Below are 111,390 nucleotides of genomic sequence, written 5' to 3'. Positions count from 1 at the left end.
GCGGCGCGAGTTGAAGGTCAGGGCGGGTGCGGCCTCTTGCGCAGGCGCCGGTTCGGGCGCGGGCGCTTTCTGCGCCTTGGCCACCGCGTCCTTCATTTCCTCGACGGAGAGCTGCGACTTGTCGACGGCCGCGGAGAAGGCCGCGACGAGCGGCTCCATCTCTTCGAGAACGAGCATGAGCTTTTTCACCCGCCGCGTGATCACCACGCCATAGGCCATCAGCCCGACAAGAGACACGAGAATAATCGCGTTAATCAGCATCGACATCATTGCTCCACTCGTCCTTTCCCATGAGGTTCGCGGTCACCTTCAGTGCCATCGACCCGTTTTGCTTCTTGCCCATTTCGCCTTCGAGAACCGGGCTCCCGGCACAGAGCAACAGGACCGGATGGCTTTCGTCGATCCCGAGATCGAGCGTGTCCCCGACTTTCCAGTCCAGAATCTCGCGCATCGGCACCACCAACTCGTGCAGCTGCGCGGTCAGCGCCACCGAAGACCCTTCGATCTTCTGCTTCAGCTGCGTGCGCCACGAACTGTCCGCGCCGAGCCGATCCCCGAAGAAGATCTTCGTGAGCAACGGCCGCACCGGTTCCAGCGTCGCATAGGGCAGGATCAGGTGGACCTCACCGTGATAGCCTTCGAGGCTGACCTTGAGCGGCACGCGGACCGTGGGGCTGTTGGGCTGGGCGATATTGGCGAATTGCGGATTGCTCTCCATCCGGTCGACCTGGAATGAGACTTCGCAAATCTGCCGGAAACCCACCGCCATATCGGCAAGGATACGTTCGGCGACCTGCTCGCCCATCCGGCGCTCGATCGTGGTGAAGCCGTGCTTGGCATCCTTCGCCCGGCCCGACGGCTGTCCGCCTAGCATCAGTTCGAGCGCGGAGAACAGGAAGACCGGATCCTGCGAAAGGATAAACTGGTCATCCCAGGGATCGGCCTGCGCAACCGCGATCAAACCATGTTTGGGCAGGCTTTTCATCGCGTCGGCGAAGGGCAGGTATTCGACCTCGCCCAGTGTTACATCCAGCACCGAGCCGGTCAGCGATTTAAGCGAGCTGGAGAAGGACAGAACGAAGCGTTCGAAGATCACGTCCAGCATCGGCAGACGCTCGTAATTGAGCATCGACATGCGGATGATCTCGTCTTCGACCTCTGCCGTCGTGGTGGCCGCCCTCGCCATGTCCGCCTGCTCCGCCATCGTCACTGCACCACCAGATCGCTGATGAGAATTTCGCTCGGCGTGTCGTCGCCCACGACCGCGCGGGCGCGCTTGAGCAGTTCCGCCTTGAGCTTGATGAGGCCGATGCTGCCGCGCAGATCCTCGACCGTCATCTGACGCAGGAACCCGGTGAACGTGTCGCGGATGAAGGGCTTCTTCTCGGCCATCTTGGCCTCGGCATCCGGCGATTCGGGATAGACCAGCGCGAGGTGAAGCTTGAGGTAGCGCGCGGCGGATGTGCCGTCTGCGGCCGTCTCGGTGATGTTCACCACGATGTCGTCGAAATCCAGCAACGCATCCGCGCCAGCTGCGCCCGAGGCGCCGTGCCCGGCCGACTCTGCAGCGCTCCCCCCGATGAGCGCCGAGACGCCGCCGAAGGCCACGAAGCCACCGCAGAGCATCGCCACGACCGCGAGCGCGCCCGCCGCCATCACGAGACGCTTATGGTCGCGCAAGGTCCGCCAGCGCGTTTCGGGCGCCTCGGCAACCTCTTCTTCATCAATGGCCGCATCAATCATCGGCTATCGCGCCTCTCTTCGTCGAATTTAAAGATAAAACCCGATCTTCACTGGATGTCGTGAAGTATATACATCCGCACTTTACTTGCAATACAAAGATAGAATAGCCTCTACAGGATCAATTAAGAATAACTGGTGTTCGCCGTGCAGCAATTCTTGCAGAACCTTCAATCCTTGGGACGGCGCAAGCTCCTGATGCTTGGGGCTGTCGGTGTCGTCAGCGTTCTCGCGCTGATCTTCGGCCTCTCGGTCGTGACCGCCCCGAGCTACAAGCTGCTCTACAGCCAGCTTTCGCCCTCCAGCGCCGCCGGAATCGTCGACACGCTCGAACAGGCAGGGTTCAAGACGCAGCTTTCCGCAGACGGTAGCTCGGTGTCGGTGCCCGAAGGGGATATTGCCCGCGCCCGCATGGCATTGGCCGAGAAGAACCTGCCCGTGGATGGCGAACCCGGCTGGGAGCTGTTCGACAATGCGAGCGGCTTCGGCATGAACACCTTCATGCAGCATGTGAACCGGCTGCGCGCGATGGAGGGCGAGCTGGCGCGCTCGATCCAGACCATCGACGGGGTGCGCAGCGCCCGCGTCCATCTGGTTCTGCCCGAACGCGAAGCCTTCTCGCGCACCAGCCCCGATCCGAGCGCGAGCGTCATCGTGCGCGCCGCCTCTTCTCGCGGGATCAGCCGCAAGGAAGCGCTGGCGATTCGCAACCTGATTGCGGCGGCGGTGCCCAATCTCGACGGGAACCGGGTGACGGTGCTCTCGGCCAGCGGCGAGACGATCCTTGCGGAGAATTCCGACGCGGCCGGGCAAGCGACGCTGCAGTCGAACAAGGCCGCGACCGAGGACCGGATGGCGCGCTCGATCGAGCAGATCCTGACGGCGCGCGTCGGTGCCGGCAATGCGCGCGTGCAGGTCAATGTCGACCTGTCCAACCAGCGCGAAGTCGTGGTTCAGCAAAGCTTCGATCCCGATCAGCAGGTCGTCCGCTCCACCCAGAACAATGCCGAGCAGCAGAAGGGCGTGCAGAACGGCGATTCCGGCGTGAACACCGGCAACAACATCCCCGGCGCGCTTGGCGGCCCGGGCGCGAGCAGCACGACCGACAGCCGCAGCAAGAACGGCGAGTCGGTGCAATACGAGATCGGCAACACCCGGCGCGAGACCACGACCGAAGCCGGTGCGGTGCAACGCGTCTCGGTCGCCGTGCTGGTGAACGGCATCTACAACGTTCAGGACGACGGGTCGCTGAAATACGAACAGCGCTCGCCGGAAGAAATCGCCCGCCTTACCGCGCTGGTGAAATCGGCGATCGGCTATGACCAAAACCGTGGCGATACCGTCTCTGTCGATAGCCTGCGCTTCATCGATTACTCGATGGAGGTCGGCGGCCCCGTTGGCCCGACGCTGATGCAGCGGCTTTCGAACAATATCGTCTCGATCCTGCGCTGGGTCTTCGCCCTGCTGATCGTGGTCGCCGTGCTTGTCTTCGGTCTGCGTCCGCTGCTGAACCGGGCCGACCGCGAGCGCGCCCGGCTGAGCGAGAAGACCGGCGCCGGGGCGCTCGCAGCCCCGGAAGGCGAGACGGAGGCGGAGGCGCCTGCCGGCAACAACCTGCCCGCCGCGCCCGCCAACGCCGTCGCGCCCCGCACGCAGGAGGCCGCTGAGCCCGCAGCGCCCGTTCAACGTGCGGAGCGCTACGACCCCGCCGGGGATGACGAGCTGATCACCAATTTCGCGATCAGCGGTGCGATCCTGAAGCGCAAGGTCTCCGCGATCCAGAAGATCGCCGAAGACGAGCCGCAAGAGGCCCTCAAGGTCCTGCGCGGCTGGCTATTGAACGAGGCGTGAGATGACGGTTTTCCAGCGCGATTTCGATGAAGAGATGCAGGCGGAAGATGCCCGCCGCGCCGCCGAACGGCTGAAAGTGTTTACCCAGGCCGATCTCGATGCGGCAGCGGCGGCTGCGCGCGCCGAGGGGTTCGAGGCGGGCCGTGCGCAGGGGCGCAGCGAGGCCACCGCCGAGATCATGGCCTCGCTCGAGGCGCGCCAGACCGAGGCGCTGGAGAAATTCGCCCCCGAGATCGCGACGCTTCTGGGCAATCAACTGGCCCATCAGGCCGCGCTGGAGCGGCACCTTTGCGGCTTCGCGCTGCGCGTTTGCGAGAAGGTCTTCCCCGAATTCATCGCGAGCTGCTCGACCGCGCGGGTCGAGACGCAGATCCGGCGGGCGATGGAAATCGCGCTGCGCAAGCCGAGCCTCACGATCCGCCTCTCCCCCGCCAATGTCGCCGGGCTGACCCCGGTGATCGAGGCCAGCGCCGGGCCGAACAGCCCCGCCCTGAACATCGTCGCGGACCCGGCGCTTGCCGATGGCGACATCCATGCCGACTGGGACGACGGCGTGATGGATTACAGCTTCGAGACGGTCTGCCGCAGCATCCTCATCGCTTTGCGTCAGACCGTCTCGCCCCAAGCCACACCAATCAGGAAAGCCGTGTAAATGTCCGACAACGATACGCCCGAATCCACGCAACCGCCTGAGACGCCGGAAACCGAAGCGCAGCCGACGCAGGACGAAGCCCGCGCGGCTGCCGCGGAGAGCCTGCTGCACAGCCTCGCCAGCAAGCAGGCCGCGAGCGACGGTGACGGGCAGAACGTCAACGCGATGCTCAATGTCGGGCTCTCGGTTCAGATCGTTCTGGGCCAGAGCCGCATCCCGATCTCGCAGCTTCTCAACCTGAGCCGCGGCTCGGTCATCGAGCTGGAGAAGAAGATCGGCGAGCCGGTGGACGTGGTGATCAATGACCGGCTCGTCGCGCGCGGCGATCTGGTGAAGGTGGGCGAGAACCGCCTCGGCGTCACCCTGACCGAAATCGTCAAAGACTACGTCCCGACACGATGACCACCCTCGCGAAGCGTTCTTTGACGGCGAAGGCTGGCCTGCCGCTCTTCGTTCTGACCCTCGCCGCGTCGCTCGCGTTCAGCGGCAGCGCCGAGGCACAGGAGGCGGGCGGCTTGCTGGGCGATCTGGCGCAGGGGCTCAACAATGCCGCCCCGGGCAGCGACGCCGCCGCCAGCCTGAGCGGGCGGATCATCCAGCTGATCGCGCTGATGACCGTGCTCAGCATCGCGCCGGGCGTCCTCGTCGTCATGACCAGCTTCACCCGCTTCGTGATCGTCTTCTCGATGCTGCGCTCCGCTCTGGGGCTGAACCAGACGCCGCCGAACATGGTGCTGAGCGCGATGGCGCTGTTCATGACCTTCTTCGTGATGCAGCCGGTCTTCGACGATGCCTGGACCGGCGGGCTTCGGCCGCTTCTGAACAACACGGTGACCGAGGAACAGGCGCTCGTCGGGATCGGCGCGCCGTTCAAGGCCTTCATGTTTGCCAATACGCGCCCGAAGGATCTGAAGCTCTTCGCCGATCTCGTCCGTGACAACGAAGCTGGGCAAAACGCCGAACCCGCGCCCGAGACGCCCGCCCCCGCAACAGCGGAGGAGGCGAGCTGGCGCACACTCGTGCCCGCTTTCATGATCTCCGAACTGCGGCGCGCCTTCACGATTGGCTTCCTGATCTACCTGCCTTTCATCGCGATCGACCTCATCGTCGCCTCGGTGCTGATGAGTGCGGGCATGATGATGTTGCCGCCGGTGATGATCTCTCTGCCCTTCAAGGTGATCTTCTTCGTGCTGATCGACGGCTGGTACATGCTCGCAGGCAGCATGATGCAATCTTATGTTGCCTATGGCGGGGGCGGCTAAGCCTCGGCGCCGCCCCTATCCTTATAAAACGCCCAACCACAAAGAATAGCGCGCGATCCTGATTGAGAATACAAGGATAGACTGCTATTCTTGCCGAGACCTCAGAACAGATCGAGCGCCGACGATGAAAACCTCCCGGGATTACAAGAAACTCCGCGGCCCAGAGAAGGCGGCAATCCTTTTCCTCTGCCTTGGGGAGAAGCATGGCGCCGGGCTGATGCAGAGGCTCGACGATTACGACATCCACTCAATCACCCACGCGATCTCGTCTTTGGGCACGATTCCCGCCGATGTCGTGGAAGAGGTGATGAGCGAGTTCATGGAAACCGCAGGCGATGGCGGCGGTATCGTCGGGTCGATGGAAATGGCGCAAAGCATGCTCAAAGGCTTCCTGCCCGAGGATCGGGTGAGCGACATCATGCAGGAGATCCAGGGCCCGCTGGTGGGGCGCAATATCTGGGAGAACTTCTCTGCGCTCAACGAACAGGTCATCGCCAATTACCTCAAGGAAGAGCACGATCAGACGGTCGCGGCGATCCTCAGCAAGGTGAAACCCGAGGTGGCCTCGAAAGTGCTGCCGCTTCTGGGCGAAGAGCGCATGATGGAAGTGCTGGAGCGGATGATCGGCATCGACACCGTGCCGCGCTACGTCTTCCAGAATATCGAGGAGACGCTGCAGAAAGAGTTCATGAGCTCGGCGACGCGCAACACCGGGCCGGACCCGCAGCAGCGCATGGCCGATCTCTTCAACAAGCTCGACAGCAAGCTGTTCGACGACATCACCCAGCGTCTGGAGAAGCGCATTCCCGACGCGTTCGGCGCGATCAAGGCGAAGATGTTCACCTTCGACGATCTGTGCAAGCTCGACCAGCAGAGCCTCGTCAAAGTCATGCGCGGGGTCGAAGGGCAAACGCTTCCGCTCGCCTTGCGCGGGGCCAAGAAAGAGGTGCGCGATTACTTCCTGAGCGCCCTGCCCGCCCGCTCGCGCGACATGCTGAACGAGGAAATGACTGCGATGGGCCCAGTGCGCGGGCGCGAAGTGCAAGAGGCGCAATCGGCGCTGGTGGACTATGCGCTCGAACTGTCGCGCGATGACGAGATCCGCATCCCGCTCGACGATGACGACGTGATTATCGACTGAGACCAGCCGCGATCTGCGGCCATGCTTACCGGTAGCGCGAGGCCGAGAAGGTCGCGATCGCGGTCAGATCGAAGGTCGCGGGCACGAACTGGCCCGAGCCGCCCTGAACCGCACCTTGCATCAGCGTCACCGCAGCATTCCCCGCCGCCCCGCCGGTCGAGAAATTGTTCGCATCGGACACGGCGACGAAATGAGAGATCAGATTGTCGACCTCCTTCGGGTCCTTGAGCTTTGTGATGTCGAACTTGTCCTCGAAAATCTGTTTCTGCCGCTCGACATCGAGCTTCACGACGTCATTGGGGATGCCCAGAGCCGTGCGCATGAACTGCGCCGTATCCTTGTCTTTCAGGACCGAATACCACGTTTTGACGCCATCGAGCTTCTGGCGGAATTCGAGCACGGACCCGACGGTCGCGTTCTGCTCGCCTTCACCATTGATGAACTGCTGGCTGACATATTGATCGACGATCTTGTCTTGCCACGCGGTCGAGGAGGTATTCGTATTCGCCGTACCGCCGTTGGTGAACCCGAGCGCATCGTAGAGCTTGCGAAATCGCGGATCGGTAAGCTTGTTCACCAGCGAGGTCTTGTCGGCGGAATCGCTCGACAGGATTTCGCGCATCATCGCCTTGCCGAACATCTGGTCTTCCAGATCGAAGGCTTTCATGACGAAGCTATAGGCGTCGTAATTGTCCACCAGATCGGCTGCGGTATGGATATCCGCGATATTCTCGCGGAAACGGCTGATCGCGCGGGCGTGCTGGGGCTCTGCCGCCAGTTGGTCCAGCTGCTTGGCTTGCGTCCGGTCGATCAGTTTCAGCGCGAGGCGGCTGCTCATGCCCGAAATCGTCAGCATTCTTCCCCCTCCAGCGCCACCGCCGGGCTCGCATCTCCGGAGAGGCGCGCGAACAGTTCCTCTTCGCGTCGCATGACCGGGCGCAGTGCGCTCAACGCCTTGTAGTAATCGCCCTGGGAGACCCAGTTCGCGGCCTCGAAGACACCGCCGACCACGGGAGCACTGAAAATCGTGGCAAGATCGGCGAGCTTTTCCTGAATGACCGGCACTAGCGTGTCGCGCGTATCGGCGCGGATCAGCGCGGTCTGGATCAGGAAATAGGCCTGCTTCACCGGGGTCGGCTCGCAGTTTTCATCCAGCAGATCTTCGGCCCGGATCACGTCGGCAGTGTTCTCGATCTGAAGCGTCTGGCGACGGTTGGCATTTCGGATCACGCATCCATTGACCACGATCCGCTCGTTCGGTTTCAACGTCAGTCGTAGTGCCATGACCCGCGCCCCTTTATTCCGCAGCCACCGGCGCGCCAGCGTCGCCGCTGAGCCCACGGATGATGTTGCGATTTACCTCGACGAGGGGAGCGACCGCGCCGCCACCGCCCATTACGACCTGCGTCTCCCGCTCGACCCAGAGCGCGAGAGAAATCAGCGCCGCTTTCAGCTCGGCGGGGAACTGGTTCGCCGGCTCCGCGAGGTCATCGCGCAGTGCGGTCCAGATGCGCTCGTTCTCCCAGAGCGCAGTGCGCAGACCCTGCGCGAGGATCGCCCCTCGCCCGGCCTGCGACGCGCTGTCGTAGTCGGCCAGAAAGGCTTCCAGCTCGCCGGTGACGCGTGACAGGATACGACGCTCGATCTGCCGCGGAGACTCGGTTTCGGAAATGGTTCGCTTATACGCGGCGACGCTCATGCAAGCTCTCCTCTCGATATTCTTTTCTTCTCTTTCGCCGAACTTAGCACGGCGCGGTTAAAGGCGTTTTTAAACTTTGCCGGAAAAGACAACCCAAGCGCGGCAAAAGAAAAGGCCCCGCAACATACGGGGCCTTTCCATTCAGTTCATCGCCACGATTTAGCGGAACAGGCTCAGAAGGTTCTGAGGGCCCTGGTTCGCGATCGAGAGCGACTGCGTCGCGAGCTGCTGCTGGACCTGGTAGGACTGAAGGCGAGCCGCCTCCTTCTCCATGTCCGCATCGACCATGTTGCCGACACCGGTGTCGAGCTTGTCGGTCAGCTTGCCGAGGAAGTCCTGCTGGGATTCCAGCGACTTCTCCGCCACGCCGAGCGAGGTCGCGTTGTCGATGGCCGTCGACAGGGCGCTTTGGGCGCTCGTCAGCGCGCTGGTCAGAACCGCCGCCGAACCACCAGAGATATCGATCCCGCTCAGCGTCGCCTGAAGCGAAGAGAGATCGACCGCCTGGAAGGTCATCGACGTGGTCGCGAAGGAACCGCTTGCGCGGCTGATCCCGGTGACGACCGTCACGTTGGCCGAACCGTCGACGAGGCTGTCGCCGTTGAAGGTCGCCTGGCTGATCGTGGTGCCGATCTGATCGACGATGCTGCGCAGTTCCTTCTGAACCGCAGCATGATCAACCGCGTCGCCCTGAGCGAACGAAACACGCTCGACGAACTGCTGGGCGAGATCCTTCACCGACTCTGCGCCAAGACGCGCGGTCGAAACCGAGTTCTTGGTCAGGGTCAGACCTTCGTTGATCGACTTGTACATGCCGCTGTCGCTGTTCATCGATTCCGAGATCGAGAAATATGCGGCATTGTCTTTCGCCGAGTTGATCTTCTTGCCGGTCGAAATGCGGTTCTGCGTGTCTTCGAGACCCTTGTTGACCCCACGGAGGGTCGCAAGAGCATTCATCGCGGAGGTATTGGTAAGAATGGACGACATTTCTAGTCACTCCTCATTCTGAAAGATATTTGTTTTCGTCTTCTGACAGAAAAACGGCGCGAGCCGTGGAGAGGAATTTTGGGGCGAAGATTAAGCGCAGGTTAACGTTTTGGCGGAATCTAGAATTCCTTATCGATATGCATCTGCGGACCGTCCTGTCCTGTGACCGGTTTGCCACTCTTTCCATAGAGACCGTCGAGACTGTGCCGGTTCCGGATCTTCTCGATTTCGCGCACGATGTCCCGGGTCGCCTCGGACATCCGCGACAGCAGAACGCTGTTATCCTGCACGGCGGTCTTCAGTTGGCGGAGCTTTTCGCGAAGCGCCGGCGCAGCATCCTCAGACGCTTCGAGGAATGGTTCGATCACGGGAATCTTCAATTCGATCCGCTTCAGCAGGTCCGCCTTCCGATCATAAAGCTCGGTGACGCGGTCGAGATGCCCCGCCTCGACCGCCGCGATTTCGTCACGCAACAGATCGAGCGTCGCATCGATATTCGCCTCGAAAGCGGCGAGGTTCGCATCATCCTCGTCGGTCAAAACGGGGCCTTCGGCGGCGATATCGCGCCGGGCCTGCATCCGTTTGCGAAAACGCGACGGGGTCTCATCAGCCATGGTCTTCTCCGTTCGAGTTGTAGGCGCCGATCATTCGTTCGACGCTTTGCGCGATCCCGGTCCGGCCGGAGGCGGCGATCTCGTCGGCGATGCCGCGTGCGAGGAAAGATTTCCACATCTCCTCGGCGTGGCCGCCATCCAGCCCACCCATCTTCACGGTCTTCATCATCTCGCCCACGGCCTGCTGCAGGAAGGTCGCCTCGAAATTCTTGGCGATCTCCTTCGCATCCTGCGACTTCGCACCAGAGGCAGCAGGCGCCTTGAGCGACGCAGCCGAGAGCGACGGCTTCGACGGATCGACCGGGTTCATCAGATAATCTCCAGATCGGCATGAAGCGCACCCGCGGCCTTGATCGCCTGCAGGATCGAGATCGTCTGCCGGGCGCCCACGCCAATCGCATTGAGGCCGTCCACGAGGTCCTGAAGGCTGACATCGCCCCCCTGGAGCACGCTGAACTGAGTGTTTCTCTCTTCGACCTGCACATCCGTTTCGGGCACCACGACAGTCTCCCCGATGGAGATCGGCTTCGGCTGGCTGACCGCGTAGCTTTCCTTGACCTTCACGGTCAGACCGCCCTGACTGATCGCGACCTGATCGATCCGCACATTCGAGCCGATCACGATGGTCCCGGATTTCTCGTCGACCACCACCTTGGCGACGGAGTCGGGCGTGACGGGCAGGTTTTCGATCATCGCCAAAAGCTCCGGCACACCATATTTGCCCTTCGCCTGCACCTCGATGGTGGAGGGGTCGAGCATCTGTGCAGTGTTGTGGCCAAGCTTGTCGTTGATCACGCCCGCCACCCGTGAGGCGGTCGTGAAATCGGGCTCGCGCAGGGACAGGCGCACGGAATTCATCGAGTTCAATTCGAATGCGATTTCCTTCTCGACGATGGCGCCGTTCTCCATCCGCGCGACGGTCGGCACTCCATCCACGATGCTCGCCGCATTGCCCTTCGCGCTATAGCCCGCGACCGAGATCGGCCCCTGCCCCACCGCATAGATCTCGCCATCCGCCCCGACGAGCGGCGTCACGATCAGCGTGCCACCGCGCAGACTGTCCGCATTGCCGAGCGAAGAGATCGTCACGTCGATCGTCGAGCCGCGGCGGGCGAAGGGAGGCAATTTTGCCGTCACCATCACCGCGGCTGTGTTCTTCGTCTTGATCGCATCGCCGGAGAGGTTGCCGACGCCGAGCCGTTCGAGCATCCCCTCGATCGACTTCTTGGTGAAGGGGCTGCCGTTGAGGGTGTCGCCGGTCCCGTTCAGACCGACCACGAGACCGTAGCCCACGAGCTGGTTCTCACGCACGCCCTCGAAACTGGCGATATCCTTGATGCGAACCTGTGCGGCGGCCGGGATCGCGCAGAGCGTCCCTGCAATGACGGAGAGCGCGACGAGCGCCCCACGAACCCCGGCGCGAGAAAACGACGCCCGATTACCTTTTCGGCGCAAAGAAGCAAGCATAGTTTCCTCACATCACCAGCACATTCCGCCAAATTAAAGCAAAACATAAATAGTGTCCAATATAAATCAGTACTATTCTTGACTAATCCTTTGTGGCAACTTAGCGTGATCTTGCCGCTTGTGCGAGAAACTTGCCCGGGATGGAGGCCTGCATGAATATTTACGTCTTTGAGCCTCGCGATGGCCGCGTTCGCGGCCTGCTCAGCGAGCTGGAGAGCGTTGGGCTGCAACCCGTCCTCGTCCCCGCATCCTTCTTCGCGTCCGATCTCAGTACGCTGAACCAGAAGGGCGTCGACACGCGGGCGATCCTGATCGGCGACTGCCCGGAAGTGACTGACTACATCCGGGCCATCCGTAGCTGCGGCTGCCGCAACCCGGTTCTGGTAATGCGCGACTTCAAGAACTCGCGCGATGCCTCGGAAGCACTCGATGCCGGGGCCGACGACGTCATGGTGAGCCCGATCAAGGGGATCGAAGCGCTGTCGCGGATCAACTCGATCATCCGGCGCTCCTATGGCCACGCCGCCGAGAGCATCAGCGTCGGCGAGATCACCGCTTTCTTCGACGGTCGCGACCCGCTGGTCTCCGGCGCACGGCTGAAACTTTCGAACCGCGAACATGCGATCTTCCAGCACTTGGCACTGAACGCGAACAAGGTGATTGCGAAAGGCGCGATCTATGACGCGGTCTACGGGATGAGCGACGACCAGCCCTTCGACAAGGTCATCGACGTCTATATCTGCAAGCTGCGCAAGAAGATCGCCGATGCGGCCGATAGCGGCCACCAATATATCGAGACGGTCTACGGTCGTGGCTACAAGTTCAGTGAGCTGGAAAGCACGAGAGATGTGAAGCTCGCAGCGTATGAGCAAACCGACGCGCGGGGCACGGTAGCCGCGCGATAAACGCGCGGCTCAGAGATAATTCAGGATCGACAGCTTCGACATCTGCGCGGCTACGCTGTAGCTCGCGCTGAGTTGCGTCTGGAGCGCGGTCATCCGGGTCGCGGCCTCATAGGGATCGACCGAGACGTAATCCGACAGGCGGCTATTCAGTACCGAATCCATCGATTGCTGCTGCGTGAGTTTGATGTCGAGCCGCTTCTGCTTCGCACCCAGCGCGGTCTCGGAGTTGCGCAGCCCTTCGACGCCATCGCTCAGCGCTTTGACGCCGGCGGCTATCCAGCTTTTATATGCGCCCGGATCCTTGATCTTCGACACGTCGGTCGAGGCGAACAGCGCAAGCCCCTTGATCAGGTTGCGGAACTCGGGATCGTCCGCCTGCATCCCGTAATCGAGCGTCTCGCCATCCCCGATCAGCGCCGTTTTGCGCGGCGTCCCGGCTGTCGCGTCCCCCTGGAAGAAGGTCGAGCTGTAGCGTTTGGCCGGATCGGCATTGGTGTCGTCGAACACGCTGCCGATCTGCGACAGCATCGCCGCGGCCTGGGTCGCATCTGCGGGGCCGCTGCCCACGATCCCCGACAGGACATCCCCCGCCGAGAGGCCCGTCGCACCGTTCGCCACGTCATAGCCCCGCAGCGCAGCCTCGTCCGAGGCCACCCCGGAGAACAGATGCTCTCCATCGAGCGAAATGTTCAGGGTCGTCATGATGGTGTCGAGGGCGGCGCGCGCGCTTTGCTGCAGGGTCGCTGCCGAGGCGCCGGGGCGCTCGAGGTTGCCGACGGCGAGCCCGAGCACATCCTGCGCGGCCCCGCGCGCCGTAGACGCGCTGGATGCGATCATATCCAGCTTGCTCCCGAGGAGCTTGTTCGAGGTAATGAAATGCGAATTGGTCGTCGCGCGATCTTCCAGCGCGAGCACGAAGGCCGATTTCGCCCCCATATCCGCATAGACATCAGATTTGCGTCCGGTCGCGACCTCGTCGCTCGTCCGTTGCAGCTCTGCCGTGGTGCGGCTGACCGACCGCCGCGAGATCACGCTCATCTGCAAGGTCGACAGCGAATTCCGGATTAGGGGGATCATCGTTCAGTCTCCTCAGACGGCTTCAAGCAACGTGTCCATCATCTTCATGACGGCAGTCATCATCTTCGAATTTGCGGCATAGCTTTGCTGAATCGTTATCAGCTTCTGCATCTCATCGTCGATGTTCACGCCCTGAATGCCCTGGCGCGTGCCGTTCACCGTCTCGGCGGCGGTGCGCGCGGCGGCGAACCGTTCCTGAGCACGGGTGCCCTCGAATTCCTGCGCCGAGATCATGTTGCTGCCGTAATCGCGCAGCGACAGCGACGTCTCCAGCCCCGTTCCCGGGTCCGCCGAAAGCGGATCGTCGAACATCGAAACGAAGGCTTCGATCTGGGTCGAGTCGCCTGCGGCACCCGGCGTGGTGGCGCCGATCCCGTCGCGCAGGCGCGATAGCTGGCCACCCTGCGCCGGGTCCACCGCGGCATTGACCGAAATCCGCCCCGCCAACCCTTCGAGCTTGGCCGGGTCGAAAGCCGCGCCTGCATCGGTGAAGAGCCCCGCCTGCCCCGGCGCGAGCGAGGCATCGGCCCCCTCGAACCCCTGCACGAGCCCCCGTGCCATCTCATCGAGCTGAAGCTGGAAGCGCGGCAGAACGTCTTTCTTCACCGCGAACAGACCGGCGAGACTGCCATTCTGGAAGCCGCGCGCGTCGGTGGAGTCCGGGGTGATCTCCGTCTTGCCCGCGAACAGCTTTCCAGCCACCTGATCATAGGTGATGTAGCTGGCCTGATCGCCGTCGACGAGAGGCGTCCCGCCAGCCGTGTAGAGCGTGGCCCGCCCATCGGTGGAACGGCGCACCTGCATGTCGATCAGCTTCGACGCGTTTTCCACCAGCACATCCATCTGATCTCCCAGATCGGCTGCGCCGAGCGAGCCGGGCGGCGCGTCCGAGATTTGCTTGTTGAGCGAGGTGATCTTGTGCAGCGTCTCGTTGAAATCGGAGACGTCGTATTTGATCTCCATATCGACCTCGCCACCGACCCGCGCGAGCATGTCGCTGCTTTGGTTCAGCGAGGTCACCATCTCCTGCGCGGAGGACGCCACGCCGTTTTGCGCCGCGTTACTGCCGGGGTTGTTCACCAGCGCGATCATCGAACTGCGCAGATCGGTCAGGCGATCCGCAGGCGAGAGGCCATCGCCCGGCTGGCCGAGGGTCGCGGTATATTCGCCCACCGCCTCGTAGATCGCCTGCTCGCGCGCCATCGCCGAGGAATGCTGCCGATACATGCGGTTGAGCGAGGCGTCGACTTCGCGCCGCGCCTCGCCGGTTTGCACCAGGCCGCCCGCGGTCGTGACCTGCGGCAACTCCTTGCGCACATAGCCCTCGGTACTCGCATTCGCGATGTTGCGCGAGGTCGCTTCCGATTGCATCTGCGCCGTGCGCAGACCGCTCGTGCTCGCCTGGAGGGCGCCCGTCAGGCTCATGGGTTTACTCCGTTCTCAGCGTGGCGATCAGCGTTTCAGACGCGTGGTCTCGTCGAGCATCTCGTCCATAGTGGTGACGATCTTCGCGTTGGTGGAATAGGCCCGCTGGGTGCGGATCAGATCGCTCAATTCCTGCGCGATATCGACATTCGACCCTTCAAGCGTCCCCGAGGAAATCGTGCCCACCGGGCCCTCGTTCGCCTTGTGGATCGTGAAGTCACCGCTGTTGCGGGTCAGCCGATAGGCGTCGCCGTCGACCTCCTGCATCCCGTTCGGGTTCGCCACATGGGCGAGCGGAATCTTGTAGAGCGCCTGTCGCTGGCCGTTATCGAAGATCCCGTACATCGTGCCGGTATCATCGACCTCCATCCGGGTCAGCGCGCCGGCGGACGAGCCGTCCGTGTCGAATTTCTGCGGGGTGAAATCGCCGGCGAACTGGGTCATCCCGTCGAAGCTGTTCAGCGCACCGAGCCCGACGTCGATCGGCTGGGTCGTACCACCGTCATTCATCGTCAGGCTCATGACGCCCGTGGTCGTGTCCATCGAGAAGGCACCGGGGGCCGTGGCGAGATTGGTCACGCCGGAATAGCTGACCGGGGCGCCCGCATTGGGCCCGCTGGCGGCGAAATCGACCGTGACCTGACCGTAGGGAACGCCGTCGCCATCGGACACGGTCACGTCCCACTGGTTCTGGGTCGCAGTCGGCTGCCAGGAATATTCGAGCCGCTTCGCCGCACCGAGCGGCGTGAAATATTGCGAGGACGAGGTGAAGGGTGCGCCCGGCGTCGCGTTTCCGGTTTCCTGCGAAGGCAGATTGCCTTGCACGCTGACCGTGGTCGTCGCCTTCGCGCTCAGCGTCGCATCGGTCACGTTCACCGTCTTCAGCCCATTGAAGCTGTTGCCGTCGATCGAGCCGAGCGTGCCGTCGGTATAGGGGTAGCCCGAAAGGAAATAGCCTGCCGAATTGACAAGGTCGCCATTCTCGTCGGGCTTGAACGACCCGGCGCGCGTCAGGACGTAATCGGATTCGACGCTCGTATTGGCTCTGCCAGACACAACGAAGAACCCGTTCCCGTTCACCGCGAAATCGGTTGCGGAACTGGTGGGGATCACCGCGCCCCCGTTCGTCACGTCGGAGGAAACGACAGCATTGACGCCCGAGGGCGCATCGAGCCCGCCGCTCGGCGTCATGGTCACCATCTGGGCGAAGCTGCGCTTGTAGCCCGTGGTATTCGCATTCGCGATATTCTCGGAAATTTCGCCAACGGCGACGGAGTTTGCGTTCAGGCCGCTCACGCCGGTCTGCATCGCGCTCGAAATACTCATGGTTTTATCCTCTCATGTCCGAAGAGAAGGGGGTCCTATCTTGGAGATATGCGATCGATGTTTAACTGGAGTTAAAAATATCTGCGTTTTGTCTTTGACGATGTTGGTGAGGAGTAATGCATAGCAAAGATATCTACCCGCCAGCCTGCTTCGCCTCCGACCCAACCATCTCAAGCGCGTCATCCGCCTTGCGCAGCCGGTCCCGCGCAGCCGCGTCCATCAGCGGGCTGAGTTTTGCGGGCTCCGCCAGAAGGCTTGCGACGAGCTTGTTGAGATCTTCACGCCCCGCCAGACGCGGGAAGACCTCGGCGACGCTGCGGGCCGTGGTCAGATCGCCGGAGCGGTAAGCGGCCAGCAGCAATTCGACCGCGTCGGTCTCGGAGAAATCGTCCGGGGCCTTCTTCCACAACTCGCGATAGGACCGCGTCGCCGCCTTCCAATCGCCCTTCTTCCAGTGGAGCCGCGCCTGAAGCCGCAGATGATCGGCCGAGTGCGAGGTGACCTTGGCCTGCAAGGCCGCATCGGTCTTCCCGGCCTCGGCCAGAACGCGGGCCTGCAGCGCGTTGAACTGGTTCAGCTCCTGCGCATCGGCGGGGCGCTCGGAGGTCTCCAACACTTTGGCGGCGCGGGCGAATTGCCCCCCGCGCGCAAGCGCCTCCGCCTCGCGCAGCGCCAGATAGGCCATCCGATCTTGCGACACCGCCTCGGGGTTGTCCTTGCGCTGTGCGCTCAGAGCTTCCCGGATCTTGCGATATTCCGTCGCGGCCTGAGTCGTAGCCCCCAGCTCCAGCAGGCGATCCGCGAATTGCTCGGCATAGGTCTGAAAATCGGGACGGACCTCGTAATAGGCCTCCAGCCGCTGATGCCCCTCGGCAAAATCCGTGAGCGAAATCTTCCCCGCCGCACCCTTCGCATAAAACGCCTTTAGCAGCTTGTCGGCGGCCTTCGCCGCCGCGCGCGCCTGCGGACGCTCGGGAAACCGGGTGAGGATCTCGCCATAAGCGATCAGCGCATCCACATCGCGGCCGGACGTCTCGCCCAGATGCGCGCGCTGCTCGAGCGCCTGCAGGTCGAACCTGTCGCCGCGCCACGCAAGGTTAGCCTCGGCGAGCATCGACAAACCTTGGTCGGGCGTCAGCGCTCCATGTTCAAGTCCCAAGCTGACCAATGCGAGCCGCGCCCGCTGCGCGTACCGATCCTGCCCCTTCGCCGCTTCGCGATAGGCGGCATAGGCCTTGTCGGGATGATGCGATTGCTCCGCCACCCGCCCAATAAGAAAGCTATAGACCGGCTGCGATTTAAGCTCGGGGTAGCCGTCGAAATCCCGGCTCAGCCGCTGAGCCAGCGGCCATTTCTTGACCGCGATCGCGCCTTCCAGAAGCGCAGGCAGGCAGGCCTCAACGAAAACGGGTGGATAGGCTGGAAGCCGGTCAGCCGCACCCGCGAGATTGCCCTCAAGCTCCACCGCGTCGCCCTGCGTGATCGCGTTCAGCGCCGCCCAGAGGTGATAGTCCTGCCAGTTCGCCCAGTCGGCATTCGGCAGGAGGGTGCCAGTCGGCACCCCCATCCCTTCCATGATGCTGAACCCTGCCGCAATCGCGCGCCAGCGGGCCTGCTCTGCCGGGATCAAACCGTCGGGCATCTCGTCGCCCAGCACGGAGCGCCCCTCGGGCAGCATGACATGGGCGAGATAGAATTCCGCAAGATCGAGCCGCGCAATGGCGTGCGACGGCCCCGGCTCGGCTGCAGCAACGCCTGCGGCCAGCGCATCGCGATCCGCGAGGAACCCCGCTTGCGTGTATTGCGCGAAATCGAAAGGGGGAGGTGCGGGAAGCGTCTCCGCCGCAGCACCGCCGCTGAGAAGACAGAGCGCCAAAACGCCGCCCATGAAGGGAAAACCGCCTCGCAACTCCATCACCTCTTGCCCAAACGCACCAGAATTCCTTCGCGCCTTAAAGAATAGTATTGATTATTCCAAGATTAGCAAACATTATTGAATAGAAATTGGCAGCGATCCAAGCACAAAGACACAAGATCCATTCTCGCGGACGGAAATTCATGGATAGCTCAAATTACGTCTCTCTATCCCTCGCCTCGACGCTGTGGCGCAGCCTCGACATTTCGGCCAACAACATGGCCAACGCCAACACGGCAGGCTTCAAGGCCGAACGCTCGCTGACCGAGAGCTATAACTCGAAGGGCAATGCGGGCCCCGAGGATGACGTGAGCTACGTGCTCGACAAGGGCTCCTATCTCGATGACCGCCAAGGCTCGCTGACCAAGACGTCCAATCCGCTCGATGTCGCGCTGAACGGGGACGGCTGGCTCGCCTATACCACGCCCGAGGGGCAGACGGCTTTCGGGCGCGACGGGCGGCTGACCGTCGACCCGCAGGGCAATCTCGTGACGCTGACGGGCAACAAGGTTCTCGACCGGGGCGGCGCGCCGATCGCGATCCCGCCGGGCGAGAAGATCACGATCTCCCGAGACGGCACGATCTCGGGGCCCAATAGCGGCACCATCGGCACGCTGGGCATGTTCACCGTGCCCGACATCCAAAGCTTCAATCGTCTGGGCGGCGGCCTCTTTGCCGCGCCCGGAGGCGCCCCCGCCTTCACCCCGTCTGACACGACGCAGGTCGCTCAGGGCTTCGTCGAGGAGAGCAATGTCCAGCCGGTGGTCGAGATGACCCGAATGATGGACATCCAGCGCTCCTACGAGCGGGCGGTGAAGTTGATGGATGAACAGAACACCCTTCGTCAGGAAACACTGCGCAGGCTTGGCAAAGTCTGACCGGCGCGAAAAGGAGCTGAACCATGAGAGCACTTGGAATTGCCGCGACGGGGATGCTGGCTCAGCAGACCAATGTGGACGTGATCTCGAACAACATCGCGAACGCGAACACCACCGGCTACAAGAGCAGCCGCGCCGCCTTTCAGGATCTGGTCTACCAGTCGCTGCAACGCGAAGGCTCGCTGACCTCGGCCGACGGAACCGCACGCCCTGTGGGCGTGGATATCGGCCTCGGCGTGCAAAGCGCGGGCGTGGTGCGGCTCAACACGCAAGGCGGTCTGGTGCAGACCGAAAACCAGCTCGATCTCGCGATCGACGGCGGCGGCTATTTCACCCTCAACATGCCCGATGGCAGTCAGGCCTATACGCGGGCCGGCACCTTCCAGCTGAGCCCCGAGGGCCAGATCGTGTCGATGGACGGCTATGAGGTCGCACCCGGGATCAACGTCCCGGCCAACACCACCAATGTCGAGATCAACCAGCAGGGTCTCGTGATGGCCTATGTCGGCAAGGACCCGACCCCGGTGCAGATCGGCCAGATCACGATGTCGACCTTCGTCAACGAGGCGGGGATGAAGCCGCTGGGCAACAACCTTCTGCAGGCCACGACCGCTTCGGGCGAGCCGACCGAGGCGCTGCCGGGCGATCCGGGCGTCGGCATCTTGCGTCAGGGCTACCTTGAGAGCTCCAACGTCAACATCATCCAGCAGATCACCGACCTGATCTCGGCGCAGCGCGCCTATGAGATGAACTCGAAGGCGATCGAGACGGCCGACCAGATGATGTCCACCTCGAACCAGATCAAGTGATGCCATGATCCCGAAATTCGCCTCTGCAACTGCCGTTCTCGCCACACTCGTCACCGCGCTTCTCGCCGGACCCGCGAGCGCGGAATCCGTGCGCGTGCTGATCGCCGAGAAGGCTGAGCAGTCCTGGGGCCTCGAGATGCCGCCGAGCGGTCATTTCGAGATCACGCTGCAAGACAGCGACCCCGGAGACGCGGAGATGATCAGCGATTTCTGGATGGATCGCTCCACGGGGCAATTTCTCGCGAATGCGGTCGAGGCGTCGGGCGATGTGCGGCGCCTCGCGGGGCTTGCACTGCTGAACGTGCCCGTTCCTGTCCCGACGCAGCAAATCCTCCCCGGCGCCATCCTGTCGGGCGATGATTTCCAGATGGTCGACCTGCCCTATGGCCAAGTCGGCGCCTATGCCGTGACGCAGCTCGACCATCTGGCCGGGATGCAGGTGCGCCGGGTCCTGGCGCGCGGGCGTCCGGTGATGAGCCAGTCGATCACCGAGCCGGTCATCATCTCGCGCGGCGACCCGGTCTCGATCGAATATTCGAAAGGCCCGATGTCGCTGACCGCGCCCGGCAAGGCGATCTCCGACGCCCATGCGGATCAGTCGGTGCGCGTGGTCAATCTCGTAAGCAACAAAATTGTCGAAGGCATCGCCAAGCCCGATGGCAAAGTGGAGATTCAGAAGTGAGACATCCGTTCTACATCCTGCCGATGCTCGCGCTGGCCGCCTGCGGTCCCGGCACGGCCTTCGAGCGCGACCCGAAAGTGAGCGACATGGTCGTCGATGGCGACACGATCCCAGAAGTGAACCGGGTCAGCGTTCCGATGCCGCCGCTGGAGCCTACGCGCATTCCGCAGCGGGCCGAGGCCGCGTCGCTCTGGCAGACCGGCTCCACCGGCTTCTTCGGCGATCAGCGCGCCGACAAGGTGGGCGATCTGCTGACCGTCGATATCGACATCAACGACGAGGCGCAGCTTCAGAACGCCTCCCAGCGCAGCCGCGACGGCAGCCAGAGCGTCGGCTTCCCGACCTTTCTCGGCTATGGCGGAAAGATCGCGAAGATCCTGCCCGGCGTCAGCGAGAAAGACCTGCCCACGGGCAGCAATATCGTCGATCTCAGCTCGCAATCGAGCGCCAGCGGCACCGGCTCGATCAAGCGCAACGAGACGATCAGCCTCAAGGTCGCGGCCCTCGTCATCCGGAAGCTGCAAAACGGGAATTTCGTGATCGCCGGACGCCAGGAGGTGAAGGTCAATCACGAGCTGCGCGAATTGCGGGTGGCCGGGATCATCCGTCCCGAAGACATCCGGATGGACAACACGATCCCCTACGAGAAGATCGCCGAGGCGCGCATCTCCTATGGCGGGCGCGGCCAGATCAGCAAGGTTCAACAGCCCCGCTACGGGGAAGACGCGCTCGACGTCGTCCTGCCCTACTGAGCGCGACCCATGCCGCGCTGGAGAACACTCGTGCTGCTCATCGTGGTGGTGCCAATCGTCGCGGCGGGCCTGGGCTATCTTGGCGGCAGCCAGATCGCGCCAGGGCCCAAAGCGCCCGAAGCCCCGCCCGAGCCTGCCCCGCGCGACATCGCACTGGGAGCGATTACGGTCCCGATCTTCCGGGCGCGCGCGGTCAGCTACCTGACGGTCGATGTAACGCTGGTTCTGAAGGGAAAAGAGCTTGCCGATGGACCGGCGCTCGTGCCGAAACTGCGCGATGAGTCGCTCGATCTGCTGACCAAACTCGCGGACAATCGGATCTTCGACCCCGATACGGTCACGCCTGACGAGCTCGTCCCGCTGCTCGAGCGCGGCCTCGAGGACCGTGTGCCCGGCTTACAGGCGGCGAAGGTGAACAGCGCGGCACCATTCAAGCAAGGATAGGAACTCCGCCGCCGCGCACCGCGCAGGGGGACACTCGCGTCAGCCCGACACCGCAACGATGAGCGAGCTGGGCACTTCCTCGCCATTGCGCAGAACCAGCGACTGCCCCTGCGACGAGAACCGCACCTGCTCGACCTGCGTGCTGGGATAGGTGTCGTAGGAAACCGCATTGCCATCGGCATCCTGCGCGTCGATCTCGACCCGGAACGTGTCATCGGGCACCGGCAGCCCCGCGGAATCGCGCCCGTCCCAGCTCAGCGCGATCTTCTCGCCCGAACGTCCGGGCAGGCCCGTGATCCGGCGCAGTTCGGTCCCGTCCTCCGTCTTGATGATCGCAGTCACCTTGTCGGCGGGGGCGGCGAGCTCATAGCTGGTGCTGGCCTGACCGTCGCGCAGCTCGATCCGGTCGGAGGCGAGCGACACCGTCTTGCCCATCAGGGCCACATCCGACATCCCGCCGATCGCGCTCAACTTGGCGTCGATCGTCTTGAGGTTGGTATTGGTCTGCACCGATTGCTCGACCTGACTGAGCTGCGCCAGCTGCGAGACGAATTGCGTCGAGTCCATCGGCTTCAGCGGGTCCTGATTTTTGATCTGCGCCGTCAGAAGCTGCAGGAAGCTGTTGTAATCCGCCGAGAGCTTCGACTGCGCCGGATTTGCCGTGGCGGTCGTGTCGGTCGCAGTCGCGGCCGGATTGGTGCTTGTCGGGGAGATGCTCATCTGGGGCTCCTCAGGTCCTGATATCCAGTTGTCCGTCGTCGATGGTGGGCTGCCAATCGGCGCCCAGCACGGGGACGTCTTCGTCAATGCTCGCGCCTTGGCCGGAGGAGCGTTCTTCTTCGCCCTCGCCATGACCGCCGAATTGCTCGAAATCGAGCGCGCCGCTATCCATCTGCAGGCCCTGCCCCGCCAGGATCGCCGCGAGCGTCTCGCGATCCCCGCGCAAGGCGCTCAGCACCGCCGGACTTTCGGCCCGAACGACCACGTTGACCTGACCGTGCTTGTCGCGCTCCACGTCGATCTCGATATCGCCCAGCCCGCGCGGGGTCAGGGCCACGCGAGTGCGCCCCTCCTGCAGATCGGCGCGGCGGAGTTGCGTCGCGACAAAGACCGCAAAGCGCGGCGAGGGCTGGGCTGTCTGCCCCGGTTGCGCCGGAGCCTCGCTCCGGGCTGTGTGACTTGCGTCATGCTGCGTGAGCCGTGCCACGGCCGCATCGGGCAGCGCCCCGGCGCGGGCGGCCTCGGCGAATGGCTGCGCCGGTTTGGGATCGCCCTTGCCCGGCGCGGCGGATAGCACTGCCGCCTGCGCCTCGGTCTTGCCCGTCTTCCCCGCGCCGTTCGCGGCGGCTTCCAGAACGGCACGCACGCGCGGGTCCATGTCGTTCTGGGGGACCTCCGGCGCCAGTGGCGCAGGCACCGCCCCGGCAAGCCCCTGCGGAACGGAGGTGATGACCTGCGTCTGCGTCTGCGGCACCTCAGGCTGCGGCTGCACCATCGGAGAGGAAAGGTCGCCCACAGAATGCGCGGGCGTGAGCCCGGCGACCGATGGGGTCTGCGCGCCGCCCTTTTGCGGCGATGCGGGCTCAGGCGGCTTCGCTTGCAGACCGAGCGAGACCAGAAGGCTCGCGAAGACCTCGTCGATCGTGTCGCTTTTGTCGCGCGCATGATCCGAAGCGGGCTTTGCCTCTGCGCCGCCCGCTTGCAGCTCCATAGCTTCGAGCGCCTGGGCGAGAGCTTCCTGCAATTTCGTGCCATGCGCGGCGTCGAACTCGGCGAGCACCGTCGCGAGCGAGGAGCCCAGCTCTTTCAGCACCGCCCCGATCGGCTTGCCCTGCGCCAATTCTGCCAGCGCACCGTCCCGAACCTTCTGCAGCTTCCCGGCCAGCTCGGCCTGAAGCGCGGGATTCCCCGCAAGGACCGCCGCTGTCGCACCCTTGGGCGAAGCGGCCACCGCCGACGCCCCCGCCTTCGCGGCACTACCCGCATCCGGTTGCACGCCTTGCAAAAGCGATCCGAAGCCGGTCGCCTCCGATGACGACTTCCGCCCGGCCCCTGCGCCAGAGGCCGTCGTCTTCAGCAATGTCGCAGCTATCGCGTCCATCTCATCACCCTCGTCACATCAGCCCGGCATCTCAGTTCGCGCGCGCCCCAGGAACCCGACTGCGAGATCGGCGCGAGCACGCTTGTCGCACGCGGCATATTGCAAGGCAGTCCGGCGCCCGCGCGCCCATGTCCTGCGATCATCAGATGACGTGCCATCCCAGCCCTCTCAGTTCAGCATCGCAGGGCTGAACCCGCGTTTTTCAAGGCATCGCTTCAACCGGATGAGCGCGCGCTTTTCGACCTGCCGGGCGCGCTCGCGGCTCATCCCGAGATCGCGGGCCAGATCGTCGAGAGACTCCGGCGGCGTCTGCAATTTGCGGCGCAAGACCATCTCGCGATCCGGCGCATCCAGATCGTCCAACGCATCTTCCAAAACCTCATGCGCTGCGCGTGCGGCGGATGCGGCCACCGTCTGCTCTTCGGGCGTAAGGTCCGGGCTGCGCATCATCTCCATCATCTCGGCGTCACTGTCATCGAACGACCTGGCATCCAGCGCCACCAGACCGGTCAGAAGCTGGCTCGCCTCGGGATTGTCCAGCCGCCCCATCCGCGCATCGAGATAGACCCGCGCCGGCACATCGATCACCGTCTTGATCCGGGCGAGCGCATTGAGGACGCAGGTCATCACCCACCAGTGCGAATAGGTGGAGAAGCGCACGTCCTGCGTCAGATCGAACCGTTCGGCGGCACGCATCAGACCGATGATCCCTTCCGCCACGAGGTCTTCGAGCTCGACCGGATTGGTCGCCCAGCGACGCGCCTGCGCATAGGCCTGACGGACATGCGAGCGCAGGAGAATTTCGAGCGAGTCCCGATCTCCATATTCCTGCCAGCGCGAGATGGCCTGCCGTTCTTCTTCAACATTCAGAAATGGCGCATCAAGTGCAGCACGGAAGCTCAATGCAAACATTACTCCGCCTCTATCCGCTCTATTCTTGAAGAACAGAAGACCACGGGGGCATGTTTGGAGAAAGCTTTACTTGATTAAAGGCAAGTTAATCGGAGGCTTTTCTGGTTAACCTCGGATTAATGCCGCGGGAGGCCGCGCCGCCTCTCGAGACGGCGCGGCATTCTCATGACTTTGTCAGACTGGCTCGGTCCGCCAACCGAGCGCAGAACGCATAGCGGCCGTTTTCCACGGCCTTCGCGCTCACAGGTGACTGCCCGTCGCGGTCGCGCTGCGATCCCGTGCATCTTCGTGCAGCGAACAGCCACCACGTGCGGGCGACGCCATCGCCGGCAGCCGGAGGTCGATCGCACGGTCCCCAAAACCATGCTTCACCCCTGCGACTTGCGTCGGCTCGATCACCACGAGGCTTCCATAAGGCACCTCGATTCCAAGCTCTTCCGCAAGAATATCACCAAGCGAGATTCCCGGCAGAAGCTCTTCGGCTTCGGGCAGCACGAGCAAGCTTGCATCCTTGCGAGTCGAGCGCAGCAAAACAGTGTGCGCAGGCAGAAGCGCAGCCGCCACCAAACTTCCCTGAGACCCTGCGCCCGATGACGCTTGCGTCACCGAACCTTCCCAAATCTGCGCTAACAAATCGTTATTTTTCATGGACATCCCTAATCCCCGAGTCCCCAAATTCCAGTAACGGCAGATTACCAGCGATTCACGATCCGGTAAGGTTAAGGATTGTTAAACCGTAAGGCGAGTAAGGATAAATTCTACGTGAAGGTGGCGAACCGGTGACCGCCAAGTTATCCCCAGACCGGCAACGGGCGAAGCGTTGGAAAGCCTATTTTTCATAGGTTCAAACACTATCGGTTGTGGGCACCCCCTCAACCATCCACAGCTTGTCGATGGTGCGACCACAGATTGTGTGCTCACGATCAGTCGCCGAGATGTTAACAATTAATAGCTTGACAGCGACTACCGCTAAAACAGTCCCAGAGACTCAACAACTCAATCTGAAGTTGTAAGGCTGCGCGACTTCCCGACGGGAATCTCGTAGAACGAGTATCCAGCCGAACGCACTGTTTCCACGACATATCTCTCGCCGAACGCGTCACGCAGCTTCTTGCGAATCTTGGTGATGTGAACGTCGAATTTGCGATCACCATAGACCCACATGCAGTTGTCGATTCGTCGCGACAGCGCGTCCCGCGTGACGATTCGTCCGCCGCTCCGGATCAGCTCGATCATGATCTCCCCCTCCGTGGGGGTAAGCTGCACCGCCTCGACGGCATCAGGGCCGGTCAGGCGGTTTTCCTCGTCGATCTTGAGGCGAGCGACTCGCTTTTCTTCGCTCGGGAAGCTGATGGGCAGACTGTTGCCCGCCCGAAGCCAGAGACGCGCGGCCAATTCCCTCTGAGAATAAGGCTGTCGGATCACATCATCGGCGCCGGCCAGAATCATCTCGGCAGCAAGCTCTCCGTCCGGAGTGGAGTCGACGAAGAAGATCAGGCTCTCCTTCGTACTGACGCGCGCAGTTCGGATCAGATCCGCGGCACCCTCTGCGTCGGCAAGGCTGATCAGCAAGATACATGGGGTTCCATGCAGCAGAATATATTGCTCGGCCTCAATCGCAGTTGCGAAAGGCAAAGGCTCCCAGCCGCAGCATGCGCGAAAGAAGTCGGACAACTGTCCTTGCTTCGCGCCTTCTTCCGCTACGATGATGACGTTCTGTCTTCGCATGGCGTCTGAGCCAAACAAAAGGCAACTCCCCGTATCCCTCAGCGCTTTCGGGGCGAGACACGGTCTTACGCCCTCCCCCGTCGCACTGTCACTTTCGAATAACACCGAGCGTCACACTGGAAGGCGAAGCGTAAATCCGCCGAGCCTGACATCTTTGCATTTTCGAATTATTATCCCTGCGATATGCGATAATTCACGTGTTTTTGCCAGACAAGTCCAGCCTATGCCTTGAAATAGGACGCATCGACGGACGTTCAGCGGAAAAATTGGATTTCTTTGACCTAACTTTAAGAATTTCTTCAATCTTTCCCCTAAGAACAAAACCATGTGAGAGTAGACATGACGCAACAATCCCCGGCTTGCGCCGGCGAGCCAGCGACTTCCCGCACCCCGGCAGTGCCGATTTCGGAGAGTGTCTTTCCTGATCGGCTGATCTGCCTGGAGACGGGCCGCCCGATCAAGATGTTGAAGCGTCATCTTAAAAACCTGCTCGGAATGACCTTCGAGGAATATCGCGCCAAATGGGATTTGCCGCCGGACTATCCTACGAGTGCCCCGGACTATCAGCTCGCCAAGCAGCGTTGGCGCACGCGCGACAAACTGCATTGATCACCGCTAGGACAGCCGAAGCACTCGCCATAACAATCCTGCCAAAAAAATGTATCTTTGCAGGAAACCCAAGCACAGTTACCCGCGTTTGTTGACAGAAACGCATGTTGCACGTAACTTTCTCTACTAATCCGGGGATAGTGCAAAATTTAAGCATTGGAGAGACCACATGTCGAAGGATCGGCCCACGGATGCAGCTAACATTATCGCGACAGTGGCTGCCGCCTATGCCGCCCGCGCGGATGTAACGGCGGATCAAGTGGTCGACCTCGTGGCGAAGCTCTCCGCGCAGTTTGGCGAGGAGCTGAACGAGGCAAGCGCCTCTCACGCAGTGGATACTGTCGCGGCCAGCGCCAGTCCCTCGCGGCCGCAACCCGCACTTCCCATTGAAGACGCGGTGACCGAGGATAAGGTCTTCTGCCTGTGCTGCGGGCGCGGCTTCAAGATGCTCAAGCGCCATCTCGGCTCGGAACATGGGCTGAGCGAAGACGAATATCGGACCCTGTTCAATCTGCCCGCCGATATGCCGCTTGTCGCCCCCAGCTATTCGGCGCGCAAAGCGGCCTATGCCAAGAAAGTCGGCCTGGGCAAGCACAGCCGCGACGACCTCGAAGCCTCGCTTCACGACGCCTGATCGCGCGCGGGCCGCACAACGCCCGCCGCCCGAAAACGGTTCCAAAGCTACCATTGCGCGGCTTTGTTTCCAGATCATGAACGATTATCGCCCTCTTTTGGCCCATTTTTAATCCGACAACCCACAGTCAGGGGCTGCAGGACACGTATGCCCTGAGAATACAGCTGGCTCCGGTCGGCGAGGTGGGAAAGGGCAATCCATGGCACGGTCGAACCAAGCGCCGATCATTGTGAAGCGGAGCGATGACGATCACGAATCCGAGCATCACGGCGGAGCGTGGAAAGTCGCCTACGCGGACTTCATGACCGCAATGATGGCCTTCTTCCTGCTGATGTGGATCCTGTCCGTGTCGGATGAAAACCAACTGACCGGGATCGCCGATTACTTCGCGCCGGCGAAAATCTCGATGCAGGCGCCCGGTGGCACCGGTCCGCTCGCTGGCGAGACGATCGGGCCGAAAGGCGTCCTGAACGCCTCGCGTGCCAATGATGCCATCCCCGCCAATCCCGGCGTCGGACAAGCGACCGATCCCTCGACCGAGATGGCCAACGCCTCCGGCAAATCCAAAGACACCACGCCCGACGCGACGACGGACAAGCTCGCGACCGCGGCAGAGGCGACGACTGAGGCCGGAGATGCGACCGACGCGAAGACCGCTGCGGCCACGCCGCATGCCGTCGACGACGCCCGCTTCGAGACTCTTCAGACCCGGATCACGCAAGCGATCCAGCACGTCCCGGACCTTCGTCCGCTGCAGCAGAACGTGTTGTTCCGGCGCACGCCGGACGGGCTGAATATCGAGGTCGTGGATCAGGCTGGCAAAGCCATGTTCGCCTCGGGCAGCGCGAAGATCGACGGGCCGACGTTGAAGCTGATGGATCAGCTTGGCCGCGCCCTCTCCGATCTGCCCAATGACGTGCTGATCGCGGGCCACACCGACTCGGTCCCCTATCAGAAAGCGGGCGGCACCTACGGGAACTGGGAGCTGTCCTCGGACCGCGCTAATGCGACGCGCCGGGCGCTCGTGACCGCCGGGGTCGCCCCGGAGCGTATCACCCGCGTCTCGGGCCTCTCGGACACCGATCCGCTGAAACCGGCAGAGCCCCGCGATCCCTCCAACCGCCGGATCACGGTGACCCTCGCCTATCTTCATCCGAAAACCGATGCGCCCGCGCCGACCGATACAGCGACGCCGCGGCTCGAGGCGAAGGCGGAACCCACCGCTCCGCAACCGGCCCCGGCAGTCGAACACGCGGCCCCCGAAGCTGCAGCGCCCGCCGCGCCGAGCACGTCGGAACAGCCGCAGAAATACAGCTCCGTCGCGCTCGACGATCTGCGCAGTGCCCTGCAATAACCCCCATCATCAAAGAAAAACGCCGGCGCGAACTTAATCGCGCCGGCGTTTTTCTTTGTTCGCTTAGGTCGGACCCTCAGATCAGACCGGCATGCGCCATCGCGGCGTCGATCGCGGTCTTAGTCTCGGGCAGAAGCTCGGTCAGCGGCAGACGCACTTCGGCCGAGCACATGCCCAGCTTCGACATCGCGTATTTCGCGCCCGCGACGCCCGGCTCGAGGAAGATCGCCATGTGCAGCGGCATCAGCTTGTCCTGATAGCTCAGCGCTTTGGCGTAATCGCCCGCAAGCGTCGCCTCTTGGAACTCGGCACACAGCTTCGGCGCGACATTCGCAGTCACCGAGATGCAGCCCACGCCGCCATGCGCGTTGAAGCCGAGCGCGGTCGCGTCTTCACCGGACAGCTGGATGAAATCGGGACCGCAGGTCGCGCGCTGCATTGAGACACGCTCCAGCTTGCCGGTCGCGTCCTTCACACCGACGATGCGCGGCAGCTTGGCCAATTCGCCCATCGTCTCGGGGATCATGTCAATCACCGAGCGGCCGGGAATGTTGTAGATCACGATCGGCAGTTCGCAGGCATCGTGCAGCGCGCGGTAATGCTCGATCATGCCGCGCTGCGTCGGCTTGTTGTAATAGGGCGTAACGACGAGCGCCGCATCGGCCCCGGTTTCGGCCGCGTGCTGGATCAGACGGACGCCTTCGGCGGTCGAGTTCGAGCCCGCGCCCGCGATGATCGGGATACGGCCCTTCGCGGCTTTCACGACCTCGGTGATGACGGTCATATGCTCGGCATGGCTCACCGTCGGGCTTTCACCGGTGGTGCCGACCGGCACGAGGCCGTGGCTGCCCTGGTCGATATGCCACTCGACGAGTTTCTTGAGCGTGTCCAAATCCAGTTCGCCGTCCTTGAACGGCGTGACCAGTGCGGGAAGAGACCCTTTGAACATGACACGCTCCTTTTTTGGTTGGGCCGGGAAGGTGAGTCGTCCCAGCGGAAATCGGCCGGGTTATAGGCGGTTGCGCGACGGTTGCCAACTTGTGATTCATCCCCATCTGTGAGAGGCCCGTAGCAAAGGGACAAACCCGCGACCACGAGCAGCTATGATGATCCGACGCCAGTTCCTCGCCGCTCTTGCGGCTTCGAGTTTCGCGCTCTCGCCGGCCGCGCTTCGCGCCGCGAGTTCGGCGCTGTCCGATGCTTTCGCCGCGGCCAATTCCGGGAACTGGGACGAGGCTGAAAATCTCGCACGCCGCGTCGGTCCTTTGGGCTTCGATGTCATCGAGTGGAAACGGCTGCGCGACGGCGAAGGAGACTTCGCCGACTATCTCGATTTTGCCACTCGCCGCGCCGATTGGCCCGGCATGCCGTGGCTGCGCGAAAAAGGCGAGGCCACGCTCGACGGCATCCCGCCGCGCGAGGTGATCGCCTATTTCAAACTCGGCCCGCCGCAGACCGGCACTGGCGCACTGGCGTTGATCGGTGCGCATCTCGCCTTGGGCCAGAAGGCGCTGGCGGCTGAGGTCGCCAAGACAGCATGGCGCCAACTGCCGATGGACGGAGACGAGCAGGCGAAATTTCTCGCCGACTACCCGTCGCTTATCTCTGCCGATCATGGCGGGCGGATGCAGAACATGCTCGATCGCGGGCATCTGTCGGATGCGCGCCGGATGATTGGTTTGGTCACGCCCGGCACCAAGGCCGTGGCCGAGGCGCGGATCGCCCTGCAGGCGCGCGAGCAGGGCGTTGACGATCTCGTCGCCGCCGTGCCCAGCTATATGGTCGAGCGCTCCGCAGGGCTTGCCCGCGACCGCGCAATGTGGCGCTGGCGCGCCGGGCTGGAAGACGGCGCGGCAGAGCTGATCCTCGAACGGTCGAAATCCGCAACCGATCTGGAAGACCCCGACCTTTGGGCGACGCTCCGCGGCTATCAGTCGCGCTGGGACCTGCGCGCGGGCAATACGCAGCGCGCCTATGATCTGGCCTCCTCGCACCATCTGGAACCGGGCGGCGCGGATTACGCCGATCTCGAATGGGTCGCGGGCTATGCCGCGCTGAAACTGGGCCGTGCCGATACGGCCTACAGCCATTTCCACAATCTCGAAAAGGCGGTGGACGGCCCAATCTCGTCGTCGCGGGCATGGTATTGGCAAGGCCGCGCGCTGGAGGTTCTGGGGCGCAGCGATGAGGCCAAGGCCGCGTGGCGCAAAGGCGCGGAAAATCAGGACGCCTATTACGGGCTCCTGTCGGCGGAGCGGCTGAACCTGTCCCTGCCCGCGAATTTCTCCAAGGGCCCCGAGCTGCCCGACTGGCGCCGGTACAAGCTGCGCCATTCTTCCGTCTTCAAGGCCGCGCAACTGCTTTACGAGGCGGGCGAGAACGAGCTGGGCGCGCGCTTCGTGCTACATCTTGAGGAAAGCCTCGGACCGGGCAATTTCGGCGCGCTCACGAAGTACGCGCTGGAAGAGGACGACACCTATCTCGCGCTGATCATCGGCAAACGCGCCGCGCTGAAGGGCGAAATCATCGCGCAGGCGCTCTGGCCAATCCCGGGGCTGACGAGCCATGATCTGGGCGTGCCGGAAGAAGTCGTCCTCGCGGTCGCCCGGCGCGAAAGCCAGTTCGCGATCGGCGTGGGCTCTCCGGTGGGCGCGCAGGGCCTGATGCAGCTGATGCCCGGCACCGCAAAAATGATGGCGGATAAAACCGGCCTGCCCTACGAGAAGGCACGGCTGACGACGGATGCGACTTATAACCTCAAGCTCGGCGGCGCCTATCTGGCGGAGCTGCGCGACGAGTTCGGGCCGTCTTCGGTGCTGGTCGCCTCGGGCTACAATGCCGGGCCCGGACGTCCGCGGAGCTGGATGGAGGACCGCGGCGATCCGCGGATCGGCACGGTCGACGTGATCGACTGGGTCGAGATGATACCCTTCACCGAGACCCGCAACTACGTCATGCGCGTCTCCGAGGCGATCCCGCCCTACCGCGCGCGGCTTGGCAAGGCTGAGGTGAAGTTCACCGACATCCTGCGCGGTGAAGTGAAAGATTGAGGGGCGCTGCCCCCGTCGCCGCAGGGCGACAAATGAAAAGAGGATAGGGGCGCTGCCCCCTCGGCCTGACGGCCTCACCCCGGGATATTTGAACCAAGCCGAAAGAGGCGGTCACGCCTCTTGGGCCACCCGCGCGCGCCATAGGGTAAAGAGCCCCGCGCTGACCACGACGCCCGCGCCGATCACCACGTTCCATTCCAGCGACTCGCCGAAGACCACGACGCCCAGCGTCGAAGCGAAGACCAGTTGCAGATAGGCGAAGGGCTGGATCGCCGAGGCCTCGGCGACTTCATAAGCCTTGATCAGCAGGAAATGCCCGGTCGCGGCGGTGAAGCACAGCACGACCATCCACGCCCAGTCCGACGCGATCATGTTCTCCCAGTGCCAGATGCCGACTGCGGTGATCACCAGCGCCCCGATCACGCCGGTGTAGAAGAAGGACACCGAGGCCGGATCGACCCGACCCACATAGCGCGTCATCAGCGAGTAGAGCGCGAACAGCGTCGCCGCCGCCAGCGGGATCAGCGCATAGGGAGAGAACACACCGAAGCCGGGCTTGAGGATGATGAGCACCCCGATGAAGCCCACACCGATCGCCGCCACGCGCCGCCAGCCGACCTTCTCGCCCAACACCGGCCCGGACAGCGCCGCGACCAGCAGCGGGTAGCAGGCGAAGACAGCATGAGAATGAACGAGCCCGAGATAGACGAAGGCCTGCACCATCACGACCACCTCGGTGATCAAGATGAGCGAGCGGATCACCTGCGCCCAAGGCAGGCCCGAGCGCGTCGCCCGCTTGATCCCGCCAGGGCTGCGCGCCGCGATCACCAGCACGAAGGCGGCGAAGAACCAGAACCGCACCATCAGCGCCATGTAGACGTTATAGGTCTCGGCCAGATGGCGCGAGATGCCGTCCTGAAGCGCGAAGATGAAGGTCACCGCGACCATCAGCGCGATGCCGCGGCGGGTCGATTGTTCAACCATGTTTCACCCCGCGCGACATATGGCGTTTGCGCCCGAAACCCGGGCTGCGGTTGACGTTGAAACCCGCGGCCTCGAGGGCGCGGCGCACGAAGCCTGCCGCCGTATAGGTCGCGAAGGAGCCGCACGGCACCGTATGCGCGCCGACCTCGGCCATCAGATCCTCGCCCCAAAGCTCAGGATTCTTCGCGGGCGAGAACCCGTCGAGGAACCACGCATCGGCTTTTCCCGCCCAAGCGGGAAGCGCCGCGCGCGCATCCCCCTCGATGATCTCCACCGCGATCGGACCGAGTTGAAACTGGCGCTGCCCCGCACCCCAGGCTTCCAGATAAGGACCGGCGACGGGCGCGACCTCCGGAAATGCGTCCAGCGCCCGCGCGATCTCGTCGGCCTCCATCGGGTAGGCCTCGAAGGAGGTGAAGCGGATCGGGCAGTCCTCGGGACAGGCCAGCCGCAGCGCCAGCAGGTTCAGCCCCGTGCCGAAGCCCAGCTCGGCCACTTGAAAGCCCGGACGCAGCCGCGCGGGCAAATCATTGCCCGCCAGAAACACATGCCGCGTCTCGTCCAGACCGCCCGCAAGGCTGAAGTAGGGATCGTCAAACCGCCGCGAGACCGGCACAAGGTCATCGCGCCAATCGAGATCGGCTTTGCTCTGGTCAGGGGCGTTCATCGGGGATAGTCCACAGTCTCCGGCCCAGCCTTGAAGCAGGAGGCGCGAAATGACAAGCGGCAGACACGACATAACCGTGCGCGGCGGCGGCATCTTCGGCCTCGCGATCGCGTATCAGGCAGCAAAGCGCGGCGCGAAGGTCCGGCTGATCGAGCGCAGCCGCATCGGTGCGGGTAGTTCGGGCGGCCATGTCGGCGCGCTCGCCCCGCATGTGCCGGAGAACTGGAACCCCAAGAAGCAGTTCCAGTTCGAGAGCCTGCGCATGGCGGAAGCCTTCTGGGCCGACGTGCAGCGCATTGGCGGCGGCGACCCGGGCTACGCGCGTCTCGGGCGGCTGCAGCCGCTGGCGGATGAGGCGCAGATCGCACGCGCCAAGGAGCGAGCGGAAGGGGCGGCCGAGCTATGGCAAGGCTTCGCCACATGGCGCGTGGCCGAGGCTACGGAATTCGGGGCCTTCGCACCGCCCTCGCCCACCGGGCTCGTGATCCACGACACGCTCACCGCCCGCGCCAATCCGCGCGCCGCCGGGGCCGCGCTGGTCGCGGCGCTCAAAGCGATGGGCGCGGAGGTCGTGATCGGCGAGGCCGAGGAGGTCGGTCCTGTGATCCACGCGACGGGCGCCGAAGGTCTGGCAGAGCTGAACGCGGTGGTCGGCAAAACCGTCGGCACCGGCGTGAAGGGCCAATCGGCGCTCTTCCGATACGCGGCTGGCGACGTGCCGCAGCTCTTCGCGGAGAGCCTCCACATCATTCCCCATTCAGACGGCACGGTCGCGATCGGGTCGACCTCCGAGCGCGAATTCGACGCGCCCGACACGACCGATGCGCAGCTCGACGCGCTGATCGAGAAGGCCCGCGCGCTTTGCCCGCCGCTGACCGAGGCGCCGGTGATCGACCGTTGGGCCGGGGTGCGCCCGCGCGCCAAGTCGCGCGCGCCGATGCTCGGCGACTGGCCCGACCGTCAGGGACATTTCATCGCCAATGGCGGGTTCAAGATCGGCTTCGGCATGGCGCCGAAAGTGGCCGAGGTGATGGTCGATCTGGTGCTGGAAGGGCGCGACACGATCCCCGAAGGCTTCCGCGTCACGGACAACCTGTAAGGGGCTCCGCCCCCGGCCTGCGGCCTCCCCCGGGATATTTCTCCCAAGAGGAAGAAAAACGCCCGGCTCGAACCCGGTTGCGGGCGGCAGGCCGGGCGCTTCCCCTTGGGCGGTCATCGGCGTCCTCGCCTGTTCCGCGAGATCAGGATCAGGCGATTCTGGTTACGGAAGGTTTAACTTCCTCTTGGCGGAAATATCCCGGGGGGCGCGCGTCAGCGCGCGGGGGCAGCGCCCCCTCCGACATGACCCGCCCGCGAGACCTCTGCCTCGGTGATCCCGAAGCGCGGCGCGAATTTCTCCCGTGCCGCGATCAGACGCGGATCGTCGGGGCGCAGGCCGAGGGTCCGGATGAACTCGACACGGCTCTGGGTCTTGAGCTGATCGCGCGAAATCGCGGTGCCCATCAGCCGGTCGATCACCTCGCCTCCGGCCGTGACGTGAAACCATTTCGAGAAGTCGCGGAAGTGGTGCTGGTTGTGCAGCGTCGAGACATGGCGCTCGATCGCGGTCTTCTTCACGGTGACATGGGCGGTGGTGTGGAACCATTCATAGGCGAGGAAGGTCGCAGCGCCCCCAAGCGGCACGACGGCCACGGCGATATCGAACGCATACGGCACGCCGATCAGCGACAGCACCGCCCAGAGCAGCGCGGTATTGCCCACGAGCACCGGCACGATCACCGAGAGCGGCGCGAACAGAAGCGGCCAGCAGGTGGGGAATTCGTGGTGGCCGTAATGCACCCGGTAGAGCCAGTTGAAGGCCCATTGCCGCTTCGGCGGCGCCATGTGGAATATGTAGCGGTGGAGCCCATATTCGTTGAGCATCTGCGCCGGGATTCCCAGCAGCGCGACCGCCCAGAGCCACCAAGGCCCCTGCGCGGTCCAATAGACCGCCGCGGCGACGACTGCGATCATCACCCAGATCGACAGATGGGACAGCATCAGCCGCATCCGCATCGCGAAAGTCTCCCGAAATCTCCTCCGGGGATCAGCCTGCCACGGGTTACGCGCGCGTCAAAGCGTTTCGCAACGTCAGGGCCAGTCCGTCGCTCTCGTCGTCAGTCGTTCTCGTGCGGGATGTTCTTTTCCCGCTCGACCGCCAGTTCGCCCTTCGAGGTATCGGCATCGGCTGTGTGCACCGCCCAGTCGCCCTCGCCTGCGGGCTTCGGCAGTTTCTCGGCCGGCCAATCGCGGAAGATATTGGCCTTCGAGATAAAATGCGCGGTGATCGGGGCCGTCAGGAAGATGAAGATGGTGACCATCAGCTCGTGCAGGGTCAGGTGGCCCTGCTTTACCGCAAACCAGACCATCGAGGCGATCAGGATCGCGCCCACGCCCAGCGTTGCAGCCTTGGTCGGCGCGTGCAGGCGGGTCATCGGGTCGGGCAGCTTGACCAGCCCGAAGCTGCCGACGAGGCCGAAGATGCCGCCGATCACGAGCAGCGCGGAAATCAGGATGTCCCAGAACAGTTCCATCACGCCCTCACTCGATAATGTCGCCGCGCAGGATGAACTTGGCGAAGGAGACCGTCGCCACGAAGCCCGTCATTGCGTAAAGGATCGACGCTTCGAAGAAGAGCGCCGTGCCCTCCCAGATGCCGAACAGCACGATCATCGCGATCGCGTTAATCGCCATCGTGTCGAGCGCGAGAACCCGGTCGGTCACGCCCGGCGCCTTGACGACCCGGTAGAGGTTGAACAGCAGCGCCAGCGAATAGCAGGCGATGGCGAAGATCAGAGCATAGGTGATCATTCGAAAATCTCCTTCAGGCGGGCCTCGTAGCGGGACTTGATCTCGTCGCGCACCTCATCGGCATCGGGCGCATGCAGCGCGTGGACCAGCAGCGAGTGACCGTCGGCGGCCAGCTCCGCCGTCAGCGTCCCGGGCGTCATCGTGATCGTGCCCGCCAGCACCGTCACCGCCTCGGGCGTGACGATATCGAGCGGCACCGTGACCCAGGCGGGGTGCAGCTTTGAATTGGGCATGAAGAGCACGATCTTCGCCACGGTGATATTCGCGACGATGATATCCCAGATCACGATGAAGATGTACTCGATGATCTTCAGCGGCTTCGCGAAACGCGGGCGCGCGGGCCAGTAGGGTGCGGTGATCCACGGGATCACGAGGCCGACGAGGATCGCGAAGACCAGCGAATTGAGCGTGTAGCTATTGGCCAGCATCAGCCAGACCATCACCAGCGTGACGGTCAGGTAAGGGTGGGGAAGGATCTTGCGGATCATCTCTTTGCTCCCCTCAATGCGCCGCGGCGGGGGCGTCCTGCCCCGTCTCGGTGTCGGTGTGGGTGTCGGCCTGATCGGCAGGCGGAACGTCGGCATGCGGGTCGGCGGCATTGGCGTCGCCACCATGCGCGTCCTCGGCCTGCATTTCCTCGCTCACTTCCATATGCCCGTGCTCATGGGCCCCGATGCGTGCCGCCTCCTGCGCGCGTTCTTCCGCGCCTGCGAGAACCGCGTCGATATATTGCGACGGCGTGAACAGCTGCGCGGAGGTGCCCTGCAACCAGGTGCTCGCAGGTCCGGCCAGCGCGGTCAGCGCCACCGACCCGGCCAGCAGGATACCGGTCGCGGTAAAGGCGAGGCCCGGCGAACTCGCATCCTTCGGCGCGGGCGGCAGATCGTCCTCCTCGGCCTCGACCGCGTAGGAGCGCCAGAACACTTGGCTACCCGCACGGGCATAGCCCACGATGGCGATCAGCGAGGTCACCAGAACCGTGGCCCAAAGCGCCCATTGGCCGCGCGTCGCATCGAGGATCATCAGCTTGCCGAGGAAGCCCGAGAGCGGCGGCATCCCGGCCATCGCGATTGCGCCCATGAAGAACATGCCCGCCATCAGCCCGTGGTTCTTCATCAGCGGCGCATCGGTAAAGCCGAGCCCCCAGCGCCCGCGCCGCTCGCGCACGAGATCGGCGATCAGGAACATCGCGCCGGCGGTCAGCGTCGAGTGGATCATGTAGTAAAGGCCCGCCGTGGTCGCGCCCTGGGTGAATTGCGCAAATGCCAGCATCATCGTCCCGACCGAGCCGATCACCGCATAGGCGACCGTGCGGCCCATATCGCGGGCGCCAAGAATGCCGATCATCCCGATCGCCAGCGTCAGGAAGGCGGAGGGCAGCAGGACGTCATGGGCAAGCGTGCCGATCGTACCAGTGATCGGGAAGATCAGCGTATAGACGCGGACGATCGCATAGGTGCCGACCTTGGTCATGATCGCAAACAGCGCCGCCACCGGGCCGGGTGCGTTGGTGTAGGTCGCGGGCAGCCAGAATTGCAGCGGCACCAGTGCGGCCTTGACCGCGAAGACCAACATCAGAAGCGCCGCACCGACCTTGATCAGCGCCGTCTGCTCGGTCGGCATCTCGGCCACTTTCACTGCGAGATCCGCCATGTTGAGCGTGCCCGCCGTCGCGTAGATCGTCCCCAGCGCGAAGAGGAACAGCGTCGAGCCCGCGAGGTTGTAGACCACGTATTGCACGCCCGATTTCAGCCGCGCTCGGCCGCCGCCGTGGATCATCAGACCATAGGAGGCGATCAGCAGAACCTCGAAGAAGACGAACAGGTTGAACGCGTCGCCCGTCAGGAAGGCGCCGTTGATCCCCATCATCTGGAATTGCATCAGCGAATGGAAATGCCAGCCGCGTTTGTCCCAGCCCGAGCCGATCGCATAAAGCACGATCACGAGGCCGAGGATCGAGGTCAGCAGCAGCATCAGCGCCGACAGCCGGTCGAGGACCAGCACGATGCCGTAGGGCGGCTCCCAGTTGCCGAGGCGATAGACCTCAGGCGGGCCCATCGAGGCCGACACCATCAGCACGATGGCCAGTACCAACAGCGCCGACATGCCGAGGATCGAAGCCACGCGCTGCGTGACCAGATCGTAGCGCATCCACAGCACGATCAGCGGCGCGAGCATCGCCGGGATCAGGACGGGCGCGATGATCCAATGCTCCATCATTGGCCGTCCTCCTCTTCCTCGAGGTCGATGCGGTCATTGCCCGCCTCGATGAAGGCGCCAAGCGCGAGCATCACCACGACCGCCGTCATCCCGAAGGAGATCACGATCGCGGTCAGAACCAGCGCCTGCGGGATCGGGTCGGTATAGGAGGTTACGCCGTCGCGCAGGATCGGCGGCTGGTTGATCACCAGACGGCCGGTGGCGAACAGGAACACGTTCACCGCGTAGGACAGCAGCGACATGCCCACCACCACGGGGAAGGTGCGCAGACGCAGGATCATGTAGATGCCGGCGGCGGTCAGCACGCCGATGGCCGATGCAACGAGCACTTCCATCAGTGATCGCCCCCGTTGGTCTTCTTGTTCTCGTGCACGGTGTCACGCTCGTTCTGGGTGGCTTCGCGCGCGGCGCGGGCGGTCTTCCACCAGCGGCGCGGCACTTTGGCTTCGGGCGGATAGGGCCCGGCCGAGAGCGGCGCGAGCACGCGGGCCTCCGGCTTCTCGGCCGCGATATGCGCGCCCTCCTCGCCGCCTTCCTCGCCCATCGCGGCACGGCGCGCGAGGCGGCTCAGCCCGCCAAGCGCCAGCATCACCGAGCCCACGACGCCGAGGAACACGCCGAGGTCGAAGCCCGCAGCGGTCGCCAGCTCGAACTTGTCGAGACCGGGCAGTTTCACATAGCCGAAATCGGAGGTGAGGAAGGGCATGTCGTTGAAGAAGGCCCCGGCCCCGGTGATCCCTGCGACCAGCACGCCCGACGCGATCAGCACGTGGTAATAGACCTTCTGGCGCGCCTGCGTCCACGCAAAGCCCGAGGCCATGTATTGCGTCACCAGCGCGATCGCGACCACGAGACCGGCGATGAAGCCGCCGCCGGGCGCATTGTGGCCGCGCAAGAAGATATAGAGCCCCACGACCAGCGCGATCGGCATCATCACCCGCGTCACGATCAGCAGCATCAGCGGGTGCTTGTCGCCGCCACGCGGCACGTCGGGGCGCCACGCGATCAGCTTGCGCGAGGACGCGCCCTGCAGCAGCGCCTCGGTCAGCGCGAAGATCACCAGCGCGGCGATGCCCAGCACCGTGATCTCGCCGAACGTATCGTAGCCACGGAAGTCCACGAGGATCACGTTCACCACGTTGTCCCCGCCCGCAAGGTTGTAGCTGTTGTCGAGCATGTAGCCGGACATCGTCGGGAAGGCGAAATCGCGGGTCAGCAGCGCGTAGATCAGCCCCGAGACCGCGACGCCCGCCGCGACCGAAAGCCCGACGTCAAAGCCGATCTTCATCCGGCTGGATTCGATCGAGGTGATCTTGGGCAGGAAGTTCAACGCCAGGAGCATCAGCACCGTCGTCACGATCTCGACCGAGATCTGCGTCAGCGCGAGGTCGGGCGCCGAGAGGAAGATAAAGGAGATCGAGACGGTCAGGCCGACGATCCCGATCAGCACCAGCGCGAGGATGCGGTTGTGATGGAAGGCGACGATACACATCGTGGCCGTCAGCAGCAGCAGCCACGAGGTCACCGCCGCGCCGTTCACCGGCGTCAGCGCACGGGTCTGCGGCCCCAGCGTGCCGCTCATGAAGGCATAGAGCCCCACGCCGACCGCAGTTATCGTGAACAACATCAGGTAACGCGCCATCGCGCCGGTATGCAGCCCCTGCGCGATCCAGGCCGCAAGGCTCTGCACCTTCGCGACCACCCAGTCGAACATCACCTTGGCCTCGGGGCGCGGGGTGGCGTCCCAAAGGCGCTGGAACGGGCGATGCGCGGCGAGCAGAGCGATACCGCCGGTGACGGCAATGGCCGACATGATCAGCGCAGGGGTGACGCCGTGCCAGATCTTCAGCTCATGCATGTGATAGCCGCCACCGACGACCGCATTGGTCGCCATCTGGACATAGCCGCCCGCCACCGCCATCGGGAACAGGCCGATCGCGATCACGAGGAAGGCGAGGAAAGCCGGGCTGATCCACATGCCGAAGGGCGGATCATGCGGCGTCTTCGGGAGGTCCTGCGGCGGCGGGCCGAAGAAGCCGTGGCTGATGAAACGGAAGGCATAGGTGGCCGAGAACAGCGCCGCGATGGTGGCCAGCACCGGGATCAGCCAGCTATTGTCGAGCCACTTCGTATGCGCGGCGGCCTCCAGCATCATCTCTTTCGACAGGAAGCCGTTGAAGAAGGGAATGCCCGCCATCGACAGCGCCGCAATGGTCGCGATCACGAAGGTGATCGGCATCAGCTTGCGTAGCCCCGAAATGCGGGTGAGGTCACGCGTGCCCGCCTCGTGATCGACGATGCCCGCCGACATGAAGAGCGCCGCCTTGAAGGTCGCGTGGTTGATGATGTGGAACACGGCGGCCAGCGCTCCGGCCTCGGTGCCAAGGCCCAGCATGAAGGTGATGAGCCCCAGATGCGAGACGGTCGAGAAGGCCAGAAGCGCCTTCATGTCGTGTTTGAAGATCGCGATCTTCGCGGCGATCAGCATGGTGATCAAACCAACGCTCGCGACGATGTAGAACCATTCCGGCGTGCCCGAGAGCACCGGCCACATCCGCGCCATTAGGAACAGCCCCGCCTTCACCATCGTGGCGGAGTGCAGATAGGCCGAGACCGGCGTCGGCGCCGCCATGGCGTGCGGCAGCCAGAAATGGAACGGGAACTGCGCGGATTTCGTGAACGCACCGCCGAGGATCAGCAGCAGCGCCGGGATGTAATAGGGGCTCGCCTGAATGGCGTCCTTGTGCTGCAGGATTTCCGAGATGTCGTAGCTGCCCGCGATATTGCCGAGGATCAGCATCCCCGCGATCATCGACAGGCCGCCCAGACCGGTCACGGTCAGCGCCATGCGCGCGCCCTGACGACCCGCGGGCAGGTGCTTCCAATAGCCGATGAGCAGGAAGGAGCTAAGCGAGGTCAGCTCCCAGAAGATCAGCAAAAGCAGGATGTTGTCGGACAGCACGATGCCCACCATCGCGCCCTGGAACAGCAGCAGATAGGTGTAGAACTGACCGACCGGGTCCTTGTTCGACAGGTAGAACCGCGCATAGAGGATGATCAGCAGCCCGATCCCGAGGATCAGCGTCGCGAACAGCATCCCCAGACCGTCGATCCAGAAATTCACGTTCAGGCCCAGCCAGGGCAGCCAGTCGATCTTGGTCTCGACGACACCACCCGCCATCACGGTCGGCAGGTTCAGCAACAACCCGAGCAGCGCAAGCCCCGTGAACAGGGCTGAAACCGCGGCGGCATTGGTGCGTCCGGTGCGGATAAGGATCGACGGCATGGCTGCGCCCAAGAAGGGCAAAGCGGCGATCAAGGCAGGCGACATCTTCTCTCCGGTCCGTTCTTTGGCGGGCCTTGGGGCGATGGATGCGACCGCACTCTCCCCCCGCGCAAGCATTACTTTACCTGCGCACAGGGGGCATGTCTGTCAAGCTTCGCGACGGCGTTTCCTGAGTAGAATCGCAAGACATTGTGCGGAGGCCGCCTCAAAGCGGCACCGATCGGCCCCTCTCCCGCCATTTTGCACATGCGGCATTCTGCGGCACAAATGTCGCTGAATCGGCGGGAAATCGCGCTTTTCGATGCATGGATGGGCGATGTTATGCGAGAATCGCATGGCTCGACCCTGTCCGCCCGATGGGCCTCGCATACCCTCTTGCAGTTTTTCCAGGCATGTGGCTATGCAAAATGCAGCACGGTGGTTTTTCTCCGTGCGAAGCGACTGTAATCGCAGGGAAACAGATGCCTAATCCCCGCACTGTGCAAGTGCCCCAATTCTCCCGCCGACAGCTCCTCGCCGCCGGTTCCGCTTTTGGCGCGTTCGCCGCCGCGGGAGGCTGGCCGAGCCATGCGCGCGCGCAAGACAGCGCCGCCCCGGTCGCCCCTCCACCGCTCCCGCCCCGACCCCCGCCGCACCGCAGCAATCGCCGTTTTCCTTCGACGATCTCGCGGCACGCATGCAGAAGGCCGCGAAGGGCGACGCCATCCCGCCCGAGACCAGCTCGGCCGATTTCCTGAGCAAGCTGGACTACGACAGCTACCGGATGATCCGCTTCGACCCGGACAAGTCGCGCTTCGAGAATATCGAGGACACGCGCTTCGAGTTGCAGGCCTTCCATCTGGGCTGGCTGTTCAAAGAGCCGGTGCATCTTTCCAGCGTCGAAAACGGGCAAGCGAGCCCGATGAACTTCTCGACCGACGATTTCATCTACCAGAGCAAAGCGCGCAAGATCGTGCCCGAACATGCCGATCTGCCGGGCATCGCGGGCTTCCGGCTGAACACGCCGCTCAACCGCCCCGATGTCATGGACGAGCTGATCGCGTTCCAGGGCGCGTCCTATTTCCGCGCGCTCGGCCGGGGTTCGGCCTATGGCCTTTCGGCCCGCGGGCTTGCCGTGAACACCGGCGTCTCCGTCGCCGAAGAATTCCCGCGCTTCACCCAGTTCTGGGTCGAGACGCCGACCTCGGGTGCGACCTCGATCACCGTCTTCGCCGAGATGCATTCGGCCTCGCTGACGGGGGCCTACAAATTCGTCATCACCCCGGGCGAGGCGACCTCGGTCGATGTGACTGCGCGGCTCTTCATCCGCGAGGATATCCAACAGCTCGGTGTCGCACCGCTGACCTCGATGTTCCTTTACGGACCGCGCAATCGGCATAATTTCGACGATTACCGTCCGCGCGTGCATGACAGCGACGGGCTGGCGATCGAGCAGGCCGACGGCGACAAGCTGTGGCGCCCGCTGCAGAACCCCAACAAGCTCGCCTCCTCCTATTTCGCCGAGAGCGCACCGCAGAGCTTCGGCCTCTATCAGCGCGAGCGCGAATTCGATCATTATCAGGACGCCTCGGCCCGCTACGAGCGCCGCCCCTCGGTCCGCGTGACGCCGCAGGGCGACTGGGGCAAGGGCATGGTTCGGCTGGTCGAAATCCCCTCGAAACTCGAGGTGAACGACAATATCGTCGCCTTCTGGGTGCCCGAAGCTCCGGCAAAGGCAGGCGATGCGCTGGAATTCGCCTATCGGCTGGAATGGGGCGATCTGCCCCCCGATCCGAGCGATCAGCGCGCCTATGTGGACCAGACATGGGCCGGGACCGGCGGTGTCTCGGGCGTCGAGAACACCAAGGGCACCCGGAAATTCGTCATTGATTTCAAGGGCGGAGAGATTTCGCGCCTGCCGGCCTCGGCCGTCGACGAAATCAAACCGGTCACCCACGCGAATAAGGGCAAGATCGAAACGCAGACCCTTTCGAAGGTCGAACAGGACAATGTCTGGCGTCTCGTGCTGGATATTTCCGCCGATGGCGACGCGCCCGTGGAACTCTCTGCCACTCTTGCCGGTTTTGGACGGAACCTCTCCGAGACCTGGCTTTACCAGTGGACCAAATCATGAATTCTATTTTGACGCTGCCGGCAGTGCCGGCGCTGACCGACCAGCCGCGCGCCCAGCGCCGGCTATCGCCCGAAGACCTCGTTGCCGGGCCCGCCGCGCTGCCGGTGGCCCCGATGGCCATGCCCGCTCAACAGATCGAACCCGATCTTCGGCTGAGCACTCGGCTCGCCCGGATGCTGACCCGCCGCCCGGTCGGGGAAGGCACCTGACATGTCCGCGCTCGCGCGTCCTCGCGGCGCATTGCTGATCGGCCTGCGCGCTCTGGCGCTCGGGCTCGCTGCGCTTGCGGGTATCGGCGCCTTCGTTCTGTTCATTCAGTTCGGTCAGGCCGACGGCTTGCAGACGCTCGACGTGGTGCGCGCGCTTCTGATCCTGATCTCGACGCTCTGGCTCGCATGGGGCGCGGTGCAGGCGCTGATCGGGTTGACCTCGCGCGCCGAGCCGCCGCCGCGGGTGGACCCGCATGCGCGCATTCAGGGCCGCACGGTCGTGCTGGTGCCGGTCTATAACGAAGACCCGGTCTCCACCTTCTCGCGCGTGGCCGCGATGGATGCCTCGCTCGCCGCGACCGGCGACGACGCGGAGGTGCATTTCGCGATCCTCTCGGACACCCGCAAGGACGACATCGCCCAGCGCGAGGTGCAGGTCTTCGCCCATCTCGTCGAAGAGCGTGACGCGCTTGGCCGGTTCTTCTATCGCCGCCGCACCAACAACGTCGGCAAGAAGGCCGGGAATATCGAGGATTTCATCACGCGCTCCGGCGCGGCCTATGATTTCGCTCTGATCCTCGATGCCGACAGCCTGATGGAAGGCGAGACGATCCTGCAGATGATCCGCCGGATCGAAGCCGAACCGCGTCTGGGCCTGCTTCAGACCCTGCCGAAAGTCGTGCGGGGGCGCTCGCGCTTCGCCCGCGCGATGCAATTCTCGGCCAGCTTCTTCTCGCCTGTCTTCGCCCGCGGCTTGGCGATGCTGCAGGGCAGGACCGGCCCGTTCTGGGGCCATAACGCCATCGTGCGCACCCGCGCTTTCGCCGAAAGCTGCGGCTTGCCTGCGCTGAAGGGGCAACCGCCTTTCGGCGGGCATGTGATGAGCCACGACTATGTCGAAGCAGCGCTTCTGGCGCGCAACGGCTGGCTCGTGCGGCTCGACGACGATCTGGAAGGCTCCTTCGAGGAAGGCCCTGAGAATATCGTCGATCATGCCAAGCGCGACCGACGCTGGTGTCAGGGCAACCTGCAGCACGCGCGCATCATCGGCGCGCCGGGGCTGCGCGGCTGGTCGCGGTTCGTCTTTGCGCAGGGCATCATGGCCTATATCGCGCCGCTGTTCTGGCTGGGCTTTCTCGTGGCCTCGGTCGCGGCGCCATTGTTCATGCCGCCGCCGGATTACTTCCCCGAGCCTTATTGGCCCTTCCCCTATTTCCCGCCGTCAGAGGCCTCGAAAGCGATCGGCCTCGCCATCGGCATTTTCGGGCTTCTGCTGGTGCCGAAACTGCTCATCGCGGCGCGCGCGACGATGAATGGCACGGCGCGCGGCTTCGGCGGCGGCAACATCGCCTTCGCTTCGACGCTGAGCGAATTGCTCTTCTCCTCGCTCACGGCTCCGGTGCTGCTGGCCTTCGCGACGCGCTCGGTCTTTCAGGTGCTGTTCGGCGCGGATGGCGGCTGGCCCACCAATAACCGCGGCGACGGACGGCTGAGCGTGGCCGACGGGTTCACCGCGGCGTGGTGGATCGTGGCGATCGGTGCTGCGGGCCTTGCCGTCACATGGTGGCTCGCGCCGGGTCTGCTGTTCTGGCTGCTGCCGGTGGGGCTGCCGATGATCGCCGCACCGTGGCTGATCTCGTGGTCGTCGCAGCCGTCGCGCTCGCAGCTGATGCTGGTGCCGAGCGAGATCGAGACGCCCCGCATCCTGCGTCTGCACGATGCGATCTTCACCCGCTGGGAAAACGCTTTCCCGACCCCCGAGGGCGACCGCGCCGGCTTCGCGGACGCCCCTCACCGGAGCCCCGCACATGCGTAACATCGCGCTGATGAAACCCGGGCGCGACCTGCGGATCGATCTGTTCCGCGGCCTCGCGCTGGTGATGATCTATATCGATCACATCCCCGGCAATCTCTACGAGAACTTCACCTCCCGCAATCTGGGCTTCTCGGATGCGGCGGAGGGCTTCGTCTTCATGTCCGGCCTTGCCGCCGCGCTGGCTTACGGTCCGGCGCTGGCGAAAGGACTGAGCTGGGAAGGCACCTCGCGGCTCTGGGGCCGGGCGTGGCTTCTCTATCTCGTGCATATCCTGACCGCCGTCTGGGCGATCGCGATCGTCTCGGCCGCCGTGCAGTTCTGGGGCAACGAGGCGATGCTGTCCAAGAACGCGATGAAGATCTATGGCACCGATCCGTTCGGCTTCCTGATCGGGATCGCGACGCTGGGCCACCAGCTGGGCTATGTGAACATCCTGCCGATGTATATGGCGCTCCTGTTGATGGCGCCCGCGCTGATCCGGATCGGTCAGCGCAGCAAATTGGCGCTGCTGGCGACCTCGGTCGGGCTCTGGGTGGCGACGGGGCTGTTCCGGCTGAACCTGCCGAACTACCCGATGGAAGGCGGCTGGTTCTTCAACCCGCTGGCATGGCAACTGGTGTTCAGCCTCGGTATCCTGACCGGGCTGTCGCTGCGCCAGGGCAAGCGGCTCGTGCCGGTGAAAGGCTGGATTATCGCGCTCGCGGCGGGCTGGCTGGCGCTGACCTTCGTGTGGGTTCACAATGGCTGGATGCTGAAGAATTTCGGCCACGCAGTCTGGCAGCTGCGCCAGTGGAACGTGCCCTTCTTCATCGCGGGCTTCGACAAGACCTTCGTGTCGCTGCCGCGCCTGTCGCACCTGCTGGCGCTCGCCTACATCCTGTCGCTGCCGGGGATCATCCCGCGCATCGCCGAGGCGCGCGTGCTGGAGCCGATCCGGATGCTGGGACGTCACTCGCTGCCGATCTTCGCACTCGGCACGGTGCTGGCAATCGCGGGCCAGACGGTGAAGCAGGTGCATCCGGGCGGGTTCTGGCAGGATACGCTGCTGATCTTCGGCGGGCTCGCGCTGCAATTCGCCTTCGCCTACGGGCGCGACAATTTCGGCGCGAAGGCCGTGGCGCGACGCCGGAAGGCCCGCGAAGAGGCCGAACCGGCACCGGCCCCCGTGCGGCTGCACGCAGCCGAATAGCTCAGCTCAGGATCAGACCGTCCGAACGGGCCGCCTGTTCCTTGATCGCTTTCACGGCGGCCTGAACCTTCGGCGTCCGGTGCAGATCGACATGGGTCACCAGCCACAGGTTAGTGTCCCAGGTATCATAGGGTTTCACCACCTCTTCGAGCGTCGGATCGGCGCGGCCCATCGGCACGGTCAGGAAGCCCAAACCAAGCCCCGCCTTGATCGCATCGACCTGGCTCTCGTGCTCGTTCGCGCGGAACACGACCTGCTCGTCCGGCACGTTGTCACGCAGCCAGCGATAGAACGGCGCGCGGCTGTCGCGGTTGTCGTTCGAGACGAAGCGATGCTTGGCGAGCTCTTCCTTGGAGCGCGGGATTCCGAAGCGCTCGACATAGGCGTGGCTCGCATAGAGCGCGTTCTGCATCCGGCCCAACGACTGCACCACGTTATCGGGCTCGGTCGGGCGGTTGCCGGCGCGGATCGCGACATGCGCCTCGCCATATTCCAGCCGGAACACGCGCTGATCGGTGAGATAGCGCAGACGCAGCCCGGAATATTCGCCCAAGAGCTTTTCCATCGCGGGCAGGACAAGCACCGAAACCGCGGTCAGCGACGTCACGATCAATTCGCCCGTGACTTCGTCGCCCGCGCCGGCGATCCGGGCGGCGAGCTGGCTGAACTGGTCCTCGGTCGCCTGCCCCACGGAGAGCAATTGCTGCCCCGCTTCGGTCGGCGTGTAGCCACGCGGGTGGCGCTGGAACAGCTTGGTGCCCAGCTTGTCTTCCAGGGCGTCGACATGGCGGATCACCGTTGCGTGGTGAACGCCCAAAACCTCTGCCGCCCCCGAGACGGTGCCGATGCGCGCCACGTGGAAAGCGGTGCGGATTTCATCCCAACTGTCAAAGCTCATGCTGTGCATCCGTGAACATAATCTGCTCGATCATGCCCGTTGCGTTCTGGATTGCAAGAGACAAGTAAGGCGCAGACCGAAATTCACGACCCCACATCGAACACGTTTTACGGAGTCCTCCCCATGACCAAGACCCTTCGTATCGACAGCTCCATCAAAGGCGACGCGTCGATCTCCAAACGCCTCACCGACAAGATCGTCGAGCGGCTCGGCGGCGACGTCACCGCCCGCGACGCGACCGCCATCCCCACCATCGACGGTGCGTGGCTCGGCGCGGCCTACACCCCCGCAGACCAGCGTAGCGACGAGCAGAAAGAGCTGCTCGCCCTGTCCGACGAGCTGATCGCGGAAGTGAAAGCCGCCGACACGATCGTCATCGGTTGCGGCGTTTACAACTTCGGCGTCACCGGCCCGCTCAAGCACTGGATCGACATGATCTGCCGCGTGGGCGAGACCTTCCGCTACACCGAAGCTGGCCCCGAAGGCCTCGCCGGTCCGAAGCGCGTTGTCATCGCCTACTCCTCGGGCGGCGTGCCGCAGGGCTCCGCCTTCGATTTCGCAACGCCCTACATCAAGCAGATCCTCGGCTTCATCGGCATCACCGACGTGACCGTGGTGGCCGCCGAGGGCGTGAACCTCGACGAGGCTGCGGCGGTCGCCAAGGCCGAAGAGCAGATCATCCACCTCGCAGCCTGATCCCCCAGTCTGCAAAGACGTCCCTACCTCCCCCGACTGGCTCCGTGGTTGACTCCGCGGGGCCTTTGTCATAGTTCACGCGAGATTTCCCCGGAGGACGAATCCCTCCGGTCCCGGCATGAGGTCGGGATCGCCACCAGTCAGCGCGTTGCGCCCACTGGTGCGCTTGTCGTTTGTCCCGGCCCCAATCACAGGAGGGTGGCCCATGTTCGAAAGTCTATCAGAGCGCCTAGGCGGCGTCTTCGACCGGCTGACCAAACAAGGTGCGCTTTCCGCCGATGACGTGAAAACGGCCATGCGCGAAGTGCGCGTCGCGCTTCTCGAAGCCGACGTTTCGCTGCCGGTCGCCCGCCAGTTCATCAAATCGGTCGAGGGCAAGGCCACCGGCGCTGCGGTTACCAAATCGGTCACGCCGGGCCAGCAGGTCGTCAAGATCGTCCATGACGAGCTGATCAAGATGCTCGCGGGCGAAGAGGCCGCCGATGCGCTGAAGATCGACAACCCGCCCGCGCCGATCCTGATGGTCGGCCTGCAGGGCTCGGGTAAGACCACCACCACCGCCAAGCTCGCCAAGCGCCTCAAGGACCGCGAAGGCAAGCGCGTGCTGATGGCCTCGCTCGACACCAACCGCCCCGCCGCAATGGAGCAGCTGCAGATCCTCGGCACGCAGATCGGCGTCGACACGCTGCCGATCGTGAAGGGCGAGAGCGCCGTGCAGATCGCCAAGCGCGCGAAGCAGCAGGCGACGCTCGGCGGCTATGACGTCTACATGCTCGACACTGCGGGCCGTCTGCATATCGACGAAGTGCTGATGGACGAGGTTCAGGCGGTGCGCGATGTCGCGAACCCGCGTGAGACCCTCCTCGTCGTCGATGGCCTGACCGGTCAAGACGCAGTCAATGTCGCGACCGAGTTCGACGAGAAGGTCGGCGTCTCGGGCGTCGTGCTGACCCGGATGGACGGCGACGGTCGCGGCGGTGCGGCGCTGTCGATGCGCGCGGTCACCGGCAAGCCGATCCGCTTCGTCGGTCTGGGCGAGAAGATGGACGCGCTCGAGACCTTCGAGGCCGAGCGTATCGCGGGCCGCATCCTCGGCATGGGCGATATCGTCGCCCTCGTGGAGCGCGCGCAGGAAACGCTGGAACAGGAACAGGCGGAGCGCATGGCCAAGCGCTTCCAGAAGGGCCTGTTCAACATGAACGACATGAAGAACCAGCTTGAGCAGATGATCAAGATGGGCGGGATGCAGGGCGTCATGGGGATGATGCCGGGCATGTCGAAATACGCCAAGCAGGCCGAAGATGCGGGCCTGAACGACAAGACGATCACCCACCAGATCGCGCTCATCAACTCGATGACCAAGAAAGAGCGCGCCAACCCGCAGATCCTTCAGGCGAGCCGCAAGAAGCGCATCGCGGCGGGCGCAGGCCTCGAGGTCTCCGACCTCAACAAGCTGCTGAAGATGCACCGCCAGATGTCCGACTCGATGAAGAAGATGGCCAAGATGGGCAAGGGCGGCATGATGAAACAGGCGATGAAGATGATGGGCGGCAAGGGCGGCGGTGCGCCGGATCTGGCCAACATGGATCCCGCCGAGGTCGAAGCTGCGGCGAAGGCGATGGGCGGCAAGATGCCCAAGGGCGGCATGCCCGGTCTGGGCGGCGCGCTGCCGCCGGGCCTGTCGGGCTTCGGCAAGAAGAAGTGACCCGATGACCGTCGCGCTCTCCCCCACCCCTGTTCTCGAGACCGAGCGTCTCGTGCTCCGCGCCCCGAAGGCTGCGGACTGGGAGGCATGGCGCGATTTCTACATGTCCGAGCGCAGCCACTGGTTCCGCCCGGTGAAAGAGCCGACCCCGGAAGCCGCATGGCGCAGTTTTGCTGCGATCACCGGCCATTGGGTGCTCCGCGGCTGGGGCATGTTCGTGATGACCGAGCGCGGCTCGGATCAGGGTTTCGGGGCGCTTGGCCCCTGGATGCCCGAAAGCTGGCCCGAGGCGGAAATCGCGTGGTCGGTCTGGTCGCAAGACGCCGAGGGCAAGGGCTACGTGGCCGAGGCCGCGCGCGCGGTGATCGCGCATGCGTTCCGCGACCTGAACTGGTCCACCGCGGTCAGCTATATCGATCCGAACAACACCCGTTCGACCGCGTTGGCCGAGCGTCTGGGCGCACGCCCCGACCCGCAGGCCGCCTATCCCGGGGAGCCGCCGATCGTCGTCTGGCGTCACCCCGCACCGAAGGAGGCCGCCGCATGAGCGATGCAACCACCCGTGCCGCTGAGTTGCTGAAAGAGCATCGCGACAGCATCGACCGGCTCGATGCGGTGATGATCTACACGCTGGCCGAACGCTTCGCCCAGACGCAGGCCGTCGGCAAGCTGAAGGCAGAGCACGACCTTCCGCCCTCCGATCCCGATCGGGAGGCCAAGCAGATCGCCCGGCTCGAAAAGCTGGCGAGCGATTCCGGGCTCGACCCGGAATTCGCGAAGAAGTTCCTCAATTTCGTGATTTCGGAAGTGATCCGGCATCACGAGAAATTCCAGAAATGACGGGCCATCCGGCCCATCACCAGCCATCCAAAGGAGACAACTGACATGGCTATGAAAATCCGCCTCGCTCGTGGGGGTTCCAAGAAGCGTCCGTTCTATTCGATCGTCGCTACCGACTCGCGCATGCCGCGTGACGGCCGCTTCCTCGAGAAGCTGGGCACCTACAACCCGCTGCTCCCGAAAGACAGCGAAGACCGCGTGAAGATGAACATCGAGCGCGTGAAGTACTGGCTCGACCAAGGCGCGCAGCCGACCGACCGCATCGCGCGCTTCCTCGAAGCCGCCGGCGAGCGCAGCAAGCCGACCCGCGCCAACATGAAGAAAGCCGTTCCGGGCAAGAAAGCCCAGGAGCGCGCCGAACAGCGTGCCGCCAAGGCCGCCGAGGCGAACGCTGAAGAAGCACCCGCCGAAGAATAATCGGCAGCTATGGATGGCTGGCGGGCCGGGCGCGATATGCGCCCGGCCCCTGCCCCATCCGATCTAGCACAGAGGATCGCATCATGACCCAACCCGAACGCGTCTGCGTGGGTGCCATTGCCGGAGCTTTCGGCGTGCAGGGCGAAGTGCGCCTCAAGAGTTTCTGCGCCGAACCCGAGGATATCGTGGGCTATGCCCCGCTTTATACCGAAGACGGCGCGCGCCAGTTCGACGTGACGCTGACGCGAGGCCTGAAGAACGGGCTTGGCGTGAGGCTGTCGGGCGTGGCATCGAAGGAAGAGGCCGATGCTCTGCGTGGTGTGACCCTCTGGGCCGACCGCGACAAGCTGCCCTCGCTTCCTGACGACGAATTCTATCATGCCGACCTGATCGGGCTGACGGTGGTCGATACCGGCGGCACCAAGATCGGCACCGTGCGCGCGGTCCACAATCACGGCGCGGGCGACATTCTCGAAATCTTCGCGCCCGGTCGCAAACAGGCGCTGCTGCTGCCCTTCACCAAGGCCATCGTGCCGACCGTGGACCTCGCTGCCCAGCGTATCGTCGCCGACCCGCCCGAGGATCTGTAGTCGGATGCGCGTGATCGTCCATCCGGGCTTTCACAAGACCGGAACCTCCACGATCCAGACCGGACTGCGCGAAGCCAGCGCCCATCTGCCAGATTGGGTGATCGCGCTGCGCGAGGATATTCCCGACGCAGCCGCCGGAGCCCGTGCCTTTTCACTGACCCGCGACCCGTTCGAATTAGGGCTCTATCAGGCCGCGCTGGCCAGTTGGGCCGACGCCCTCCCCGAAGACACCACGCAGGCTGTGATTTCCATCGAAGGGCTCGCGGGACATATGCCGGGCCGCGATGGCGTGCTGGACTATTCCGCGACGCCCGCCCTGATGGGCGCACTGGCCGAGGTATTCCGCGCGAAATACGAAGACGCGCTCGAGTTGCAGCTCTTCCTGACCACGCGCGAAAAGACCGCGTGGATCGAGAGCCTGCATTGGCAGCATGTGCGCAGCGGCATGTTGACGGACACGCTCGACACCTTCCGCACCCGGCTGTCGGGCTTCGACCTCGCCCCCGTTCTGCGCGAGATAGTGAGCACTGTGGACCCTGCCCCGGTGACATGGGTGATGCTCGACGAAGCCCGCGACAATCCCCACGGCCCGCTGACGCCGCTGCTCGATCTGATGGGCGTCCCCCCCGAGGCTCGCGCGTCGCTCGGCGCCGGGATTACGGCAAATGCGCGCCCACGAAAGGTCGACCGAGCGGCGCTCGCCGACCAACTCGCCGCAATCAACGCGGAAGGGTTGCCGCGCGAGGCCACAAAAGAGAAAAAGCGCGCCATATTGCGGGCAGCATGGCGCGAAGAGGCAGAGGCGAAATCCGATGAGTGACGACAAACCCAAGCTCGCGACCAAGTCGCATGGCCGCCTGACGATCTCGCCGACGCGCAAGCCCAGCTCGCTGATGGACGAGCCGCCGCGGCTAAAGGGCGCGTGGACCGCGAAGATCGTCACGCTCTTCCCCGAAGCCTTCCCCGGCACGCTGGGCCTGAGCCTTCTGGGCCGCGCCCGCGATCTGGGCCTCTGGGCGCTGGAGACGATCGACCTGCGCCCCTTCGGCATAGGCAAGCACCGCAACGTCGACGACACCCCCGCCGGCGGCGGCGCGGGGATGGTGCTGCGCGCCGATGTGGTGGGCGAGGCGCTCAAGCAGGCCGCCCACGGCACGCCGGATGACCGCGCCCGCTGGCCGGTCGTCTATCTCTCGCCGCGCGGCAAGCCGCTGACGCAGGAGATGGCGCGCCGTTTCGCCGAGGCCGACGGCATGACGCTTCTCTGCGGTCGCTTCGAGGGCGTGGACGAGCGCGTGCTGGAACATTTCGGCGTCGAGGAAGTCTCGATCGGCGATTTCGTCCTGACGGGGGGCGAGGTAGCCGCCCAAGTGCTGATCGACGCCACCGTGCGGCTGCTCCCTGGCGTGCTCGGCAATGCCGAGAGCGCGGTCGAGGAAAGCCATTCCAGCGGGCTGCTGGAGCATCCCCAATACACCCGCCCCGCCGAATGGGAAGGCCGTTTGATCCCCGAAGTGCTGACCTCGGGCAACCACAAGAAGATCGAAGACTGGCGCCGCGAGATGAGCGAAAAGCTCACGCAGGAACGGCGGCCGGATCTTTGGGAGAAGCGTGGGGAGTGAGGGCGGCAAATAGCCCGTTTCTGGCGTCCAACATGACTTTTCCCAGCTGCTAAAGCGGCCATACCCGCTCGGTTAGGCGGTCCTTTTTAACGTAGTGAGCGCGATTGTAGAGCGCAGACACTAGACTCGTCGTTACCATGACGAAGCGCTGTTTCGGGTCATTGACGCGCGATTTGTGCCCTTTTTCGAGAGCGTCCAAACACGACATCCCAGCCTTGAGCGAGACAGCCCAGCTAGTGATTTTTTCATCCTCAAATGAGCACACTACGCTATGTGCAAAAGCGTTTCGGATTTTCCTAATCAAATCAATGTCGCTGTATTCTTGGCACGAAATCAGCCCTAGTGCGCGGCTAGCGGAGGCTTTCGCTGAGAATGTCGAAAGCGGAGCGTTTGGATCAGTAAAGAGCTTCTTCGTGGCCGAGGTCTCTAAGAAAAATCCACGTAAAACCTCTTCAAGCATTTCTTCGACTAGGGACGCCGCAACAAGTGCACGCCCCCTGTCGCTCTCATCCTTCGTCGCATTCAGAAATGTGTGCAAACGTTCATAGTATGGGTCGTCCAAAGTGAGTTTTCCCAATTCACCGTCTATAAGTAAGCTGAGATTACATCATTCATTCCAAACAAACGAGGCCGCAGGCGGGCGCGACGTATGACTGCTTCGTTCCGCATAGCGAACCTCGCCACCCCCACTTCCCCCTTGATCCGTTACCCATTTCCCCGTAATACGCGCGGGTCCGGAGCCGGAATCGGCCCTCGGACCCTTTTGCTGTCGCCAAGCGGAGCCTTCTTCGGTCCGCGTCACGGCACCGGCGAAGGGCGCAAAAAGCGAAAGACGACCTGAAATCTCCCGCGGGCGCGACCCTGAAAAGGCGACCGGACCCGATGAAGACGCGGAGCTCTGAGGCGGCGAAACCTTCACGGGACAAACCGTGAGCATGTGAAAGGACGTTGCGATGAACCTGATCGCACAGCTCGAGGCGGAACAAATCGCCGAGCTCAACAAGACCATCCCGGATTTCAAAGCCGGTGACACCATTCGCGTCGGCTACAAAGTGACCGAAGGCACCCGTTCGCGCGTGCAGGCCTATGAAGGCGTCTGCATCTCGCGCAAGGGCGGCGACACGCTGGCGGCTTCGTTCACCGTGCGCAAGATCTCCTTCGGCGAAGGCGTGGAGCGTGTGTTCCCGCTCTATTCGACCAACATCGACTCGATCGAAGTGGTCCGCCGTGGCCGCGTGCGTCGCGCCAAGCTGTACTACCTGCGCGCTCGTCGCGGTAAGTCGGCTCGTATCGCCGAAGACACCCACTACAAGCCCAAAGCTGCGAAATAAGGAGCGGGACGATGAAAGCCGAAACCCATCCCGACTACCACATGATCACCGTCAAGATGACCGACGGGACCGAGTATCAGACCCGCTCGACCTGGGGCTCCGAGGGCGACACCCTCACCCTCGACATCGACCCGACCTCGCACCCGGCGTGGAACGGTGGTTCGTCGCGCCTCATGGACACCGGTGGTCGCGTGTCGAAGTTCAAGAACAAGTATGCCGGCCTCGGCTTCTGAGCCTGAGCTGCATGACTGTTACGGAAAAGGGCGCCTCGCGGGCGCCCTTTTTCATGCGCGCCCCTTTCGCTCATAGCGGCAAGGCTCACCGGCCCCCACGATAGACCTTGCGCAGCTCCGGCACGGCGATGACGATCAGCAGCGCCGCCGCCAGCGCGAAGACCATCGGGCCGATGCGCTCGTAGCCCAGCACGCCTGCGATGCCGCCCGCGAAGAACGAACACAGCGTCGCGACATGCAGCAGGAGCCGCGAGCGAAGCACCTGCCTGGCCTCGGCATCGCGTGCGCCCGGCAAAAGCGCCGCAAGCTCCAGCCCCAGATCGGTCGCGATGCCCGAGACATGACTCGTGCGCACCCGCCCGTCCGAGATTTTCGTGCTCGCCGCGTTTTGCAGCCCCATCAGGAAGCTGAGCCCGATCATCATCAGATGCTCGCTCATCGCCGCGGCCCAGACCATATCGAGGATCGTCAGCACGATCAGCAGCGCGGCTTCCAGCAGGATCGACAACGCGTAGATCCCGTGCAGCCGCCGACGCTGCCCGACATCGATCAGTACCCCGGAGGCAAAGGCCCCGAAAACGAAGGCCAGCAACAGAACCAGGAACCAGATCGCGGTGCCGAACCGCCCGAGCGCGAGCAGGTCGGTCGCGGTCGAGACATTCCCGGTCATGTTGGCAGAGAAATAGCCAAGCGCCCGGAACCCGGCCGCATTCACCGCGCCCGCGACCAGCGCCAGCCAGACCGCCAGCGCGAGGTCGATCGAAACGCTCCGATCGTCTCCGGCATGTATCAGCACCGCTTGCCCCCTACGCTCGCTCAGTCTCTCGCCCCGACTATCGACGCCACCCGCGCAAAAGCAAGTCTTGGAGGCGTGGCGCGTGGCGCCTCGTTTCGTGATTTGCCCCCGACAGGCCCCGCTTCCACAGTCACGCGCGATTTCAGACAATTGATAGGAGCCGCCCGTGAGAACCCGAAACGCTACGCCCGCAGATGCCGCCGCCTTGGCCGACGTGCTCGATGAACTGGTGGTTTCGGGCCAGCGGAGCAAAGCCAGCGATGCGGAATTCGTGCGCTCGCATTATCTGGAACATCCCGACCTCATCCGCTGCGCGATCTGCGAGGATGACGAAGGCCGTGCCCTCGGGCTCCAGTCACTCAAACATGCGCGTGCGGGCAATCCCTACGGCACACCGGAAGGCTGGGGCATCATCGGCACTCATGTACGCCCCTCGGCCGCGCGGCGCGGTGTCGGGCGCAGATTGTGGGCGTGGAGCCTGAGCGCGGCACGCGGCGCAGGCCTTGTGAAGATCGAAGCCTATATCGGCGCAGAGAACGCTGCTGCGCTTGCCTATTACGGCCAAGCGGGCTTCGAGACATGGCGCGAAACCGAGGACGCGATCGGCAAGGTCTACACGCTCGACTGATCGCAAAGCCGCAAGCGGTGCGTCTCGGCGCTCCCCCCTAGCCCTTCCCATGATTCCCTAGTAAACCCGCGCTCAAACGCTCCACAGCAAGAGGGTCCTACATGGCGCGCCATCTCATTACCTCGGCCATTCCCTATATCAACGGCATCAAGCACCTCGGCAATCTCGTGGGCTCGCAGCTGCCGGCTGATCTCTTCGCCCGCTACCAGCGCGCGCGGGGCAACGAGGTGATGTTCATCTGCGCCACCGACGAGCACGGCACCCCCGCCGAACTGGCCGCCGCGAAAGCGGGCAAGCCCGTCGCCGAGTATTGCGCGGAGATGCATGAGGTGCAGGCGAAGATCGCGGAAGGGTTCCGGCTCAGCTTCGATCACTTCGGGCGCTCGTCCAGCCCGCAGAACCATCGCCTGACGCAGCATTTCGCGGTGAAGCTGGCCGAGGCCGGGCTGATCCGCGAAGTCTCGGAAACCCAGATGTATTCCAAGGCCGACGGGCGCTTCCTGCCCGACCGCTATATCGAGGGCACCTGCCCCAATTGCGGCTTCGAGAGCGCGCGCGGCGATCAATGCGACAACTGCACCAAGCAGCTCGACCCGGTGGACCTGATCAACCCGCATTCGACGATCTCGGGTTCGACCGATCTGGAGATGCGCGAGACCAAGCACCTGTTCCTGCGCCAGTCGGCGATGAAGGATCGGCTGGATGCCTGGATTGACTCCAAGTCGGACTGGCCGGTGCTGACCACCTCGATTGCGAAGAAATGGCTCCATGACGGCGACGGGCTGCAAGACCGTGGCATCACCCGCGACCTCAGCTGGGGCGTGCCTGCGCAATTCGAGGGTGCGCCGTGGTCGGGCATGGAAGGCAAGGTCTTCTACGTCTGGTTCGACGCGCCGATCGAATATATCGCCGCGACCGAGGAATGGACCGAGAAGACGGGCGGCGACTGGGAGCGCTGGTGGCGCACCGACAAGGGCGCCGACGACGTCACCTACACCCAGTTCATGGGCAAGGATAACGTCCCCTTCCACACGCTCTCGTTCCCTGCGACGATCCTCGGCTCGGGCGAGCCGTGGAAGCTCGTGGATTACATCAAGTCGTTCAACTACCTGAACTACGATGGCGGCCAGTTCTCGACCTCGCGCGGCCGCGGCGTCTTCATGGATCAGGCGCTGGAGCTTCTGCCCGCCGATTACTGGCGCTGGTGGCTTTTGTCCCATGCGCCCGAAAGCGCGGATGCCGAATTCACCTGGGAGAACTTCCAGGTCTCGGCGAACAAGGACCTCGCCGATGTGCTGGGCAACTTCGTCAGCCGGATCACCAAGTTCACCCGCTCGAAATTCGGCGAGGCGATCCCGGAAGGCGGAAGCTGGGGCGAGCAGGAAGCGGCGCTGATCGAGGATCTGACCACCCGCATCCGCGCCTACGAGACGCATATGGAAGAGAAGGATATCCGCAAGGCGGCGATGGAGCTGCGCGGAATCTGGGTTGCGGGCAACGAATACCTGCAGGCGTCGGCGCCGTGGTCGGTGTTCAAGACCGATCCCGATCAGGCGGCAGCCATCGCACGGCTCGCGCTGAACCTGATCCCGATCTACGCGGTGCTCTCGGCGCCCTTCATTCCCGATGCGGCGAAGATCATGCTCGAGGCGATGGGCGACGACGATCGCGGCTGGCCGGGCGATGTGAAAACGGCGCTCGAGGCGCTGCCCGCAGGCCATGCCTTCACCACGCCCGAGGTGCTCTTCCGCAAGATCACGGATGAAGAGCGCGAAGAGTGGCAGGAGCGCTTCGCAGGCACCCGCGACTGAAACGCATCAGGGGCTCCGCCCCTCTTCGCTTTCGCGAATTCACCCCGGGATATTTCCGGCAATTGGAAGCAAGGACCTGCCCTCTTCCAACTGCCTCAAATATCCCGGGGGAGCTCCCGCAGGGAGCGGGGGCAGCGCCCCCTACCCGGCCGGTTTCTCGCCCGCCCGCCAGGCGGAGAGCGCGGCGTTTTCCTCTGACGAAGCGGTGGCGAGCGCAGCGGGAGGCGCAGCCGGCGCCTTCTTCATCCGGAAATAATGCGCCTCGCGCGCGCCGAAATAGAAGCTGACCACCGCGCCCAGAAGCCACCAGAGCGGCTCGGGCACGTAGCCCAAGCCCACCATCCGCTGCGCGAAGCCGACCGGGTCGAGCATCGCATAGACAAAAAGCCCCACGATCCCGAAAGCGAGCACCGGGCGCGGCAGGCGGTTGAGGCCGTTGACGATGCGATCGAAGCGACCGGGGCGAATGTATTCGAACTCCGCCCCGTGTTCCTGCAGCGCTGCGAGATAGGCCGCCTGCGCGGCCTCAAGTTTCTTCGTGGCATTGGGCACGAAGACCTCCGCCACCGAGCTGGCGGCCTCGCCTGCCGCCTTCACCGCGCCCGCACCGCCGAGCAGTTTCTCGATCATGCCCATTTCGCCACCCGCTTGCGATGCTCGCCCTCGGTGAGGTGAAAGCGCGGCGAGATGAACTCCTCGGCGCGGCGGATCCAGCCGCCCTTCCCGCCCGCCCGCGTCGTCGCGTATTTGCGGCTTGCGGGCCGCGCATCGGCGATCCGGTAGTAATAGTTGCGCCGCGCGATCCCGTAGGCATCGGCGAAATATCCGGGCGCGGCCGCATCGGCGAGTTCTGCGGCGGCGATGGTCTGCGGGCCGATGATCCCGTCCACGACGACGCGCTGGCCCATGTCGCCCAGCAGGCGCTGCAGGATGACGACCGCATTGCCGCCCGCATTCACATACATGTCGAAGACCGAGGCCTGCACCGAGGGCGGCAACCGGTCGATGCGCGGGCTCTTATAGTAATGCTCGATGAAAATCTCGGCGGCTTGGCCCGGGTCGAGCGCGCGGATATCCATCTCGTCCACCCGGCCATCTCCTGTCAGATCGCGCCCCAACCGGCGCAGGGTTCCGAGCGTGACGCCGTGCTTGGTCGCACCGCCCGGATCGTCCGGATCATCGACATAACCGCCTTCGCGCGCGACGATCTCCGCCGCGATCTGGGTGACCGATTTCATGGCCTGCCTCCGTTGATGACAACGTCAGGCAGGCTCGGGCCGTGCGATTAAGAGGGCTAAAAGAGAGCGTTCGCCGGGGTCGCGATTACGACGACGGGCCCTCGTAGACGCCCTGTTCCTTCAGCGCGTCAACGACTTCCTTGGGCATGTAATTCTCGTCGTGCTTGGCGAGAATTTCGGAGGCCACGAACGTGTCGCCTTCCATCTTGCCCGTGCCGATCATGCCCTGGCCCTCTTTGAAGAGGTCCGGCAGGACGCCCGCGAATTTCACCGGGACGGTTGCGCCGCCATCGGTGACCTTGAATTCGATAACCTCGCCCTGACCGCGCTTGAGCGAGCCTTTCTCGACCAGCCCGCCAAGGCGGAACACCTCGCCGGGCTGCGGCGGTTCGGTGGCAAGCTGCGAAGGCGCACGGAAGAAGTTGATGCCGCTCCGCATCGAGTACCCGATCGTGCCGGTCGCGATCACCAAGGCCAGCGCGGCCACGCTGAGCACCTGGATACGACGTTTCTTCTTCAGACTCTTCATCTCTTCGCCTCCTGAGATGCCGCTTCGTCTACCTTACCGCGCCGGCCGTGCCATTGACGCGGATCAAGGGAAGACGGGGGCGAGCATCAGCCCTTCGCTTTCCTCCAGCCCGAGCATGAGGTTCGCGTTCTGGATCGCTTGTCCCGACGAGCCCTTGCAGAGGTTGTCGATGGCCACGACCACGAGCGCGCGCCCGGGGATCCTGTCTCCTGATACACCAATATGGGCATAATTGGAGCCAGTTACAGACCTGGTGGACGGAACTGCGCCGAAAGGTAGCATCTCCATGAAGATTTCGTCTGCATAGCGGTCCGCCAGTGCCTTGTAGACGGCCTCGGGCTCGCCCTTCACATAGGCCGAGGCGAGGATGCCGCGGTTGAAGGGCGCCAGATGCGGGGTGAATTGCACCATTACGGGGCGACCCGCCAAGGCGCTGAATTCCTGATCGAATTCGCCAAGGTGACGGTGCTTGCCGCCTTGCGAATAGGGCGCGACACCGCCCGACAGCTCTGCGTGCAGCAGGTTTTCCTTCAGCGAGCGGCCCGCGCCGGAAACCCCGTTCTTCAGATCGAGGATGATGTCGTCGAGGTCGATCACGCCGGCTTCGATCAGCGGACGGATCGCGAATTGGCCCGCAGCGGCATTACAGCCCGTGCCCGCAACCAGCCGCGCCTCGCGAATCGCGTCGCGGTAGAACTCGGTCAGGCCGTAGACCGCCTCTTTCTGCAACTCGACCGCGGCATGGGGCTTGCCATACCACTTCTCGTAATCCGCCGGATCGCGCAGCCGGAAATCGGCCGAGAGGTCCACGATCTTCAGATCGTGCGGCAGCTCCTTGATGACCGCCTGCGAGGTCGCATGCGGCAGCGCGCAGAAGGCCAGATCGACATTCGAGAAGTCGATCTCTTCGATCTTCACCAGATCGGGCAGGCCCAGATGGCGCAGATGCGGGAACACGTCGCCCATCGCCATACCGGCCTTTCGCTCGCCCGAGAGGGCCACGATGTCCATATTCGGATGGGTGGCGATCAGCCGGACGAGTTCGGCACCGGTGTAGCCCGACGCGCCCAGAATCGCGATTTTCTTCGTCATATCAACCTCCGCGCTTGTCGCTCGGCTCTCCCTTACCCTAAGCTCACACTCAAATAAACTCCGTGTGAACCGGAGTGACGTCCGACAGTGAACGAGGCAGGCCGTGGCAGAGCAGTGGTATTACGCCGATGGGAAAGATCCCGTCGGTCCGTTCCCCGCAGAACATATGACGGATATGGTGCGGGCAGGTCGTATCAAGCCCGAAACGATGGTTTGGCAAGACGGAATGGAAGGATGGGAGCCTGCGGGCGATCACTTCTTCCGGCGAGCCCCGGAAACTGCGGCCACGGGCGCCGACCCGCATAGCGGCGCGACGAATTACGCGGCCCGCATTGCGCAGCGCCATCAGCAGGAGGGCAAGCTCTCCTCCGCCGATCCCCGCGCCTATGCCGATGCCTCGATCGAACGCGAGCGCGCGAAGCGCGGGATTGGCTCGGACGGGATGTATGCCGGGGCGCCTTCGCGCGGCTTCTTCGAGGCGATCAAGGTCTGCTTCCGGAAATACGTGACCTTCAAAGGTCGGGCGAGCCGGTCGGAATATTGGTGGTTCGTGCTGTTCGTGACGCTGGCGGGGTTCGCGGGCGGCTTTGCGGAGGCCTCGATGGGTCAGGACGGGGCCGCAATCAGCGCGGTGATCTCCATCGCGACCTTCCTGCCCTCGGTCTCGGTAACGGTGCGCCGGCTACATGACACCAACCGCTCTGGCTGGTGGTTCGGGCTTTATATCCTGATGAGCTTCTTGGGCGGCTTCGTGATCGCCTTCCTCGCCATCTCCTCGGGCATCCGAGACCCGGACGCCATTTTCGCGTCGATGGGGATGCTGACGATGCTCTGGGCCATTGTGATGCTGGTTTGGGGTATCATGCTCTTCGTCTTCATGCTGCTAAGGGGCACATACGGCGAAAACCGTTTCGGCTGACCCCTGAGGCGCGGCGGCTCAGGCCGCCTCGAACCGGATCGCGTAGCGCAGGAATTGCGTCGCGTGGCTCGACACCGAGGCTGGATCGCCGGTGGTCAGGAATTTCGATTCCGTGCCCGCGCCTCTGAATTCGGGGCGGCGCTCGAGGTAATCGGCGAGGCTTTCGGCCACCAGATTGGCTTGGCTGTAGACGTCCACGCTCGGGCCCAGCGCTTCCTGGAAGGTCTTCTGCATCAGCGGGTAATGGGTGCAGCCGAGGATCGCGGCCTCGGGCTTCGGCATCCGCCGCTTGAGCGCCTCGACATGGGACTTCACCAGCGCCTCGGCGAGGATTTCGTCGCCGGTCTCGATCGCATCGACCACGCCGCCGCAGGGCTGCGCCTCGACATCGACGCCAATCGCGCGGAAGGCCAGTTCGCGCTGGAACGCGCGGCTCGCCACCGTTGCAGGCGTCGCGAACAGCGCCACATGTTTCACCGCCACTTCGCGCGGCGGGGAGTTGTCGCCCCATTTGCGTTCGGTCAGCGCCTCGATCATCGGCACGAAGACGCCCAGCACACGCTTGCCCTCGGGGATCCAGGTCTCCTGCATCCGCTTGAGCGCGGCGGCAGAGGCCGTGTTACAGGCGAGGATCACGAGATCGCAGCCCTCTTCCCAGAGCCGTTCGACACCCGCGCAGGTCAGGTTGAAGATGTCGTCGGCATCGCGCACCCCGTAAGGCGCATGGGCGTTGTCGCCGTAATAGCAAAAGGCCATGTCCGGCAGCCGCTTGGCGCAGGCATCATAGACCGTCAGCCCGCCCAGACCTGAATCGAAAACGCCTACTGCCATGCTCGCGCCCCTCGCCCGTCCGGGCCGCAACAGGCGCCGGTCAGTTTCTATATTTCGCCTCGAACTCGAAGCCATAGCCGTAAGACTTCAAGGGAGTCGGCGACAAGTCATACGTCGCACGGCGCAGGAAATCCATCATCTGTTTCGGGCTCTCACGCAGCGGTGCAAGATCGTCCTGCGGGATCGGCTCGCCGACGCAGAGGCGCACCGGCCGATTGGCGTGGCGTTTGAACTCGCGGATCATCAGCCCCATGCGCAGGCTGTAGTGCAGATGGCTCGCCAGCTGGAACAGACGGCTGTTATGGCCCTCGAAGAAGACCGGCACCACGGTCGCATCGGATTTCGCGATCATCTTGGCGGTGAAGTTGCGCCACCCCGGATCCATCGGCGCACCGAAAGGCTTGGCCGCGGTCGAGACCGTGCCGCCCGGAAACACGCCGATCGCGCCGCCATCGCCGAGGTAGCGCAGGGCGTCCGAACGGGTGCGCAGGTTCGCCTTCATGGCTTCTTTCGTCTCGGAGAAATCCACCGGCAGGATGATCCGGTCGATCTCTTCGGCGCGCTTGAAGACGTTATGCGCGAGGATGCGAAAGTCGCCGCGGATGCGCGACAGCAGCAGGCCCATGATCAGCCCGTCGAGAATGCCGTAAGGGTGGTTCGCGATCAGCACCAACGGGCCGGTCTGCGGGATATTGGCCAGCGCGCCTCGGGTCACGTCGATCTGCAGGCCGTAGCGTTCCGCCATCACCTGCCAGAAATCCGCGCCTTGTGCGATGTCGTGCTCGTAGCCTCTGGCACGTTTGATCAGACCGATCCGCCCGGTCGCGTTCTCCATCGCGCGGATCAGAACCCGCGCGCCTTTCGAGCGCGCGGACCATGCGTAGGAAATTTCCTGCGTAGCGTGGCGGACAGGCATCCGGGGGGCCATCGGGGTGGCGGTCATCTCGAACCTCCGCAACATGGGCTGGCTTCACTCTGCCTGCGCCATGTCACGAAGGTGCGACACTCAGATGACAGCCCTCACTCGGCGGCCATTTTCTGCGGAGTACCGCCTGCGCGGAAAGCGGCAAGAAGTTCCTCGCGCCGCTTCGCCGCCATCTGCTCGGCCTGTGCCTTGACCGGGCCGAAGCCCCGGATGGTCAAGGGCAACTCCGCCAGTTCGCGCGCGATCTCCATCGTCTCCGGCGTGACTTTGGGCAGAACTTCGGCCATGTCGGCCTCGTATTGCTTGATCAGCGCGCGCTCCATCTTGCGCTCGGCAGCATAGCCGAAGGGATCGAACGGCGTACCGCGCAGCCCCTTGAGCTTCGCCAGAAGACGGAAATTGCGCTCCATGCCGGGGCCGAATTCACGCTTCTTCGGGCGACCGTCCGAGCCTTCCTTGGACAGGATCGGCGGGGCGAGATGGAAGTGCATCTCGAAATCGCCCTCGAACTCGGCGCGGGCCTTCTCTGCCGTGGACAGATGCAGCCGCGCGACCTCGTATTCGTCCTTATAGGCCAGAAGCTTGTGATAGCCCTTCGCGACCGCTTCACGCAGCTCCGACGGCGCCTCGTCCACCAGCTTGCGGAACCGCTTGGCGAGCCGCTTGTTCTGGTAGTCGACGAGATGCGCGGCCCGGAACTCGATCGGATCGACCGGGGCCTTCACGACCTCCGCCGCCATCGCCTTCGCAGCTTCTGCCGGGAAAGCCATCGCCCAGCGCCCCAGATCGAAGGCGCGCTTGTTCTCGGCGGGTTTGGCACCGTTCAGCTCGATCGCCCGGAAGATCGCCTCGAGGGTCAGCGGCACGTAGCCTTGCTGCCACGCAGCCCCCAGCACGACCATGTTCGAGTAGATCGAGTCGCCCAGCATCTGCCGCGCCAGTTCCGAGGTATCGGCAAAGTCCACGCGATCCTTCAACCGCGCCTCGAGGCTCAGCCGAAGCTGTTCGCCCGGCAGGCGGAAATCGCGGTTGCGGGTGAATTCGCCCGTGACGATCTCGTGGCTGTTGATGACGGCACCGGTGCGGCCCGTCGTCATCAGCCCCAGCGTCTTGGCGCCTGCGGAGACCACCAGATCGCCGCCGATCACGCAATCGGCCTCGCCCACGGCGACGCGAATCGCCGAGATATCCTCGGGCTTGTTAGCGATGCGCAGGTGGATATGCACCGCCCCGCCCTTCTGGGCGAGACCGGCCATCTCCATCATGCCCGCGCCCTTCCCGTCGATATGGGCGGCCATGGCGAGCACCGCGCCGATGGTCACGACACCCGTGCCGCCGACCCCGGTGATCACCACGTTATGGGTGCCGTCGATCGCGGGCAGCGTGGGCTTGGGCAGGTCCGGCAGATCGAGCGCCTGCGCCTCGGCCTTCCTCACCTTCGCCCCGTGCAGCGTCACAAAGCTGGGGCAGAACCCGTCGAGGCAACGGAAGTCCTTGTTGCACGACGACTGGTCGATCGCGCGTTTGGTGCCCAGTTCGGTCTCTTCCGGCACGATGGAGACGCAGTTCGACTGCACCCCGCAATCGCCGCAGCCTTCGCAGACATCCGTGTTGATGAAGACGCGCTTGTCCGGATCGGGGAACTTGCCGCGCTTGCGGCGGCGGCGCTTCTCGGCGGCGCAGGTCTGAACGTAGATCAGAGCCGAGACGCCTTTCGTCTTCGCCAGACGTTTCTGCACGGCCATCAGCTCGGCCCGTTCGACCTTCTCGACGCCCGCGGGGAAGGTGGACAGGTCCAGCTCTTCCTTCTCGTCATAGACCACCACGACCGGCTTCACGCCCATCGCCACGATCTCCGACGCGATCTGCTGCGCGGTCAGCCCGCCTTCGTTCTCCTGCCCGCCAGTCATCGCGACCGCATCGTTGAACAGAATCTTGTAGGTGATGTTGGTGCCGGCCGCCAAAGCCGCCCGGATCGCCTGCGCGCCCGAGTGGTTGTAGGTGCCGTCGCCAAGGTTCTGGAACATATGCTCCCGCGTGGAGAACGGGGCCTCGCCGACCCAGTTCACACCCTCGCCGCCCATATGGGTGAAGCCTTCGGTGTTCCGGCCCATCCACTGCACCATGTAGTGACAGCCGATCCCGGCATAGGCGCGCTCGCCCTCGGGGACCTTGGTCGAGCTGTTATGCGGGCAGCCCGAGCAATACCACGGCGTTCGGGTCGCGATCTCCGGCGCGTTGTCGGCGCGTTGGGCGGCTTCGATCTTCTCGATACCCGCCTTGATCGCATCCGTGCCGCGGCCCTCTTCGATGAAGATGTCGCCCAGCTTGCGCGCGATCATCACCGGGTCGAGCGCGTAACGCGTGGGGAACAGCTCCACCTGACGGCCATTCTCCCAGGTGTCGCCCTTGTGCCAGCCATAGACGCGGCGGCCGCGACGGTCGTCGAAGATCGCCTCCTTGACCTGCACCTCGATCAGCTTGCGCTTTTCCTCGACGACGATGATCAGCTCCAGCCCCTCGGCCCATTCATGGAACGAGGTCATGTCGAGCGGGAAGGTCTGGCCGATCTTGTAGGTCGTGATGCCGAGCCGTTCGGCCTCGGCCTCGTCGATCCCCAGCAGTGAGAGCGCATGGGTCAGGTCGAGCCAGTTCTTGCCTGCCGCCACCAGACCGATCTTCGCCCCGGGCTTGCCCCAGACGCGGTTGTCGATGCGGTTCGCACGGGCGAATGCCTCGGCCGCATAGCGTTTGAAGTCGATCATCCGCGCTTCTTGCGCCACCGGCGTGTCGCCGAGACGGATGTTCAGCCCGCCTTCGGGCATCTTGAAGTCAGGGATCACGAAATCTTGACGGAAGGGGTCGCCGTCGACAACTGCCGTCGCTTCGACCGTATCCTTCATCGTTTTCAGACCGACCCAGACCCCGGCGAAGCGGCTCAAAGCATAGCCGTAGAGCCCGAAATCGAGGATTTCCTGCACGCCTGCGGGCGACAGCACCGGCATGTAGGCATCGACCATCGCCCAGTCGGACTGGTGCAGCACGGTCGAGGATTCGCCGGTGTGATCGTCGCCCATCGCCATCAGGACGCCGCCATGTTTCGATGTGCCCGCCATATTGGCGTGGCGCATCACATCGCCGGAGCGATCGACGCCCGGGCCTTTGCCGTACCAGAGGCCGAAAACGCCGTCATACTTGCCTTCGCCGCGCAATTCCGCCTGCTGCGAGCCCCACAGCGCGGTTGCCGCGAGGTCTTCGTTCAGGCCCGGCTCGAAGCGAACATCGCTCTCTTCCAGCACAGTCTTGGCGCGCGCCATCTGCAAATCGACAGCGCCGAGCGGCGAACCGCGATAGCCTGTCACATAGCCGGCCGTATGCAGTCCCGCCGCCTTGTCGCGCGCGGCCTGAGCCAGAACGAGACGCACCAAAGCCTGCGTCCCGTTCAGCAAAACCGGAGATTTCGTAAGGTCGAACCGATCCGCTAGGGATATTTCTTGCCTTCCCATTAAGCACCTCCCCTTGCTAACTGGGCATGGAGACATGGTAGGTCATAATATCTGACCTAGAAAGCGGAAAATTGTTACTTAGCGGTTTCGTAAATCCTCGAGATTAATGTAAAGAAACTTGCGCGGAACAGCAGATGATAAAGCGAAAGTGACCTTGATGGATTGGGACAAGCTCAGAATCTTCCACGCAGTGGCCGATGCAGGGTCTTTGACTCATGCCGGCGACGCACTGCACCTGTCTCAATCTGCCGTGAGCAGACAGATCCGGGCGCTCGAAGAGGCCCTCGGAACGACTCTTTTCCACCGTCACGCCCGCGGACTGATTCTCACCGAGCAGGGCGAATTGCTGTTCGAGGCCACCTCGTCGATGGCGAAAAAGCTCGACAGCGCCTCCGCACGCATTCGTGACAGCGAAGAGGAAGTGTTCGGCGAACTGCGCGTGACCACCACGACGGGCTTCGGCACGCTGTGGCTCGCGCCGCGTCTGACGAAGCTCTATGAGAAGTATCCCGATCTGAAGATCGACCTCATGCTGGAGGAGCGGGTGCTCGACCTACCGATGCGCGAGGCCGATGTCGCCGTGCGCATGAAAGAACCCGCGCAGGCCGACCTGATCCGCAAGCGCCTGCTGAACATTCGGATGCGGCTCTACGCGACTTCCGAGTATCTTGCGAAATGGGGCTCGCCCGAAAAGATCGAGGATCTGCGCAAGCATCGCCTGATCTGCCAGACCCCGCGCACCCCGCAGGTGCAGGCGGGCGCGCAGCTTGCGCGGCAGGTTCTGGCCTTTGATCAAAGCTCGACGCTGACGGTGAACAACTACTTCGGCGTGCTGCAGGCGGTCCTGAACCATATCGGCATCGGCATCCTGCCTGACTACCTGACCGCCGATTTCAACGACCTGCAGCGGGTGCTGCCCGATCTGGAATCGGTCGAGATCCCGATCTTCCTCGCCTACCCCGAAGAGCTGCGCTCGTCGCGCCGTGTGACCGCTTTCCGCGACTTCATTCAGGAAGAAATCACCAACTATCGGCGCTTCCAGGCGGGCGATTCAACCTAGAGTTGCACCGCGACTTTACCGCAACGCATACCGGCCATGATGCGCCCGCAGCATGTTTTCCCTTGATGCGTTAACAAACTGCCCATAAATGAGGCTCAGAAGGGTTGGCCGTGCCGAAAGGCGCAGCACCTTCTACCTCCCTGTTGGACTTTGGCCGAGCTTTGCTCGGCCTTTTTTTTGTCCAACGCCCAGATGCGGCCTTCACGCAGGGCGCGAGAGCCCCTCCCAACAGCCCCGATCTCACGAAATTTCACGCGGTCGCGACCGGGAAAACCCCGCTCTACGCGCAACTATCCCCTTAGGTTCATTTAAAATTCCACGATCTCGTTCACAAAAATTTCAGTGAACTTTCGCCGGTTCAGGCCGTTCCTTTCCCGACGCCAGCAACGGCGCAGCACTTGAGTAACCAGTTGAAAGGATACTGTTATGACTACCGCGAAAAACATCTTTGCCGCTTCGACCGCTCTTCTTGGCGCGATGACCATCGCAGGTTCGGCTTCGGCCCTCGACCTGTCGAAAGTGCCCTCCACGAATAATGGTGACGGCCAGTATTACGGCATCGCCGACTATCGTGTTGGCGCGGTGCCGGGTCAGGAAACCTCGACGGGCACGCCGCCCGCGGTGACCTCGTCGAACACCTTCGAGTCGACCGACCAGTACGGCATCACGGACGTGAAGACCGGCACCGCGACGTTCGACAGCACCTCGATGGGTGAGGAAATGATCCCCGCGCAGCGCCAGCTGACCGACGAAGCCGGCATCACGGGCATGAAAACCGCCGCCAATGCCGAAGACAAGGCAATGAGCGTCGATGGCAACATCATCGGCATGATCGAGAAGGTCGAGGCGAATGACGGCTACGACACCGTCTATATCCGCACCTCGCCGAAGCTCGACACCACCGTGTCGCTCTTCAAGATCAACGTGCCGAAAGGCGCAGCCGTCAATGGTCAGGTCAAGCTTGGCTGGACCGTGTCGGAGCTGCTGACCAATCTCGAGACGCAGGTGGACATGCGCTCGTAATCCGAGCGACACCTGATACGCGCTTTTACGACGCGGGGCCTTCGGGCCTCGCGTTTTTTCTTTCCGCGACGTCCGGCCTCTCTTTTCCCCCTGCACATATTCGCCTAATAGGGGCGGCGAAGCCGATGCCGGAGGATCCTCATGAACGAGCCGCAGATCACGCCTGATCTCATCGCAGCCCATGGCCTGAAACCCGACGAGTACGACCGGATCCTCGAGATCATCGGACGCGAGCCGACATTCACCGAGCTCGGAATCTTCTCGGCGATGTGGAACGAGCACTGCTCCTACAAGTCGTCGAAGAAATGGCTGCGCACGTTGCACACCGAGGGCGATCAGGTCATCTGCGGTCCGGGCGAGAATGCGGGCGTTGTCGATATCGGCGACGGGCAGGCCGTGGTCTTCAAGATGGAGAGCCACAACCACCCCTCCTATATCGAACCGCATCAGGGTGCGGCGACCGGCGTGGGCGGCATCCTGCGCGACGTGTTCACCATGGGCGCGCGCCCGGTGGCCGCGATGGACAGCCTGAGCTTCGGCATGCCCGACCACCCCAAGACCTCGCATGTCGTGAAAGGCGTGGTCGAGGGCGTGGGCAGCTACGGCAACTGCTTCGGCGTGCCGAACGTGGGCGGCGAAGTGCGCTTCCACCCCTCCTATAACGGCAACTGCCTCGTGAACGCTTTCGCGGCGGGCCTCGCGGATGCCGACAAGATCTTCTACTCCGCCGCGTCCGGCATCGGCATGCCGGTCGTCTATCTGGGTGCCAAGACGGGCCGCGACGGCGTCGGCGGCGCGACCATGGCCTCGGCCGAGTTCGACGACACGATCGAAGAGAAGCGCCCCACCGTTCAGGTCGGCGACCCCTTCACCGAAAAATGCCTGATGGAAGCCTGCCTCGAACTGATGCAGACCGGCGCGGTGATCTCGATTCAGGACATGGGGGCCGCAGGCCTGACCTGTTCTGCGGTCGAGATGGGCGACAAGGGCGGGCTGGGCGTGAAGCTCAACCTCAATGCGGTGCCGCAGCGCGAAGCCGCGATGACCGCCTATGAGATGATGCTGTCGGAGAGCCAGGAGCGGATGCTCATGGTCCTCAACCCCGAGAAGGAAGACATCGCACGCGAGATCTTCGTGAAATGGGATCTCGACTTCGCCATCGTCGGCGAGACTATCGCGGAAGACCGCTTCCTGATCATGCATGGCAACGAGGTGAAAGCCGACGTTCCGCTGTCGAAACTGTCCTCGGAAGCCCCCGAATACGATCGTCCGTGGGTGGAAACGCCCATCGCGACCGCTGGCGAGGCACTGCCCGAGATCGGTGCGATCGATGCGCTCAAGGCGCTGATCGGCTCGCCGAACTACGCGCATAAGTCCTGGGTCTACGAGCAATACGACACGCAGGTGATGGGCGACACGGTGCGCCGTCCGGGTCTCGGCGCGGGCGTCGTGCGCGTGCACGGCACCGACAAGGCGCTGGCCTTCACCGCCGATGTGACCCCGCGCTACGTCAAGGCGAACCCCTTTGAGGGCGGCAAGCAAGCGGTGGCCGAAGCCTATCGCAACCTGACCGCCGTGGGCGCCAAGCCGCTGGCCTCCACCGACAACCTGAACTTCGGCAATCCCGAGAAGCCCGAGATCATGGGCCAGTTCGTGGGCGCCATCAAAGGCATCGACGCCGCCGTGCGCGCGCTCGACATGCCGATCGTGTCGGGCAACGTCTCGCTTTACAACGAAACCGACGGCACCGGCATCCTGCCCACGCCGACCATCGGCGCGGTCGGTCTGCTGAGCTCGCTCGACGAGCTGATCGCGGGCCTGCCGACGGCGGGCGACGTGGCGATGGTGATTGGCGAGACCAAGGGGCACCTCGATCAATCCGCGCTGGCATTTGAGGCCTTCGGGCTCGAGTCGGGCGACGCGCCCGAGGTCGATCTCGACGTCGAGAAACGCAATGGCGAGTTCCTGCGCGAGAACCGCGCGCTGGTCAAAGGCGCAAGCGATCTGTCGGATGGCGGGCTCGCGCTCGCAGCTTTCGAGATGGCGGAAGAAGCCGGTCTGGGCGTCACGCTCGAGGCTGACGACATCGCGACGCTCTTCGGCGAGGATCAGGGCCGCTACCTCGTGGCCTGCTCCTTCGACCAGGCGGAGGCGCTGATGGTCGCCGCCCGCAAGGCCGAGGTGCCGCTTTACACCGTGGGTCGCTTCGGCGGCGACACGGTCGGCTTCGGTTCGGACAGCGCCCCGCTGGAGGAGCTGTCGAACCTCTATCGCACGGCCTTCAAAGCGGCGATCGACGCCTGAGTTCTGTGACCTGACGCAGGGCGGACATGCGCGCCGGGCGGTTTTTTACCGCCCGCGCACAAGCTAATGTCGCGGCGATCCACCGATTTCAGGTTCCCGCTTTGACCAGTTCCACCCTCGCCTATGCCGCCCGGCTGTTCCTCGCCGCGACGCTTGCCCTGACTGCCGCCCGGCTACTGGGCCTGACCAATATCTATTGGGCGGCCATGCCCGTCTGGGTCGTGATCCAACCCCATCGCGAAGACATGGCGCTGCGCGCGGTGCTGCGGGTCGCAGGCACCTTGGTCGGTGCCGGTATCGGGATCGCGGCTCTGACATGGCTTCCGGTGCCGGGAATCGCGCTGACCGTGGCGCTGACCGCAGCCGTCGGTGTCGGCATCGCCTACCGGATCGGGACGCATTGGGCCTATGGCTTCACGCTGATGGCGATCACGATCGGCGTGGTGGTGATGCCCGCGCTGGGGATGGGGGCGGATGCGATCCCGCTCGCGCTCGACCGGGTCGCCTGCACCCTTCTGGGCGTCATCTCGGTGACGGCGGTGAACTGGCTCTTCACGCCCGCCCGTCGCGCGCCGATGCCGCCGCGGCCGAACCCGCATTTCGTCCAGCAGCTTTGGCTGCGCATGGCGGCGGTGGCGGTGCTCACGGGCGGGGCCACGCTGATCGACGCCCATTTCACCCATCCCGCCGCAACAGCCGCCGCGCTTTCGGTGATCGTCTTCTCCTCGGTGCTGGGCTCCATGCCGAATCCGCGCCCTGCCGTGCGCTTCCTTGTGCCCGGTGTCGCGCTTGGGGTGCTCGCCGCGGTCGCCTATCGCGGGCTCACGCATCTGTCGGGCGGCGACCAGACCGAGCTTCTGATCCTCGCCTTCGCCTTCATCGCGGGCGGTGCGCTGCTGCGCGCCCATCCTCGCACAACGCTGATGGGGATCGACATCAACATGTGCTTCCTGCTCGCCGGAGAGATCGGTGCGCCGGGCCATTCCCTGCCGGTGACGGCCGCCGGAGCCGCCGCGATGTTCATCGGCAGCGTGGTCATCGCGACGCTCATGTTTTTCCTGTCGCGATTGCACCCGCCAGCGGCCACCGCATAGGTCCGCGCCCCAGCGCATCCCCTTGCAGCCAGCCGCCGCGCCACTTAAGTTTGCGGCAAAGGACGAGGAGCCCTATTTATGGCAATGGAAGCCCATGACATCGAAGCCCTGATCCGGGCGGAATTCCCCGATGCCAAGATCACGATCACCGATCTCGCCGGGGACGGGAATCATTGGGCGGCGGAGGTCATCGACGAGAGCTTCCGCGGCAAGAACCGCGTCCAGCAACAGCGCGCGGTCTATGCCGCGCTCAAAGGGGCGATGGACGGGCCGAACGGAGTGCTGCACGCGCTCGCTTTGACCACCAAAGCGCCCGAATGATTTCACACACGTCTCCAAGCGGGACGGAGAAAGGATTTAGCGATGAACGCGCAAGACCAAATCGCCCAGCAAATCTCTGAGAATGACGTCGTTCTCTTCATGAAGGGCACCAAGGACATGCCGCAATGCGGGTTTTCGAGCCGCGTCGCGGGCGTGCTCAACTTCATGGGCGTGACCTACAAGGACGTCAACGTGCTCGCGGATCAGGACATCCGCCAAGGCATAAAAGACTATTCGGACTGGCCGACCATCCCGCAGCTCTACGTCAAAGGCGAATTCGTCGGCGGCTGCGACATCATTACCGAGATGACCCTCTCGGGCGAGCTGGATCAGCTGTTCGAGACCAAGGGCGTGAGCTTCAACAAGGACGCCGCCGAGCAGATCCGCGCCGCCAACGCCTAAGCGCAGATCCCGACTTAATCGAAAGCCCCGTCACTCTGTGGCGGGGCTTTTGCGTTTCAGCGTCGGTCTGAGTTGGGCGCGGCCTGCCGGCCTTGCACCCGCGTCTCACTTGCGTCCGATGAAGCGGTCGAACCAGCCCTTCGCGCCCTCTTCGGCGTCGTCCCAGGCCTCACTCGCATCCTCGAATAACGGGTCGATCGAGCGTTGGCGGAACTGTCGCCACATCGCCCGGATCGTCAGCAAGACAATCACCAGAAGCGTCAGGATGATGATGCTGCCCCAGGGAATGATCCGCGTATCCGGCCCCGGCACGACCTTCAGCCCGACCGCATTCGGATAGATCGTCAGCCAGCGCGAGCGCCAGCCATAGCGCGTCACCGACACCCAGATCGGATCGGCCGAGGTCGAGATCAGCGACTCCGCCTGTGCCTGCAGGTCCGAACTGTCGAGCTTGAAATAAGGCGGCCAGCCCCAGCCGGTATCCTCGTTGCGGAAGACCAGCGTCTTGCCGTTGGGACGCACAGAGTTGATGAAACGCACATCTCGGCTGGTCGCACTCGCGGTGCCGACGTCAGGCGCGGCCCAGAAGATCGAGTTCTCGCCGAAATCGACGCGGCGCACCTCTGTGCCGACGATCCGCACGATGTCATGGCGCGGCAGGTTGTAATGCAGGAACACCGCGACGAAGCCGATCACGACCAGCCAGAAGCCCCATTTCACGTAACGCATCGGATTCTCACCTGTAATTCATCAGATAGATAATGAGCCCCACCACGATGATCGGCAGGACATAGACCAGCCAGATCAGCTTGCGCAGCAGGCTTTTCTCATAGTCCCGCATCCCGGCCTCGACGAAGGTATCGCGCGTGGTCTCGGCTCGGCCCTCGGCAGCGGCCTCGTTCCAATCCTCTTCCAGCGCCTCGCGCCGGACCGACCGGGCATAGAGACGCACCAGCCAGAACAGGATCGTCAGCGCGATCAGCCCGAAGATCGCCAGTCGAATGAAGGCCAGCATCGCGCGCCCTCCTTGCCCTTCGCTGTCGCAAGCCTAGGCCGTGGCGGCGCGGTTGACCAGATCAGCCCTTCCGGCGCGCCATGCCGATCCGGATCAGCTTGATCACGATGGCCGAGGCCGCGACCGGGATCAGCGCGAGCACATAGGTCGCGGCGAACATCTGGCGCGGCACGTAGCCGTTCGAGCAGCTCGCCGTGTCGGAGAAGAAATGCAGCACGAAGCCCGCACCGCAGGCGGTGCCGGTCATGTAGAATGCAGGCACGATCATCGCGACAGGCACCAGCGCCAAAAGCTTCGCCCAGTCGTATTTCGACAGCCACCCTCCGACCGCAATGCAAAGCACGAGCGCGAAGGCCAAGAACAGGTTCATCCGGTCCCTCCGTAGGAATTTGCACCGCAATAGCGCGCGCGGGTGTTAAAAGCCATGTGTTTTCAATCCTTGCGTTTTCGCTTGGCCGGCGGCGGCGCCCGGCGCTAGCCTTGGGTATGGACCTCGCCACTCGTCTGAAATCCGCCATCGACGCGCGCCGCAATGATCTGATCGCGCTGACGCAGGCACTGATACGCATTCCGACGCTGAACCCGCCGGGGCGAAACTACCGCGAAATCTGCGATTTTCTCGCGGCCTACCTCTCCGAACGCGGCTTCACGACCGAACTGATCCGCGCCCATGGCGCGCCCGGCGACAGCGAGACCTATCCGCGCTGGAACCTCGTCGCCCGTATCGAGGGCGCGCGCCCCGGCGACTGCGTGCATTTCAACTCGCATCACGACGTGGTCGAGATCGGTCATGGCTGGACCCGCGACCCGTTTGGGGCCGAGATCGACGGAGACCGCATCTACGGGCGCGGTTCCTGCGACATGAAAGGCGGGCTGGCGGCCTCGGTGATCGCGGCGGAGGCGTTCCTCGACACCTGCCCCGATTTCGCGGGCAGTATCGAGGTTTCCGCCACTGCCGACGAGGAATCGGGCGGCTATGGCGGCGTGGCCTATCTGGCCGAGCAGGGCCGCTTCGATCCCACCCGCGTGCAGCATGTCATCATCCCCGAGCCGCTGCACAAGGACCAGATCTGCCTCGGCCATCGCGGCGTCTGGTGGGCCGAGATCGAGACCCATGGCCGTATCGCGCATGGCTCGATGCCGTTTCTCGGCGACAGCGCGATCCGCCATATGAGCGCCGTTCTGAGCGAGATGGAGGAGACGCTCTACCCGCTCCTTCTGGGCAAGCAGACCGAGATGCCCGTGATCCCGGAAGGCGCGCGGGCCTCGACGCTGAACGTCAATTCGATCCATGGCGGCGCGCCGGAAGAAGGGGCCGATTACACCGGCCTGCCCACGCCCTGCGTCGCTGATCGCTGCCGCATCGTGATCGACCGCCGCTTTCTGATCGAGGAAGACCTCGCCGAGGTGAAGGCCGAAATCACCGACCTGATGGAGCGCGTAAAAACCCAGCGCCCCAGCTCCCGCTACGAAATCCGCGACCTGTTCGAGGTGCAGCCCACGATGACCGAGAAGGGCGCGCCGATCGTGCGCTCCACCGCCGCCGCGATCGAGGCGGTGCTGGGCCGGGAGGCGGCTTATGTCGTCTCGCCCGGCACCTATGACCAGAAACATATCGACCGGATCGGGCGGCTGAAGAATTGCATCGCCTACGGTCCGGGGCTTCTGGAGCTCGCCCATCAACCCGACGAATGGGTCGAAATCGAGGATATGACCGACAGCGCGACGGTCATGGCGCTTGTTCTGGCGGAACTGCTGGGGTCTTAGGGGCGCTGCCCCTCGGCGCGTGCCGCGCCTCACCCCGGGATATTTGGACCAAGGGGAAGGAGCATTCCCTCCTTCTTCGCTCTTGTCGAAATATCCCGGGGGGCGGCGGAGCCGCGGGGCAGCGCCCCCTCTCGACCTCAGACGGCGATATTGTCGATCAACCGCACATCGCCCAGCCAGATCGCGGCCAGCATCCGCGCCGGTTCCGCCAGGTCCGTGGCGGGTTTCAGCCCGTCGACCGTGCGCAGCTCCAGATAATCGAGCGCGCCGAATCCCGCGTCTTTCAGCTCGGTTTTCGCATCGTTGAGGGCGCCTTCGACTGGCACGCCGTCGCGGATCTTCGCGGCCGCTTCCTGCATCACAGAATGCAGGCGCGGCGCCAGTTCGTGCTCCTCAGCCGTCAGCCGCACATTGCGCGAGGACATCGCGAGACCGTCCTCCTCACGGATGGTCGGGCAGCCGATGATGCGGATCGGCATGTTGAGATCGCGGGTGAGTTGCTGGACCACCTGCAATTGCTGCCAGTCCTTCTCGCCGAAGAACGCGCGCCCCGCCTGCGTCATGCCGAAGAGCTTCGAGCAGACCGTCGCCACGCCATCGAAATGGCCGGGCCGGAACGCGCCTTCCAGCGGCTCGGTGATGCCCGCGACGGACACGGTGGTGGCGAAGCCGTCGGGATAGACCTCGTCCACGCCCGGCGCAAAGAGCACATCCACACCTTCCGCTTCCAGCAGCGCCAGATCCTGCGCCTCGTCGCGCGGATATTTGTCGAGATCCGAGGCGTTGTTGAACTGCATCGGGTTCACGAAGACCGTCACGATCACGCGGTCCGATTGCTTGCGCGCGGCGCGGGCGAGGCTGAGGTGGCCGTCATGCAGCGCGCCCATCGTCGGCACCACGCCGACCAGCATCCCCGAGCGCTTCCACGCTGCCACCTTGTCGCGCAGTTCAGCGGCCTTGCGGATCACCTGCGTCATTTCTTCACCTCATCGGCGAAGCTGTGCTCGGCTGCCGGGAAGCTGCGCTCGCGCACCTCGGCTGCGTAATCGGCGACGGCGGCTTCGGCTTCCTGACCGAGCTGGCCGAAACGCTTGACGAATTTCGGTTTGAAATCGGTGAAGAGGCCCAGCATGTCATCGACCACCAGAACCTGCCCGTCGCAGCCCGCGCCCGCGCCGATGCCGACGGTGGGGATAGCGACCATCGCGGTGATCTCGTCGGCCAGCCCCTGCGGCACTTTCTCCAGCACCACCGAGAACGCACCCGCCTCGGCAACCGCCTTCGCATCCTTGACCAGACGCGCCCGGCTATCGCCGCGACCCTGCACCTTGTAGCCGCCCAGCGTGTTCACCGATTGCGGGGTCAGCCCGATATGGGCCTGCACCGGGATACCGCGCGCGGTCAGAAACGCGATGGTCTCGGCCATATGCGCCCCGCCTTCGAGCTTCACCGCCCCCGCGCCGGTCTCGGCCATCAAGCGCGAGGCACTGCGGAACGCCTGCGCCGGGCTTTCCTCATACGACCCGAACGGCATGTCGATCACCATCAGCGCGTTCGACAGCCCGCGTGCGACCGCCTGGCCGTGGAGGATCATCATCTCCATCGTCACGCCCAGCGTCGAGGGCAGCCCGTGGAGCACCATGCCCACCGAGTCGCCGACCAGCACGAGATCGCAATGGCTGTCGACCAGTTTCGCAATCGGCGTAGTATAGGCGGTCAGGCAAACGATCGGCGCGCCGCCCTTCATCGCGAGAATATCTGCGGGCATTTTCTGCCGCGTGGTTCCGGTGACGCTCATGGCATCCTCCTGATCTGCTTGCGCGCGAGTCCTAGCGTCACCCGGCCCGCAAGGAAAGACGTGAACGCGCAAACGCTGCGGCATCGGGGCGCGTATCGCGTCATTTGGCGCGGCTCTGGAGGCGTCGCGGCCCAAGAAAAACGGCGCGAGGTTGCCCCCGCGCCGTGAATATTTTTCCGAAAAGATCGGCTCGATCAGTTGCTGGTATCGACGCAGGTGCCGGTGCCGGAATAGCCGCAATCGACGGTGGAGCTGGCAGTCTCGCCCGAGCCGCCGACCTCTTGGGCCATCGCAACCGACGCCTGATGCTGCTCTTCCTCGACCTTCTGCTGATCGGGGATCTGGCCGGCTTTCCACGCGGCCTCGTCCTCGTTGATCGCCACCTGATTATAGGCGGAGACCACATAGCCCGAATGCAGCTGCACGACCGGACCTTCCATCTCGAGGCTCTCGGCGCGGCTGCGCACCTTCACCGGCGTGCCCTTCGGCACTTTCGCGAACAGGTCGATGATGTCCTGATTGAACAGACGGATACAGCCAGCCGAGGTCGCACGCCCGATCGAGGACGGATCCATCGTGCCGTGGATGCGGTAATAGGTATCCCGATTACCCTGGTAGAGATAGAGCGCACGCGCGCCCAGCGGGTTGTCCAGACCACCCGGCAGACCGTCTTTCAGCGGCCCGTAGAGGTCGGGATCTTCCTGGATCATGTTCTGCGTCGGCGTCCAGCTCGGATATTCCTGCTTACGCTTGATCGTGGCATCCCCCGAGAAGGTCTTGCCATCGCGACCGACTGCGACGCCGTAGCGCTCTGCCTTGCCCGGCGCGGTGATGTAGTAGAGGAAACGCGCATAGGGATCGACGACGATCGTCCCGACAGCCTCGGGCCCGTGATAGGGCACGACCTGGCGGCGGTTGCGCTCCACCAGATATTTCGGACTGATCGCCGGGATGGTTTTCCCGTCATCTTCGCGCGCCTGATATTCGGCGGGCACGGCCTTCGTCGACTGGGTCGGTTGCGCATAGCGCTGTTCCGGCGCACTCGCGCAGGCAGCCAAGATGCCAGCCAGCCCGAAGAGCATGGCCGGGCGGATTGCGCGTTTGAGCGTCGAATAACTCGCGGTCACTTGCAATTTTCCTGTCTCTTTTTCCGGTGGGCCTTCGGCCCGGTTCCGTCATTCAAGGGGCTAGATAGGGGAAAGTTCCCTCCACTCACACTCACATGAATGTGATCAGGCTCACCCCGGCAGATTCCTGCCCTCTTGATTTTCCGCGCGCGCGCGCCGAGCGTGCTGCGAAATCGCGTGACAAGAGGAGGTGCCGCGCATGAGTTTGCCGCTTTGGTTCGATCCCGAGGAAATATTGATCGGAGGCGCCTGGCACAAGACGCAGGTCTGCCTTCCCGTGGAATGCCCCTCGGATGGTCGCGAGATGGCGCAGATCGCCCGGGGCGGCAAGCCGGAGATCGATGCGGCGGTCGAGGCCGCGCAGGCGGCGCTTGCAGGCGAATGGGGGCAGCTAAGTGCGGCAGAGCGCGGGCGGCTCCTGCTGAAGATGTCCGGGCTCGTGCTGGCCCATGCCGAGGATCTCGCCGTGATCGAGGCGCTCGATGTCGGCAAACCGTTGACGCAGGCACGCGCCGATGTCGCGGCACTGGCGCGTTATCTGGAATTCTATGGCGGGGCCGCCGACAAGGTGATGGGCGAGACGATCCCCTATCTCAACGGCTACACCGCCTACACGCTACGCGAGCCGCATGGCGTGACTGCGCATATCGTGCCGTGGAACTACCCGATGCAGATCATCGGGCGTTCGGTCGCAGCGGCGCTGGCAATGGGCAATGCGGCGGTCGTGAAACCTGCCGAGGAAGCCTCGCTCACCGCGCTGGCCTTCGGGCGGATCGCGCAAGAAGCGGGGATGCCAGCCGGGGCACTCAATATCGTGCCGGGTCTGGGAGAGGAGGCCGGGGCCGCGCTCTCGGCCCATCCCGGCATCCAGCATATCTCCTTCACCGGATCGGTCGCGGTCGGCCAGCACATTCAGGCCGCCGCCGCGGCGAATGCCGTGCCCGTCACGCTGGAGCTTGGCGGCAAATCCCCGCAGCTCGTCTTCACCGATGCCGATCTCGACCGCGCGCTGCCCTTCCTCGTGAATGCAGGCATCCAGAACGCCGGGCAAACCTGTTCGGCGTCGTCACGCATCCTCGTGCAGCGCTCGCGCTATGACGAGGTGCTGGAGAAAATGGCCGCGCGCTATCGCGGCCTGACGGCGGGGCCCGCGCTTGGCGATCACGACCTCGGCCCACTGATCTCGCGGCGGCAGAAACAGATCGTCGAGGGCTATCTGGCGCTCGCCTCCGACCTCACTATCGCGGCGCAAGGCCGGATCGCCGAGGATGTCCCCGCAGGCGGTCATTACGTCGCGCCGACCCTGATCGGCGGCGGCCACGGTGCGCATCGACTCGCGCAGGAGGAAATCTTCGGCCCGGCGCAGATCGTCATTCCCTTCGAGGACGAAGAAGAGGCCGTCGCCATCGCGAACGGCACGGACTACGGGCTCGTCGCCTCGGTCTGGTCGGAGAATGGCGGGCGGACGATGCGGCTCGCACGGAGGCTCCGTGCGGGGCAGGTCTTCCTGAACAATTACGGCGCGGGCGGAGGCGTGGAGCTTCCCTTCGGCGGCATCGGCAAATCCGGGCACGGGCGCGAGAAAGGGTTCGAGGCGCTCTACGGCTTCTCCACCCTGAAAACCGTCGCCGCCTGGCATGGCTGAGGGTTTCGGCTTGGCGGAAATATCCCGGGGGTGAGGCGGGATCAGCGGCCTTCCAGTGGAGGGACGCCCCGGCGAACGCCCGAAGCGCAAGCGAAGGGCCGGCAGACCGGGGGCAGAGCCCCCTTGCACCCGATGTGTCCTGCGACAACAGTAGGCCCCGAGGAGGAGCACCGATGAGACTGGAAGGCAAAAGCGCGATCGTCACCGGCGCGGGCTCGGGCTTCGGCGCGGGGATCGCGCGCCGCTTCGCCGCCGAGGGCGCGCGGGTTCTGGTCGCAGATCTCAACGCCGAGGCCGCGCAGGCCATCGCCGACGAGATCGGCGGCGTGGCCTGCACCGTGGATGTCAGCCGCGATGCGGATGTCGCCGCACTGGCGCAGGCGGCGCGCGAGGCGTTCGGGCAGATCGACATTCTGGTGAACAATGCAGGGACCACTCATCTGCCGAAGCCGATGGAGGAGGTGACCGAGGAGGAGTTCGACCGCGTCCTCACCGTGAACGCGAAATCGGTCTACCTAACGGCGCGCCATATCGTGCCGGGAATGAAAGCGCGCGGCGCGGGCGCGATCCTGAACGTGGCCTCGACCGCCGGCGTCAGCCCGCGACCGAACCTGAGCTGGTACAATGCCTCGAAGGGCTGGATGATCACCGCGACCCGCGCGATGGCGGTGGAGCTTGCGCCCTCCGGGGTCCGCGTCAACGCGATCAACCCGGTCGCCGGAGAGACCCCACTTCTGAAGAGCTTCATGGGCGAGGACACACCGGAAATCCGCGCGAAGTTTCTCTCGACCATCCCGCTGGGGCGGTTCTCGACGCCCGAGGACATGGCGAATGCGGCGCTGTTTCTGTGCTCCGACGAGGCGAGCATGATCACCGGCGTCGCGATGGAGGTCGATGGCGGGCGCTGTATCTGAACGCAGGGCATTGAATTGGGGGCGTTGCCCCCAAGCCCCCAGGATATTTGGACCAAGAGGAAGATGAAGGCAGGGCCGAACAATCTGATCACCGATATCGCCGGGCTGCGCGTGGGCAATGCCGAGGATGCGGGCCTGCGCTCGGGCGTGAGCGTGCTGCTGGGCGAGCGCCCCTTCACGGCGGCGGTACAGGTGATGGGCGGCGCGCCCGGCACGCGGGAGACCGATCTTCTGGCGCCCGACAAGCTGGTGCAGGAGGTCGATGCGCTGGTGCTCTCGGGCGGTTCGGCCTTCGGGCTTGGCGCCTGCGACGGGGTGATGGCGGGGCTGCGCACGCAAGGGCGCGGGTTCGCGGTGGGCGATCAGCGCGTACCGATCGTGCCCGGCGCGATCCTGTTTGATCTGCTCAACGGTGGCGACAAGAGCTGGACCGAGACGCCCTATCCCGGGCTTGGGCGCGCGGCGCTCGAGGCGGCCACGGAGCGGTTCGAGATCGGCAGCGCCGGGGCGGGCTTCGGGGCGATGACCGGGACTTTCAAAGGCGGGCTCGGGTCGGCCTCGGCCGTGCTGGAGAGCGGCTTCACGGTGGGTGCGCTGGTGGCGGTGAATGCGCTCGGCTCGGTGACGATCGGCGACGGGCCGCATTTCTGGGCCGCACCTTGGGAAATCGACGGCGAGTTCGGCGGTTTCGGCCCTGCGCCCCAGCATGACCCGAGCGCGATGCCCGAACCGATGAAACGCCAGGGCGAAGCCACCACCATCGCCATCGTCGCAACCGATGCCGCCCTCACCCAAGCGCAGGCGCAGCGTATGGCCACGGCCGCCCATGACGGCATGGCGCGCGCCATCGTGCCGTCGCATACACCGCTCGACGGCGATCTGATCTTCGCCGCCGCGACAGGCGAGAAGCCCCTTCGCGACCCGGTCCGCGATCCGTTCCAGCTTGGCCATGCGGCGTCTTGCGTGCTTGCCCGGGCCATCGCTCGCGCCATCTATGAAGCCAAAGAATACCCCGGCGATCTGCAGCCCCGCTGGCGCAGCCGTTACGGAACATCAAAAAGCCCGGCGCATTGACCGGACGACCCATCCAGCCCTTCGGAGGACATCATGCTCGACGACAAGACCGACCTCAAATCCATCCTCAAGGATCCCTCGCTTCTGGTGACCAAGGCCCTCGTCGCCGGCGAATGGGTCGATGCCGATGACGGCACCACCTTCGACGTCACCAACCCCGCGCGGGGCGACGTGATCTGCACCGTGCCCGATCTGGGCCGTGCCGAGACCGCCCGCGCCATCGCCGCCGCCGAGGAGGCGATGAAGGACTGGGCCGCGCGCACCGGCAAGGAACGCGCGCAGATCATGCGCAAATGGTACGATCTGATGATGGAGAACCAGGACGATCTCGCCGCGATCCTGACCGCCGAGATGGGCAAGCCGCTGGCCGAAGCGAAGGGCGAGATCGCCTATGGCGCCGGCTTCATCGAATGGTTCGGCGAAGAGGCTAAGCGGGTCTATGGCGAGACGATCCCGGGCCATCAGCGCGACAAGCGGATCACCGTGATCAAGCAGCCGATCGGGGTCGCGGCCTCGATCACGCCGTGGAACTTCCCCAACGCGATGATCGCGCGCAAGGCGGGCCCGGCGCTCGCGGTGGGCTGCGGTTTCGTCTGCCGCCCGGCGTCCGAGACGCCGCTCTCGGCGCTGGCGATGGCGGTGCTGGGCGAACGCGCGGGCCTGCCCAAAGGCATCCTCTCGGTCATCACCTCCGCGAAAGCCTCCGATATCGGCAAGGAATTCTGCGAGAACCACACCGTGCGCAAGCTGACCTTCACCGGCTCGACCGAGGTAGGCCGTATCCTGCTGCGTCAAGCGGCGGATCAGGTGATGAAATGCTCGATGGAGTTGGGCGGCAACGCACCCTTCATCGTGTTCGACGACGCCGATCTCGACGCCGCGGTCGAAGGCGCGATGGCGTCGAAATTCCGCAATAACGGTCAGACCTGCGTCTGCGCCAACCGCATCTACGTTCAGTCCGGGGTCTATGATGCCTTCGCCGAGAAGCTGGCCAAGGCCGTCAACGCCCTCAAGGTGGGCGACGGCCTCAAGGAAGGCGTCGAGGCCGGCCCGCTGATCAACGAGGACGCGGTCAAGAAGGTGCAGGAGCATATTCAGGACGTGCTCGACCATGGCGGCTCAATCGTCACCGGCGGCGCGCGGCACGAGATGGGCGGCACCTTCTTCCAGCCGACCGTGCTGACCGGGGTCACGCAGGAAGCCAAGGTCTCGCATGAGGAGACCTTCGGCCCCGTCGCCCCGCTCTTCAAGTTCGAGACCGAGCAGGAGGCGATCGCCAAGGCCAATGACACGATTTTCGGCCTTGCGAGCTATTTCTACGCCCGCGACGTGGGGCGCATCACTCGCGTTCAGGAAGGTCTGGAATACGGGATCGTCGGCGTCAACACTGGCCTGATCTCGACCGAGCTCGCCCCGTTCGGCGGCGTGAAGCAGTCCGGCCTGGGCCGCGAGGGGTCGCATCACGGGATCGAGGATTATCTCGAGATGAAATATATCTGCCTGGCGGTCTGAGACCGATCCGAGGCGGAAGAACAATGCAGAGGGCGGGCCGCGTGTCCGCCCTCTCTTTCATTAACACTCTCCGCTGCTTATCTTGTCCGTGAACGAGAATGAGGGGCCGGGCTTTGGGCATTTCCGACATTGCGGACGGGATCACACGCGGGATCGAGGGCATGGGCCATTCGGTCTCGGAGGCGCTGTTCGAACCGGTGATCCGTCTCGGCGTGACGGGTCTGTCGCGCGCGGGCAAGACCGTGTTCATCACCTCGCTGGTCGCGAACCTGCTGGATCGCGGGCGGATGCCGGCGCTGGGATCGGCGTCGGATATCACCGCCGCCTATCTGCAGCCGCAGCCCGACGACACCGTGCCGCGCTTCGACTATGAGAGCCACCTCGCCGCGCTGACCGGCCCGTCGCCGCATTGGCCGGACGGCACGCGCGCGGTCTCGGAGCTGCGGCTGTCCTTCCGCATCCAGCCGCGCGGGATGCTGGGCGCGGTGCGGGGTCCGCGCGTCGTGCATCTCGATATCGTGGATTACCCCGGCGAATGGCTGCTCGATCTCGGGCTGATGGACAAAAGCTATGCCGAGTGGTCGGCGGAGGCGCTGGCGCGTCTGCCGAACCGTCCGCAAGGCGCGGAGTATTTGGCGCAATCCGAGGCGGCGGATGGCACGGCCGAATTCACCGAGCCGCAAGCCAAGGCGCTGGCGGCGGGCTTCACCCGATACCTCACCGAGGCGCGCGATGCGGGGTTCTCCGACTGCACGCCGGGGCGCTTCCTGCTGCCCGGCGAGATGGCCGGATCGCCTGCGCTAACCTTCGCGCCGCTGCCTGCGGGTGACGCCCCCCGTGGCTCGCTGCGACGCGAGATGGAGCGCCGCTACGATGCCTATAAACGCGAGGTCGTGCGCCCCTTCTTCCGCGATCATTTCGCCAAGATCGACCGTCAGGTGGTGCTGGTCGACGTATTGGGCGCGATCCATTCCGGGCCCGCCGCGCTCGACGATCTGCGACAGGCGATGGCCGATATTCTGGCGGCTTTCCGCCCGGGCCGCGCAAGCTGGCTGACCTCGCTGATCGGCGGCAAGCGGGTCGAGAAAATCCTCTTCGCCGCGACCAAGGCCGATCACCTGCACCACACCCAACACGCCCGCCTGACCGCGATCACCGGCGCACTGCTGCGCGAGGCCAAGGATCGGGCCGATTTCGCGGGCGCGAAGACACTGGCCCTGTCGATCGCGGCGCTGCGAAGCACCACGGAAGAAACCCTCTCGCATGACGGGGCGGAGTTGCAGGCCGTGCGCGGGCGGCTGGAGAGTGGCAAGTCGGTCGCGCTCTATCCCGGCGAATTGCCCGCCGACCCGGCGCAGCTTCTCTCGCCCGCGGCGCAAGGGGCCTCCACGTGGCTCGACGAGGATTATTCGATCATGAACTTCGCCCCGGCTCCGGTAATCCTGCGACCCGGCGAAGGCCCGCCGCATATCCGGCTCGACCGCGCGGCCGATTTCCTGATCGGGGACAAGCTATGAAAAAACCGGTGATGATCGAGATCGAGGACGCTCCCTCGCCCGCCGAGGCCGCGCCGATCGAGGATATGCCGAGCGCGACCGAGGAACGGCTGGAGGGCCGCGCCATGCAGATCGCGACCCGGCTGGGGGCACGGCGCACCTCGCCCATCGTGCGCTTCTTCTGGCGCGCGAGCGTGGCGCTGGTGGGCTTCCTGATCTCTGTCGCGCTCTGGCGCTTCATCGACGGGCTGTTCGCCACCCATCCGATCCTCGGCTGGATCGGCACCGCGCTGGTCGCGGCCTTCGCGCTTGGCGCGCTGCTGATCACGGGCCGCGAGATCGCGGCCTTCTCGCGGCTGGCGCGGCTCGACAAGGTCCATAAGGAAGTCTCCGAGGCGCTGAGCGAAGATGATCTGAGCCGCGCGCGCAAGGTGACGGCCCATGTCTCGGGCCTCTATGCCGCGCGGCCCGAGATGGACTGGGCGCGCAAGCGGCTGGCCGAGCAAACGGGCGAGGTGCTCGACACCGACACGCTGATGGGACTGGCAGAGACCGAACTGATGGGACCGCTGGACGCCGCCGCCCGGCTCGAGATCGAAGCTGCCGCGCGCACCGTCGCCACCGTCACTGCTATCGTGCCATTGGCGCTGGCCGATGTTTTCACCGCGCTGACCGCGAACCTGCGGATGATCCGGCGCATCGCGGAAATCTATGGCGGGCGCTCGGGCACGCTCGGCTCGATCCGGCTGGCGCGCACGGTAATGACACATCTCGTCGCGACCGGCGCGGTGGCGGCGGGCGACGATCTGATCGAGACGGTCACCGGCGGCCATCTGGTGTCGAAACTCTCGCGCCGCTTCGGCGAAGGCGTGATCAACGGCGCGCTGACCGCCCGCGTAGGCATCGCCGCGCTGGAAGTCTGCCGCCCGATGCCCTTCCGCAAGCTGCAAAAGCCCCGCGTGACCAATCTGATCGGCCGGTCGCTGACGGGCGTGTTCGGGAAGAAAGAGGACTGATCCTCTTCCTCTTGGCAGAAATATCCCGGGGGGTGAGGCGGGTCTAGCGGCCTTCCAGTGGAAGGACGCCCCGCCGAACGCCCGAAGCGCAAGCGAAGGGCCGTCAGAGCGGGGGCAGCGCCCCTCCACCTCTAGTTTTGCGCGCCTACGCGCGCGGGTCATTTCAGCTTCGGAATACCGCCCGCGAAGGTCTCGCGTTCGACCACGCCTTGCCGCAGGCTCATCCCGATCCGATGTGCCAGTGCCGACCAACCCGCCGCCTGTTCCGGTGACAGTTCCGCGCTCAGCACCTTGTCGAACTCCGCAAGCCAGGTCGAAAACATGCCCGGGCGCACATTGCCTGCCGCGCGGTGGACCTGCATGGGCGAGCCGTCATAGCCCGGCTTGCGCAGGATCGCGTTCTTCCAGAACCGCGCGACCTTGTCCTCATGGGTGGGCCAGTCGGTGACGTGCACCGCAAAGACCGGACCGAGCATCGAATGCTCGCGCACGCGCTCGTAGAAGCGCGCGACGACGCGGTCGATCTCCGCCTCAGTGATCTCGAAACGTGCCAAGGGGTCAGCCATCGCCAAAGAGGTCCGTCTGCGGGGTGGCGGGTTTCGGCGCTTCCAGCCCGAGATGCCGCCACGCCCGCGCGCCCAGCATCCGCCCGCGCGGGGTGCGGCTGATCAGGCCCTGTTGCAGCAGGTAGGGTTCGATGACTTCCTCGATCGCGTCGCGGCTTTCCGAGAGCGCGGCCGAGAGCGTCTCCACCCCCACCGGGCCACCGCCGTAATGGTCGGCCATCAGCATCATGTAGCGCCGGTCCGCCCCGTCGAGTCCGAGATTGTCGACGCCGAGCCGCGTCAGCGCGCGGTCAGCGATCTCGCGGGTCAGCCGCCCGTCTCCCTCGACCAGCGCGAAATCGACGACGCGGCGCAGCAGACGTCCCGCGATGCGCGGGGTGCCACGCGCGCGCTTGGCGATCTCGCGGGTGCCCGCGGGGTCGGACGGGATACCCAAAAGCCGCGACCCGCGTGTCACGATCAGATCCAGCTCGTCCTCGGTGTAGAATTGCAGCCGCGTCGGGATGCCGAAGCGGTCGCGCAGCGGCGTCGTCAGCAGGCCGAGCCGCGTGGTCGCGCCGACCAGCGTGAAGGGCTGCAACTCGATCCGCACAGTGCGCGCGGCAGGCCCCTCGCCGATCACCAGATCGAGCTCGAAATCCTCCATCGCGGGGTAGAGCACTTCCTCCACCGCCGGGTTCATCCGGTGGATTTCATCGATGAAAAGCACGTCGCGCGCTTCGAGATTGGTCAGGATCGCGGCGAGATCGCCCGCCTTGGCCAGCACCGGTCCCGAGGTCATCTTGAAATTCACGCCCAGCTCTCGCGCCATGATCTGCGCCAGCGTCGTCTTGCCCAGACCGGGCGGGCCGTGGAACAGCGTGTGATCCATCGCCTGGCTGCGCATCTTGGCGCTCTCGATGAAGACGCGCAGATTGGCGCGGGCTTCGGCCTGGCCCGTAAATTCCTCCAGCGCCTGTGGTCGCAGGGCGCGGTCGGCGTCTTCGGGCAGGCGGTCGGGCCGCAGGGTAGGATCAGGTTCGCTCATCGTCATTTACTGTCGCGCCTTTGGCGGAGGGGAGCAAGCGGGGCTCTGCCCCGCACCCCGGGATATTTATCCCAAGAGGAAGAGGTCAATCCTTCGGGGCAAGAAGTCGCAGGGCGGCGCGGATCAACTTCGCCGTGTCGGTGACCTCCGGGTCGTCATTGGCCTGCGCCACGGCACCGGCCGCGTCCGAGGGCGCATAGCCGAGATTGGTGAGCGCGGAGATCGCCTCGGCGGTGAAGTTCACCTTCGGCGTCGCGGCCGGGGCTGCTTTCTTCGCGGGCTTCTTGGCGGGCGCGTCCTCGATCACCTCGGGGGTGGCATCGACGGTGAACTCCGCCCCCATCGCCATGACGGTCGGAGCTTTCTCCTTCAGTTCCAGCACGACGCGTTGGGCAAGCTTCGGGCCGACGCCGGGGGCGGATTTCACCGCCGACCAGTCGCCCAGCGCGATCGCGCGGCCCAGCCCCTCCGCGCCGAGCGTGCCGAGGATCGCGAGCGAGGCTTTCGCGCCGATCCCCTGCACCGAGGTCAGCAGCCGGTGCCATTCCTTCTCCAGCAGCGTCGGGAAGCCGAAAAGCTGCAGCAGATCCTCGCGCACCAGCAGGTCGGTATAGAGCGCGCAGGCCTCGCCCACGGGCGGCAGCGATTGCGCGGTGCGCTGGCTGACATGGACGACATAGCCCACGCCGCGCACGTCGATCATGACGTGGTCGAGCGCGCGGTGGATGATGACCCCTGCGATGCGACCGATCATGCGCGCCTCCGCTGGGTTGTGCCCAAGGCATCGCGGGAGAGTTGCGCCGCGTTCAGGCGAGAGGCCGATTGCAGGTGGAATGCGTGGCAGATCGCAATGGCGAGCGCATCGGCGGCATCGGCGCCTTCGAACTGCACGCCGGGCAGTTGATGGCGCACCATATGCTGCACCTGCGTCTTGTCGGCATGGCCGACACCGACGACCGTTTTCTTGATTGCGTTCGGAGCGTATTCGCCGACCTCGAGCCCGGCCTGCGCCGGAGCCAGAAGCGCAATGCCGCGCGCCTGCCCAAGTTTCAGCGTCGCCACCGCGTCCTTGTTGACGAAGGTCTGCTCCACCGCGGCCGCTTCAGGCATGTGGGTCGCGATGACCGCGCTCAGCCCTTCGTGCAGCACCAGCAGGCGCTTTGCCAAATCCTTACCTTCGGAGTGGAGAATCCCGTTCGCGACGTGTCTGAGTCGCGATCCGTCCATCTCGATCACGCCCCATCCGAGATTGCGTAACCCCGGATCGATCCCGATCACCCGCATTTGCCCTGCCTCGTTCTCGTGTTGTTTCGCAAGAACTAGCACGAAAAGGGAACATCGACCAGAGCGGATACAAAAACCGGCTTCATATCACATGCGATTCCTGCATGGCGGGGCTGCCAAAACTGAGATTGTTTTCGCACCCTGCCAGTCTTATCTGCGCTTCAGAAGATGTAATGCCCGAAACTTGAGCAGTTTGTGAACTGAAGGATCCTCCCCATGGCTTCGATGGATATCAACACCCGCATGAGCCGCAGCGCCCGACCGAGCGTCTTTACCTCGCTGATCGCCGCCCTGCACGACTGGAACGACGCACGCGTCACCCGTAAGGCTCTGATGAAGCTCAGCGACCGCGCGCTGGACGATATCGGCCTGACCCGGCTCGACGTGGCGCGCCTGCGCTAACGCAACCGACAGGTCATGCGAAAAGGGCTGCCCCGGCAACGGCGCAGCCCTTTCTTTATGGCGTAATGGCTTCGGTGCTCAGCCGATATACGGTGCGAGCAGCCCGGCGATCTTACGGGTGATCGGGTCGGCATGCATGATCCAGGCCCCCACCCGTTCAAATTGCGACCCACCCGCGAGGCTTGCGACGCGCGCCTCGTAGCTCTCCTGGCCCACCTGCGCGAGCATCGCGCCCTTCACCAGCAGAATACCGGCAAAGATCAGCGCCACACCGCGCAGCGGAATACTGCGGCGCGATTTCGGGCGCATGGAATCGAAATAGCTGCGCCCCAATGCACCGGACGCCTCGAATGCACCGCCTGCTTGATGGATCTGGTCGATCCGATGCAGGCGCTTTTCAAAAGACTCTATTTGTGGATCGCGCATGGCAAACCCCGTTAACTGCGATGCCCCCAAAGGCAATTTCTCAGGTCAGGGTAAAGCAATCCTTACGGCAATCAGAGCGGATTTGTGGCGGATTAGGCGCGCTGCATGGCCAATGTTGTCCATTCGCCGAATTCCTTACGCGAATGGGAAACAAAGCCCTGCGCCTGATAGGCGGCGACGACTTCATCGGCCTGTTCATTGAGGATTCCGCTGAGGATGACGAAGCCCGATTCGGCGCAGTTGCGACCCATTTCGGGGGCGAGCGCGACGAGCGGGCCTTTGAGGATATTGGCGAAGATCAGATCGAAGGGGGCGGCCTCTTTCAGGCGCGGATCGCCGAAGCCCGCGGCCTCGATGCAGATCACGCGGCCCTCAAGATCGTTCACCGCGACATTCGCCGCCGCCGTCTCCACCGCGACCGGATCGATATCGGAGGCCAGAACCGGCTCGGGCCAGAGCTTCGCCGCCGCCATCGCCAGAACGGCGGTGCCACAGCCGATATCGGCGACGTTGTGGAAGGTGTGACCCTCCTTCGCCAGATCGTCGAGCGCGGTCAGGCAACCCGAGGTGGTGCCGTGATGGCCCGTCCCGAAGGCCATCGCCGCATCGATCCGCAGCGCGATCGTATCCGCCGGGATCTTGTCCTCGTCATGGCTGCCATAGAGGAAGAAGCGGCCCGCGCGCACCGGGGCCAGTTCGCGCCGCACATGGGCGACCCAATCGGTCTCGGGGATTTCCGAGACGACGAAGGGCTGCGCCCCGTGCGAGATCGCCAGCAGGTCCAGCGCCACATCGTCGGGGGCATCGAGGAAATAGCCCGAGACCTCGTAGCGGCCCGACCCGTCCTCGATCTCGAACACGCCGGTGCCATAGGGGCCGGGATCGAGCTCTTCGAGACGTTCGGACAGCGCCTCGGCGGCCTCGCGATCGGCCAGCGTGGTAAAGGCGGTGAAGGTGGTCATGGGCGCGCTCCTCGGGATGGTTGCGCCCGGGCTTAGGGCCGCGGGCGCGAGCCGTCAAGCGGCGCGCATACGCATCAGATCACGCGTTCAGCCCGATCGGGCAGGTCACGCCGGTGCCGCCGATGCCGCAATAGCCGCCGGGGTTCTTCTCCAGATATTGCTGGTGATAATCCTCGGCATAGTAGAAGGGCGGCGCGTCGATGATCTCGGTGGTGATCGTGCCATAGCCCGCCGCCTGCAGGCGCTCGGCATAGGCGTCGCGCGAGGCTTCGGCCGCCTCTTTCTGCGCATCCGTGTAGGTGTAGATGCCCGAACGATACTGCGTGCCGCGGTCATTGCCCTGACGCATCCCTTGGGTCGGGTCGTGCTCCTCCCAGAAGACGCGCAGCAGGTCTTCGTAGCTGACCTTGGCGGGGTCGTAGACGACGCGAACGACCTCGTTGTGGCCAGTCATGCCGGTGCAGACCTCGCGATAGGTCGGGTTGGGGGTGGGACCGCCCGCATAGCCGACCATGGTCAGCCAGACGCCGTCGGTGTTCCAGAACATGCGCTCGACTCCCCAGAAGCAGCCCATGCCGAACATCGCCTCTTCCATGCCCTCGGGCACGGGCGAGCGCAGGTCGCGGCCCCAGAGGAAATGCGGCTCTGCCAGAGGCATCGCTTCGGCGCGGCCCGGCAGGGCTTCGGCCTTGGTGGGAATGGTGGCGGGTTTTCCGAACAGCATGGTAAATCTCCCTTTCGCGCCCCTCTCAGATAGGCGCGGAGCGGCGGAATTTCCAGTTCAAGCAGGCATCACGCCGGAACCGGACCGAGGCCTTGCAGCACCGTCTCGTAGCCTTTCGAAGGGTGACGCGGCACCAGCAGCGCGAGCCCCAGCGAGATCACCGCCATCGAGGCCGCCAGCCCGAAAACCGCGCCGGGCGAGACCATCCACAGATAGCCCAGCGTCACTGGCAGGAAGACAGCCGCGATATGGTTGATCGTGAAGGCGACGGCGGCGGTGGGTGCGATATCCTCAGGGTCGCAGATCTTCTGGAAATAAGTCTTCTGCGCGAAGGCCAGCGCAAACAGCAGGTGATCGACCACATAGAGCGCGCAGGCCAGCCAGATGCCCCAGCCGAACCAGTAGATACCGCCATAGGCGAGGAACAGCAGCGTCAGCCCGACATATTCGAAGATCAGCGCCCGGCGCTCGCCGAAGCGATGCACGAAGCGGCCCATTGCAGGCGCGGCGGCCATGTTGACCGCGAAGTTGATCAGGAAGAGTGCGGTGATCTCATCCACGCGCAGCCCGAAGCGCTCGACCATCATGAAGGCGGCGAAGACCACGAAAATCTGCCGCCGCGCGCCCGCCATGAAGGTGATCGCGTAATAGAGCCAATAGCGACGACGCAGCACGAACTTCTTCGATTGCGGCTCGCGCGTGTGGAACTGCGGATAGATCAGCGCCGCGGCCGCCATCATCACCATCGTCGCGATCCCGGCGGTGGCGTAAACGAATTCGTAGCTGAGGTTGAACGTCTTCCATGTCAGCACCAGCACCGCATAGGCCGCGAGCGAGGCACCCGAGCCGATGGCCACGATCTTGCCCAAGGTCTGCGGTGCCTTGGCCTTGTCGATCCACTGCAATTGCAGCGACTGGTTCACCGTCTGGAAATAGTGAAACCCGATCGAGGACAGGAGCGTCACGATGATCAGCCCGGCAAAGCTGGGGAAAAGTGCGGTCACCGCTGTCGCCCCACCGAGAAGCAGCAGCGACAGGATCGCCAGCGTCTGCTCGCGCATCACCCAGAGCACGACGATCACCCCGATCGCGAGGAAGCCCGGCACTTCGCGAAAGCTCTGCAGCCAGCCGATATCGACGCCGTCGAAATTCACCACGTCGATGACGAAGTTATTCAGCAGCGCCGACCAGGTGGCGAAGGAGATCGGCATGGCGGTGGCCATGACGTAGAGCAGCGCCTCGGGTCTGCGCCAGCGCGGCAGCTCGTGGGCCTCGTCGAGAGGGACGTATCGGAACTTCATCATGCCTTCCTTAGACGCGACGGCAGCGCCTGCGGCAAGTCTGCAAAAGGTGCAACCTGACTCAGATCAATGTGCGTTTCTGCGGTTTCTGGCAGAACCCGTGCGCGAACGGGAGATCGTATCATGGACATCATCGCACTCATCGAGCGGATCGGCGAAGGCCCCACGGCGGCGCTTTTCGGGGTGATCACCGGGCTAATCTTCGGCGTCGCCGCGCAGAAATCCAACTTCTGCCTGCGGGCTGCCACGGTGGAATTCGCCCGCGGCAAGCTGGGCGGCAAGGTTGCGGTGTGGTTTCTGACCTTTTCGACCGCGCTTGTCTGGGTGCAGGGCGCGCAGCTTCTGGACCTGTTCCGGCAGGGCGACAGCCGGATGATGTCGGTGCCCGGCTCGTGGTCGGGCGCGATCATCGGCGGGCTGATCTTCGGTGTCGGCATGGTGCTGTCGCGCGGCTGTTCGGGACGGCTTCTCGTGCTGGCGGCGACGGGCAACCTGCGCTCGGTCGTCTCAGGGCTGATCTTCGCGGTGACCGCCACGATGAGCCTCAAGGGCATCCTTGCGCCCCTGCGTGACCGGCTGGCGAGCCTCTGGATCACCGGCGCGCAGAACGTGAATATTCTCGACGCACTTCACCTGCCCAACTGGACCGGGCTGGCCGTCGGCATCGTCTTCGCCATCGCGGGCATGTATCTGGCCAAGCGCAACGAGATCGGCGTGAAGACGTGGATCTTCGCCTCCGGCGTCGGTTTCGCCGTCGCGGTGGGCTGGGTGCTGACCTTCATGCTGAGCCAGGTCGCCTTCGACCCGGTGCCGGTGAACTCCGTCACCTTCTCGGGCCCCTCTGCCAATACGCTGATGTTCTTCCTCGACCGTAATTCGGTGCTGGAATTCGACGTGGGCCTCGTGCCCGGCGTGGTTCTGGGCGCTTTCCTGAGCTCGCTCTTCTCGCGCCAGTTCGCCTGGCAGGGCTTCGACTCGATGCCGGTGATGCGGCGCTCGATGATCGGGGCGATCTTCATGGGCTTCGGCGCGATGCTCGCCGGCGGCTGCGCCATCGGCAACGGCGTGACGGGCACCTCCGTTCTGGCAGGCACCGCGTGGCTGGCGCTGTTCTGCATGTGGATCGGCGCGATGGTGACCGACTTCCTGCTCGACCAGCGCACGATGACGCCCGCCACCGCTTGCTGAACGGGCCTTCGTCGCGCGCCTAGGCCAGTTCCTGCCGGTTCGCTGAAACCTGCGCGAATCCTTACCTAACGTCACCCATTAGGACGCGTTACGAATTCAGCATAAGACGCCTTCGGAATGCGGGTGATCGCGACCTCTTGGCTCTGCGATTCGTCGACACCGCAACCGCATCACGAAAAACGCTGAAGAAAATCGTGTTTGGCGGAAATCGTGATCGCAACCGTGTCATATGACACTGGGCGAAATGGGTTTCTTCGGGGCATAGGTGGAATTATGAGAGCCTGCGCATGAATACCTCTATGCCCCCTCCGCTGACCGGTGAAGAACGGTCCAGACTCGCCGATCCGGCGCGCCTTCGGGCGTTGCGCGAGACCGGTCTTTTGGAGAGTGCGCCTGCGGAAATCTTCGAGCGCGCGACACGGCTCGCCACCCGTGTGACCGGAGTGCCTGTCTCGTTGGTTTCCATGGTTGATGATAACCGGCAGGTCTTCGTGGCGCAAACCGGGCTGGACGCCCCTGCCCCCTCGGAGACGCCGCTCAGCCATTCCTTCTGCCGCTATGTCGTCGAATCCGATGCGCCGCTGAACGTGCCCGATGCGCGCGAGGACACGGTGCTGCGCGACAATGGTGCCGTGCGCGATCTGGGTGTGACCGCCTATCTCGGGGTGCCGCTGCGCACGGTCGACGGGCAGCCGCTGGGGGCGTTCTGCCTGATCGACCGGGAAGCGCGGCAGTGGACCGAGGAAGAATACGAGGCGCTGTCCGACATCGCCGCCGGGGTCGAGGCGGAAATCCGTCTTCGGCGCCAGATCAACGTCGCCCATCGTGAGGAAAACCGGTTCCGCGCCGTTCTCGACCAGATGCCGATCGGCGTCGGTGTGGCCGAGCTGGGCACCGGTCGGCTTATCGATCTGAATGCCACCGCGATCGAGATGTTCGGCGTGACGGACGGCGACGTGACCAAGCAGCTCGCCTTCGACGCTTACACACCAGAAGGGCGCAAGCTCAGCCTGAGCGAGTTTCCGATCGTACGCGCGGCGCGCAACGAAGAGACGATCAGCCATATGGAATTGCGCTGCGTGCGCCATGACGGGCCGGAACGCAATCTGCTGGTCTCGGCGCAGCGGGTCGAAAGCGAGCCGCCCGTGGCCGTGGCCACCGCGCTCGACATTTCCGATCTGAACGCGGCGCGCGAACATGCGGCCGAAGTCGACCGGCGGCTCGCGCATTTTCACGAAATCACCTTCGACGCGATTGTCGAACTCGATAGCGAAGACAAAATCCGGTTCGCCAATTCGGTCATGCGCGCCCGCATCCGCGACGCGGTCGGAGCCGAGGCGGAAGCACAGGCGGTCGGGCGGTCGCTCTGGGAGACCGCGCCCCATCTGATCGGAAGCAGTTTCGAAAAAGCTCTGGCAGAGGCCCGCCGCACAGGTGTCCCGACGGTCACCGATCAGGACGGGCGAGACGGCCGCATTCTGGAGGCACGCCTTTACCCCGAGCACGGCGCGATCCTCGCCTATCTCCGCGACGTGACCGAGGAGCGGCAGATCGCGAAAGCGCGCGACACGCTGACGCGCGAGCTCAACCACCGGGTCAAGAACGCCTTCGCGATGATGTCGGGGCTGGTCGGTATGACCGCGCGCCATGCGAAGACGCCGGAGGAAATGGCGCGGGGCCTGCGCGAGCGGATCGGTGCGCTGGCCCGCGCCCATGAGCTGATCAATCCGACCGCCACGCCCGAGCGCGATTTCCGCGGCATGGTCGAGTTGCGCGAATTGTTGCTGGGCGTGCTTTCGCCTTACACCAATCTCGACGATCCGCGCCTGATCCTCGACGGTCCCGATATCGCGCTGAACCATGCGGGCTCGACCAATCTCGCGCTGGTGATCCACGAACTTGCGACTAACGCCGTGAAATACGGGGCGCTTTCGCATGATGCGGGGCTTCTGGAACTGAGCTGGCGCGACACGTCCGGGCAGCTCGAACTCGACTGGCGAGAAAGCGGCTATCCCGAAGAACTGGTGCAGCCGAGCAACAGCGGCTTCGGATCCAAGCTCATCGACCTGACCATTCAGGGCCAATTGCGGGGAACCTATGGAACCGAATGGGTTCCCGACGGGTTCCAAGCTCGCATGACCGTGCCAATGGACCTGATAAAAGGGTAGTGTAGCCCATGTTACAGAGCAGTATGACTTGCCTCGAGGGCAGCAATGTCCTCGTGGTCGAAGACGAATTATTCATTGCCTACGACATCGCCTTCTCGGTCGAGGAGGCGGGCGGTCAGGTTGCCGGGCCCTTCGCGACCTTGGCGCGCGCGCGTGCCGCGCTGTCCGATAGCTCGATGAACGTCGATGGCGCGATCCTCGACATGAACCTGCTCGACGGATCGGCAGAAGCCCTGATCGTTGAGCTGTGGAAACGCGAAGTGCCCTTGGTGGTGAACACGGCCGAGCCGCTGCCGCTCGCCTTGCAATCGATCATGCCGGAAATCCCCGTCTTCTCGAAGCCGACGAACCCGTGGGAACTGGCCGAGGCGCTGGGACGCCAGATGCGCAACTGAGCTTCGGCGTGGCGTATCTGCAGCCGCCCCCTGCCCGCTTTACAGCGGCATTCCATAGTCCTTGGCGATCGCCCAGATCTCGGCATTGATCGCCTGCATTTCGGCAAGCGCGGCTTCCAACTCGGCAAGCGTCGCGCGGTCCAGAACGCTTTCCTCTCCAATCCTCAGACTGGTCTTGCGATCCGCGATCCGCATCTGGATTGCGCGCACTGGCCCGCCGCCCTCGTCGAAGGCGTAGAGGCAGTGGTTGAAGTGATTACGCAGCCCCGAGACCTTCTTCATCCGCGCGGACACCGCCAGCACCCGTTCGCAGGCCTTCGGCGCGCAGGGGCAGTCGTCGCGCTTGGCCAGCCGATCCACCAGATCGAGCCGCGCCCGCGTCGTGTTCAGCGTCAAATGGATAATCGTCGCGACGCCCTTGTCGGTCCCGGCGAGCCCCGCAATCAGATGGATCAGCAGGCTCTCGGTATTGGTCCACGCGTAGTTGATGCGCCCGATCTGCATCAGGAACTGATCGAAATCCGGCGGGCGCATCTCCGTCGGCGTGGGCGGGTCCTTAGGCACTTCGGTTTCGGTGATACCAGATCGCCGCCTCGGTGCGGTTGGTGACGCCGAGCTTCCCGATGATGCGGTGGATATGCAGCTTCACCGTATGTTCGGACAGGTTCAGCTGCCCCGCGATGATCTTGTTCGGCTGCCCCGAGGCGAGCATCTCGAGCACCTCGGTTTCGCGCGGCGTCAGCCCCGATACGTCGATCGCGTGCGACGCGTTGGCTGCAGCCGATCCGTTCAGCGCCGAGATCGGTGGATCTGCCGGACGGCAGCGCAGAAGCGCGGGCGGGATGTAGTGCCCCCCCGAGACGATCATCCGCAGGATCAAGAGCCACGTCGTCAGATTGACGTTCATCGGCAGCAGACTGATGTGATGGGACAGAACCGCAGCGCTATGGCGCGTCATCAGTTCCTGCGCATAGGCCTCGTCTTCAATCGCGACGATCAGCTTCACACGCGACAGAAGCGGCTCACGGCGTTCGGCCAGCGCGACAAGACCATCGGCGTGATCCTCATCCACGATCAACGAACACAGCGCACCGTGATCCTCGATCCAACCGTCGGACCGCAACGCCTCGAGCAACGTTTCGAAATCATCCAGACGCAGACATGTCGCCGGTGCCACCTCGGCATCGACGGTTCTCATTACGGTATCGGAAAAAATCTGCGACGCGCCCAGAAAACAGATCGCAGCATCCTGTTTGCGGCAAGACGGCATTACACGTTTCCCCGCGGGTTCACTCTTATACAACGCATTCATGGCGGCCCCCTCCTCCTACCCTGAACTCAATATGCGGACGGTTAACCCCACGTCATACCGCCCGCATCAACCATATCACGGACCAGTGAGATCAGCGTTACCCGAAGTGTTTACCCGATGGTAAGGATTCTCTTACGTAACGTAATCTTACTCGAATCGGCGGGCGAGTGGTGGGATTTCTGCGCTGCGGCACTTACTGGCGCGCGCCAGTGGTAGCGCGCATTAGCTTCGCCACTAGACCTTGTCCCAATTTCTGCATTTGCAACGGCTTTGTGAAAATCACCGCGATCCTCCGGGATTCCGCAGGTGCCTGCGCGCGGAAATTTGGAAAATGGATGCGTTTCAGACGGTTAATAAGATGCCCCGACCGGCTAGACCCATTTGCTAGCTAGGTCCTCAGGATCACGGGGCGCAGGATGTTGGTGTCGCAGCTGGGGGCTGTGACTCGTCTGTTTCCACACTCCGCCCGGAAAGGGTGACCCACCTGCGAATCGCTCGATTCGGGGATCGGGATCGGGGTGCCGAGCGGTTGGGGAAGCGGACATTCACCGGGGCGAAAGCCCTTAATCACGAAGGTCCGACCATATCCGTTTTAGATAGAGTGACGGATCCCGGACCGATCAACTGGGAGTAAGAAAATGGGAAGCTTTAAGCATAACTGGTTCGATCCGAGCATCCAGGTGCAGGGTCAAAATCAGGGCCAGACCGAAGCTCAGGGCCAGGCGCAGGCCGAAATGCAGGGTCAGGGCCAGGGTCAGGGCCAGTATCAGCACTCGACCACCGAGAACAGCAGCGACTCCGGCTCGATGTCGGGTTCGGGCGCTGGCAGCCTTGCGGGTTCGGGCGCAATGTCGGGTGCCGGTGCCGGTGCGCTTGCGGGCTCCGGCTCGAACAGCGATTCCGGCTCGCATAGCGGTTCGCATGCAGGGGCTGGCGCTCATAGCTCCAGCGACAACACGAACATGAACGGCAATGGCAACCTCAACGCCAATGCGAACCTCAACGCCAACCTGACTGCGGTCGATGTTCAGGTCGGTCTGAACCTCGACGGCTACGAGCCGTCCGATGACGACTTTGCCGATTTCGATCTGAGCGGCTCGTCGAGCATCGGCGATGTTCTGATGGCCGATGGCAACATGAACTACGCCTATGATCCCGGCGATGACATGAACTTTACCGACGTGCTCAACGGCGCGGGTAACGACAACATGCTCATCAATGCTCAGTCGAACAGCCTGAACGACAACGACACGCTGAGCAATCCGAGCGTTTCCAACCACTCGAGTTTCGCGGTCGACGCTACGATCAAGGACAATTCGGCAGAGGCGGATGACGGGATCGACGCGGCCTCCGAAGGCGGCGACGGTGCCGAAGATGTCGGCTCGACCGGTGGCGCTGCACTTGCCGGTGGCGGTATCGCCCTGTCGGGCGGCGGCGTGTCGATCGCGGCCTCGGACACCGAGGGTGAAGGCGATGACGGCGGTGACGGCGGCGCAGGCTTCGGTCTCGGCGTCGGGCTGGGTGTGGGCGCCTCGGGTGCCGCAGCGCAAGACGGCGGCGCCGGTGCGATCGCTGGCGGCGGCGACACGGGTAGCCTGGACATCCTTCCGATCATTTCGCCGGAACTGGCGACGGGCGGCGATGCCGGTGCGATGGAGTTCGGCGGCGCGACCGCAGGCTCGATGGGCGTCGGCCATGGTATGGGCCTCGGCGCCGGTGAAGGCGGCAACGGCGGTGCTGGCGGCGACGGCTACGGCTGGTCCTCGACCGGTTCGCACGCCTCGGGCGGCGGTTCCTGGGCGACGGGCGGCTATGCTGGCGGCGGTAACGGCGGTGGCGACGTCACCGCAGGCGGCGGCGGCAATGGCGGCAGTCTCGGCAACTGGGGTTCGGGCAATGGCGATGATGGTATCGTCACCGGCCAGTCCTACGCCGATGCGAGCGCGGCCATCGACACCACCGCGTTCAACCAGTCGATCGTGATGGGTGCCAACATCCTCGGCAACGCCGTGGATACCACCGTGGTCGGTGGCTCGCTGTCCTCGACCTATATCGGCGACGACGACACCACCGGGGCATAAGCTCCTGCGCGGCGCGCCTCCCCGGAGGCGCGCCGCATCTCGTTCCCGGCGTTTCACATCGCATCACGCCCGGACCTGACCTCGGCGGCATTCGCCCGCCGGATGCGATGAACCGACAGTCTGACGACCCGCATCCAAGCGCGGGTCTCCAGCGTCATGAAGGGGGGAAGTAAGATGCTTGACCGGCAGACCGAAATCATCGCCCATTTCATCGGTGCCTTCAATCAGACGACCGAGACCTATGTCGCCCGACAGGAATACGACGCTTTCCGCGCGCTGCAGGCCTCCACGCCTGCACCGGGGGTTCTGCTCTCCGTCACCGTCAACGTCGATTCCAATTACCTGCTCGGAGATTTCGATCCGGCACTGCAGCTGAGACTGCCACTGGCGCCGCCGCCCGGCGCGCCCTGGCTGCCCTTCGTCGACGATTACCAGTTGCGCGACATCGCACCTCCCGGCTTGCCGCCCGGCCAGTTCGCGATCCCGCCCTATGATTTTCCGCCAGTTCCGGTGCCGTTTCAGGTGTTCCTCGGAATGGCACCGCCCTCCTCGGTGCTCCATATCACCTCGCAGATCAACACGCTGAACGATCATGACGTGCTCTACGACAAGCCCTTCATGATGCCGGCGGAGCTGATGGACGAATACGGCCCGGAGGCCTCCGCGTCGAAGCTGATGGCGCTGGCCGATTATGCCGATGCGCTGACGGTGAGCACCGCGCCTGTGGGCACGACCATCGAAGCGCAGACAGAGACGCTGATGGCTCAGATCGACGCGCTCGATCCCGAGGCCGTACCCGGCGGCGCAACGGCCGCGATGTTCCGTAGCGAGACGATCTTCGCCGCGCCCTCCGACACCGATGCGGAAGACGACGCAGGAGCGGGCGCTTCCGATCCTGAAACCATGACCGAGTTGGAAAACGAAAGCCTCGAAGGCGGTGAAGCGGAAGCCTCCTCCCCCCTTCCGCCCGCCTTCTCCGGCCAAGTGGTGTTCGACGGACAGCTCATGGACGAGATGCCCGAGACGCTGACGCTGCGGCTGGAAGCGCGCGATCCGTCTGAGGACGAGGACGCACCGTTTGGCGAAGGTGTGGTCGAGGTCGAGATCGACGGGATCGGCGGCGAAGACGGGGCCGCCGGGCTGGTCCAAAGCCCCGACATGCCCGTTGATCCGGCTGGCTTGGCGCTGGAAATCGTGCAGAGCCTGAGCACCGGCAACAACCTTCTGCTGAACCAGTCGCAGGCGGTGCATGACTGGCTCGATGCGCCGGTCATCGCAGTGGGCGGGTCGATGACCTCGCTCTCGGTGATCTCGCAGGTCAACGTGCTGCGCGACGTGGATATGAAGCTCGGACTGGGCCATCACGGCACCGGAAACAGCGCTGGCGGGAACGGCCTCGGAAACGCGGGGGGCTATGACCCGCTCGCCTCGCAGGCTCACAACGTCGCGGTCTACACCCAAGAGGCCAATCCCGCGAACTTCCTCAATCTCGTCATGCCTGCTGGCAGCAGCCTGATCGCAATGACGGCAATTCGCGGCGACCTGATCATCGATAACCATACGACTCAGGTGAACGCGGTCTCCGACGGGGATCTGGTGAGCTTCGAATTCGGCTCCTATTCCGCCGAGATCGTGATGGGCGACAACTCGACCGTCAACTTGCAGCTGTTGCTGGAAATCGGTTCGCAGTTCGATCTGATCATGATCGGCGGCAACATGTACGAGATCGCGCAGCTCGAGCAGATCAACGTGCTGCTCGACGACGATCTGGTGATGAGCGGATCTGGCGGCGTCGGGCATGGCGGCGCGGGCCATGTGTCGAGCGAGGATAACCTGCTGTGGAACGAGGCGCATCTGACCAAGGTGGGCATCGACCAGTACATGGAGATGGACGCGCAATATCAGAGCGTCCTCGATCAGCTTGCCAAGATTTACGGCGGCCTCGGTCCGAACGCGGGCGAAGACCATTCGATGCCTCCGGGCGCGGCCTTCGAGGCGGTCGAAGGGCTTCTGGGCGATGAGCTTCTCGGCGGCCAGATGGCGCTGCGGGTGCTCTATATCGAGGGCGACCTCGTCATCCGGGACAACTTCACCCAGATCAACATACTCGATGACGCCGACCTGATTTCGATCGACGGGCCGGGCGAGTTCGGCGTCGAGGCTGGCGGCAACACGCTTGGCAATGTCGCGTCGCTGACCGTCGCGGGTGTCGACAGCACGATCATGGCCGCCGATGGCGTCTATTCCGACGCGGTGATCTGGCAGGCGGGCATGATGGATGACGGCAGCGGTGATCCTCTGGGTCCGACGAGTTCCAGCGAAGGGGCGCTCGCCTCGGAGGCGGTCGCCTTCCTCGCGGACGGGATGATCGAGAACACGCCGAATTACGACGATGAGGAATTCCAGGTGCATCCGGGCTCCCACGGGGGAAGCGGGTCGCTCGATGCATTGCACACGGTTCTGGCCTGACGGGGGCGCGGAACTACACATACTAGGGGAACTTCGATGAAAGACAGGACTGACGACGCCGCCGGGGGGCAGGCGCACCGCCAAGATGGTCATGACGCGATGGCTCAGAACGAGGACCGGCCAGAGGTCGATCCGACAGACAAACGGCAGGCGGAAGCCACCACGGGAGATGGTCCCGAGGCGGAGACGCAAGCCGAAGAGACCGGCGCGGAGGGGACTGTCGAAACAGTCGCCGCCCGGACGGAGGGTGGTGCTGACACCCAAAAGGAGGCGGGTCGTGTCCCCGCGCAAAATGCCTCCGGCTCCCCACCGGCGCCACCCTCCACTCCAACCTTTCACAAGCGCCTCGGTCCGGTGGATTTCACCCGCACGCTGCATGACATGAAGAAGCGCCTGCGCGCGAACATCGCCTTCGTCGCTCTGATGACCTGCGCCACGAACATCCTTATCCTCGCGGTGCCGATCTACCTGTTCCAGATTTCCGACCGGGTCTTCACCTCGCGCTCGACCGATACGCTCGTGATGCTGACCATCGTGATCGTCGGGGCGATCGTGGTGCAGACGCTGCTCGACGCAGTGCGACGGCTGGTGCTGATGCGCTCGGCGGTGGATGTGGCTGCCCGTCTGGGCGCGCCGGTTCTATCGGCGGCGGCGCAAGCCTCGCTGCATTCCAACGGGCGCGAATATCAGGTTCTGGGCGATCTCAACGCGCTGCGGAGCTTCCTCGTATCTGGCACGCTTCTGTCCTTTCTTGACGTGCCCTTCACACCGATTTTCGTGCTCGCGGTCTTCCTGATCCACCCGCATCTCGGCACGATCGTGGTCATCACCGCGCTGATCCTGATGGTCTTCGCCTGGATCAACCAGAAGATAACCTCGGAGGGCTTCCGCCGCGCCAATATCGCGCAGACCAAGGCGAACCTTCATCTCGAGTCGATGTCGCGCAACAGCCAGATCATCAACGCGATGGCGATGATCCCGGAGGCCGTATCGATCTGGGGCCGTGATACCGCCGCCTCGCTGCGCGCGCAGACCGAGGCGCAGGACCGCAACGTCTTCACCGCCTCCGCCTCGCGGATGTTCCGCCTGTTCACCCAGATCGGGATGCTCGGCTGGGGCGCCTATCTCGCGCTCGACGGGCAGATCACCGGCGGCATGGTGATCGCCGCCTCGATCGTGGCGGGCCGCGCGCTCGCGCCGATCGAAGGTGCGATCGAGGGCTGGAACTCGTTCCTGCTTGCACGCGGCGCCTATGACCGGGTCGGTCAGCTTCTGGCCTCGGCCAAGACCCGTAACGACAAGCTGCGCCTGCCCAAGGTCGAGGGGCGGCTCGATATCGAGCGTCTTCTCTATGTCCCGCAGGGCACCAAACATGTCGTGCTGAACGCGCTGACCTTCTCGCTCGCGCCGGGCGATCAGCTGGCGATCATCGGCAATTCGGGCGCGGGCAAGACGACGCTCGGCAAGATGCTGGTGGGATCGGTCCTGCCGACCTCGGGCGCTGTGCGGCTGGATCTGATGGACATCCGCAACTGGGACCCGCGGCAATTCGGGGAATGCATCGGCTACCTGCCGCAGGACGTGCAGCTCTTCCCGGGCACGATCAAGCAGAACATCGCCCGGATGCGCGAGGATGCGAGCGACGCCGCGATCCACCGCGCCGCCGCGCTCGCCGATGTGCATGAGATGATCGCCTCGCTGCCGCAGGGTTACGAGACGGTCGTGGCCTCCGACGGCTCGCCGCTCTCGGGCGGGCAGAAACAGCGGATCGGTCTGGCCCGCGCCTTCTTCGGCGATCCGAAATTCGTGGTGCTGGACGAGCCGAACTCGAACCTCGACACCCAAGGCGATGCGGCTCTCGTGCGCGCGCTCGGCCATGCGAAGGCGAACGGGATCACGGTGGTCGTGGTCACGCAGAAACCCTCGCTGCTCAGCGCGGTCGACAAGATCATGCTACTCAATGACGGCAATATAGCGATGTTCGGCTGGCGCGATCAGATGCTGGCGGAACTGGAGCGACGCAAGCAGGCCAAGACTCAACAGGTCCAGCAACAGCGCGCAGCGGCCCAACCCACCACCACCGCCAACGCACCCATGCAAGGAGCGCCGGCATGACACTCCTTCTGACCAACCCGATTCAATCTGCCGAGACCCGCGACTGGTCGACCGAGGTCCCGCGCAACATCAAGACGCTCGTCATCGTCGGCCTGACGATCTTCGCGATGGCCTTCGGAGGCTTCGGTGTCTGGGCCTTCAGCGCACCGCTCGCGGCGGCCGTGATGGCGCCCGGTTCGTTCGTGGCCACGGGCCGCAACAAGATGATCCAGCACCTCGAAGGCGGGATCATCAAGGAGATCAACGTCTCCGAGGGCGATTTCGTCACGGCGGGGCAACCGCTCCTGCGCCTCGACGAGACCTCGGCTCTGGCCAATGAACGCGCGCTGTTTCTGCGCCGTGCGCGACTGACCTCGATGGAGGCTCGTATTCAGGCCGAATATGACGGCTGGCGCGAATTGGTCTTCCCGGAATGGCTTCAGGAGGCCCGGCGCGATGCGGAGATCGCCGCGATGATGGACTCGCAGCGCCTCGCCTTCGAGGTGACGAGGGCGAAAGTGCAGAGCGAGCTGGACCTTCTGGCCCGCAATATCGCCGCCATGGAAAGCCGCGCGGAAGGCTATCGCGCGCAGCTGACCGCCACGGAGGCCCAGCGCGACCTGCTGGCCCAGGACCATGAGAGCAAGGCGAAACTCTACGAGAGCGGTCTGATCCGGCGGACCGAATTGAACGCCCTGCTGCGTGCTCTGGCCGATGCGGAGGGGCAGATCGGACGCCTCAAGGCGGAGATCGGCGAGAGCGAGGAGATGCGCGCGAAATATCAGGCGCAGACCACGCAGACGATCGAAACCCACAAGCAGGCCGCGCTCGACGAGCTGGAGACCGTGCAAGCGGAGCTGGATTCCGTGCGCGAACAAGAGCGCAAGGCGACCTCCATCCTGAAGCGCGTCGTGATCGACAGCCCCGTGTCGGGCACCGTGGTGCGGCTGAACTATTCCGGCGCGGGCGGCGTGATCGAAGCGGGCAAGGTGATCGCCGAGATCTTGCCCTCGGAAGCGCCGCTGATCATCGAGACGATGATCGCACGGACCGATATCGACGCGATCAAGGTCGGACAGGAGGCCTCGGTGCGGCTGTCGGCGCTCAACCAGCGTACGACGCCGATCCTGATCGGGGAGGTCTATTACATCTCCGCCGACGCGATCGTGGAACGCTCGGGCGAACATCCGCGCGAGGTCTATATCGCGCGCATCCGCCTGCCCGCCTCGGAGTTGCGCCGCGTGCCGGGCTTCGCGCCGATGCCCGGGATGCCGGTCGAAGTGATGATCCAGACCGCGTCGCGAACCTTCGCCCAATACATCGCGAAACCGGTGGTGGATTCGATGAACCGCGCTTTCCGCGAGCATTGAGGGGTCGATCCGGCGGAAAACCGGCCTGAAGGCGTCGCTCCCAAGGGGGCGGCGCTTTTCTTAGTCACCTAAACGATTTCAGACACTTATCTAATAATTTAGAGTCCTTCTAAATTCCTGACTAAAATAATCGATCACGAAGGCGGGAAAATACCAGACTTCATTTGTCAGAGATCAATTTCCAGACTATCTCCAATCTGTAGGAAGCGAAGACCAACTCGCGACCCATCACGGAGGTGCCCTCATGAAGGCCAGCCCTATCGAGAACGAAACCTGCAAATGCGCGCTGCCGCTTGGCCAGTGCCGTCGTGGGTTCCGGGGCACTCTGGTATCGGTCTGCCCGCTCGCCGGGAATGACGGCTATGACGCGGACGAGTTGGAACTGCGCCTGCTGGAGCTTGGCTTCATCGAGGGCGCTTCGGTCCACATCCTTCACGAAGGTCCGTTCGGGCGCGATCCGATCGCGGTGCGCGTGAACGACACCACCGTCGCTCTGCGGCGTGCCGAGGCGATGGCCATCCTCGCGGAATGACGTCGGCACCTGCCATAAACCAGCCCAAAGCAGCCCAGACCGACCCCGACGCCCAGCCGATCGAGGCGGCGCTTGTCGGTGCGCCCAATTGCGGCAAGACGGCGCTGTTCAACGCGATGACCGGCGCGACGCAGAAGGTCGGCAATTATTCCGGCGTGACCGTGGAGCGCAAAGTCGGCGTGGCCACCACGCCTGCGGGGCGCAAGTTCGCACTGATCGACCTGCCCGGCACCCATTCCTTGCGCGCCCGCTCCCCCGATGAGGAAGTGACCCGCGACGTGCTGCTGGGCCAGCGCCCGGGCGAGCGTGTCCCCGACATGATCCTCGCGGTGGGCGACGCGACCAACCTGCGCGGCGCGCTGCGTCTGGTTTCGGAGCTGAAGAAGATCGGCCTGCCGATCGTGATGATCCTCAACATGATCGATATCGCGCGCCATCGCGGCTTGCAGATCGACCATGTCGCGCTGAGCGAAGAACTTGGCATCCCGGTGATCCCGGCCACCGCCGTGCGCCGTGGCGGGCTGGACGAGCTGTGGTCCGCCGTGGACCCGATGCTGGAAGCCGGTCTCGACGCACCGCAACAGTCAAGCTGGGCCGTGCCGAGCACCCATGACATGCGGGTCTCGATGCGCGAGGCCGAACGGCTGGTGAAGACCCACGTGATCCAGCCGCCAGAGCCGGACACGGCCTCTGCCAAGATCGACCGCGTCGTGCTGCACCCGATCGCCGGGCCGATCATCCTGCTCGCGATCCTCTTCGTGATGTTTCAGGCGGTCTTTTCCTGGGCCGCGCCGTTCATGGACGCGATCGACTGGGCGTTTACCTCCGTTGGTGCGGCGGTGACGCAGCTACTGCCGGACGGGCTGATCCAGAGCTTCATCGCGGACGGGCTGATCGCGGGCATCGGCTCGGTCATCATTTTCCTGCCGCAGATCCTGTTCACCTTCCTCTTCATCCTGCTGCTGGAAGATTTCGGCTACATGGCGCGAGCCGCCTTCCTGATGGACCGGATCATGGGCCGCGCGGGGCTGAACGGGCGCGCCTTCATCCCGCTTCTGTCGAGCTTCGCCTGCGCGATCCCCGGGATCATGGCGGCGCGGGTGATCGACAACAAACGCGACCGGCTGACGACGATCCTCGTGGCGCCGCTGATGACCTGCTCGGCGCGCATTCCGGTCTATACGCTGATCATCGCGGCCTTCATCCCGAACACCAAGGTTCTCGGCGGGCTGAGCCTGCAAGGACTGGTGATGTTCGGCCTTTATGCGGCGGGCGTCTTCTCGGTCCTCGCGGTGGCTTTCGTCGCGCGCTACCTTTTCGCACGCGAAGAGCGGTCGGCCCCGCTGATGCTCGACCTGCCCGACTACAAAACGCCGATCCTGCGCAATATCGCGCTAGGGCTTTACCAGCGTGCGCGGGTCTTCCTGCGCCGCGCGGGCACGGTGATCTTCTGGGCGATGGTCGTGATCTGGTTCCTGTCGACTTTCCCGATGGCCCCAGAAGGCGCGACGGAGCCCGCAATCAACTACTCCTTCGCCGCGATCATCGGCCATTTCGTCGCCCCGATCCTGCATCCGCTAGGCTTCGACTGGCATATCGCGGTGGCGCTGGTGCCGGGCATGGCCGCGCGCGAAGTCGCCGTAGCCGGGCTCGCGACGGTCTACGCGGTAGGCGGCGAGAACGGGCTGATCCACACGCTCTCCGATCAATGGAGCCTCGGCACCGCGCTGGCGCTGCTCGCATGGTATATCTTCGCGCCGCAATGCATCTCCACGCTGGCGGTGATCCGGCGCGAGGCAGGTTCGGCGAAATGGATGTGGGTCGCCGTGGTCTACATGTTCGCGCTGGCCTATCTCGCGGCCTTCGCGACCTATCAGATTTCCGCGCTGCTCGGCGCGGGCTGAGCGCGCGCGCCCGGCCCCTTCAATCGATGGTGAGACACGGTGAGCCATTTGCCGCCTTGAGTTTCGCCTCCCGATCCGGAAGATGCCGCCCAACAATCACGGGACAGAGAACCATCGCATGATCCATCGCCGCCTTGCCGCCCTCGCGGGCCTCGTCGCCCTGATGCTGCCGCAGGTGGCCGCCGCCCATATCACCGCGACCGGCTCGGGCGGGTTCACCGCGGGGTTCGAGCATCCGCTCTCGGGATATGACCATTTCCTCGCGATGTTCGCCGTGGGTCTTTGGGGCGCGCAGATGGGCGGGCGACAGGTCTGGCAATTGCCGATGACCTTCCCGCTGATCATGGTCGTGGGCGGCGTGATCGGCATTCTCGGCCTGCCGCTGCCGGGGATCGAGATCGGGATCGCGCTGTCGATCGTGGTGCTTGGCCTCGCCATCGCCGCCGGGTGGAAACCCTACGAATGGGTCGCGCTGGCGATCATCTCGGTCTTCGCGCTCTATCACGGCTATGCGCATGGCGCGGAACTGCCGCTGGCCGCCGACCCGGCCGATTTTGCGATCGGCTTCGTCCTGGCGACCGGGATGATCCACGTGATCGGCGTCGGCGTTGGTCTCATCCTCGAGCCGATCCGGGGCGGGCAACTCTCGCGCGGGCTGGGTGCGATCATCGCAGTGGTCGGGCTCGGCTTCCTTGCATTGGCGCTAGGTTACCTGCAATCTCAGCTCGGGTTCCTGCAAGGTGGGCTAAGCCTCTTTGGCCATTGATTTATCGCATAACCGTTCCGGCCTCGGCTGGCTGCGTCACCTCTGGGTGCTGGCCGGGCTGACGGCCCTGATCGTGCTGGCGGTGGTCCCGCCCGCGGACCGCGGCGAGACCGGCGCATGGCTGATACGCGACGCGGTCGCGATCGAGCGGCTGTTCCCTCTGTTTGGCTTCGGGATCGCGCTGGCCTTGGTCGGGCGGCGCGCGGCGCTGATTGCGGCGCTCCTTTGGGCCATCGGGATCGCGCTCGGCTTCACCTTCCGCATCGAGCTGATGGCCGCGTTGCAACAACTCCCCGGCGCGATCACACATCACTTCCTGACCATGCCGATCTCGGCCATCGCCATTGGCGCGACGCTCGCGCTGGGGCGGTGGTCGCGGCCCGCGCTGATCGTGCCTGCGGGCTTTGTTCTGGGGGTGATGTATGCGCTCTCGGTGAAGCTGTCCGATCCGAGCTATGGCGGCAAACCGTGGGTCTTCCTGGCTGGGGTTGGGCTGGGCGTCTGGCTGATCGGTGCGGTCTATCTGGTGCTGCGCAGCTGGCAGGCGCACTGGTTCGAGATCGCGGGTCGGATCGTCGGCAGCTGGCTGATCGCCATCGGGCTGCTTTATGGCGGGGTCGCGCTGATGGGCGGCAAGCTGAAACCAAAGAATGCCGATCCCTCGACCGATGCCTCCGAGAACGCGCCCGCCGCGGATGCCGCCGTGCCCGAGGCCGACGCTTTCCCCAGCTTCGGCGCGCCACCGCCCGCCACCCCGCCGGGCAGCAAGAAACCGGATTTCCAGCCATGATCCGCCTTGCCGCCCTGCGCCGCGCCGCTTTTGCCCTCACCGCCCTGATCGGGCTCGCGCCGGGATTGGCCGCAGCGCACCCGGAAGACGAAATCCTGATCCGCCT

General features: G+C 64.2%; 113 protein-coding genes (2 of these 113 only partly in view). 59 read left to right on the top strand and 54 right to left on the bottom strand.

What is annotated here, in order from left to right; translation table 11 throughout:
• The 3 genes in view from AKL02_RS02285 to AKL02_RS02275 are tightly spaced (at most 20 nt apart) and all read right to left on the bottom strand, a layout consistent with a single transcriptional unit that may run on beyond the window.
• Positions 1-267 carry the 5' portion of a hypothetical protein gene (locus AKL02_RS02285; RefSeq protein WP_083077751.1) on the bottom strand. It extends 111 nt beyond the left edge of the window, so only the first 267 of its 378 coding nucleotides appear in the window; the start codon lies at positions 265-267; its stop codon lies off the left edge, out of view.
• A complete protein-coding gene (locus AKL02_RS02280; RefSeq protein ID WP_165756969.1) occupies positions 251-1,186 on the bottom strand; it encodes a flagellar motor switch protein FliM in 936 nt (311 codons plus the stop codon). The genes AKL02_RS02285 and AKL02_RS02280 overlap by 17 nt, the downstream gene beginning before the upstream one ends.
• Positions 1,187-1,206: 20 nt before the next feature.
• Positions 1,207-1,743 carry a flagellar basal body-associated FliL family protein gene (locus AKL02_RS02275; RefSeq protein WP_083077753.1) on the bottom strand — a complete coding sequence of 179 codons (537 nt, stop codon included), beginning with the start codon at positions 1,741-1,743 and terminating at the stop codon, positions 1,207-1,209.
• Between the two features lie 156 nt (positions 1,744-1,899).
• On the opposite strand from AKL02_RS02275, the gene fliF reads away from it, so the two are divergent.
• The 5 genes from fliF to AKL02_RS02250 all read left to right on the top strand — a co-directional run bounded on the left by fliF (position 1,900) and on the right by AKL02_RS02250 (position 6,646).
• Positions 1,900-3,591: a flagellar basal-body MS-ring/collar protein FliF gene (gene fliF, locus AKL02_RS02270; protein ID WP_332836459.1), complete on the top strand. Its 1,692-nt coding sequence runs from the start codon at positions 1,900-1,902 to the stop codon at positions 3,589-3,591.
• 1 nt (position 3,592) lies between these two features.
• Positions 3,593-4,243 (top strand): FliH/SctL family protein, encoded by a 651-nt coding sequence (locus AKL02_RS02265; protein ID WP_083077754.1) that lies wholly within the window; start codon positions 3,593-3,595, stop codon positions 4,241-4,243.
• Positions 4,244-4,645 carry a FliM/FliN family flagellar motor switch protein gene (locus tag AKL02_RS02260; RefSeq protein ID WP_078604338.1) on the top strand — a complete coding sequence of 134 codons (402 nt, stop codon included), beginning with the start codon at positions 4,244-4,246 and terminating at the stop codon, positions 4,643-4,645.
• Positions 4,646-4,665: 20 nt separating this feature from the next.
• Entirely contained in the window at positions 4,666-5,505 is an 840-nt protein-coding gene (gene fliP / locus AKL02_RS02255; RefSeq protein ID WP_232621695.1) for a flagellar type III secretion system pore protein FliP, read from the top strand.
• Between the two features lie 124 nt (positions 5,506-5,629).
• On the top strand, positions 5,630-6,646 hold the full coding sequence (locus tag AKL02_RS02250) for a flagellar motor switch protein FliG (protein WP_078521974.1): 1,017 nt from the start codon (positions 5,630-5,632) through the stop codon (positions 6,644-6,646).
• 25 nt (positions 6,647-6,671) lie between these two features.
• On the opposite strand, the gene AKL02_RS02245 is transcribed toward AKL02_RS02250, so the two are convergent.
• From AKL02_RS02245 to AKL02_RS02215, 7 genes are all read right to left on the bottom strand, one after another.
• Complete coding sequence (locus tag AKL02_RS02245) at positions 6,672-7,502, bottom strand: DUF1217 domain-containing protein (protein WP_083077756.1); 831 nt, start codon at positions 7,500-7,502, stop codon at positions 6,672-6,674.
• Positions 7,496-7,930 carry a flagellar biosynthesis repressor FlbT gene (locus AKL02_RS02240; RefSeq protein ID WP_078521978.1) on the bottom strand — a complete coding sequence of 145 codons (435 nt, stop codon included), beginning with the start codon at positions 7,928-7,930 and terminating at the stop codon, positions 7,496-7,498. The genes AKL02_RS02245 and AKL02_RS02240 overlap by 7 nt, the downstream gene beginning before the upstream one ends.
• 13 nt (positions 7,931-7,943) lie before the next feature.
• Positions 7,944-8,345 (bottom strand): flagellar biosynthesis regulator FlaF, encoded by a 402-nt coding sequence (locus AKL02_RS02235; protein WP_083077757.1) that lies wholly within the window; start codon positions 8,343-8,345, stop codon positions 7,944-7,946.
• A 159-nt stretch (positions 8,346-8,504) separates the two neighbouring features.
• Positions 8,505-9,332 carry a flagellin N-terminal helical domain-containing protein gene (locus AKL02_RS02230; RefSeq protein WP_078521982.1) on the bottom strand — a complete coding sequence of 276 codons (828 nt, stop codon included), beginning with the start codon at positions 9,330-9,332 and terminating at the stop codon, positions 8,505-8,507.
• A 119-nt stretch (positions 9,333-9,451) separates the two neighbouring features.
• Positions 9,452-9,946, bottom strand: a complete 495-nt coding sequence (locus AKL02_RS02225) for a hypothetical protein (RefSeq protein WP_083077758.1) — start codon at positions 9,944-9,946, stop codon at positions 9,452-9,454.
• Complete coding sequence (locus AKL02_RS02220) at positions 9,939-10,256, bottom strand: rod-binding protein (protein ID WP_083077759.1); 318 nt, start codon at positions 10,254-10,256, stop codon at positions 9,939-9,941. The genes AKL02_RS02225 and AKL02_RS02220 overlap by 8 nt, the downstream gene beginning before the upstream one ends.
• Positions 10,256-11,413, bottom strand: a complete 1,158-nt coding sequence (locus AKL02_RS02215) for a flagellar basal body P-ring protein FlgI (protein WP_078604345.1) — start codon at positions 11,411-11,413, stop codon at positions 10,256-10,258. Before AKL02_RS02215 ends, AKL02_RS02220 begins: the two co-directional genes overlap by 1 nt.
• A gap of 152 nt (positions 11,414-11,565) precedes the next feature.
• Between AKL02_RS02215 and AKL02_RS02210 the strand changes: the two genes are divergently transcribed.
• Complete coding sequence (locus AKL02_RS02210) at positions 11,566-12,318, top strand: response regulator transcription factor (protein WP_078547203.1); 753 nt, start codon at positions 11,566-11,568, stop codon at positions 12,316-12,318.
• A gap of 9 nt (positions 12,319-12,327) precedes the next feature.
• On the opposite strand, the gene AKL02_RS02205 is transcribed toward AKL02_RS02210, so the two are convergent.
• The 4 genes from AKL02_RS02205 to AKL02_RS02190 all read right to left on the bottom strand — a co-directional run bounded on the left by AKL02_RS02205 (position 12,328) and on the right by AKL02_RS02190 (position 18,034).
• Complete coding sequence (locus AKL02_RS02205) at positions 12,328-13,395, bottom strand: flagellin (protein ID WP_083077760.1); 1,068 nt, start codon at positions 13,393-13,395, stop codon at positions 12,328-12,330.
• Between the two features lie 12 nt (positions 13,396-13,407).
• A complete protein-coding gene (gene flgK, locus AKL02_RS02200; RefSeq protein ID WP_083077761.1) occupies positions 13,408-14,820 on the bottom strand; it encodes a flagellar hook-associated protein FlgK in 1,413 nt (470 codons plus the stop codon).
• Positions 14,821-14,847: 27 nt separating this feature from the next.
• The gene (locus tag AKL02_RS02195) at positions 14,848-16,146 is read right to left on the bottom strand and encodes a flagellar hook protein FlgE (protein WP_078602115.1); all 1,299 of its coding nucleotides are present in this window, start codon (positions 16,144-16,146) and stop codon (positions 14,848-14,850) included.
• Between the two features lie 133 nt (positions 16,147-16,279).
• On the bottom strand, positions 16,280-18,034 hold the full coding sequence (locus AKL02_RS02190; RefSeq protein WP_083077762.1) for a tetratricopeptide repeat protein: 1,755 nt from the start codon (positions 18,032-18,034) through the stop codon (positions 16,280-16,282).
• 170 nt (positions 18,035-18,204) lie between these two features.
• Here AKL02_RS02190 and flgF point away from each other — a divergent pair, with 170 nt between their 5' ends.
• From flgF to AKL02_RS02165, 5 genes are read left to right on the top strand one after another with little or no spacing between them, the layout of a single operon-like run.
• On the top strand, positions 18,205-18,939 hold the full coding sequence (gene flgF, locus AKL02_RS02185) for a flagellar basal-body rod protein FlgF (RefSeq protein WP_083077763.1): 735 nt from the start codon (positions 18,205-18,207) through the stop codon (positions 18,937-18,939).
• 23 nt (positions 18,940-18,962) lie between these two features.
• Positions 18,963-19,748, top strand: coding sequence for a flagellar basal-body rod protein FlgG (flgG, locus tag AKL02_RS02180; protein WP_078522000.1), 786 nt, complete (start codon positions 18,963-18,965; stop codon positions 19,746-19,748).
• 4 nt (positions 19,749-19,752) lie between these two features.
• Complete coding sequence (gene flgA / locus AKL02_RS02175; RefSeq protein WP_078545138.1) at positions 19,753-20,430, top strand: flagellar basal body P-ring formation chaperone FlgA; 678 nt, start codon at positions 19,753-19,755, stop codon at positions 20,428-20,430.
• Positions 20,427-21,182 (top strand): flagellar basal body L-ring protein FlgH, encoded by a 756-nt coding sequence (flgH, locus tag AKL02_RS02170; RefSeq protein WP_332836458.1) that lies wholly within the window; start codon positions 20,427-20,429, stop codon positions 21,180-21,182. Before flgA ends, flgH begins: the two co-directional genes overlap by 4 nt.
• A gap of 30 nt (positions 21,183-21,212) precedes the next feature.
• Entirely contained in the window at positions 21,213-21,626 is a 414-nt protein-coding gene (locus AKL02_RS02165; protein WP_083077764.1) for a hypothetical protein, read from the top strand.
• Positions 21,627-21,665: 39 nt separating this feature from the next.
• Here the strand turns inward: AKL02_RS02165 and AKL02_RS02160 are convergent, their stop codons facing one another.
• The 5 genes from AKL02_RS02160 to AKL02_RS02140 form a co-directional block, all read right to left on the bottom strand.
• Entirely contained in the window at positions 21,666-22,346 is a 681-nt protein-coding gene (locus tag AKL02_RS02160; protein WP_165756970.1) for a flagellar hook assembly protein FlgD, read from the bottom strand.
• A 10-nt stretch (positions 22,347-22,356) separates the two neighbouring features.
• A complete protein-coding gene (locus tag AKL02_RS02155) occupies positions 22,357-23,727 on the bottom strand; it encodes a flagellar hook-length control protein FliK (RefSeq protein WP_083077766.1) in 1,371 nt (456 codons plus the stop codon).
• Between the two features lie 168 nt (positions 23,728-23,895).
• Positions 23,896-24,639 (bottom strand): sigma-70 family RNA polymerase sigma factor, encoded by a 744-nt coding sequence (locus tag AKL02_RS02150; protein WP_078540288.1) that lies wholly within the window; start codon positions 24,637-24,639, stop codon positions 23,896-23,898.
• 240 nt (positions 24,640-24,879) lie between these two features.
• Positions 24,880-25,287 (bottom strand): hypothetical protein, encoded by a 408-nt coding sequence (locus AKL02_RS02145; protein ID WP_133051945.1) that lies wholly within the window; start codon positions 25,285-25,287, stop codon positions 24,880-24,882.
• A gap of 348 nt (positions 25,288-25,635) precedes the next feature.
• Positions 25,636-26,385, bottom strand: coding sequence for a winged helix-turn-helix transcriptional regulator (locus AKL02_RS02140; protein WP_133051946.1), 750 nt, complete (start codon positions 26,383-26,385; stop codon positions 25,636-25,638).
• A 321-nt stretch (positions 26,386-26,706) separates the two neighbouring features.
• On the opposite strand from AKL02_RS02140, the gene AKL02_RS02135 reads away from it, so the two are divergent.
• The 3 genes from AKL02_RS02135 to AKL02_RS02125 all read left to right on the top strand — a co-directional run bounded on the left by AKL02_RS02135 (position 26,707) and on the right by AKL02_RS02125 (position 28,964).
• Positions 26,707-26,976 (top strand): MucR family transcriptional regulator, encoded by a 270-nt coding sequence (locus AKL02_RS02135; protein WP_078522009.1) that lies wholly within the window; start codon positions 26,707-26,709, stop codon positions 26,974-26,976.
• A 169-nt stretch (positions 26,977-27,145) separates the two neighbouring features.
• Positions 27,146-27,610 carry a Ros/MucR family transcriptional regulator gene (locus AKL02_RS02130; protein ID WP_083077769.1) on the top strand — a complete coding sequence of 155 codons (465 nt, stop codon included), beginning with the start codon at positions 27,146-27,148 and terminating at the stop codon, positions 27,608-27,610.
• Between the two features lie 199 nt (positions 27,611-27,809).
• Entirely contained in the window at positions 27,810-28,964 is a 1,155-nt protein-coding gene (locus AKL02_RS02125) for a flagellar motor protein MotB (protein ID WP_083077770.1), read from the top strand.
• A gap of 76 nt (positions 28,965-29,040) precedes the next feature.
• On the opposite strand, the gene dapA is transcribed toward AKL02_RS02125, so the two are convergent.
• The gene (gene dapA / locus AKL02_RS02120) at positions 29,041-29,913 is read right to left on the bottom strand and encodes a 4-hydroxy-tetrahydrodipicolinate synthase (RefSeq protein WP_078522012.1); all 873 of its coding nucleotides are present in this window, start codon (positions 29,911-29,913) and stop codon (positions 29,041-29,043) included.
• A gap of 157 nt (positions 29,914-30,070) precedes the next feature.
• On the opposite strand from dapA, the gene AKL02_RS02115 reads away from it, so the two are divergent.
• Positions 30,071-32,014 (top strand): lytic transglycosylase domain-containing protein, encoded by a 1,944-nt coding sequence (locus AKL02_RS02115; protein ID WP_165756971.1) that lies wholly within the window; start codon positions 30,071-30,073, stop codon positions 32,012-32,014.
• A gap of 111 nt (positions 32,015-32,125) precedes the next feature.
• Here AKL02_RS02115 and AKL02_RS02110 read toward each other — a convergent pair whose 3' ends face one another.
• Positions 32,126-32,998, bottom strand: a complete 873-nt coding sequence (locus AKL02_RS02110) for a DMT family transporter (RefSeq protein WP_078604361.1) — start codon at positions 32,996-32,998, stop codon at positions 32,126-32,128.
• Positions 32,991-33,665, bottom strand: a complete 675-nt coding sequence (mnmD, locus tag AKL02_RS02105; protein ID WP_083077772.1) for a tRNA (5-methylaminomethyl-2-thiouridine)(34)-methyltransferase MnmC2 — start codon at positions 33,663-33,665, stop codon at positions 32,991-32,993. The genes AKL02_RS02110 and mnmD overlap by 8 nt, the downstream gene beginning before the upstream one ends.
• A 49-nt stretch (positions 33,666-33,714) precedes the next feature.
• Between mnmD and AKL02_RS02100 the strand changes: the two genes are divergently transcribed.
• Positions 33,715-34,764, top strand: coding sequence for an NAD(P)/FAD-dependent oxidoreductase (locus AKL02_RS02100; RefSeq protein WP_083077773.1), 1,050 nt, complete (start codon positions 33,715-33,717; stop codon positions 34,762-34,764).
• A gap of 212 nt (positions 34,765-34,976) precedes the next feature.
• Here the strand turns inward: AKL02_RS02100 and AKL02_RS02095 are convergent, their stop codons facing one another.
• From AKL02_RS02095 to AKL02_RS02065, 7 genes are all read right to left on the bottom strand, one after another.
• The gene (locus tag AKL02_RS02095; protein WP_232621694.1) at positions 34,977-35,705 is read right to left on the bottom strand and encodes a sterol desaturase family protein; all 729 of its coding nucleotides are present in this window, start codon (positions 35,703-35,705) and stop codon (positions 34,977-34,979) included.
• Positions 35,706-35,821: 116 nt separating this feature from the next.
• Positions 35,822-36,238 (bottom strand): Na+/H+ antiporter subunit G, encoded by a 417-nt coding sequence (locus AKL02_RS02090; RefSeq protein ID WP_078545094.1) that lies wholly within the window; start codon positions 36,236-36,238, stop codon positions 35,822-35,824.
• Positions 36,239-36,245: 7 nt separating this feature from the next.
• Positions 36,246-36,515, bottom strand: a complete 270-nt coding sequence (locus tag AKL02_RS02085) for a K+/H+ antiporter subunit F (RefSeq protein ID WP_078522019.1) — start codon at positions 36,513-36,515, stop codon at positions 36,246-36,248.
• Positions 36,512-37,003, bottom strand: coding sequence for a Na+/H+ antiporter subunit E (locus AKL02_RS02080; protein ID WP_078522020.1), 492 nt, complete (start codon positions 37,001-37,003; stop codon positions 36,512-36,514). Before AKL02_RS02080 ends, AKL02_RS02085 begins: the two co-directional genes overlap by 4 nt.
• Before the next feature lie 13 nt (positions 37,004-37,016).
• On the bottom strand, positions 37,017-38,732 hold the full coding sequence (locus AKL02_RS02075) for a monovalent cation/H+ antiporter subunit D (RefSeq protein ID WP_083077792.1): 1,716 nt from the start codon (positions 38,730-38,732) through the stop codon (positions 37,017-37,019).
• Positions 38,732-39,070, bottom strand: coding sequence for a Na+/H+ antiporter subunit C (locus AKL02_RS02070; protein ID WP_078522021.1), 339 nt, complete (start codon positions 39,068-39,070; stop codon positions 38,732-38,734). The genes AKL02_RS02075 and AKL02_RS02070 overlap by 1 nt, the downstream gene beginning before the upstream one ends.
• On the bottom strand, positions 39,070-42,066 hold the full coding sequence (locus AKL02_RS02065; protein WP_083077775.1) for a monovalent cation/H+ antiporter subunit A: 2,997 nt from the start codon (positions 42,064-42,066) through the stop codon (positions 39,070-39,072). The genes AKL02_RS02070 and AKL02_RS02065 overlap by 1 nt, the downstream gene beginning before the upstream one ends.
• 631 nt (positions 42,067-42,697) lie before the next feature.
• On the opposite strand from AKL02_RS02065, the gene AKL02_RS02060 reads away from it, so the two are divergent.
• Genes AKL02_RS02060 through AKL02_RS02045 form a run of 4 tightly spaced genes read left to right on the top strand, consistent with a single transcriptional unit; the run spans position 42,698 to position 47,348 of the window.
• Positions 42,698-44,134 carry an OpgD/OpgG family glucan biosynthesis protein gene (locus AKL02_RS02060; protein WP_083080251.1) on the top strand — a complete coding sequence of 479 codons (1,437 nt, stop codon included), beginning with the start codon at positions 42,698-42,700 and terminating at the stop codon, positions 44,132-44,134.
• Entirely contained in the window at positions 44,131-44,343 is a 213-nt protein-coding gene (locus AKL02_RS02055; RefSeq protein WP_078522025.1) for a hypothetical protein, read from the top strand. The genes AKL02_RS02060 and AKL02_RS02055 overlap by 4 nt, the downstream gene beginning before the upstream one ends.
• Position 44,344: 1 nt before the next feature.
• The gene (mdoH, locus tag AKL02_RS02050) at positions 44,345-46,159 is read left to right on the top strand and encodes a glucans biosynthesis glucosyltransferase MdoH (protein WP_083080223.1); all 1,815 of its coding nucleotides are present in this window, start codon (positions 44,345-44,347) and stop codon (positions 46,157-46,159) included.
• Positions 46,152-47,348 (top strand): OpgC family protein, encoded by a 1,197-nt coding sequence (locus AKL02_RS02045; RefSeq protein ID WP_165757061.1) that lies wholly within the window; start codon positions 46,152-46,154, stop codon positions 47,346-47,348. The genes mdoH and AKL02_RS02045 overlap by 8 nt, the downstream gene beginning before the upstream one ends.
• Position 47,349: 1 nt before the next feature.
• Here AKL02_RS02045 and AKL02_RS02040 read toward each other — a convergent pair whose 3' ends face one another.
• Complete coding sequence (locus AKL02_RS02040; protein ID WP_078540305.1) at positions 47,350-48,246, bottom strand: LysR family transcriptional regulator; 897 nt, start codon at positions 48,244-48,246, stop codon at positions 47,350-47,352.
• 123 nt (positions 48,247-48,369) lie between these two features.
• Here AKL02_RS02040 and AKL02_RS02035 point away from each other — a divergent pair, with 123 nt between their 5' ends.
• From AKL02_RS02035 to rpmE, 10 genes are all read left to right on the top strand, one after another.
• On the top strand, positions 48,370-48,942 hold the full coding sequence (locus tag AKL02_RS02035) for an FMN-dependent NADH-azoreductase (protein WP_083080229.1): 573 nt from the start codon (positions 48,370-48,372) through the stop codon (positions 48,940-48,942).
• Positions 48,943-49,147: 205 nt separating this feature from the next.
• On the top strand, positions 49,148-50,647 hold the full coding sequence (gene ffh, locus AKL02_RS02030; RefSeq protein ID WP_078540307.1) for a signal recognition particle protein: 1,500 nt from the start codon (positions 49,148-49,150) through the stop codon (positions 50,645-50,647).
• 4 nt (positions 50,648-50,651) lie between these two features.
• Positions 50,652-51,194, top strand: a complete 543-nt coding sequence (locus tag AKL02_RS02025; RefSeq protein WP_078571543.1) for a GNAT family N-acetyltransferase — start codon at positions 50,652-50,654, stop codon at positions 51,192-51,194.
• A complete protein-coding gene (locus AKL02_RS02020) occupies positions 51,191-51,487 on the top strand; it encodes a chorismate mutase (protein WP_078522032.1) in 297 nt (98 codons plus the stop codon). Before AKL02_RS02025 ends, AKL02_RS02020 begins: the two co-directional genes overlap by 4 nt.
• A gap of 45 nt (positions 51,488-51,532) precedes the next feature.
• Complete coding sequence (gene rpsP, locus AKL02_RS02015; RefSeq protein WP_078545070.1) at positions 51,533-51,904, top strand: 30S ribosomal protein S16; 372 nt, start codon at positions 51,533-51,535, stop codon at positions 51,902-51,904.
• A gap of 83 nt (positions 51,905-51,987) precedes the next feature.
• Positions 51,988-52,494, top strand: coding sequence for a ribosome maturation factor RimM (gene rimM, locus AKL02_RS02010; protein ID WP_078540311.1), 507 nt, complete (start codon positions 51,988-51,990; stop codon positions 52,492-52,494).
• A gap of 4 nt (positions 52,495-52,498) precedes the next feature.
• On the top strand, positions 52,499-53,314 hold the full coding sequence (locus AKL02_RS02005) for a hypothetical protein (RefSeq protein WP_083080231.1): 816 nt from the start codon (positions 52,499-52,501) through the stop codon (positions 53,312-53,314).
• A complete protein-coding gene (gene trmD / locus AKL02_RS02000) occupies positions 53,307-54,116 on the top strand; it encodes a tRNA (guanosine(37)-N1)-methyltransferase TrmD (RefSeq protein ID WP_083080234.1) in 810 nt (269 codons plus the stop codon). Before AKL02_RS02005 ends, trmD begins: the two co-directional genes overlap by 8 nt.
• Before the next feature lie 953 nt (positions 54,117-55,069).
• Positions 55,070-55,447, top strand: coding sequence for a 50S ribosomal protein L19 (rplS, locus tag AKL02_RS01990; protein ID WP_075775806.1), 378 nt, complete (start codon positions 55,070-55,072; stop codon positions 55,445-55,447).
• 11 nt (positions 55,448-55,458) lie between these two features.
• Positions 55,459-55,680, top strand: coding sequence for a 50S ribosomal protein L31 (gene rpmE / locus AKL02_RS01985; RefSeq protein WP_083080240.1), 222 nt, complete (start codon positions 55,459-55,461; stop codon positions 55,678-55,680).
• An 85-nt stretch (positions 55,681-55,765) separates the two neighbouring features.
• On the opposite strand, the gene AKL02_RS01980 is transcribed toward rpmE, so the two are convergent.
• Positions 55,766-56,476, bottom strand: a complete 711-nt coding sequence (locus AKL02_RS01980; protein WP_165757062.1) for a YoaK family protein — start codon at positions 56,474-56,476, stop codon at positions 55,766-55,768.
• A gap of 166 nt (positions 56,477-56,642) precedes the next feature.
• Between AKL02_RS01980 and AKL02_RS01975 the strand changes: the two genes are divergently transcribed.
• Positions 56,643-57,104 carry a GNAT family N-acetyltransferase gene (locus AKL02_RS01975; protein WP_083080254.1) on the top strand — a complete coding sequence of 154 codons (462 nt, stop codon included), beginning with the start codon at positions 56,643-56,645 and terminating at the stop codon, positions 57,102-57,104.
• A gap of 101 nt (positions 57,105-57,205) precedes the next feature.
• Positions 57,206-58,915 carry a methionine--tRNA ligase gene (gene metG / locus AKL02_RS01970; RefSeq protein WP_083080246.1) on the top strand — a complete coding sequence of 570 codons (1,710 nt, stop codon included), beginning with the start codon at positions 57,206-57,208 and terminating at the stop codon, positions 58,913-58,915.
• 141 nt (positions 58,916-59,056) lie between these two features.
• Here metG and AKL02_RS01965 read toward each other — a convergent pair whose 3' ends face one another.
• The 4 genes from AKL02_RS01965 to argC all read right to left on the bottom strand — a co-directional run bounded on the left by AKL02_RS01965 (position 59,057) and on the right by argC (position 61,774).
• Positions 59,057-59,551, bottom strand: coding sequence for a holin family protein (locus AKL02_RS01965; protein ID WP_083080249.1), 495 nt, complete (start codon positions 59,549-59,551; stop codon positions 59,057-59,059).
• Positions 59,542-60,153: a holin-associated N-acetylmuramidase gene (locus tag AKL02_RS01960; protein WP_078522043.1), complete on the bottom strand. Its 612-nt coding sequence runs from the start codon at positions 60,151-60,153 to the stop codon at positions 59,542-59,544. The genes AKL02_RS01965 and AKL02_RS01960 overlap by 10 nt, the downstream gene beginning before the upstream one ends.
• An 85-nt stretch (positions 60,154-60,238) precedes the next feature.
• On the bottom strand, positions 60,239-60,682 hold the full coding sequence (ccmE, locus tag AKL02_RS01955) for a cytochrome c maturation protein CcmE (protein ID WP_078522044.1): 444 nt from the start codon (positions 60,680-60,682) through the stop codon (positions 60,239-60,241).
• A 63-nt stretch (positions 60,683-60,745) separates the two neighbouring features.
• A complete protein-coding gene (gene argC / locus AKL02_RS01950) occupies positions 60,746-61,774 on the bottom strand; it encodes an N-acetyl-gamma-glutamyl-phosphate reductase (protein ID WP_078522045.1) in 1,029 nt (342 codons plus the stop codon).
• Between the two features lie 103 nt (positions 61,775-61,877).
• Here argC and AKL02_RS01945 point away from each other — a divergent pair, with 103 nt between their 5' ends.
• Positions 61,878-62,693: a DUF805 domain-containing protein gene (locus AKL02_RS01945; protein ID WP_078522046.1), complete on the top strand. Its 816-nt coding sequence runs from the start codon at positions 61,878-61,880 to the stop codon at positions 62,691-62,693.
• Between the two features lie 18 nt (positions 62,694-62,711).
• On the opposite strand, the gene murI is transcribed toward AKL02_RS01945, so the two are convergent.
• The 3 genes from murI to AKL02_RS01930 all read right to left on the bottom strand — a co-directional run bounded on the left by murI (position 62,712) and on the right by AKL02_RS01930 (position 67,955).
• The gene (murI, locus tag AKL02_RS01940; RefSeq protein WP_078545045.1) at positions 62,712-63,524 is read right to left on the bottom strand and encodes a glutamate racemase; all 813 of its coding nucleotides are present in this window, start codon (positions 63,522-63,524) and stop codon (positions 62,712-62,714) included.
• A 40-nt stretch (positions 63,525-63,564) separates the two neighbouring features.
• Positions 63,565-64,467, bottom strand: a complete 903-nt coding sequence (locus tag AKL02_RS01935) for a lysophospholipid acyltransferase family protein (protein WP_083079061.1) — start codon at positions 64,465-64,467, stop codon at positions 63,565-63,567.
• A gap of 77 nt (positions 64,468-64,544) precedes the next feature.
• Entirely contained in the window at positions 64,545-67,955 is a 3,411-nt protein-coding gene (locus tag AKL02_RS01930; RefSeq protein WP_083079062.1) for an indolepyruvate ferredoxin oxidoreductase family protein, read from the bottom strand.
• A 157-nt stretch (positions 67,956-68,112) separates the two neighbouring features.
• On the opposite strand from AKL02_RS01930, the gene AKL02_RS01925 reads away from it, so the two are divergent.
• From AKL02_RS01925 to grxD, 6 genes are all read left to right on the top strand, one after another.
• Positions 68,113-69,015 carry a LysR family transcriptional regulator gene (locus AKL02_RS01925; protein WP_078522049.1) on the top strand — a complete coding sequence of 301 codons (903 nt, stop codon included), beginning with the start codon at positions 68,113-68,115 and terminating at the stop codon, positions 69,013-69,015.
• 426 nt (positions 69,016-69,441) lie between these two features.
• Positions 69,442-70,038, top strand: a complete 597-nt coding sequence (locus AKL02_RS01920; RefSeq protein WP_083079063.1) for a hypothetical protein — start codon at positions 69,442-69,444, stop codon at positions 70,036-70,038.
• Positions 70,039-70,179: 141 nt separating this feature from the next.
• Positions 70,180-72,342 (top strand): phosphoribosylformylglycinamidine synthase subunit PurL, encoded by a 2,163-nt coding sequence (gene purL, locus AKL02_RS01915; RefSeq protein ID WP_083079064.1) that lies wholly within the window; start codon positions 70,180-70,182, stop codon positions 72,340-72,342.
• Between the two features lie 101 nt (positions 72,343-72,443).
• Positions 72,444-73,436, top strand: coding sequence for an FUSC family protein (locus tag AKL02_RS01910; RefSeq protein WP_165757021.1), 993 nt, complete (start codon positions 72,444-72,446; stop codon positions 73,434-73,436).
• A 78-nt stretch (positions 73,437-73,514) separates the two neighbouring features.
• The gene (locus AKL02_RS01905) at positions 73,515-73,757 is read left to right on the top strand and encodes a BolA/IbaG family iron-sulfur metabolism protein (RefSeq protein WP_075775791.1); all 243 of its coding nucleotides are present in this window, start codon (positions 73,515-73,517) and stop codon (positions 73,755-73,757) included.
• Positions 73,758-73,799: 42 nt separating this feature from the next.
• The gene (gene grxD, locus AKL02_RS01900) at positions 73,800-74,159 is read left to right on the top strand and encodes a Grx4 family monothiol glutaredoxin (protein ID WP_078522053.1); all 360 of its coding nucleotides are present in this window, start codon (positions 73,800-73,802) and stop codon (positions 74,157-74,159) included.
• 105 nt (positions 74,160-74,264) lie between these two features.
• Here the strand turns inward: grxD and AKL02_RS01895 are convergent, their stop codons facing one another.
• The 3 genes from AKL02_RS01895 to AKL02_RS01885 form a co-directional block, all read right to left on the bottom strand.
• Positions 74,265-74,888, bottom strand: a complete 624-nt coding sequence (locus tag AKL02_RS01895) for a DUF1523 family protein (protein ID WP_078602154.1) — start codon at positions 74,886-74,888, stop codon at positions 74,265-74,267.
• Between the two features lie 7 nt (positions 74,889-74,895).
• A complete protein-coding gene (locus AKL02_RS01890) occupies positions 74,896-75,174 on the bottom strand; it encodes a hypothetical protein (protein ID WP_108722420.1) in 279 nt (92 codons plus the stop codon).
• Positions 75,175-75,235: 61 nt separating this feature from the next.
• On the bottom strand, positions 75,236-75,544 hold the full coding sequence (locus tag AKL02_RS01885) for a hypothetical protein (protein WP_078522055.1): 309 nt from the start codon (positions 75,542-75,544) through the stop codon (positions 75,236-75,238).
• A 116-nt stretch (positions 75,545-75,660) separates the two neighbouring features.
• Here AKL02_RS01885 and AKL02_RS01880 point away from each other — a divergent pair, with 116 nt between their 5' ends.
• Positions 75,661-76,941 carry an acetylornithine deacetylase/succinyl-diaminopimelate desuccinylase family protein gene (locus AKL02_RS01880; protein WP_083079066.1) on the top strand — a complete coding sequence of 427 codons (1,281 nt, stop codon included), beginning with the start codon at positions 75,661-75,663 and terminating at the stop codon, positions 76,939-76,941.
• Between the two features lie 137 nt (positions 76,942-77,078).
• Here AKL02_RS01880 and panC read toward each other — a convergent pair whose 3' ends face one another.
• From panC to AKL02_RS01865, 3 genes are all read right to left on the bottom strand, one after another.
• Positions 77,079-77,918 carry a pantoate--beta-alanine ligase gene (panC, locus tag AKL02_RS01875; RefSeq protein ID WP_083079067.1) on the bottom strand — a complete coding sequence of 280 codons (840 nt, stop codon included), beginning with the start codon at positions 77,916-77,918 and terminating at the stop codon, positions 77,079-77,081.
• Complete coding sequence (panB, locus tag AKL02_RS01870; protein WP_083079068.1) at positions 77,915-78,739, bottom strand: 3-methyl-2-oxobutanoate hydroxymethyltransferase; 825 nt, start codon at positions 78,737-78,739, stop codon at positions 77,915-77,917. Before panB ends, panC begins: the two co-directional genes overlap by 4 nt.
• A gap of 194 nt (positions 78,740-78,933) precedes the next feature.
• Positions 78,934-79,866 (bottom strand): L,D-transpeptidase, encoded by a 933-nt coding sequence (locus tag AKL02_RS01865; protein WP_332836457.1) that lies wholly within the window; start codon positions 79,864-79,866, stop codon positions 78,934-78,936.
• Between the two features lie 199 nt (positions 79,867-80,065).
• Between AKL02_RS01865 and AKL02_RS01860 the strand changes: the two genes are divergently transcribed.
• The 6 genes from AKL02_RS01860 (at position 80,066) to AKL02_RS01840 (ending at position 87,523) form a co-directional block, all read left to right on the top strand.
• On the top strand, positions 80,066-81,511 hold the full coding sequence (locus tag AKL02_RS01860; RefSeq protein WP_083079069.1) for an aldehyde dehydrogenase family protein: 1,446 nt from the start codon (positions 80,066-80,068) through the stop codon (positions 81,509-81,511).
• 173 nt (positions 81,512-81,684) lie between these two features.
• Positions 81,685-82,425 (top strand): SDR family oxidoreductase, encoded by a 741-nt coding sequence (locus AKL02_RS01855; RefSeq protein ID WP_078571569.1) that lies wholly within the window; start codon positions 81,685-81,687, stop codon positions 82,423-82,425.
• Positions 82,426-82,488: 63 nt separating this feature from the next.
• Complete coding sequence (locus AKL02_RS01850) at positions 82,489-83,499, top strand: P1 family peptidase (RefSeq protein WP_083079070.1); 1,011 nt, start codon at positions 82,489-82,491, stop codon at positions 83,497-83,499.
• 33 nt (positions 83,500-83,532) lie between these two features.
• On the top strand, positions 83,533-85,011 hold the full coding sequence (locus tag AKL02_RS01845) for an NAD-dependent succinate-semialdehyde dehydrogenase (protein ID WP_083079071.1): 1,479 nt from the start codon (positions 83,533-83,535) through the stop codon (positions 85,009-85,011).
• Positions 85,012-85,124: 113 nt separating this feature from the next.
• Entirely contained in the window at positions 85,125-86,528 is a 1,404-nt protein-coding gene (locus tag AKL02_RS21040) for a YcjX family GTP-binding protein (protein ID WP_232621693.1), read from the top strand.
• Positions 86,525-87,523: a YcjF family protein gene (locus AKL02_RS01840; RefSeq protein ID WP_232621692.1), complete on the top strand. Its 999-nt coding sequence runs from the start codon at positions 86,525-86,527 to the stop codon at positions 87,521-87,523. Before AKL02_RS21040 ends, AKL02_RS01840 begins: the two co-directional genes overlap by 4 nt.
• Positions 87,524-87,681: 158 nt before the next feature.
• On the opposite strand, the gene AKL02_RS01835 is transcribed toward AKL02_RS01840, so the two are convergent.
• The 4 genes from AKL02_RS01835 to ruvC form a co-directional block, all read right to left on the bottom strand.
• Entirely contained in the window at positions 87,682-88,089 is a 408-nt protein-coding gene (locus AKL02_RS01835; RefSeq protein WP_083079073.1) for a group III truncated hemoglobin, read from the bottom strand.
• Entirely contained in the window at positions 88,082-89,116 is a 1,035-nt protein-coding gene (gene ruvB / locus AKL02_RS01830) for a Holliday junction branch migration DNA helicase RuvB (RefSeq protein WP_078522132.1), read from the bottom strand. The genes AKL02_RS01835 and ruvB overlap by 8 nt, the downstream gene beginning before the upstream one ends.
• Before the next feature lie 85 nt (positions 89,117-89,201).
• On the bottom strand, positions 89,202-89,870 hold the full coding sequence (ruvA, locus tag AKL02_RS01825; protein ID WP_078522065.1) for a Holliday junction branch migration protein RuvA: 669 nt from the start codon (positions 89,868-89,870) through the stop codon (positions 89,202-89,204).
• Complete coding sequence (gene ruvC / locus AKL02_RS01820; protein ID WP_083079074.1) at positions 89,867-90,400, bottom strand: crossover junction endodeoxyribonuclease RuvC; 534 nt, start codon at positions 90,398-90,400, stop codon at positions 89,867-89,869. The genes ruvA and ruvC overlap by 4 nt, the downstream gene beginning before the upstream one ends.
• 216 nt (positions 90,401-90,616) lie before the next feature.
• Here ruvC and AKL02_RS01815 point away from each other — a divergent pair, with 216 nt between their 5' ends.
• The gene (locus AKL02_RS01815; RefSeq protein WP_078522067.1) at positions 90,617-90,802 is read left to right on the top strand and encodes a DUF1127 domain-containing protein; all 186 of its coding nucleotides are present in this window, start codon (positions 90,617-90,619) and stop codon (positions 90,800-90,802) included.
• A gap of 78 nt (positions 90,803-90,880) precedes the next feature.
• Here the strand turns inward: AKL02_RS01815 and AKL02_RS01810 are convergent, their stop codons facing one another.
• From AKL02_RS01810 to AKL02_RS01795, 4 genes are all read right to left on the bottom strand, one after another.
• The gene (locus AKL02_RS01810; protein WP_078540338.1) at positions 90,881-91,228 is read right to left on the bottom strand and encodes a hypothetical protein; all 348 of its coding nucleotides are present in this window, start codon (positions 91,226-91,228) and stop codon (positions 90,881-90,883) included.
• 92 nt (positions 91,229-91,320) lie between these two features.
• The gene (locus tag AKL02_RS01805) at positions 91,321-92,190 is read right to left on the bottom strand and encodes a 50S ribosomal protein L11 methyltransferase (protein ID WP_083079075.1); all 870 of its coding nucleotides are present in this window, start codon (positions 92,188-92,190) and stop codon (positions 91,321-91,323) included.
• A gap of 79 nt (positions 92,191-92,269) precedes the next feature.
• Positions 92,270-92,914 (bottom strand): peptide-methionine (S)-S-oxide reductase MsrA, encoded by a 645-nt coding sequence (gene msrA / locus AKL02_RS01800; protein ID WP_083079076.1) that lies wholly within the window; start codon positions 92,912-92,914, stop codon positions 92,270-92,272.
• A gap of 68 nt (positions 92,915-92,982) precedes the next feature.
• Positions 92,983-94,215, bottom strand: a complete 1,233-nt coding sequence (locus tag AKL02_RS01795; protein WP_083079077.1) for an MFS transporter — start codon at positions 94,213-94,215, stop codon at positions 92,983-92,985.
• Positions 94,216-94,338: 123 nt separating this feature from the next.
• Here AKL02_RS01795 and AKL02_RS01790 point away from each other — a divergent pair, with 123 nt between their 5' ends.
• From AKL02_RS01790 to AKL02_RS01780, 3 genes are all read left to right on the top strand, one after another.
• Positions 94,339-95,403: a YeeE/YedE family protein gene (locus AKL02_RS01790; RefSeq protein WP_083079078.1), complete on the top strand. Its 1,065-nt coding sequence runs from the start codon at positions 94,339-94,341 to the stop codon at positions 95,401-95,403.
• Between the two features lie 287 nt (positions 95,404-95,690).
• Complete coding sequence (locus AKL02_RS01785) at positions 95,691-97,571, top strand: GAF domain-containing protein (RefSeq protein ID WP_083079079.1); 1,881 nt, start codon at positions 95,691-95,693, stop codon at positions 97,569-97,571.
• A gap of 8 nt (positions 97,572-97,579) precedes the next feature.
• Complete coding sequence (locus AKL02_RS01780; RefSeq protein WP_133051988.1) at positions 97,580-97,966, top strand: response regulator; 387 nt, start codon at positions 97,580-97,582, stop codon at positions 97,964-97,966.
• A gap of 39 nt (positions 97,967-98,005) precedes the next feature.
• Here the strand turns inward: AKL02_RS01780 and AKL02_RS01775 are convergent, their stop codons facing one another.
• Both AKL02_RS01775 and AKL02_RS21035 read right to left on the bottom strand, forming a co-directional pair.
• Entirely contained in the window at positions 98,006-98,530 is a 525-nt protein-coding gene (locus AKL02_RS01775) for a hypothetical protein (protein WP_232621691.1), read from the bottom strand.
• A complete protein-coding gene (locus AKL02_RS21035) occupies positions 98,523-99,164 on the bottom strand; it encodes a helix-turn-helix transcriptional regulator (protein ID WP_232621690.1) in 642 nt (213 codons plus the stop codon). The genes AKL02_RS01775 and AKL02_RS21035 overlap by 8 nt, the downstream gene beginning before the upstream one ends.
• Before the next feature lie 752 nt (positions 99,165-99,916).
• Here AKL02_RS21035 and AKL02_RS01765 point away from each other — a divergent pair.
• The 9 genes from AKL02_RS01765 to AKL02_RS01725 all read left to right on the top strand — a co-directional run.
• Positions 99,917-101,359, top strand: coding sequence for a hypothetical protein (locus AKL02_RS01765; protein WP_108722421.1), 1,443 nt, complete (start codon positions 99,917-99,919; stop codon positions 101,357-101,359).
• Positions 101,360-101,533: 174 nt separating this feature from the next.
• A complete protein-coding gene (locus tag AKL02_RS01760) occupies positions 101,534-103,828 on the top strand; it encodes a hypothetical protein (RefSeq protein WP_083079081.1) in 2,295 nt (764 codons plus the stop codon).
• Positions 103,829-103,864: 36 nt separating this feature from the next.
• On the top strand, positions 103,865-105,943 hold the full coding sequence (locus AKL02_RS01755; RefSeq protein ID WP_108722422.1) for a type I secretion system permease/ATPase: 2,079 nt from the start codon (positions 103,865-103,867) through the stop codon (positions 105,941-105,943).
• Positions 105,940-107,292: an HlyD family type I secretion periplasmic adaptor subunit gene (locus AKL02_RS01750; protein WP_078571596.1), complete on the top strand. Its 1,353-nt coding sequence runs from the start codon at positions 105,940-105,942 to the stop codon at positions 107,290-107,292. Before AKL02_RS01755 ends, AKL02_RS01750 begins: the two co-directional genes overlap by 4 nt.
• A gap of 244 nt (positions 107,293-107,536) precedes the next feature.
• The gene (locus AKL02_RS01745; RefSeq protein ID WP_078522079.1) at positions 107,537-107,824 is read left to right on the top strand and encodes a FeoA family protein; all 288 of its coding nucleotides are present in this window, start codon (positions 107,537-107,539) and stop codon (positions 107,822-107,824) included.
• Positions 107,821-109,728 carry a ferrous iron transporter B gene (feoB, locus tag AKL02_RS01740; RefSeq protein ID WP_083079082.1) on the top strand — a complete coding sequence of 636 codons (1,908 nt, stop codon included), beginning with the start codon at positions 107,821-107,823 and terminating at the stop codon, positions 109,726-109,728. Before AKL02_RS01745 ends, feoB begins: the two co-directional genes overlap by 4 nt.
• A 118-nt stretch (positions 109,729-109,846) precedes the next feature.
• A complete protein-coding gene (locus AKL02_RS01735; RefSeq protein WP_083079083.1) occupies positions 109,847-110,494 on the top strand; it encodes a HupE/UreJ family protein in 648 nt (215 codons plus the stop codon).
• Entirely contained in the window at positions 110,484-111,284 is an 801-nt protein-coding gene (locus tag AKL02_RS01730; protein WP_165757022.1) for a hypothetical protein, read from the top strand. Before AKL02_RS01735 ends, AKL02_RS01730 begins: the two co-directional genes overlap by 11 nt.
• On the top strand, positions 111,281-111,390 hold the 5' portion of the coding sequence (locus tag AKL02_RS01725) for a DUF1007 family protein (protein ID WP_165757023.1). The gene runs 496 nt beyond the window's last position; only the first 110 of its 606 coding nucleotides appear in the window; its start codon is at positions 111,281-111,283; its stop codon lies off the right edge, out of view. The genes AKL02_RS01730 and AKL02_RS01725 overlap by 4 nt, the downstream gene beginning before the upstream one ends.

This window comes from Thioclava electrotropha, assembly GCF_002085925.2.
Lineage (GTDB): Bacteria > Pseudomonadota > Alphaproteobacteria > Rhodobacterales > Rhodobacteraceae > Thioclava > Thioclava electrotropha.
Note: the sequence above shows the minus strand (reverse complement) of the source record. Positions and strands in the feature narration are given on the sequence as shown.

Bases quoted from the DNA above. Each gene is read 5' to 3' on its own strand.
- AKL02_RS02280 (WP_165756969.1), bottom strand. From the start codon at position 1,186: ATGGCGAGGGCGGCCACCACGACGGCAGAGGTCGAAGACGAGATCATC.
- AKL02_RS02275 (WP_083077753.1), bottom strand. From the start codon at position 1,743: ATGATTGATGCGGCCATTGATGAAGAAGAGGTTGCCGAGGCGCCCGAA.
- AKL02_RS02265 (WP_083077754.1), top strand. From the start codon at position 3,593: ATGACGGTTTTCCAGCGCGATTTCGATGAAGAGATGCAGGCGGAAGAT.
- AKL02_RS02260 (WP_078604338.1), top strand. From the start codon at position 4,244: ATGTCCGACAACGATACGCCCGAATCCACGCAACCGCCTGAGACGCCG.
- AKL02_RS02250 (WP_078521974.1), top strand. From the start codon at position 5,630: ATGAAAACCTCCCGGGATTACAAGAAACTCCGCGGCCCAGAGAAGGCG.
- AKL02_RS02245 (WP_083077756.1), bottom strand. From the start codon at position 7,502: ATGCTGACGATTTCGGGCATGAGCAGCCGCCTCGCGCTGAAACTGATC.
- AKL02_RS02240 (WP_078521978.1), bottom strand. From the start codon at position 7,930: ATGGCACTACGACTGACGTTGAAACCGAACGAGCGGATCGTGGTCAAT.
- AKL02_RS02235 (WP_083077757.1), bottom strand. From the start codon at position 8,345: ATGAGCGTCGCCGCGTATAAGCGAACCATTTCCGAAACCGAGTCTCCG.
- AKL02_RS02230 (WP_078521982.1), bottom strand. From the start codon at position 9,332: ATGTCGTCCATTCTTACCAATACCTCCGCGATGAATGCTCTTGCGACC.
- AKL02_RS02225 (WP_083077758.1), bottom strand. From the start codon at position 9,946: ATGGCTGATGAGACCCCGTCGCGTTTTCGCAAACGGATGCAGGCCCGG.
- AKL02_RS02220 (WP_083077759.1), bottom strand. From the start codon at position 10,256: ATGAACCCGGTCGATCCGTCGAAGCCGTCGCTCTCGGCTGCGTCGCTC.
- AKL02_RS02215 (WP_078604345.1), bottom strand. From the start codon at position 11,413: ATGCTTGCTTCTTTGCGCCGAAAAGGTAATCGGGCGTCGTTTTCTCGC.
- AKL02_RS02210 (WP_078547203.1), top strand. From the start codon at position 11,566: ATGAATATTTACGTCTTTGAGCCTCGCGATGGCCGCGTTCGCGGCCTG.
- AKL02_RS02205 (WP_083077760.1), bottom strand. From the start codon at position 13,395: ATGATCCCCCTAATCCGGAATTCGCTGTCGACCTTGCAGATGAGCGTG.
- flgK (WP_083077761.1), bottom strand. From the start codon at position 14,820: ATGAGCCTGACGGGCGCCCTCCAGGCGAGCACGAGCGGTCTGCGCACG.
- AKL02_RS02195 (WP_078602115.1), bottom strand. From the start codon at position 16,146: ATGAGTATTTCGAGCGCGATGCAGACCGGCGTGAGCGGCCTGAACGCA.
- AKL02_RS02190 (WP_083077762.1), bottom strand. From the start codon at position 18,034: ATGGGCGGCGTTTTGGCGCTCTGTCTTCTCAGCGGCGGTGCTGCGGCG.
- flgF (WP_083077763.1), top strand. From the start codon at position 18,205: ATGGATAGCTCAAATTACGTCTCTCTATCCCTCGCCTCGACGCTGTGG.
- flgG (WP_078522000.1), top strand. From the start codon at position 18,963: ATGAGAGCACTTGGAATTGCCGCGACGGGGATGCTGGCTCAGCAGACC.
- flgA (WP_078545138.1), top strand. From the start codon at position 19,753: ATGATCCCGAAATTCGCCTCTGCAACTGCCGTTCTCGCCACACTCGTC.
- AKL02_RS02160 (WP_165756970.1), bottom strand. From the start codon at position 22,346: ATGAGCATCTCCCCGACAAGCACCAATCCGGCCGCGACTGCGACCGAC.
- AKL02_RS02155 (WP_083077766.1), bottom strand. From the start codon at position 23,727: ATGGACGCGATAGCTGCGACATTGCTGAAGACGACGGCCTCTGGCGCA.
- AKL02_RS02150 (WP_078540288.1), bottom strand. From the start codon at position 24,639: ATGTTTGCATTGAGCTTCCGTGCTGCACTTGATGCGCCATTTCTGAAT.
- AKL02_RS02145 (WP_133051945.1), bottom strand. From the start codon at position 25,287: ATGAAAAATAACGATTTGTTAGCGCAGATTTGGGAAGGTTCGGTGACG.
- AKL02_RS02135 (WP_078522009.1), top strand. From the start codon at position 26,707: ATGACGCAACAATCCCCGGCTTGCGCCGGCGAGCCAGCGACTTCCCGC.
- AKL02_RS02130 (WP_083077769.1), top strand. From the start codon at position 27,146: ATGTCGAAGGATCGGCCCACGGATGCAGCTAACATTATCGCGACAGTG.
- AKL02_RS02125 (WP_083077770.1), top strand. From the start codon at position 27,810: ATGGCACGGTCGAACCAAGCGCCGATCATTGTGAAGCGGAGCGATGAC.
- dapA (WP_078522012.1), bottom strand. From the start codon at position 29,913: ATGTTCAAAGGGTCTCTTCCCGCACTGGTCACGCCGTTCAAGGACGGC.
- AKL02_RS02115 (WP_165756971.1), top strand. From the start codon at position 30,071: ATGATCCGACGCCAGTTCCTCGCCGCTCTTGCGGCTTCGAGTTTCGCG.
- AKL02_RS02110 (WP_078604361.1), bottom strand. From the start codon at position 32,998: ATGGTTGAACAATCGACCCGCCGCGGCATCGCGCTGATGGTCGCGGTG.
- mnmD (WP_083077772.1), bottom strand. From the start codon at position 33,665: ATGAACGCCCCTGACCAGAGCAAAGCCGATCTCGATTGGCGCGATGAC.
- AKL02_RS02100 (WP_083077773.1), top strand. From the start codon at position 33,715: ATGACAAGCGGCAGACACGACATAACCGTGCGCGGCGGCGGCATCTTC.
- AKL02_RS02095 (WP_232621694.1), bottom strand. From the start codon at position 35,705: ATGCTGTCCCATCTGTCGATCTGGGTGATGATCGCAGTCGTCGCCGCG.
- AKL02_RS02090 (WP_078545094.1), bottom strand. From the start codon at position 36,238: ATGGAACTGTTCTGGGACATCCTGATTTCCGCGCTGCTCGTGATCGGC.
- AKL02_RS02085 (WP_078522019.1), bottom strand. From the start codon at position 36,515: ATGATCACCTATGCTCTGATCTTCGCCATCGCCTGCTATTCGCTGGCG.
- AKL02_RS02080 (WP_078522020.1), bottom strand. From the start codon at position 37,003: ATGATCCGCAAGATCCTTCCCCACCCTTACCTGACCGTCACGCTGGTG.
- AKL02_RS02075 (WP_083077792.1), bottom strand. From the start codon at position 38,732: ATGGAGCATTGGATCATCGCGCCCGTCCTGATCCCGGCGATGCTCGCG.
- AKL02_RS02070 (WP_078522021.1), bottom strand. From the start codon at position 39,070: ATGGAAGTGCTCGTTGCATCGGCCATCGGCGTGCTGACCGCCGCCGGC.
- AKL02_RS02065 (WP_083077775.1), bottom strand. From the start codon at position 42,066: ATGTCGCCTGCCTTGATCGCCGCTTTGCCCTTCTTGGGCGCAGCCATG.
- AKL02_RS02060 (WP_083080251.1), top strand. From the start codon at position 42,698: ATGCAGAAGGCCGCGAAGGGCGACGCCATCCCGCCCGAGACCAGCTCG.
- AKL02_RS02055 (WP_078522025.1), top strand. From the start codon at position 44,131: ATGAATTCTATTTTGACGCTGCCGGCAGTGCCGGCGCTGACCGACCAG.
- mdoH (WP_083080223.1), top strand. From the start codon at position 44,345: ATGTCCGCGCTCGCGCGTCCTCGCGGCGCATTGCTGATCGGCCTGCGC.
- AKL02_RS02045 (WP_165757061.1), top strand. From the start codon at position 46,152: ATGCGTAACATCGCGCTGATGAAACCCGGGCGCGACCTGCGGATCGAT.
- AKL02_RS02040 (WP_078540305.1), bottom strand. From the start codon at position 48,246: ATGAGCTTTGACAGTTGGGATGAAATCCGCACCGCTTTCCACGTGGCG.
- AKL02_RS02035 (WP_083080229.1), top strand. From the start codon at position 48,370: ATGACCAAGACCCTTCGTATCGACAGCTCCATCAAAGGCGACGCGTCG.
- ffh (WP_078540307.1), top strand. From the start codon at position 49,148: ATGTTCGAAAGTCTATCAGAGCGCCTAGGCGGCGTCTTCGACCGGCTG.
- AKL02_RS02025 (WP_078571543.1), top strand. From the start codon at position 50,652: ATGACCGTCGCGCTCTCCCCCACCCCTGTTCTCGAGACCGAGCGTCTC.
- AKL02_RS02020 (WP_078522032.1), top strand. From the start codon at position 51,191: ATGAGCGATGCAACCACCCGTGCCGCTGAGTTGCTGAAAGAGCATCGC.
- rpsP (WP_078545070.1), top strand. From the start codon at position 51,533: ATGGCTATGAAAATCCGCCTCGCTCGTGGGGGTTCCAAGAAGCGTCCG.
- rimM (WP_078540311.1), top strand. From the start codon at position 51,988: ATGACCCAACCCGAACGCGTCTGCGTGGGTGCCATTGCCGGAGCTTTC.
- AKL02_RS02005 (WP_083080231.1), top strand. From the start codon at position 52,499: ATGCGCGTGATCGTCCATCCGGGCTTTCACAAGACCGGAACCTCCACG.
- trmD (WP_083080234.1), top strand. From the start codon at position 53,307: ATGAGTGACGACAAACCCAAGCTCGCGACCAAGTCGCATGGCCGCCTG.
- rplS (WP_075775806.1), top strand. From the start codon at position 55,070: ATGAACCTGATCGCACAGCTCGAGGCGGAACAAATCGCCGAGCTCAAC.
- rpmE (WP_083080240.1), top strand. From the start codon at position 55,459: ATGAAAGCCGAAACCCATCCCGACTACCACATGATCACCGTCAAGATG.
- metG (WP_083080246.1), top strand. From the start codon at position 57,206: ATGGCGCGCCATCTCATTACCTCGGCCATTCCCTATATCAACGGCATC.
- AKL02_RS01965 (WP_083080249.1), bottom strand. From the start codon at position 59,551: ATGGGCATGATCGAGAAACTGCTCGGCGGTGCGGGCGCGGTGAAGGCG.
- AKL02_RS01960 (WP_078522043.1), bottom strand. From the start codon at position 60,153: ATGAAATCGGTCACCCAGATCGCGGCGGAGATCGTCGCGCGCGAAGGC.
- ccmE (WP_078522044.1), bottom strand. From the start codon at position 60,682: ATGAAGAGTCTGAAGAAGAAACGTCGTATCCAGGTGCTCAGCGTGGCC.
- argC (WP_078522045.1), bottom strand. From the start codon at position 61,774: ATGACGAAGAAAATCGCGATTCTGGGCGCGTCGGGCTACACCGGTGCC.
- murI (WP_078545045.1), bottom strand. From the start codon at position 63,524: ATGGCAGTAGGCGTTTTCGATTCAGGTCTGGGCGGGCTGACGGTCTAT.
- AKL02_RS01935 (WP_083079061.1), bottom strand. From the start codon at position 64,467: ATGACCGCCACCCCGATGGCCCCCCGGATGCCTGTCCGCCACGCTACG.
- AKL02_RS01930 (WP_083079062.1), bottom strand. From the start codon at position 67,955: ATGGGAAGGCAAGAAATATCCCTAGCGGATCGGTTCGACCTTACGAAA.
- AKL02_RS01925 (WP_078522049.1), top strand. From the start codon at position 68,113: ATGGATTGGGACAAGCTCAGAATCTTCCACGCAGTGGCCGATGCAGGG.
- AKL02_RS01920 (WP_083079063.1), top strand. From the start codon at position 69,442: ATGACTACCGCGAAAAACATCTTTGCCGCTTCGACCGCTCTTCTTGGC.
- purL (WP_083079064.1), top strand. From the start codon at position 70,180: ATGAACGAGCCGCAGATCACGCCTGATCTCATCGCAGCCCATGGCCTG.
- AKL02_RS01905 (WP_075775791.1), top strand. From the start codon at position 73,515: ATGGCAATGGAAGCCCATGACATCGAAGCCCTGATCCGGGCGGAATTC.
- grxD (WP_078522053.1), top strand. From the start codon at position 73,800: ATGAACGCGCAAGACCAAATCGCCCAGCAAATCTCTGAGAATGACGTC.
- AKL02_RS01895 (WP_078602154.1), bottom strand. From the start codon at position 74,888: ATGCGTTACGTGAAATGGGGCTTCTGGCTGGTCGTGATCGGCTTCGTC.
- AKL02_RS01890 (WP_108722420.1), bottom strand. From the start codon at position 75,174: ATGCTGGCCTTCATTCGACTGGCGATCTTCGGGCTGATCGCGCTGACG.
- AKL02_RS01885 (WP_078522055.1), bottom strand. From the start codon at position 75,544: ATGAACCTGTTCTTGGCCTTCGCGCTCGTGCTTTGCATTGCGGTCGGA.
- AKL02_RS01880 (WP_083079066.1), top strand. From the start codon at position 75,661: ATGGACCTCGCCACTCGTCTGAAATCCGCCATCGACGCGCGCCGCAAT.
- panC (WP_083079067.1), bottom strand. From the start codon at position 77,918: ATGACGCAGGTGATCCGCAAGGCCGCTGAACTGCGCGACAAGGTGGCA.
- panB (WP_083079068.1), bottom strand. From the start codon at position 78,739: ATGAGCGTCACCGGAACCACGCGGCAGAAAATGCCCGCAGATATTCTC.
- AKL02_RS01860 (WP_083079069.1), top strand. From the start codon at position 80,066: ATGAGTTTGCCGCTTTGGTTCGATCCCGAGGAAATATTGATCGGAGGC.
- AKL02_RS01855 (WP_078571569.1), top strand. From the start codon at position 81,685: ATGAGACTGGAAGGCAAAAGCGCGATCGTCACCGGCGCGGGCTCGGGC.
- AKL02_RS01850 (WP_083079070.1), top strand. From the start codon at position 82,489: ATGAAGGCAGGGCCGAACAATCTGATCACCGATATCGCCGGGCTGCGC.
- AKL02_RS01845 (WP_083079071.1), top strand. From the start codon at position 83,533: ATGCTCGACGACAAGACCGACCTCAAATCCATCCTCAAGGATCCCTCG.
- AKL02_RS01840 (WP_232621692.1), top strand. From the start codon at position 86,525: ATGAAAAAACCGGTGATGATCGAGATCGAGGACGCTCCCTCGCCCGCC.
- AKL02_RS01835 (WP_083079073.1), bottom strand. From the start codon at position 88,089: ATGGCTGACCCCTTGGCACGTTTCGAGATCACTGAGGCGGAGATCGAC.
- ruvB (WP_078522132.1), bottom strand. From the start codon at position 89,116: ATGAGCGAACCTGATCCTACCCTGCGGCCCGACCGCCTGCCCGAAGAC.
- ruvA (WP_078522065.1), bottom strand. From the start codon at position 89,870: ATGATCGGTCGCATCGCAGGGGTCATCATCCACCGCGCGCTCGACCAC.
- ruvC (WP_083079074.1), bottom strand. From the start codon at position 90,400: ATGCGGGTGATCGGGATCGATCCGGGGTTACGCAATCTCGGATGGGGC.
- AKL02_RS01815 (WP_078522067.1), top strand. From the start codon at position 90,617: ATGGCTTCGATGGATATCAACACCCGCATGAGCCGCAGCGCCCGACCG.
- AKL02_RS01810 (WP_078540338.1), bottom strand. From the start codon at position 91,228: ATGCGCGATCCACAAATAGAGTCTTTTGAAAAGCGCCTGCATCGGATC.
- AKL02_RS01805 (WP_083079075.1), bottom strand. From the start codon at position 92,190: ATGACCACCTTCACCGCCTTTACCACGCTGGCCGATCGCGAGGCCGCC.
- msrA (WP_083079076.1), bottom strand. From the start codon at position 92,914: ATGCTGTTCGGAAAACCCGCCACCATTCCCACCAAGGCCGAAGCCCTG.
- AKL02_RS01795 (WP_083079077.1), bottom strand. From the start codon at position 94,215: ATGAAGTTCCGATACGTCCCTCTCGACGAGGCCCACGAGCTGCCGCGC.
- AKL02_RS01790 (WP_083079078.1), top strand. From the start codon at position 94,339: ATGGACATCATCGCACTCATCGAGCGGATCGGCGAAGGCCCCACGGCG.
- AKL02_RS01785 (WP_083079079.1), top strand. From the start codon at position 95,691: ATGAATACCTCTATGCCCCCTCCGCTGACCGGTGAAGAACGGTCCAGA.
- AKL02_RS01780 (WP_133051988.1), top strand. From the start codon at position 97,580: ATGTTACAGAGCAGTATGACTTGCCTCGAGGGCAGCAATGTCCTCGTG.
- AKL02_RS21035 (WP_232621690.1), bottom strand. From the start codon at position 99,164: ATGAGAACCGTCGATGCCGAGGTGGCACCGGCGACATGTCTGCGTCTG.
- AKL02_RS01765 (WP_108722421.1), top strand. From the start codon at position 99,917: ATGGGAAGCTTTAAGCATAACTGGTTCGATCCGAGCATCCAGGTGCAG.
- AKL02_RS01760 (WP_083079081.1), top strand. From the start codon at position 101,534: ATGCTTGACCGGCAGACCGAAATCATCGCCCATTTCATCGGTGCCTTC.
- AKL02_RS01755 (WP_108722422.1), top strand. From the start codon at position 103,865: ATGAAAGACAGGACTGACGACGCCGCCGGGGGGCAGGCGCACCGCCAA.
- AKL02_RS01750 (WP_078571596.1), top strand. From the start codon at position 105,940: ATGACACTCCTTCTGACCAACCCGATTCAATCTGCCGAGACCCGCGAC.
- AKL02_RS01745 (WP_078522079.1), top strand. From the start codon at position 107,537: ATGAAGGCCAGCCCTATCGAGAACGAAACCTGCAAATGCGCGCTGCCG.
- feoB (WP_083079082.1), top strand. From the start codon at position 107,821: ATGACGTCGGCACCTGCCATAAACCAGCCCAAAGCAGCCCAGACCGAC.
- AKL02_RS01735 (WP_083079083.1), top strand. From the start codon at position 109,847: ATGATCCATCGCCGCCTTGCCGCCCTCGCGGGCCTCGTCGCCCTGATG.